The organism is Frischella sp. Ac48, assembly GCF_019641635.1.
GTDB classification, from domain to species: Bacteria; Pseudomonadota; Gammaproteobacteria; order Enterobacterales; family Orbaceae; genus Frischella; species Frischella japonica.
In genome coordinates this window covers 230,687-346,029 of sequence record NZ_JAETXP010000001.1, presented here as the reverse complement: position 1 = coordinate 346,029, position 115,343 = coordinate 230,687, and the positions used below count along the sequence as shown (strand labels likewise).

The window sequence follows — 115,343 nt, the reverse complement described above, 5'->3', positions numbered from 1 at the left end:
ATTAATCCACTATTTTAGCAAAAGATGTGTTGTGGCAGAACAAAAATAGCAACACTACTCGATGGAAAACTTATCTTAGACGAAAAGGTTGTTAACCAAATTTAATCTGATAGTCTCCTATCAAATACGGGTAATTGTTAGATCAGGTGAGAACTATAACAAATAAATTAAGAAGTTTAGCTTATAAATTTTTTGCTAACATATTACAGTAATTATATCAATAAAATCATAAGAGAGCATGAGATGAAATTTAGTAAAAGTAGTGATGTTACTATAGTCTTAACAAGTTGCGGTAGATTCGATTTATTAAGTAAAACACTTTCATCATTAAATATATTCAATACTTACCCAATTAGAAAAATCATTCTTACAGAAGATTCTGGTAATAGTGATGTCGCTAAATTAATTCCTGAAGATTGGTTACCATTTACTGAGTTATTAGTAAATAAGGAAAAGTTAGGACAAATAAAATGTATAGATAAAGCTTATCAACTTGTTGATACAAAATATATTTTTCATTGTGAAGATGATTGGGAGTTTTATCGTTCAGATTTTATAGAAGAATCTAAATTAATTCTTGAAAAAAATGATAAAGTGATTCAAGTATGGCTAAGAGATTATAATGATGATATAAAAATAAATTATCCCTTTCATTATCCAGCTGAAAAATTTATATTAAATGATATATTTTATTATAAATTAGGTAGTAATAATGATAAATGGAAAGGTTTTAGTTTCAATCCTGGTTTAAGGAGAAAATCAGATTACGATACCATATCATGTTATTTTTGTGAAAATAAATCATCAGGCGAAACAGAAAGTTATTTAACCAATGTTTATTATCAAAAGGGTATGTATGCAGTATTTTTGGAAAAAAGTGCAGTTAAACATATTGGTTGGAGTCGTCATGTATTATCTCATGAAGAATTACAAAAATTAAAGTTGAAAAAAAGAAAAAAACTTAAATACTTAATTATTGGATTTGTTATAGGATTTTTAATTGGCTTATTCTTTACTTATTTACTTAAATAAGTGTATTAAAATTCAAACTAATGATATATCTATTTTTTTTGATGAAATTTGAAAAATCAGTTAATTATAAATCAACCTGATTTTTTGCTTTTATTTTTAGCCAGTTTTTTTTCGGCTAAGGCTAAAAAAAAGACGCCACAGAGAATAATAATAGCGCCTAAAATATGATTTAGCTTTGGTGGTTCGTTAAAAATATAATGTGAAACAAACATCACAGTAATAATTTGTAATCGTGATGCTGCAAAGGCTGGCCCTACTGGTACTTTTTTTAGAAGAATCATCCAGGTTAAAAATGCCCCGAGGTAACTAATGCAAGTCATATATATCCATTTATTGGTCAATATACGCATAACCCAAGCGAAAGAGTAATTTACAGGCTCAGCATAATTAGCGCTGAATTTAAAGCCAGTTTGTCCTAAGGTATCAAAAAAGAGTAAAAACAGAAAACCGATCGGATAGTATTTTTTCATTAACCAATTCCTACAATAATGACACCAGCAGTAATTAACCCCACTCCAAGTACCCGGAAAAAAGTAAGCTTTTCTTTGAATAAGATGTGACCAAAAATCATAATGGTAATGATGTTTGCTGAACCAAGTAAGATTGCTTGTGACAATGGTATATAACTGAGAAAGGCAATCCATAATAAAAATCCGATAGCATAAGATGTTATCCCAAGCCATAGCCAGCGATTAAACAGTAATATTCGCCAATAATCAAAATCAATCCGATGATGTGATGAAATAGCAGCATATTTAAAAGCAATTTGGCCAATCGTATCACAACATAAATTAGCTAGCCATAATAAGATAATTAATATTGTCATAAAAATTCAGTAGTTATTGTGTGATTAATTTGCATGTATGACATAAACCATGAATTTCTATTACACTATGTTTGATCTGAAATTGTTGTTGTTTGGCTAATGCTTTAAGTGTATCGGCTACTTGTTCACTGTTGCTTTCAGTGATTTGTTTGCAATTATCGCAAATGATTAGGATTGAAATGTGATCTAATTGATTGAAGTGTGGGCATATTACATAACTATTTGATGACTCAACTTTATGAATAAAATCCTGTTCTAATAAAAACTCAAGAACGCGATAAATAGTAGGTGGTTTAGCGTGCGGTTCTTCTATTTTTAGTAAGTCTAAAAGCTCATAAGCACTCATTGCTTTTTCAGATTTTAACATAATAGCTAACACAATTTTTCGTTGTGATGTAAGTTTGATATTCCGTTTTTTACAAACCGCTTCTATTCCATCAATAATTGATTGATGTTGTTGGGATAGTTCCATTTTTAATTCACTATATTTTACTGGCATTAGCTCGCTTACGCCTTATTTCTTTAGGATCATTAATTAATGGTCGATAAATCTCAATGCGATCACCATCATTTAATATATAGTTTAAATCAACCAGGTTACCATATATACCAATTTTATGATTTTCTAAAGTGATATGGCAAGTTTCCAGAATGTTAGATTCGGTAATTGCTTGTAAAACATTTGCTCCTTTAGTCATTTGACAATCAATTATTGTAGGACACTCAGGCAGAGCGTAGATAAGCTGGATATTAATCATCATCGTTCATTTTTTGCCATAAAGTTGTTTAGCACGATCGGTAAAAGCGACCACCATATTTTTCATAATCTCTTTAAAAACTGGGGTAAAAGTAACATCGAGTAATTTATTTTTAAATTCAAAAGTTAAATCAAACGTTATTTTACATTGTCCAACAGAAATTGGGGTAAAAGTCCAAGTTCCAACTAAATGTTTGAATGGTCCGTCAATTAAAGAAATCTCAATTCGATTTGGCGCATCGAGTCGATTTATGGTAGTGAATTTCTTTTTAAAACCCATTTTTTCAATTTCAATATAAGCGAGTATAAGATTGTTTTCACGTTGGAGAATACCCGTGTCAATACAGTCTGGAACAAATTGAGGATATGCATTAATATCATTAACTAATTCAAACATCTGCGCAGCAGAATAAGGTTCATTGATTTCTTGATAAACACGAGTCATAAATTTAAAAATATTAATTAGCTTTAAAAAGTTGTAGCATATAGTAGCATGTAAATTTATAATACGTATATTATGGCAAAGAAAAAATTTTATAAGCCGGGTTCGGCTACAATTGCACTAAATAAACGCGCTCGCCACGAATATTTCATTGAAGAAGAAATAGAAGCAGGGTTATCCTTACAAGGCTGGGAAGTAAAATCGCTACGAGCTGGTAAAGTAAATATTAGTGACAGTTATGTATTACTTAAAGAGGGTGAAGCATGGCTTTTTGGTGCAACAATAACGCCTTTGAGTGTTGCATCTAGTCATGTGGTTTGTGATCCTACTCGAACGCGTAAATTGTTATTAAATCAAAAAGAGTTAAGTTCTTTATTCGGTAGAATCAATCGCGAAGGATATACTGTGGTTGCTTTATCCTTATATTGGAAAAATGCGTGGGCTAAAATAAAAATTGGTGTTGCCAAAGGGAAAAAACAATTTGATAAGCGCGCTGATGAAAAAGATCGTGAGTGGCAGGTGAATAAAGCACGTATTATGAAGAATGCTAATCGTTAACGCTATTTTTATCCTTTTTTAATGACTTCTTGAACCAGAGTAACTGGCATCAGTTACTCATACATCTTATTCATCATCCCTATGATGAGTTATTTTGGTAAGTATCCTAATGTTTATAATTATAGAAAAACCTTCAATTATTTTAAATTATTGATAGTTAATAACATTATATCAAATAGATACAGATTATCCAATTTATGTTAAGTTATTAATATTGATTTAATTATTTGATTAAATTCAATATTTTAAATTTAATGGGTTAAATAATAAGGGGTATTAAATGAAAAAGTTAGCGACAATTTGTGCAGTATTAGGTACCACGGCACTATTATCGGCTTGTACTAGTAATAAAACCTATACGGACGATTTAGCGGGTCATCGTTTTGTATTAACGACTGCAACATCAAATGTATTAACCGTGACAGCTCCACCAGTAATTGAATTCTATCCACAAGCTCAAAGTGACAGACTTAAAGTGGTCGGAAAGATGTGTAATAACTTTAATGGTATCGCGACTTACCGTAATGGTATTTTACATGCTGATAACCTAGTTATGACGCGGGCAATTTGTAGTGAAACAGCTTTAAATATGTTAGATGCTGAAATCAGTAGAATGTTTATTCGTGGTATTAAGGTTGATAAACGAGGTGATCAATTAGTTTTAAGATCCGGTAATACCACTTTAATTTATACGCAAGAAGATATTAAACGCTAATATTTTTGGTACGAATAAAACCGCATTTAATTATAATTAAGATGCGGTTTTTTTATGACACAGTATTTATATAATGATGCATTCACAAATTAGATTACAACGCGTTTACGATCCAATCCCATTATCCAATATATATTGTTATCTAGTGGATCGATTATGGCCACGAGGTATTACCAAACAACGTTTACAAGGGATAATTTGGTTAAAAGATATTGCTCCAAGCCATGAGCTACGCCGCTGGTATCATGCCAATTCTGATCAATGGCAGCTTTTTTATCATAAATATTGGCAAGAGCTTGAAAAAAAACCAGTCGTATCGACATTAATTACATTATTAAAACGACGTAAAACGATCATGTTACTTTATAGCAGTCCAGATCATGAACATAATCATGCGATCATTTTACGTGACTTTTTGTTGAATAAATTAAATAATCAATAATTATCTAGTTTAAAACGCTAAAATTGAGTATAATGAGTTTACCATTTTGGGGCTGATTCTGGATTCGACGGGATTTGCGAAACCCAAGGTGCATGCCGAGGTGCGGTAGGCCTCGTAAATAAACCGCAAAAAATAGTCGCAAACGACGAAAACTACGCACTAGCAGCTTAATAACCTGTATAGAGCCTTCTCTCCCTAGCCTCCGCTCGTAGGACGGGGATCAAGAGGAGTCAAACCCAAACGAGATCGTGTGGAAGCCTTGCTTGGGGCGGAAGCATTAAACTTAATCAAGCTAGTCTATCGGTAGCGTGTTTGTCCGCAGCAGGTAGGCGAAATCTAAAGACAAACTACGCATGTAGTACCAAGGATGTAGAAATTTCGGACGGGGGTTCAACTCCCCCCAGCTCCACCAACTATCTTCTGTCATATTTTTAAATAGCAAATACATTGAATATAAATAAAAGATTTAAAGTTTTCTTTACTATCATTAATCCCCATTAAGATCTATTAATCGCAGATAACAATAAATGTAACCTAAGTTGAATTTTGAAAGAGCGGTCAAAAATTAATTTACAGTGATGAAAGCATCAAAATACAAGATCACTTTACATCACAAAGATTCTTTCTCTGTTTTAATGATAAAAAATATTCTGATTATAATACTCAAGCATTAGTGACTGTACAAAGTAACTTGATGGGGTCTTATTTGGTTAATTATGAACTTTCAAGACAGAATCTAGATTGAGTTCATGCTTTTATCTCTCGCATAACGACAAAAATAAAGTCAGGCGCGCCTATAATCGTTCAACCTATTTAAAACAAGCGTAAAGAGCTGATGACTTGGTGAGGGAAACGGGTTTGTGAAAACTTAAGTGCTCTATCCTATTATAGCTTTTTTAAAATATTACAGTCTCACCTGCTCATTATCTAAGTAAGTATATTTAAATTTTTCACCATATAATGATTCATAATATATGATGTAGTTAAAGCTAATTCCTTTATGAAAAAGGTATGTTTGCGCAATAGCACATTTAGGTGCTCTATTTTTTATTTTTATCAATGCCAATTCTTCATTAATAGCCATTGTGTCACCATTTCTTGGTGTCAAAATATAAAAACAACTTTCATCCAAACCGAGCTTTTGGATAGCCAGATAAAATTTAACCTCTGAATCTCCAATAATCTCCTTACCATTAACAAAAACCTCTAAATCCTTAATTATTGCAGTCCCTAACCCATTATTAATTATATATACACCAAATAACTCTTCATCCCTATTATCCGAAAAATATGAATTGATATGAGGAATAACAGAAAGGCGGTTATGTTCTCTTGTCAATGAGTTTTGTTGAAAAGTAAAGTATACGGCTATAATAGAAATCATAACGGAAAATATAGAAAGATAAGTCCCTAAATTTTTATTTGATATATTTTTCGCATTCTTTTTTTTCTGTTGAGACATAAATTAATTCTGTTTAATTAATGAATTGTTATTTTCATATTTCAAAATCATTTCAGCCAATTTATCATCTTCCGCGTACAAATAAGCTAGTGGTATATCTAAAGCTTCAGCTAATCTTCCGGCAGTATCTAAACTTGCTTCATGAACCCCTTGTTCGTACCTATTAATACGAGTACTTGCGACAAATTCATCAATTCCAGCTAATTTACCTAGTTCTTTTTGCGATAAACCACGCTCAAGTCTGATATGCTTCAATCTTAAGCAAAATATAGAACGATATTTGTTTTTATTCTTTATACAGCCTTCTGAGATGAATTGCCTAAGGTTACAATAATCGTAGATCTTACATATATCTGATACTACGTATAACGTAATTTAAAAGTACCAATAGTTGGGTGAAATAACAGCAAGGATTGCAAATAAAAACATTAATAAGTTTTCAAACTCTTCTAGCCAATCATCTGGCATAACGTACATCTCATTATACTCAGCAGCAAAATGAATAATATGTGAATATTTACTAAGTGCTTTATTGTTATACGGCAACGTAGCAAACATATCCCGACAAATATAGGCTCCATAAAGAGGAAGATGTTGTAAAACAGAGCGATTAAAGTTATCTAAAGCTTCATCATCACAGGCTGATGAGCATATGTACCCGCCATTTTATTTAATCTTTTTAATTACAGCTTCAGGATTGAGTGAAAGTAATCGAGCAATATGCACAAACTCCACCACATCTAAACGGCGTTCTCCACTTTCAACCTTGGCAATAAAAGATTGTGGCCGATTTAATGCTTGTGCTAGTTTTTCTTGGGTTATGTTTTGCTTAATTCTTGCTTCTTTCAGTGTATGAATTACAAATTGATACTTTTCCGAGTAGATGGATGCCATAGATTTTCTCAGTGATTTTTATTTATCAATTATCATCCAATTTTCGGATTATCCCAAAACGGATTTTTATTTATGATTGGCTTCTTATTTTTATAAATATTATCTAAAATTTGATTAGTGTTTAAACCTAATAATCTTGAGATTAGAACAAACTCAACAACGTCTAGATTTCTTTCCCCATTTCGATTTTTGCAACAAAAGATTGGCAACGATTTAATGCTTAGGCTAATTGTCTTTGAGTAATTCCCTTAGCTGTACGCGATTCTCGTAATGTTTTAATTAGATATTGATATTGTTCAGAATAAATAGACGTCATAATTACGTTTCTAAATAAATTCTAAAATCGAATATCTATCATTTACTTAATTATCCCCAAATAGGATCATTAAGGTTGTTTAATGAAAATAGTTAGGTAGATACTTATGATGAAACAAGACTGGCATCCTGCCGATATTATTGCTGCATTGAAAAAGAAAGGAACAACGCTATCTGCGTTATCTAGACAATCTGGCTATGCACCTTCAACGCTCTCTAACGCACTTGTTCGCCCATGGACAAAAGGCGAGCTGATTATTGCCAATGCATTAGGTGTAGAGGCTAAACGGATTTGGTCCTCTCGTTATAGAAAGAAAATTTGGGTATTGCGAATTAAAAAATGTGAATAGAAACAATATCTATTGCGGACAATACTAAAAAGTCGGACTCAATAAAATGCACGGCTCACGGCACGCTTACACTTTACACGATAAAAAACGTTTACTGGTTGGAAATCACCGAGAACAGGAAATTAACTAGTAAAGAGCTAATGCCTAGCAATAAAACAAGATCAACAGTCTCGGTAAATAATTAGCAGAAAATTGAGGCATTAGCGGCTTCTGAAAATCAAAAAATCCTTTAACGTGTTAATATATTATATCAATATTAACAAAGAATTAACTTATATTTAATTCTTTGTATTTATCTATGAATTCTTTATGATAAACTTTAGATTGTTGTAATAACTCTTCATAAGTTTTTGCAAAAACATCACCTGATTTCCGATATGTTTCTAATTTATTTTTTGTTTTCCAATCCGTTTTTTTCGCCCCACCGATAACATAGCATACAACATTTGAAATAGATGTATCTGTTGAATAATATTCTTTGATAAAAGCCTGATATTCATACGCCTGTTCTAATGCTTTCTCATCTATTTCATAACGGCTACGTTTTATTTCAACGATATACAATACCTGACCTAATAAATTAGAACATAGAAAATCTATTCTCCTATTTTTTTCATCTAAAGTACCATCTGGATAGTTTTCTTTCAATATTTGTGAATAACGAACTTCATCTTGAAATTCTAAAATTCTGGGATCTATTAGCCAAGGAAAATCTTTAAGAAAATTGTGTAATGTGGGTACTTCTTTCGTATCATTAATAATACAATTTTCGAATTGGTTTATAACTTGTATTCTTGTTTCTGCAAGGGCTGCGTACTGTTTAGCTTCTACAATTCGCCAATCAGTTAATAAACGGATTAACTCAGTTTTATGACTATCATTAATATCTAATTGAACAATTTCATTAGCATATTCTTTAAAATCTTTATTATCAAATTTAGCAATAACATTTTTTACAACATTCTCAACTATATCATTATCGATATTTGGTGCTGACAATATTGGAGTTAAGATTTTTTGGCCTAATTCTTTTTCATACTTAGGTAGATCATTATAAAATTTATCAACGTCAATATTCTTTGATTTTAGTTCATTAGATTTTATCTGTGACCGTTTTTTTTTCCATTCTGCACCAACTTTTTTTATTATATCTTGTAAATATACTCTTAATTCTTTAGTAAGATCATTTTCCCAATTTAAAGAGTGTCTATCCGTTGAAATCAGATCTATATGCTCTTCATCAATAAAATCAATTGACAAATATCCCGTTACATAACTATGAAATTGATCATTATCACGTGCTCCATAAAAATCAGCCTGATTTACAATTTTTCCTCTCGAAGTCAAATAAATGCCACGCATATCTGGTGATTTAATTGGTGTTTTAGATGTAATGATTTTACCTACAATATTATTTTTATTAATATAATCTGTTTTTGTTAGATTTTGTTCTGGAAAAATCCACTCAAATTGGGTTTCTAAATCTTCAAATTTTGATTCATTTGTAATAACGAGAGGTTTTGATAATGAAGAATTTTTCAAAGAAACTTTAATTTTATCAAAAATAATAAATTTTTTTGCGAGGCTTGAAGATATATCATTTATATCAAAGGATGATTTTCTGCGAATATTTTCCAATATAATTTTGGTGTAATTAGGAACCGTAACAGGATCGTTTATAAAGTTTATAACAGGATTATATTTACCATCTTTTGAACTCAAAATTAAATTTAAATCCATTGTAAAGCTGTTTTTAAAACCATTTTTTACAGATTCAACAGTAACTATATCACTAATACCAAAAACGGATAATTTACCTAATCCTTTCTTACCAATTGGTTTTCGTCCTTTTGGTGAAATATCAGAATCATGTCGACGATTTCGGCCTATAACTAAATATTTAGTGTTAAGTTCATCAAAAGTCATTCCATGTCCATCATCTATATAAATAATTGTTTTATGTGAACCATCATCCTGAAATTCAATTGAAACATTTTCAGCATCAGCATCCCATGAATTAGAAATTAACTCAGATAAAACGCTTGGTAATTGAGAATAGAGAGAGACTCCCAAATGTTGAATTGTATTTGGGTCAAAACTTAGTTCTAATTTTCTATTGGACATTATTTTAATTCCTTATGCAAATAACCCTAAAATGTGAAGTAAAATAAAATATTATAGTTCTAAAAAATTATTTAGATAAAGTCATGATAATAATTTCAAAACAATTTCTGCAATCTGTTTAGCCAAAAAAGGAGGAACCGCATTACCTACCTGAATATATTGCTGAGTTCTATTTCCTTCAAAATAATAATTATCAGGGAAAGTCTGTAAACGTGCAGCTTCACGAACTGTTAAACTACGGCATTGTGTTGGATCATAGTGAATAAAATAGTGACCATCTTTAGAAATATGACTGGTTATAGTTGTCGCAAAATTATTTGCTGATTGAACGCGGAATCTATCTGCATATATACCAGTTTGCCAGTTTGCATGCATAGGGGCAAGTTCCGCTGGAAAATCTCTAGATTTCGGTGAAGTACCATAATTGAGTAACGCGTGAATCGAACAAAAAGCGTAACGCAACAGGTCTAATTCAATATGTCCTCTTGTTTCATGATTTAGTACACACTGTAGTTTTTTGTCTAACAACCAGCTTTTAATTGGTTCTTCTATTAACGTTATCTTTTCACAATCATATTGGCTACTTTGCCGCGGAAGTTTTCTTCGCGGTTCAAGTTTAAGTGACTCTAATACATTTTTGTCATATTTTTTTTCCAATAGTTTTTTTAACTGGGCTATATGACAGGAAACGGTTTTAGCCCATAACTCTTCAGTATCCTTTTGTTTAGAAAGACCACTTCTTAATGGAGGTAAATCATCAATGATACTTTTCACTGTTACAGGATAATGTTCAGAACGAGTTAATATATCAGGTATTGCTTTTATATCGTTTCTGACACCTAATAAAATGACTCTATGTCTTGCTTGGGGAATATCATAAAGCTCAGAACGAATTAAAAAATCAGAAAGATTATCATATTCAGGATTAAAAGGATCGTTGGTTTTAGTGACCAGTGAATAAATTCTATAACCTAGCATATCAGGTGTATTAGTTGCAGCACTAGGATTTCTTAAGTCTTTCAGTATTTCAGGAAATATTAGCGTATCTTTTACTTTAGCCGATAAAATTCCCCTAACGTTTTCCATTACAAACACTTCTGGTTTGACAATCGCCAATACTTTTAAGTACTCTTTGTATAAGAAATGACGGTGATCGTCTTCTGCTTTGTAATCCTTATTGCCTGCATTACGAGAGCGTCCGGCTAAAGAATAGGCTTGACAAGGGGGCCCTCCAATTACAATTGTAGGCCCTTTATGACGGGCAACTACCTCTTTTATTTTTGCATGAATAAGCTGGTTATTTTCACCTAAAGTTTGTGGTGCATACAATGTTTCTTCTAAAGCTTGATTAAATTCATTAGGATATTTTTGAATTAGTTGTTCTTTAGTAATTTTATTTTGTACATAATTATAATAATCTTTAAGAGATTGGTGGTGATTAGATAATTGACGAAATAGCGCTCTAGTGATTAGAGTTTTATGTGCTGCTGGGTCTTTTTCTACCGAAACGCCTATTTTAAACGCTTTTCTACCATCGTATTGAGTACACGAACTAAAACCTTCACCCAATCCTCCTGGACCTGCAAATAGATCAATAACTAATATTTCTTTATTACTCATTATGATATAAATTTTACTATTTAACATTATGCATAAGGATATGATACTAGCATGACTTCATAGAGCAGTTAATTATTATTTTCTCCAATTAGCTGGCTTTTTTTTAACAAAAAAATTCAAGGTCAAAATAGCTTACCTAGATAAAAAAGATAAATTATAGTGACTTACTCATCTATGATAAAACGATGTATAGTAAAAACAACTCATTTCCCTAATTTATTCCTAAATTGGAACATAAAAACTTAAATATTTTTATTCAATTAATCAATTTATTATAAAATAATTTAACTGCCTCCAGCTTATTAAAGTCCGTAATTCATTGAAAAAATAATGCAAGAATTATTTATTTTTTGTTTTGAGTTTCAGATAGTTAAATAAAATGGATACCATTTAATTGGTATTGTATTATCAATAATAGACGTATATATTCATGCTGTGAATTAATGGTGCACTTAATATTTAGGACATTAAATAAAATTCTTTTAAACTTAACGAGTTTTATTCAAACAAGGAATTGAAGAAATCATAATAAATTTTTTAATGTTTTCCATTCATGTTTAAATTTATACTTAAAAAAGATAGAGAGTAGATACATTTTAGCTTTATTAATCGGATCATTTTCGTTTTTTTTGATGTTACAAATTTTATTAATCAATATATCTGTATCAAAAAACCAACAAACGGGTGGAACTGGGACCACAGTATTATAATAGCAAGCAGGTGCCACATAATTAAATAAAACATATTCAACATGGGATGTAGGAAATAATTTTGCAATGGAAGCTATATAGCTATAATCTATCCTTTTATCCACAAATAGATCAGAAAGAGCAATGTAAAGTTTTTCTTCATTTAAAATATATTCCATTTAGTAAATTCCTCTATTTCATCATCAAGGCTATCAGCAACAGCGGAACCAATCATAGAACCACCAATACTACCAATAAAGACAACAGCTAATGCACATAATGGAGCTCCAGGACCACATATTGATGATACGCCTAATGCGGCAAGCCAGCCCCCAGCAAAAGCTCCTCCGATTCCAAGACCTTGCTTTATAGTTTCTTTGGTTTTATTTTGGGCATTAAGTATCTCATAGGTGGCAAGGGATGCAGTCACTAAAATACCGACTTTACCTAAAACATTTAATCGCTTCACTTTTGTGCTAAAATTTATATTATTCCGACCGGAAGATTCAATTAATTCATAATAAATAGTATTTTTCTGTAATCTTGTAAGATCTTGGAAATTCACTTTAAACTTTCTTTGCGCATATTCATCTAATAAATTATTTAAAACTGGGGGGGCTTTCTTATATTTTTCAGCTATTGCCACTCCATGAGTTGATGTGAATTTTCTATGTTCCGCCATAATTTGATTTCTCATTTTATAACAAAATTCTGCACCATCTTTTACCGTTAATTGTTTAGAGTTAACTAATTCTCTGACTTCTTGTGACATTCTTCTAATGTTATTCACATAATTTTGCCTTACTTGTGAATCGCTGATCGCATCTTTTGAGAATTTCATTGCAGTATTGTTTAGTGCAGAAATCGCGTTATCTAATATCTGATCTTGCTCATCGATTAAATGTTCTTTTCCTACAGGGTATTGGCCTGGTATTTCTGTATATAATTGTATAACCATAAAAATTAACCTAATATGTTTTTTAATAAAGTTTCTGTTATGCTTGATGTAATATTATCATTTTCCAAGTATTTTAAATTCTCAATTTTTATTTTTGCATTATCACATTCTGTATCAATCGGGATCCTTGCTTTATTATTTTTATCGAAGCAGCCTTTTAATAATTGACCATTATCTAGAGTAATAACAAAGCTCAGACCTGAGTAATCTTTGTCTAAAGGAAGTTGGAAACCAATCCATTTATCCGATACATTTTTGTTAAATGGCTGTTTATTTTCGACGAATGATGATTGATATAAATTTGGTTGGTTGTTGCTTAAGGTGTCAATAAACATGGTGCTTTTAGTGGCAATAATTCTATGACTCCCAATGGGAGAGCATTTACAAGCAATGATGCATCCATCGTAAGCAGCAGGTTTACCATCAATGATAATATTTTTAGTTCCTTCAATAATTTTGCCGGAGCTTTTACACTTCGGGCAGGTTGCTATATCACCTAATAGCGCTATCCCGTTAGTACCACAAAAACTACTTCCAGAGGCTGTAATAATACGACCACCAGTATTTGTTTCATCATCAATGACTGCTATTCGTTTTGTCATTCATTAATTTTCCTATGCAGTATTGTATTTTTTTAATTTTATTATAAACGAAACAGAGTAAAAATAGTATTAAGTAGATCTCAATTTAAAATCTTCATAACAATAAAAGTTAGACATTACAGATTTGATTTTAACCCCCTAATTTAAATTAGGAGGCTAAAAGGGATTGTAATGGTTATTAAGTTTAATGAGCATACTGAGTAACAATATAAGATTCATTATTAACAATGAACCCCTCTATCTTCAAACTGCAAATACCGAGTTAAAGCGCTTCAACGATGATGCTCAATTAGCGGTGCATGGCTTAATGATCTATCACTAGTAACACAATGAAGGGAGTCAAATTTAATCTTGATGTGATTAAAACGACACTCACGCATAATCATAAAAACGAAGTAAGACGAACTTTAACGTACATCATATCTTGAAAAGCGAAAGGAATGAATAAGTTGGTAGGAAAAACTGATTTATTAAAGAGATCATTAAAATAAAAAGAGGTATAAACCCCGTTAGTTATTTTATCTCTAGTTCAGTATAAACATTCTAAAGAAGATCTTTATATATTAAGTAAATACATAAGCTTAAAAAAATAGTTATTTTAATTTCCGCAAATTAACTTTTATTTGTTAATCATTTTGCATAAGTGTATTACTAACTATTTTGAACTCTTATTTAACAGACCAATCTAATTTAGTGCGAGAATATAGATACTTATAAGTTTATATTTTGCTCCTTAGCATATAATGATTTCAATATTAATTATGTTATTTTTTCTCGTTTATTTTTAAATATCGAGCACTTTGATTCCACTCATTTAGAATAATTTCATCATCATTACCGTGAAAATAAGCCAGCCACAGTTACTCAGAGAATTAACAGAAAAGAAATCAGTAAATCCTTAGATTACTAAAAAAGGTAGGCAATACGTTTATCAATATTATGGTAGTAGCGTATATTTAACTTGTTGATACTAGTTATTAATAAGTAAAAATACTGGGTATATGTCGTATTTTTCAACTAAAAAATCAGTATTATTTCACTATTTTGGAAAAATAGTATATGTAAAAGCACCTTCTATTAAAGCATTAATTATTCAATTTAGAGAAAATATTAGTGAACTCAATCACTTTACCGAAAAACACGGAATTTATATTGATAAGATTTATTTGAATAATAAATTACTTGAACGAAAAATATATTACCGCTGATCTGGTTAAAACGGATATTTCGCTGAATGATGGCATCGTAGATACATTTTCATTTATACAGCCAAGGGAAAGCAATTATGAACAAGGTAAAACGGCGAAGGTTTGGGTAATTATCGCCAAGAATTGTTTATGATTATTAGGTTGTTAGTTAACAAATTTTTATGCTGATTTGTTATGGGTTATACTATAATTATGATATAAGGTATAGCAAAAGATCATGGTTAGACATAGTTATAAAGAGGGATTTTGGTAAATGAAAATTTTAAAATTAATCAAAAATTGTTTAATCATGCTTTTAGCCTATTTAATAATATGTAACTTTGTAATCTATCTCTATGCCCAGCAACAGCCTATCGATAATGCTGATACGGTGGTTGTATTAGGGGCAAAAGTTATTGGAACGCCTGCGCGACCTCATCCGACGTTGAAAAAACGTTTAGATATTGCCGTAACTTATTTACAAAATAATCCACAATCAAACGTTGTAGTGTGTGGTGGACAAGGTAAAGATGAATCGGCTACTGAAGCAAGTGTAATGGCTGATTATTTAAAGAAACACGGTATTGATTCCTCAAGAATTTATATTGAAGATCAATCGGCTCGTACGGCTCAACAATTTATCTATGCTAATAATATTTTACCTTTAGGTCGTACAGTAGTGATAACTAGCGATTTTCACCTGTTACGTTCAATAATGTTGGCCAAACGTTCAGGAATTGATAAGGTGTCAGGTTTATCTGCACCATTAGATCTTGCCAATCGCGACAAATACAGAGCACTATTAAGAGAGCCATTAGCTTTAATAAATTCTTGGTTATTTGATCATCCCAAAAGCGACAATTAAGTGAAAATTAAAATGGCTAATGATATCAATTAGAACAGCTTTTCAAATTTTTATAATGCTATTGTTTTTGTGAACACAATGAGTTACTGCTATATAAACAGTATTTGAGCGTGCTCCTTTTATCGTTTTAAGTTAATGGAATAGTATATTTTTCAATTAGTTATCCGCTAAAATTGATCAAGGGACGATAAATCATTAGCTCAATTCCTGCGTCAAAATGTCCTTGGTCCTTGGCTTTTTTTAAGTAATTTTCCCCAATCTTGTAAAGTTGGGTATATTTAATTAAGTTTGTGCCCATTTGATATTGGGCTTCCATATCGCCATTATCGGCATTTTCTTGTAAATGTGGGATGGAATTTATTTTTGTAAATGCTTGGCAGTAATCTGGCGTCTCTTTTATTGGATTATCTGTACAATATCGGTTATACCAATATGCGGCTTTTGAATAATTTTTTTCGCTGAATCTACCCCATTTATAGTGTTCTGCAATCTCATATTGTCTCTCTTTATGACCATCTGTTGCTGAGGCTTCAAGCCAAAATAAAGCATTTTGCTCATCTTCTGGGTCATAACGTAATTGACTAATTTTCTGATAATTTAAATAGATCGCATATTTTATGTCGACATCATCAAAATAGCTTAAATATTTAATATAACACAGATTAATTCTATTATAATTCATAATATTATTCTCTATATAGGTATAACCATATCGATAAATCTTACTGTATAATTCAGCCATTTTTAGTAATAATTTGGGATCTTTATTGGTAGCATAGGAATAATAATTGATGGCATTAATATATTTATGCTCATTTTCATACCATTTGCCAATAGCGACAGCGGTATTAAAGTCAGGATTTTTTTTATCAAATTTTTGTAATAAGGTATATATTTCTTGTTGTGTTGGTTTCTGCTTGAGATGATCAGCATAGACAATACAAGCTTCTGAAGATGTAATAATACAAGCTTTATTAAAATAGGTGAGTGATTGATTAATTGCCGTATCACTATAATAATAACTCAAATATAATAAAGTTGGCACATCATTAAGATTGGCCATTTTTACGATCAGTTCAATTATGTTATCATCATTGGCCGAGTCAGAGCGTTGCTCTGATGGTGTAAGATGATTATTTTCGTCTATACTGAAATATAATTTTTCAATAGTTTCTTCTATTTTAGCCAACGCAATGAAATATAATACTTCTTGAGAATCTATATCCATTATTTGTTCAAATAATTTTCTAGCTTTTTCTAATCGGCTATCAGTATAAACAAGATTATTGAGATACAATTGACCCATTAAAAACATTGCATAATGATTGGTATCTAAACTATGCTTTTCCAAATAGGTAATTAAGTTCCTAAAGTGAGAGGTAGGAATTCTTTCGACTTTACCTTGTTTTACTAATTCTGAGATAGAATCAAGATCGCCATTAATAATTGCCATTGTATATAAAGTGATCGCTTTTTCATGCAATTTATGTGTTATATATTGTATTGTATTTTCGCTTGGTGCTTGGCATTCTATATTTTCAATGTCATTTAAATAAGATTGTTCATTTATAATTGTTTTAATATTGTTAATTTCATCATTCAAAAGGAGCTTATAAAGTTTTTGTAATTGATAGCAATCTATTTTTTGAATCTCATCTGCTAAATCAATATAAATGGATGCCAATTGCTTGATTGACGGTATGATAGTAAGATCTTTTTGAGTAAGCTCATTGATATATTTTTTTTCAGTTTTATTTTCTAAACTTTCAATTACAGTATTGATGTTATTAAATGAAAAAACAGATGATGAAAAAACAGTCAAAACCAAAAGCAATATTATTTTTTTTAACATTCGGAATAACCTTAATTGATAGTGTAATAATAGGCATCAAGTTAATTATTAAAGGTTTTGATAACAGATTATACTTAGTGTTCAATACTATTTTAAGACATATTAAAATAATTTTGCCTAAAAAAAACATAATAGGCGAAAAAAATTCTCCTTTATAAGTCTATCCAAAAATATTTTTTTATATCAAATTGCTTATTAACACTTTTGCAAAATGGATAGATTAATTTATAACTTTGAAAGTTTCTGGTAGTTTTTTAAAGGGTATTTTAATAATTCTATGTCATAAAATGAGTCAATATCAAGTTTTGTAATGGGCTGAATCGTTATAATAAATCAATCAATAGGCATGGAGTTCATTTTTTAAAGTCTTTGTGTTTTGAGTATTTTATTTCATATTCAATAATCTAAAAATTTAATCTCTTAAAATTTCTCTTTAAAGTTTACAATATTAAAGTACTGTATTAATATATAGCTGTATATTTTTACAGTGTTGAGGCTATTATGTTTATTGAACTCACTACACCACAACTAATGATTGTTAATTTTGAGACACCTTTTCAACAGCTTTTACAGCAACAGCGTCCTTTATTACGGAAATTTAATAAAGCAAAAAAATGGCAACTATGGTTATCTGATAGGCCTATGTTAAAACGTTCATGGATTCATTTTGCGGGTTTGGATAAGCAAAAAGTTATTCATTTGGCTAATTTAAAGCATGAAAACTTAATATCAACCATTGAAAAAGCTTTGCAAAGTAAAAATTGTAGTTATGTGGTTGCATGTATTAATTTTCTTAACGAGCAAGATAGACTGCGTTTGCAACGTGCCCTGTTATTAAGTGATACTTGTCTATTTTTGGTTCATGATGATACCCAGAATATTCAATATCATTAATAATGTGTAATTTGTAGCAAAGATTAAATAGGATGATTATTTATAATCATCCTAAGTTTTGTTCTTTGAGAATTAAAAAATGTAACAGGATCTAAACCTTAAGAGGTTAATGATCATATAATATGATATGATCATTCGCCTATTGACAATTAATGACTATCATGATAAATAGTACTTAATGTATTTCACATTCTGGAGCTGCGAGAAAATAATGACTTATGGTAAACATAAAATTTCTGTGCAAGAACGAGAAAAAAGAAAACACGATATCGAACAAGCTCTGGCTATTATCAGCTTAGAAGGTCAGTATCCGGGTATTAATGTAATTTCAACTTATGATGATTACATAAACGGGGAGCTTACTTGGGAAGAATGCAGTGCTTTAATTCCTCTAGCTGCAATAAAGGATTTACGAATACAGCATCATGCAAGCTAAATTAAATCACTCTAACTATGTTCGCTAATATAATCGAAAATGAAACCTTGACCATATAATTTACGAATGAATACAATGTATTTTCACTTCAAGGTGTATTGTAGAAAAATCAATCACATCTGTTACAAATTATTCATATAGAGCTAAGGTTGAAATATAAGGGTTGATATCCTATACATTAGGAATGATATCAATAATGAATGCAAATATATTTATTACGGCGATCCTTTACCTTTCATCTGTTGATAAAATCATATGATCATCTCCTAATCGAATCGTATCCTTAGATATATAAGGTGAAGGTGTGAATAGGTGATTTGTGCGTCAAGGTCTTTAGCATTTTTAAACGCCATATGATCAAATCTACTTAGTCCGACTTCTGCTGTACGGACTATTTTTGCCAACTTAACAACGTTTAAGCGGTGACTAATTTTTAATACCAGCACATAGTTGTGGTGCAGTATTTTGGTTTGCATGCTATCAGGGATTTTTAATGTGAATCTATCAAAAACAATAATCTTTTCCGAATGACTGTCAAAAGTAGTTAATTTATCACGACGATCTGCATCATTAAAGGTTTGAGTATGGCCGTTTTGACAATATTGTTCTAAACCCTGTTCACGAGTCACACTATGATGAAAAATCAACTATACGACCGACACCAACAATATCAATTATATTTAATTACATCGGCTCCAATACATATAACTCTACTAATGAAATTTTTCTCACTTAGCAAGCTTGGCTTGTTTAGTTAGGTAATCTAATATTAATTTGTATTTAGCTCATGGCAAGTCATACTTTTGCGCTTTTCGTTAATAAAATGGTTCGTTTAATATATGCAATAGCCAGTCGTCGTATATTTTAGTGGCATAACAAGGTGTCATGTTACTAAGAATAAATATACTTATTTATCACTGATCTTTATCGATTTAACTTATATGACTAAACAAAACTAAACTAAATGATTTATGATATGCTTCAATAGGTATAATTTTATTGTCTTTAAACTCAACAATTTTCTTGCTATGAAATATTTCTCACTTATATTGATTATTTTAATATTAAATAGCGAATTTACGCATTCAGTATTAGCGAATGAATTTAAATCACTTAGTCCCGATAATACTAGCCAAGAGGATATGTTGATAAAAGCAAAACGAAAAATATCAACTTCAGCAATCAAAGACATTGAACCGACAATCAAAGATTGGCTTGAATTTTATAACTTGGATATTTCAACCTTTTATCTTGGAGAGAATTATCAATATGAGAATACAGTGGTTGATGAGGGAATCTATTTTAGAGAATTTGATCCAGAGACTGACGATGTTTATATTCCACAAATGTTTGATTATTCACCTAGCCAGCAAAAATATATAGACTTCCAAGAAGTTTATAAAAAGGGAAATGATTATTTTTGGGCTGGGAGAGATGATTGCCAAGAAATTTATTTAGTTGATCGAAAACTGAAAACGCACAAGCTTATAAATTGGTTTGGAACCATGCAACTTTTAGAGGCAGTATTTTGGCAAAATGAGAATAGTTTTATTATACTTGGCATTTATGAATCTAGTAATGTAGATAGTTATTTTATTGAGAAAGTTACCTTAGGTCAGAATATCAATATGGTTGAAAAATACTATCACGAGACCAATCACGAACATTTTAATACTGGGTATTTCATTAAATTTCTCAAATCTAAGGGCGTGATAATCGAATACGAATAAATCATTGCTTATATGAAGCTATTCATGTCTATTATGGCTAATAATTAAATAATAAATTAGCTTTAATTATATTTAGTCGTAATATTGCGTTGTCTTATTTAAATCCATCATTCATTGTTAATACGTCAATTTATCCATGTCTCTTAACACTCAAATGGCAAAGTGCTAATTCAGACTTTGCTAAGCTTATACCCTAATATTTTATTATTACGATAGATATCCTGTCATTGGTTACTCTGCAAATTACCCTAGAGCTAGGCTCTGAGGCTTTTAATCTATACTAAATAAGATATTTTTATTATTACCTTGTTGGTTGGATGATTTAATAGTACGGCAATAAATGCTTTGTAAGCAGTGTTTTTTTATAAGTTTTTTTCAGTTAAATTGAGATGTTTAAAGTAGATAAAAAAAGAGTAATGTTGAATATATCAAGATAAATAATACGATATACTTTTTTTAAGTTAATTTTTTTGTCACGATAAGGAAAAAAATCTTCGATTAAATTTTAACGGTTATCATGTCTGTTTGATAGTATTATTTTCATAAAATCAATAAATTATAAGTAATGTTAAATTTTCAAAATTAATCCATTTATCACCTTTTTAAAATAAAATTTTTATGTAACAATAACTGTATAAATACACAGTATTTATGTAAGGAATATTTTTATAGGAGATAAATAATGAAATTGCTCACTCAGACTGAATTTGAAATAATTAATAACTCGAGTCTACTCAAATACCTTCAACAACAAGAACGATTATTTGAAAAATTTGAACAAGATAACTTATTAACTAAAGCTATAGAGATGCTAAAAATGTGGGGCATTTGTAACGCTTATTCCAGTCGCAGTGGTTTTAAATCGATCAATTCTATGTTTAGAGATTTATATCCAAAAAAAACACTGATATTTGTTGAGAATGAAATTGAATTCATTGATCAATGTATGTTAGAAGCTAAAAATTCTAAACAGAAAAGTTTGAGAGAACAGCAAAAAATCGCTGAATATTATTATAAAGGTATCGATTTAGTGATTGATGGCAAAGACTGGAGTCAGCGATTAACATTATGTGAAATCGCGGAAGTGTTAGAACAATCAAAAAGCACTATTCATCGTAAACTTAGAGCATTTGATAGCTTTATTGTTAGTAAATTAGCGAATTTTGATAATTTAGATAAATAATTTGTAATACTATTGACGTGGGAAAAAAATTTAGTTAATATAGGTAACATCTACTAATTTAATCTAAACACTCTCAGAAAGTATTTTCATTTATCAGCTACCTAACATTTTTTGCATAGCAAAGATTTTATTCGATTTTCGCAAATTTTAATTTAGTAATTTCTCTATCAAATTAGATCTATTAATTTATTTAAATAGCATAACTGTACATCTCAAATATTTTATCTTATTTTTACGATTTATTAATCAAGTCAAAAAAATTTACATAAGCCTGACAAAAATTGTCGGGCTTTTTTTATGACTAAAAACGGATAGTTAATATTGTAAATTTGATTTATACCATAATAAACAATTTAAAATACTTAAAATAAGCATGTTTGAAAAGTAGCTGTCAACTAAAGTGTCTATTTGAGGCGGTTATAAAATAATAGAATATCTCAACCATTTTGATTAAACATACAAGGAAATAGCAATGATCGTTAATATTTTAGGTTTTTTATGTTGATAACTTAATATGTTATCCATTTATCATCAATAAATTATTCATTTAATATTTACATTTGCTTTAAAGACATAAAACATCGTCTGCTAAAGATAATATTTTAATAGAGCAAGCAAAGCATATTTCAAAATTAACATGACAAATGATAAATCATTTTTTGCTAATGCTACTGCCTTTAAATTCATAATAAAACAAAATACTCAATTAATTTCATATTAGAACACAAGCATTTCTTTATCTTTCATTTATACAGATTTATTCAGGTGAAATCATGCCAATCAAAGATCCCGACAACATCAACTGGGTTGTTGTTGTTTATTTATTTATTGTGACCTTACTTGGTTCTTTAGCAAGTTACTGTTATCGCCTTTTGAACGGCGATACATTCCAATTATGGTCATTAATCGCGCAAATTTTCATTTCTATTTTTTCCGGTTTACTTATCGTGTTTATTGCCAGCTATTTTAATTGGGAATTTGAATTTGCCGGCGGTGTTGCTGGTTTAGCCGGCTGGTCAGGCGCAAGCTTAATAAAAACGCTGGAAGAACGTTTGATCAAAAAAGCAAAAGGAAGTGAGTAATGATTATCAGCGAAAAAGGCTTAGAACTCATCAAAAGCTTTGAATCATTAGAGCTGAAAGCTTATTTATGTTCGGCTAAAAAATGGACTATCGGTTATGGTCACACTAGGGGCGTCAAACAGAATGATAGGATCAGCCATGAACAAGCTAATTGTTTTTTAATGCAAGATTTATATCAAGTGGAACGCTCAATCAATCGACTAGTCAAAGTTAAACTTAATCAAAATCAATTCGATGCATTATGTTCACTGGTTTTTAATATTGGCGTAGCAGCATTTAATCAATCAACGTTGTTAGCCAAACTTAATGCTGGCGATTATGTGGGAGCAGCAGAACAATTTAAGCGCTGGAATAGGGCAGGCAATATTATATTAGCAGGCTTAATTCGACGCCGACAAGCTGAAGAAGATTTATTCAATGAATAATAAACAGATTGTTATTAGCGCAGCAATTTGCTTAATGCTAAGTTATATTGCCTATAATAGTTGGCAAGATGAAAGAGCAGCGAATAAAAGAGTCACTGAACTATCAAATCAAATTACACAGCTTGAACAACAAGCAATGATTAGCAATCAAATTATAGCTAACAATGAGCTGGCTAAACGTGAACTTGAAAATCATTCATTAGCGATACAGGAACAAATTAATGAACTACTCAAGAATAATGATTGTGCTGGTCAGTTGGTGCCTGATGGTATTGCAAACCGCTTGTACCAGCGAGCGAAAAGTTTACGTCAATCGGCCGATACCAGAGAGCCTTTTAACTGACTGTTTGCCAAACATACCATCAAAAATGATGACTTTTGGTGATAGTGTTAACTATAACGAACATTTGCTCAATGTAATTGAAAAATGTAATGAGGATAAACACGCCATAAAAAAAATCATTAATCGTCAATAGCTAATTTTATAGCATAACTGCCTTAATATCCTGATTAATTTTGATTTGCAAACTGAGAAAATTGTAAATCTTGCTTTTTATCACTAACAAAAATCAACCGATATCATTTGTTGTGTTCCATTTAACAATCAACCAATCTCATCAACAAAAAATCAAATAAGGACCAATTTGATATGGAGTCATTATGACTATTACAACCGTGCAACAATTAGATATGCAAGGCATATTAAAGATGATAGCAGTTGCTTTGTCATTACCCGATGATTTAGTCATTGATGCAGCTAATTCAATTGATATTAGTCATTATCAAGAATGCATGACAGTTTTAGCATTATCACAAACTGAAATAGGTTCACAAATAACCTATGACAGCGATAATGAAGTTGAAATCATTCATAGTGTCAATGAATTAGTATTATCCGTTAATGCTTATGGTAGTCGGGCCTTTCAACTGATTAGCCAACTTATTTCATCGATGTCTTTATCATTCATGAAACAATGGCAAAGGCAATTGAAGATCGGGTTTTTACGTTCATCAGCAATAAATACTCTATCCACAGAAAAACCACAACAGGTACAAGTCGAATTAATTTTTTCAATCAGCAATATTTTTAAAGCGGACGTCTATATAGGCGAAAGCGTTCAAATCATAACAGAGGTAAATAAATGAGTTTATCAATTAATCAAATTGTTAATGTATCACTTGAACAATCTTCCCAAGGAGCGACTAAACGCGACTTAAGTGTTATTGCACTTTTCACTGATGAAATGTGCGATGACTTTAAGAATATACATTGTCGTCATGTCATGGTTTCATCAGCAGATGATGTTGCTAATCGTTTTGGTAGTCACTCACGTGTATATCAGGCGGCAAAAAGTCTTTTTTCAGCTCGACCACGATTAAAAACCGCATTGATTGCAAAATATGTTAAGTCAGATTTAGCGATAGCTGCTACGGAAGCAAAATTAGCTGGATCTACTGTTTCAATTGATTATGTAAAATATAAAACCATTAATAATGGTTATTTTAGTTTTACGCTTGGTGAAAAAGTTATAGATATTTCAGGTTTATCTTTTTCAACCGTGTCATCATTAGCGATGGTAGCTAATGTGATTAATAATGCCGTAAGTGAAGCAACAAATAATCAGATTAAAATCATTTTTGATGAAAAAGGTCATCGCTTTATTCTTCAGGCAACACAACCTGGTTCAGATATCGCCTTAAATATGGGTTATGTCTATGATGCTAAACATGATGGTACTTACATTGGAGAGTATTTAAATCTTGTTGATGGTAAAGCTACCCTTTATAAAGGTATCGATGCAACATCTCATAATGCAGAAAGCATTAGCGACGCCATGACAGCTTTACAGAATAAATATCAGAATTGGTATGGTGCCTATTTTGCTAATGTAATTACAGATAGTGAACTGCTAGAAGCCCACGATTGGGTTGTGAGCGCGGATTTAAAAATTTTAGGCTTTACTGAAACGCGTGAAGCTAACCTTGAATATACAGATAACAATATTCTCAAAAAAATAGCGCAAAAAAATAGCGGACGCTTAATGGTGCAATACAACAATACCGGGAATGAGTTTGCCGGTGTTGAATTAATGGCAATTGCATTATCAACAGTTTGGACCGGACTGAATACCGCTAAAACAGTTAAATTTAAACAACTTAATAGTGTCAGTAGTGATGATAAGATCACGCTTAATGAAGCCACAAAATGTCGTCGATTAGGTATTAATTTTTATACCGATTATTCTGGTGTCAATATGTTAGCAGAAGGCGTAATGTTAGGTGGGACATTCATTGATATTATCACTGGCTTAGATGCATTTACCAACGCAGCGCAAATTCAGGCCTTCAATACACTTCAAGGTCGCTCCTCAAAGTTACCACAAACAGATGAAGGACAAGCAGTATTGCTGGCTAGTCTGGCAGTTATTGGTGAACAATTTAAAAATAATGGTTTTTTAGGCCGAGGTAAATGGTCAGGGGAAAATGTTGGTGATCTTGTTTATGGTGAAATTTTAGAATCAGGTTATTACTTCTATTCAGATAGTTTTGATACCCAAGATATCAGCGATCGAAATGCGCGCAAAATGATGCCTATTAATGTTGCACTCAAACTAGCTGGAGCCGGTCATAGTGTTGATATTATTATTAAATACAATATTTAGGAGTAAATAATGGAATTTTCTTTATCTGATGCAGTATTAACAATTAATGGTGAACAAATTACTGGTTTTGAAAATGCACAGGATGCAATATCAATCGCCCCAAACGGTGATGATGGTGATATCACATTTGGTACCAATGGAGATGGTGTATTTATTCACTCTTGTAATCAAGGAGCAACGGTCACCATCAAGATTTTACAACATGCAAAAGCGAATAAATTATTAAATGATTTACGTAATAATCAAGTTAAAAATTCACGTTCATCGAAATCTAATTTAATTGTTTATGAAGACTTACGTAATGGCGATAAGATCACTATTACCGATGCTTGGTTCACAACACCACCAACTATTGCACGTGGTACTTCTCATAATGGTAATACTTGGACATTAAAAGCGATTACCGCCGATTTTCAATTAACTGAAGGTAAATAAAGATGCAAAGTGAAGATAAAATTATTGGTAATTGCACTTATAGCTTTCGTAAAGCGAATTTTATGGTAGCGAGAACAGAAGCGTTTAAATTAACAGCCCTTTTAAAGGGCTGTTTTGCATCTGAGGGAAAAACCGATTTTGATATTGGGCAACTTTTATCAAATTTAAATTCTCAAGAAATGAATGAGGTAGAAAAATTTATAGCTCAACATACCGTTGTCACTGATGAAAATGGTAAAAAGTTTTTATTACAAAAAGATAACGAAGCGGAAAGTTTTTTTAATGAGCATCGCGATCAATATCTCCAATTTTTATTTGAAGGGTTAAAATTTCATTTTTTGGGTTTTTTACCAAATGGCCTCGCATCCAAAGTAAGTACGCTCAGCTTGGACAATCTAGCGGATTTAGCGATGTAGATTGGTTTATTTGGACACCGGTAGTAAAAGGATTTACTACCTTAAATGATCTCAGAACCATTTATTCGTTAGATGATGTGTTAGATATGCATGAGGTCATAGCTGAAATGGCAATAACAGAAGCAGAAATGAGTAAGAGGTAACAATGCATGTTGATCAAATGTTGATTAAGCTTGGATTTGATTCATATAAAGCAATTAAAATAGCGGTTGCAATTCAGTTGATGGTTAAAGTTGTTAATAATGTTCAACAGCAATGCCAGCATTATAATAAATCCAATGATAACAAAGCACTTAATATTATAAAAAAGGAAAATGATAAGAAAACACCTGCTAGTACCAGCAAGCAAGACGACGATAAACAAAACTCAAAAGAACTAAAAAAGAAACTAAATTTACTTAAATCAACGCTAAGTGTTATAAAAAATATTGTTAAATTTAGCAAAAATATCGCATCATTTTTTAATGAAGCGATTAACAATGCCAAAAAACTTGCTAATGAAGAAGATGTATTATTCAAAATAACTTGTTGTCAACTTTATCTAGTTGAAAGATATAATAAAACCATGTCTGCGCTTGGCGTCGCAGTTGATAGTATTTGTACTAAGATTGCATTAGATTTGGCGCCAATAATTATTGAAATTGCTAATGATTTTCATAATTGGTTAAAAGCGAATAAGGAATTAATTGCGCATGGAATTGCTGTGTTAGTGAAATGCATTGGCACGATTCTCCATGCAGTTAGTAGGGCAATAAAATACATTGATAAAATTATTACCGCGACGATTGGTTGGGAAAATACCTTAACAATTTTAACTGCAGCATGGATTATATTTAATCGACATTTATTATTTAGTCCGATTGGTGTGGTAATTGGATTGATAACAGGATTGCTTATATTATTCGATGATTTAATGACTTATCTGGAAAAAGGTGATAGCACATTCGGTGAGTTTTGGAAACCATTAGTAAGCACAGTTCACATGTTGCATGATCTTTTTAATTTATTACCTAAACCAATTAAAGACTGTTTACTTGGTCTAGGAACATTCATCGGCGGTCTGGCTGGTCTAAGTTTAGGGGCAATAGGTTTATTTAATGTTATAAAATTAGTTTTTAGTTCATTACAGATACTTGGTGGGAGTTTAACCACTATCGCTTCAGTGTGTAAAACTTTGATAGGTCCGAGTTTCTCTTTTTTGATAAGCATATTTAAAGGTTTTACCGTTGTAGCATTAAGATTGGCTTCATTGCTTATATCCGGTGTAGCCACTTCAATAACCGTGGTTGCTTCAGTGGTAAAAACGGCCTTTTTAATGATAGGTAGCGCACTTAAAACTTTAACTACAATTTTGATTGCTAATCCAATATTGCTTATTATTGCTGCTATAGCGCTTGCCGCGTACCTTATTTATGATAATTGGTCGGCAATTGAATCATTTTTTTCTAAATTATGGGATGATATTGTATCAGCGTTTAAACCTATAAGTGCTTTTTTCAAAAAGTTGTGGGCTGCTGTCATTAGGATATTTTATTACGCGATAGATGGTATTGTGTCGTATTACAGCTTGCTTTGGAAAGGCGTTGTAATCGTCTGTAAATGGATAGGGTCATTGTTTAAGAATTTATGGACTGGTATTACCAACCTATTTTCTGGAGCCATTGATGGTATTATAACACTCTTTGATGTGCTTTGGGATGCTGCTGTAACAGTGGTTAAATCTATAGCTTCATGTTTTGGGCGTATTTTTGATTATATCTGTTCTCCATTTAAAGCTGCCTGGAAATTTGTTAGCAATTTCTTTGATTCTTGTCATGAATACACTAATTCGTTTGTGAATAAAATTAGTAAAAGTTTTTTGCAAATGGGTAGTAATTTAATGTCATTACTTAGCCGTTTAGGAGGGTGGGGTAAAGGTAAATTTACTTCAATAATTGACAGTGTATCAGATAATATAAAAGGGGTTTTATCTTGTTTTGGTTTAACATCGGATGATACAAAAAACAATCGTAATGGTTATACTACTACTGACATAATTGATTTTCAGACAGTCGCTGCCGTATCACAAAAAGGTGCCAGAAAAAATATATCTAATACCGTCAATCAAGGTAATATTAACAATAATATTGTCATTAATGCTCAAGATACCAAAGCAGCGGTTAGTCAAGCCAGCAATGAACTAATTAAACAAATTATTGATGCTAATAATAATGCTAGAACGGCAATGGGGGTCTATTAATGGCTTTTGAAACGATCTTAAATTCATCGAATAATCATAGTGGTGCGTTGCTAAGTAATTCTTTTGGCTGCTTTGATTTCGACGCTGTTACGATAGTACAGCATGCATCAAATTTAAATTTGACTGAAAATCCAATTGAAAACGGTACAAATATTAATGATCATGCCATATTACAGCCAAAAGAAGTTACGCTTACAGGCATTATTGTAGGTTATACGCCTCCGTTTAAGATGCTTTTAACCAAAAGTGAAGCGTTCTTAGAGGTGGAATATAAATCATCCATAGAAGTTCAAATAATGTCTGCCATAGCAAATTTGAAGGTAAAACAAATTTCCTCGACTTATGATAATGATTATAGAGTTAATAATCGTTTAACAGCAGATTTTCTGCCTGATTACGATCCAGTCTCTTTAGATATGAGCGAAAGTGATCGAATTGCTCACGCTTATGAATTGTTATTAAAAATCCAACGTTCTGGGAAAGTTTTAACCTTAGAAACACAAATGAAGCGTTATAAAAATATGATGATTACATCTATTAGTAGTGCACAAAAAAATAGTATGTCAGCAGAATTTTCATTAACTTTACGGGAAGTTTTTATTGTAGAAACTCAAATTGGCTCTGGATTTAAAGATTGGTTAGGTAAGACAAATCCTAAACAAGTCGATAGTTATTGTCTCTGTTCTGATTGATAGGTTGGTGAAACAATGTATAGAATTCAAATTACATCGGCAGCAGTCCAAGAACAATCATTTTCACTCTATGAAATGAATCTTAGGCTGACACTCTATTATAATCAGTTGTCCAGATGTTATCAGTTTGATTTATTTGATCTCAATAAAAATCAGTTTATCACTCAGTTAAAAGGATTATCGGTGAGTAGTCCATCGCTGCTTGAATTTAATTTACCATTTGTTTTGGTTTTAAAAGATAAATCAGAATTGGGTATTGGATCAATTAGTCAAACAGATTTTGCTAACAGATTTGCTTTATTGATTATGACAAGAGAAGAATATCGTGAAACAATTCGGACGAGAGATACTACTTAAAATTGGTAATGAGGATGAAAGTTTAACCTATAGTAATTTAAGAATAACTTTTAATGTTACAAAAACAATTAGCTCAGAACCCAATACCGGCGAAATTACCATCTACAACTTAAATCAAAATACCCGCAATTTAATTACCACGAAATACTACCAACATGTTGAGTTATATATCTGTTATCGGGAAGATGATTTTCGATTAATATTTAAGGGTGATGTTATCAGCATTAATAATTCACAATCTGATTTAGATATCATTACGCATTTAAAATGTGCTGATGGTTTCAAGGCGTACACTGATAAAACAATCGTTAAAACATTATCATCAGGTCAAAGTGACATCGTGGTTGTTAATGAAGCGTTAGCAAGTTTTAACATTCAAGCCGCGACAATTGATTTACCGCGAAATACTATTTTGCCAAGAGGAAAAGTATTATTTTGTGATGCTCGTGAAGCGGTGTCTAAAGTCGCTATAAATAATCGCGCTGATTGGTCGATTCAAGATGGACAACTCGCGATTATTCCTAAAAACACAGCGCTTCGCAATGATGAAGGATATATTATCTCAAGCGCTACAGGCATGATTGGAAGCCCTGAAAAAAATGACGATGGTTTAGAAGTTACAACCCTTTGTAATCCATATTTTAAAATTGGTGGTTTAATTCGAATTGAGTCGCAGATAACGGAATATAACGGCAATTATAAAATTAAGTCAATTCAACATGAAGGTGATTTAATGGGCAGTGACTGGAAAAGTAAATTAGTTTGTACAGGTGGTAATTTCGTTATAAAAAAATAACGAGAAATAACCTTTAATCAGCCTCCAATGGAGGCTTTTTTATTGTCAAAATTTAGGTATCACAATGGTTGAATCATTATTTAATGTAATTAAAGGTTGTATAACACAAGATAGATCAACGTTATATACAGCGTTGCCTGCGCGAGTGGTCAGTTTCAATGGGCATACGGTTACGTGCGAGATCATGATTAACAAAATGATGACTAACGGCCAAGAGATTGAGCTCCCTCCCTTAGTCGATGTGATTGCACAGTTTCCTCATGCAGGTGGATTTTGTTTTACCGTTCCAATCAAAGCCGGTGATGAAGGATTAGTGATATTTTCCAGTCGCTGTATCGATGGATGGTATGCATCAGGCAACAAATCGATTCCACTTGATAACCGCATGCATGATCTCAGTGATGGCATTTTTATCGTTGGTGTAAACAGTGTGCCAAACAAAATTTCTGATTTTTATCATGATGGTGTATCAATGCAGACTGATGATGCTTCGACATATATCCGATTGGCTCAAGGTAAGATTTATATAAAAGGAGATATAGAACATTTGGGTAATTGTCAACAAATAGGGGATGCTGTCTTAATGGGAAGCTATAATCAAGTAGGAAGTTGGACGCAACAAGGTGGAATGGCATCGGCAAAAGGGACACTACAAGCTGAGAAAATTATTGGTGGTGGTATTGATTTAGAAAATCATGTTCACGTTGAAACCAATAAGATTACGGAGAAACCGAAAAAATGATAGTGCGAGAATTGGATATTAACCATGATTGGACATTTGGACGCGGTAAGGCCAATTATTTAACCGGTTCGGCTGCAATTAGACAATGTATAAAAACAAAATTATTTTCTTTAAAAAACAATTGGTTTTTAAATAAAGATGATGGCATCGCGTGGTTCAATTATTTGGAAAAAAATCCTGATACTATTCAATTAGAACGTGAAATTAAAACAGCCATATTGAGTGTTGAAGGAGTCAACGAAATTATACATTTTACTATTTTACTCGATAGTATAACACGGATCTTTTTAGTTCAAGTGACCTATAACGATAAATATAACAATTTAAATGAGGCTGAATATTATGTTGACAGTCACTAAAACTGGCATAACAGTCGATAGTTATCAAACAATTTATAACCGGCTTTCTAATCAATTTAAAAAAATTTATGGTAATGATGTTAATTTAGATAGTGATACGCCTGATGGGCAGTTATTGGCATTATTTGCCAAAGAAATGGAAACCATTCATCAGTCAGTTTCATTTATTGTGCAAATGTTAGATCCTTATCAGGCAATGGGACAATGGCTCGAACAACGAGCTTTATATGCTGGCATTATTAGAAATACGGCATCCTATTCTTATATTGATAGTGTCATTATTACTGGTAAACCTAATACACATATCCCGTTAAATACTGTTCTGATTGATCAGAATAAGCATCAGTGGATCGTAACTGAAGCGATTACTTTAAATGAATTAGGTAGTGGTAGAACTCAGTTACGTTCAAATGAATTAGGTAATTATAAAGTTAAAATCAATGAGATGTTGCAATTATCTACCATTATTATAGGTATAGAAAAAGTAATTGTAAATTCTGAAAGTCATGGTGGCTCAGAAGAAGAAAGTGACGCCGATTTATTAAAACGCTTTATGTTGTCACATTCAATCAACAGTAACGACGAACGATTAGGGATTAAAGCCGCATTATATAACTTACCTGGCGTAGCAAAATGTGAAGTTTATGAAAACTATTCTCATTTAACCGATGAAAAAGGGATACCTCCTCATAGTATAAATGTGGTAATTGCTGGCGGTGATGATGAAGAGATTGCACAAACGATTGCTAGAAAGAAAATCGGTGGGTGTGGTTTATCAGGGAAACTTGAAAAAAAAGTTTGGTTATATGATGCTCAACGTTTAGTTCGTTTTGATCGTCCGATTCGTAACAATCTCACAGTTTCAATGCGTTTAGGCCGTTATAAATCGTTTAGCGATATTGATACTCAGTCTATTGAAAAACATTTAATGGCACTTGATTTTGAAATTGGTGAAACGGTTTATGCAACTCGGTTAATATCCAGTATTAATTTAACCAATGGGTTTTATATTAAATCATTAACAGTTAATAATTCTGACATTTGCTACGTCGATTATCGTGAATATGCCGCTATAACAAAAGTAGAGGTATTTATCGATGGCTAGGAATTATTTGATTTTACAGTATCACAATAAACCAAAAGCATTAGGTACAATCAATGCGTTATATGCGATGACTGATGAAATTTTTAAAACAGTACTCGACATTGCTGATGTCCTTAATATCAATAAGGCGAAAGGTTATGCATTAGATTTAATTGGCCTGCATGTTGGAATGAGTCGAATATTAAATCATGCAGTAGCCAAACAGTTCTTTGGTTTTTTAGCCGATGAAATAGCATTAGGTTTTAATATAGGTAAATTTTATCGTTATGATGATTCATTATACGATACTGTCCGTCTTGATGATGATGACTATCGTTTTTTCCTCAAAGCGAAAATAATGAAAAATTTTCAGGATGGTACTTTAGCTAATTCGATCCACTCAATTCAATATTTGTTAAGCCAAGCGAGTAACGTCATCGATAATCAAAATATGACAATGAATATTGTCGTCGATCGCAATCTCCTCAATACCATTAAACTTTATGCCATTAAATACTTAGATATTCTGGTACGCCCAGTTGGTGTTAAATATCAATTTATCGTTATCACAAATCAACAACCATTTGGCTTTTATCATGATAAACAATCATTTGGATTTGATAATGGTACATTTATAAGATTAGAAGCAATAGGACATTAATGATGAAAATACAAAAACATCCCGATTATTTAATTTTTGCCCAAGATTCAAAAAGTGGTGAATTACTGGATTTCCCTGATGTATCTCGCGGATGGGGAATTACTATCGATCAAACCGCATCTAAACCGCCAATGGAGTGGATGAATGGCGCTTTTAATCGTATCGATAAAAACATGCTGTATTTACTTCAACAGGGTGTGCCAGAATGGAGTGAGCAAGTTTTCTATCCCGTTAATGCAATCATTAAATATAATGGAATAATTTATATTGCCAAAGTAGAAAATGAAAGTGTCAATCCCATAAGTAATGTCAATAAATGGACTAAATTAATCCCAGAAGCCTCAACTGAACACAAAGGAATTGTGCAATTAAGCTCTGCGATTGATAGTACATCAGAAGCATTGGCAGCGACACCCAAAGCGGTTAAAACTGCCGTTGATAAAGCCAATAGTGCCACAACTGTCGCAAACACGGCTAAAGCGAACGCAGCAACTGCGCAATCTAAAGCGGATAGCGCTTATATATTAGCAAGCACCGCCAACACTACGGCTAATACGGCTAAATCTATCGCTGAAACGAATGCTTCAACTACCGCTAAAGGACGTGTTCAGCTTAATTCGGCAGTGAATAGTACCGTAGAAAATCAAGCCGCTACACCCAAAGCCGTTAAAGCAGCTTATGATAAAGCTATTGAGGCAATGAGCGCATCTGTTGAAAATACAGCATTAAAATCCACAAATGGCTGGTGGAAATGTGGAAAAACTGGAGTGATTATACAATTTGGCAGAGGGCAAAATAAAGCTAAAATTACATTTCCTTTAGCGTTTCCAACATATGTATCATCTGTCTCAGTCACAATAAATGGGAAATCAAATGGTGCGAGAGGATCAGAAGCACAAAATATAACAAACACTGGATTCACTCCGAGCGAGACAGGTAACGGACTTGCTATTGATCAAATCACATACATCGCCATCGGGTATTAAAATGAGAAGATAGGATATTAATCATGAATCAATATTATTACTCAAAAGAAAAAAAAACATTTTTTCATTCGTCAGTTCATGCAAAAGAACAAATGACAGCAGATGCAATTGAAATCTCTGATGAACAACACGAAAAGTTGCTCAGTGCTATTAACAAAGGTTGTATTGTATTTGATGATTTAACAATTTCAGAGCCCAAGCCATCAGAGTTTCATAAATGGGATGGAGAAAAATGGATTGAAGATATTGAATCAAAGAAAACATATATAACAAACAAAAATGAAGAGTTAAAAAATAGTTTATTAAATGAGGTAAATCAAAATATTCAAATGATTAAAAGATTAGTAAAATATAATTTTGCAACTGATGATGAAAAAGAAAGATTGGAGTCATTAGAAATTTACTCTATTCAGCTATCTAGGCTTGATACATCAATTGAAGATATGGAAATCCCTACAAAACCTTAATTAAAATTTCTTCAATATAGTCGTTTTTTTTGTATAAACGGTGCAATTGTCTGGAATATCTTTGTTTATGAAGGACATTGCGCCAATTTTAACATTATCACCTATTTTTATATTCTGACCGAAAATCATACTGCTAGCTCCGATTGTGACATCATCACCAATCTTTATTGAACCACCTATGTCGTAGTTTTTAAAGCCTATAACTACATTACTACCAATTTTTAATCTATCTCCTATTTTAGCTTTTCTGGTGATTACAACACCGATTGGATGCCACATATCAAAACCAATACCAATTTCAGCTTGCAATGGAATATCTATTGAATATCTTATATTTAATTTTCTATTAATTTTTACTGCAACTCTTTTTTGTTTATTACTTTCTGACCGAAACATAAAGTAAGCAAGCCGATACCACATCATATAAGTGTTATCGCTTTTACTTAATTTATTAAGTAATCTACTCCATTTAAATTCTTTTTTTATGAATTCAACTTCCCAATATTCTTTTAATTCAGTTAAATCATGCGTTAATAAAAAAATAATAATATGAATATATTTCATAATAAAAAATCTACCTATAACATCTGAATGCATTGAATTATACATCAAATTAATAAAACATCCTTTTACAAATTGTGATTTGACTTATTCTTTTATGATGAAGACGCGACAATAAAGAAGAATCGATTAATCAGTGAAGCATCTAATCAGATTGCATATTTGCAAGATGCTGTTGATTTAGAGATAGCTACCGATGAAGAAAAAACAGTATGTGCTGCTTGGAAAAAGTATCGAATATTACTTAATCGTATTAATGTGAATGACGCGCCAAATATTGTTTGGCCAGAAAAACCGTCAATTTAAAAAACATAATGCGTATTATTATAATGCCTATTTTATCATCACATACGGTGTGGTGAAGATCTGTCATATTGATTCGTTCATCCATTTCAAGTTTATATATTATCAATTAACTAATTTCTTTATCTGCACATATTACTAACGCAAAACAGTGTTGTTATTAATCATACCTGAATGGTGTCCTTCCATTCAACCAATACACGTCATATTTACCTACCTAACGACAAAGACAGCAGTAGCTGTCTTTGCTTGTCTGTTTTTTGTGTATTAACCGATTGATTTTTCAATTCTCAATAGTGGTACTAACAAAACAGGTGAGCGTTAATATATTTTTTAAATCAATAAAAAAATTAATTTATGTGATTGCAGACTTAAAAATTAATTGCAACCATTTTCTGTAAACCAAACCATTTTATTTTAGTATTGATAATTTGATATAACTGATAAGGGGATTACTATGCTTAAGGAAAATAATGAATTATTCAATGACATTGAGGCAAAATTGATGCAAGTACAGACTTTAATCGAGGTAATACTTGATAATCATAACTATCAAGCGGTAGGATATGATGAACCTTTCATTGACCATCATAAATCAGGTAATCTTATGTGGGCAGCAGTTGATTTAGTCCATGAAGCTATTGAAGAATTGGGTGAACTTGATTTTAATATCAAAAATCATTATTGATGTATTCGATATTATTGGTTGAGTACTTTAATTGCTTTTGTTTAACGAACTAAAATAATTAGAGCATAGTCACGCTATTAATTATTTTTTTATTAGATATCTATTGATATTAAGTAAATACTATTTAAACAATAAGTATTTTTCATTGATCTTCTTAGTGAGATATGTAAAAACGAATTCTAATATATTATTGGCAATCTCTGTTTGCTGCCCTATAACATAACTATCAGATTTTATTTTTAGTATCATATGAGCAAAGATTAAAACGGTTTCCGAGCGTTGATTTACCTGATAATTCATCGAATATTGTAATGCTTTATCAGGTAATTAACCTATGTGAAGTGGTGAGTGATAATTAGCTAAACTCTTAGCATAAATATTATCAATGCAGGATTGACTTAATAGTATTTTAATATGTTATCCAATACTGATTATCCTGAGTTTATGTTTTTTATATGTCTTGATATTAAGATAATCATATTGTAAAAATTCTATCATTAATATGTTTGCTGTAAATATTTATTATTAATGGTAAATTAAAATACATATTTGTTCGAAAATGATCATGATATCTTAACCTTAGCAAGATCTTTAACTTGCGTTGTATAAGCTGGTGACAAAAATTGCTGCTTCATATGCCATTGCCCTTTCACGCCTTGTGACGCAAAAAAAATTTTGCCCATATTTGATTGATTAATCTGATCGATGGTTTTCATTAATGTTTCATTTTTAATCTGTTTTTTGTGATCTAAAAATAAATCGAATTGTTTCAATTTATGGTGATGAAAATCATTTAAAATAACACCTGCCTTTTGATATATCCTATCTTCTAACCATATCCTCTTAAGAATTTTTTGTGCAGCCGTTAATAATTGCCGGGTATCATTGGTGGCGGCTAGTATTTCTGAAGCATAATTACTGTAGTAAGGTGTATTAGGCGTAAATGGACTGCTACGAATAAAAACGGTAATATGCTGACAATATTGCCCATCAGCTCGGAGTTTTTCTGCTGCGCGAGCTGTATAGTTACAAATAGCCTCCTGCATAACAATAAATTCTGTCACTTTTTCGCCAAATGAACGTGAGCAAACAATTTGTTTACGTGGCTCGCTGACCTCTTCTAATGATAGACACGACTCACCATTGAGTTCGCGCACTGTTCTTTCCACAATAACATTAAATTTTTTTCGTGCTTGATAAGGTGATAATTGTGCTAAATCCATCGCAGTATGAATATTCATCATATTCAGTTGTCTGGTTAATTGTCGACCAATTCCCCAAACTTCAGCAACGGGTGTAATTGCCATTAATTTACGTTGCCGATTGCGCTCAGAAAGTACTACCACACCTTCGGTTTTTCGCCACTTTTTTGCTGCATAATTAGCTAATTTAGCTAATGTTTTAGTTGGACCTATCCCTACTCCAACTGTTAAATGGTTATGTTGTTGTATGGTATCTCGGATAATTTTCCCTTGCCATGCCAAAGATAATTGTTGCTCGGAGTAAGATAGTTGACAAAATGCTTCATCAATACTATAAATTTCTATATTCGGTGCTAATGTAGCCAAGGTTTCCATAACACGATGAGACATGTCAGCATATAAAGCATAATTACTACTAAAGACCTGTATAGCATATTGACTAATAAATTCAGGCGATAATGTAAAATAGGGTTGGCCCATTTTAATCCCTAGTTCTTTTGCTTCATCATTTCTGGCAATAACACAACCATCATTATTACTTAGAACAATGATAGGTTTATTTTCAAGATCTGGACGAAATACCTTTTCACAACTGGCATAGAAAGCGTTAACATCAACAAGAGCAAACATTGTTAAGCCTGATGAATAATAAAAGTGACGACACCAAAGATATTTAAATCGTCGGGATTGTTGATAATAATCGGATGAAAGTTCTGATTCATCGGTTTTAACATGAGTTGTGGTATTAAACACAATTTCTTAATAGTAAATTCCCCTGAAACATTTGCAATCACAATATCACCATGTTTTGGCTTTTTAGCTGAATCAACTACCACTAAATCACCATCTTGGATATACCCTTCATTCATGGACTCACCTGATACTCTTAATAAATAAGTGGCAGCGGGATGCTTAATTAAGAGTTGGTTAAGATCAATACGTTTCTCAATAAAATCTTGCGCAGGGCTAGGAAAACCTGCCGCAATATACTCCATAAATAGCGGAATTTTGTTTGCAATGCACAGATTTTCTTGTTTAATTGGAAGAAAATCTAAATTTTTAAATTTTTTAATACTGTTCATGCATACAGTATATTTATTTTTATGCGAAAATAAATATCTAAACAATGTAAGATAATTAATTTAGATTTCTTATTATAATCAAATTGATATATTTATTTTAAATTAAAATAATAATACGATATCTTTACGAACTTTATTATATCAAGATAAATAAACATCTCATATTTCGCCACACTTATTTATCATAAAATATTATGCCTATGCGAAATATATTTTGCACATATGCGCAAAATATTGCACATCATTTACAGCATACGTTCTTATCCAATGTAATTTTTATAAAATAAATCATTATATTAATTTTTTTATAAAGCGAATTCTAAATTGGTATACGTATTGCAATACTTTTTAGGGCAGGGATTTAAATCAGACTAAATAAGCATTTAAGACGAGCAATGAATACCTTATGCAATATAGAACAATTCTATTAACGTCAATAACAATGTAACTATTAATATAACAAGATAAATATCAATAAATTAATACAAAATTAAATATGAGATGCGGTAAGCTAACTAATTATTTTGATTAGTCTTACATTAGCGGTGGTAGAGGAAAGTAAGGTATCGATGATACATGACAAATGATAGGGTTATACAACCGCTGTATATTATCAGTAAGAAATAAATGGATTATAAATTACCCAAAAATATTGTTATGCGAACAAAAATATCTTTTTGAGTTCAGGTATTAAAACGGAATGTGGACATAATATGACGAATTCTCGTTTGCTGGTTGTCTGTCAATATTTAGGATTATTAAAATGAAAAAAGCTGTAATAGTGAGTGCGACAAGAACCGCAATAGGAAGTTTTAATGGTTTATTAGCATCAGTTGGTACCATAGAATTAGGTAGCATTGTTATTCAAGAGGCTTTAAAGCGCGTCGCATTGGATGCCAGTTTTGTTGACGAAGTGATCATCGGCAATGTTATACAAGCAGGATTAGGGCAAAATCCAGCTCGTCAGGCTGCATTAAAAGCCAATATTTCTAATGATGTTCCGGCATTTACCATAAATAAAGTTTGTGGTAGTGGACTTAAAGCGGTTGCATTAGGCGTACAAAGTATTCTGGCAGGTGATAATAATATTATAGTTGTTGGTGGAATGGAAAATATGTCACAAGCTCCTTATCTGATAAATAACAAAACACATCGGTACTCACAGAATACCAAAAATCAGATGTATAACACATTAATTAATGACGGGATAACTTGCGCGATTAATCGTTATCATATGGGGCTGACAGCAGAAATTCTGGCTAGAATGTATGATATTAGTCGCGAAGATCAGGATCGTTTTGCTTATCGATCGCATCAATTGGCTCAAAAAGCGATTGCTAATGGAGATTTTATTGATGAAATTGTTCCAATCACTATTTGCACGGATAACGGAAACGTTCTCTTTCAACAAGATCAGCTACCTAAATTCGATATTGATTTAGTTCAGTTGAATGAACTAAATACCATCTTTCGACAAGGAACCATTACAACGGGCAATACTTCAGATTTTAGCGATGGTGCTGCTGCATTAATTGTGATGTCAGAAGATAAAGCTAAGCAACTGGATTTAGAACCTTTAGCTTATATACGTAGCTATGCATCAAGTGGTATTAACCCTAATTTGATGGGGTTAGGAGCAATATCTGCAACCAAGCTTGCATTGAAAAAAGCTTCATTGAGTCTTAGCGATATCGATTTGATTGAAGCTAGTGAAGTATTTGCTGCACAGTTTTTGGCGCTCCATTGTGAGCTTGATTTTGATCTGACTAAAACTAATGTACGAGGAGGTACGATCGCATTAGGTCATCCTATTGGTAGCAATGGTGCACGGATTTTAGTCACGCTACTTTATGCCATGATTCATCAAGATAAACAGTTTGGTCTTGCTACATTGTGTATTGGTGGTGGATTAGGCATTACCATTATTCTTGAACGTTGTTAGCTAATGAGCTCTGGCTGTATAAGGTTAACATGATGAAAGAATGGATTTTAACTGATAATTTAGATTTTGTTAGTGAAATGGAAAATGATGATTTTGAATATAAAAATGATTTTATGGTAGTTAATCCTATTTTTAACATTGTTTACAAGATTCATTATTTAAAAGATCAGCAAGCAAACTTTATTGGTGTTTTACTTAGTTTTGAAGAAATTCACCAACAAAATGAAACACAAAAGTTAATGAATAAAATGGAAGGAATCGAGCCATTAACCGAAATAATTGCAGGTATCGCTCATCAAATCCGTAATTCACTTACCACCTTACGCGGATTTGTTCAATATTTAACTAATGAATTACCGCAATCGGATTATTGCGAATATACCGGTATTATTTTCAAAGAGATTGATTCAATTAATTTATTGCTTGAATCATTATTAGATTTTTCACTAGCGATAAAAAAACATCACAAACCTATTTATCTAAATAGCTTGCTTGAAGAAGTAGTAAAGTTGATAAAATTAATACATCCTACAAAAAATATCGATTTTATCTTATTATTGGATAAGCAGTTGTCTAAAATTTATTTAAACAAAGAGTTAATCAAGCAAGCTTTGCTTAATTTAATAGTCAATGCAATTCAAGCAAGTCAAAAATCACCAATCATTGAAATAACCACGCGTATGTCTGCTAATCGGCACTATCAGTTAATTCGAATTAAAGATAATGGTATTGGGATTAAAAATGAAATTGTCCACAAAATTTTCATGCCTTTTTTTACCACTAAACCATCCGGAACAGGATTAGGTTTATCATTTGTTAAAAGAATTATTTTATTACATCACGGGATAATTCTTATTAAGAAGAATGACAATAACGAGGGTGTAACTGTTGAAGTAGCACTACCATGTAATGAAGATTTATGATCAAATTATGATAGAAAAAATTTTAATTGTCGAAGATGAATTAAATCTACGTAAATTATTATCTTTATTATTACAGAAATATTATCACGTTATTGCGGTCGATAATGGTGAAGATGCTATCGCATTGATTCAACAACAATCATTTGATTTGATCTTATTAGATAATCGATTGCCTCAAATGACAGGCTTAGAAATGCTTAAAATAGTAAAACATAGCTATCCTGATTTATTTATTATTCTAATGACTGCTTATGCTGATGTTGAGACTGCTGTTGAAGCATTGCAATCAGGAGCATTTGATTATGTTGTTAAACCTTTTGACCTGAATCAATTAAAAATCCTTATCAAACGGACTTTAGCATTAAGTAGAGCCAAAAAACAAAATGTTAATCAATTACAATATAATCAGTCAATATTCTATAAAAATGGTGGGATTATAACGAATAGTCCTAATATGATGGAACTTTGTCGAAATATTGCTAAAGTTTCTCAAACCAAATCAACAGTATTAATTACTGGTGAAAGTGGTACTGGTAAAGAGTTAGTTGCTAAAACAATTCATGCTCATAGTATTCGTTCAAACAAACCATTTATTAAAATTAATTGTGGAGCTTTACCAGAAACATTGTTAGAAAGTACGCTGTTTGGTCATGAAAGAGGTGCATTTACCGGAGCATACCAGCGTCAAATAGGTTTATTTGAGCGTGTACACCAAGGAACGCTTTTTTTAGATGAAGTATCTGAAATGTCAGTGAATTTACAGGTTAAATTGTTACGTGTCATTCAGGAAAAAGAGTTTGAACCAATAGGCGCAAACAAACTAATTAAAACAGATTTCAGGTTAATTGCTGCAACAAATCGTAATTTACAGGATATGATAAAAACCGGTGAATTCAGACAAGATCTATTTTATCGGTTGAATGTAATGAGTTTAAATCTACCGCCATTGCGTGAAAGGAAACAAGATATTATGTTGCTGGCACGTTATTTTGCTCAGCAATTTTGTGCCGAAAATAATAAAGAATTACTAGATTTTGCTGTTAAGTCGGCAGATATTCTTAATCATTATCATTGGCCAGGTAATGTAAGAGAATTATCAAACACAATTGAATATGCCGTAATTATGTCGCATGGTTTGTATATTGATCCACAAGATTTACCCCTCCATGTTCAAAATCAGTCACAAGACACCAGCATTGGGGTTAATGATTATACACAAGATATGGGCGTTACTTTAAAAGAAAAGCTCAAAAACTATGAAAAAGTACTAATTGTCGATGAATTAAGAAAAAATCAAGGGCACAGGGAAAATACAGCCAAAGCCTTAGGAGTGAGTAGAAGAACATTATTATATAAAATGCAAGAGCATGGCATTATTGAAACGATTCTTAAATAAACCCCTATTCATCTTTTTTGAATATCACAAGTAACAATAAACATTAAATCAAATTAAGTTAATGCGATATAGCTGTGAGCCAAGTGATATCATCGGAAAACGCTCATTACTTGAAAAATTTTTAACTAATTATTTTATAATATAATATTAAATCTGCCTATTAATGTAATGAGATAGTTGATGGATAAAAATCCAAGTCTGTTTTAATTAAAAATAATTTTCATATTTAGCAATGAATTTACTATACTATTTAGTAAATAAATTGCGTGACAACAGGTTAATTATGATTGATTTAAAACTTAGGGAAGTTAAAAAAGATTTGTCAGCTAAGGAATTAGAGGTTGCGGAATATATTATCGCTCATTCGCAAGAGCTGAAAAATGTTAGTATTCAAGCTTTAGCTAAATTAAATCAGGTTAGTACCAGTACGATTTTGCGATTATGTAATAAAATGGGATATCGTGGATTTAGCGATTTTAAAATTGATCTGATCTCTTCTTTGCCTAAAAACGTCACGAATGATATCTTGCAAGATGATATTCATCTAACTGATGACTTGCAAGATGTGAACCGTAAAGTGCTGATAGTTGAAAAATCTTCTATCGATGAAACTTACTCAATGATTAATCCTGATGAATTAAATAACGCTATCGATTTACTAATTAATAGCCATAAGATTGTGATCTTTGGGGTAGGTAGTAGTGGTTTAGTTGGGAAAGAATTAGAATATCAGCTGATTAAAATTAAAAAAGATGTCAATTGTCATTTTGATGCACATATTAGCCGTAATATTGTTCGTTCATTGGATTCACACGATTTAGTAATTATTATTTCACATTCTGGAGAAACACCTGAATGTATAGAATTATTAAAAATAGCTAATCAACAATCAATACCATCTATTGCGATCACTAAAATGGGACAAAGCCAAGTTTCTGGATTAGCAAATATTGTATTGCATACCATTTCGACAGAACATGTGTCGCGTTTAATTCCTATTCGCTCTAAAATTTCTCAAATTACATTAGTAAATATGTTAATCACTAATTTATTTATTAAACAATATGACGAAAAGCTTAAGTTTCAAACGCAACATCGTAAAGCCCGTAAGTTCCCTCATCTTAAATAACCGCAATGTTTTTCTAAATACCTTACTATGTTTGATCCCATCAATATGAATATTATTTATTATTGATATTGGTTCTATTCTTACCCAAAAACATGATCCTCTTCACAAATTAAAAAAAATCCTAAAAAAAGATAATGACGAATAACTTATTAGGATGTAACTTTATTACTAAATAAATTTATTATTTAAGTAATAAATTTACTTTAGATGTTAAAACTATACGAAGAGAAATTTGTTATGTCAAAACAACTACCTATTATTTTAGCCAGTCACGGTCCTTTTGCTCAAGGCGCACTCGAATGTGCAGAAATGCTAATGGGCAAACAAGAAAAAATAAATGTAATTTCTGTATCAGTGGATAGCAATATTGATGAATTACGTAAGCAAATGCAACTAAGTTATCAAGCACTAAACGAAGGCGATGGTGTGATTATTTTGGTTGATCTTATGGGCGGAACACCATGTAATTTAGCTGGAGAATTAGTAATACAGCATTCAGATGTATTGCTATTTTGTGGTTTTAATATCCCAGTTTTACTTGAAATATTAAATAATCGCGACGGAACACGAGAAGAAGTTAAATCAATTGTTGAAGCATCTTTTGCGCAAAGTTGCTTTGATGTTAGTCAAATATTAACAGCTCAAGTTGAGCCATCTACAGAATTATAAGGAAACAATTATGCCAATCAATGTTGCTAGAATTGATGATCGTCTTATTCATGGACAAGTGATTACCACATGGGTAAAAAATTATGATATTGAACAAGTGTTAGTGATTAATGACAAAGCTGCTGCTGATACGGTTCAACAGTCAGTTTTAACCATGTCAGCGCCTGCTGGTTTGAAAGTCCTGGTATTTGGTGTTCAACAATTTATTGAAATTATCAAGAAAACGCCAATCAAAAAACGTACCATGTTGTTATTTACTAATAGTGTGGATGTTGACACTTTAGTTGCCGGTGGACTGGAAATAGAGAAACTTAATGTAGGTGGTATGCGAATGCAGGATGGACGCCGTTCTTTGACACGTGCAGTATCGGTTACACCTGAAGAAGAACAAGCATTTAAAAATCTGATCGCCAAAAATGTTGTGGTTGAGGTGCAAATGGTACCCAAAGATCCCGTAGTATTACTAAAAACACTACTTAATTAGTCTTAATTATCTTTTTATTATAAATATTTGGAGGTTAACTTATGTTAACACAGGCTATTCTTGTCGCGATTTGGGCGGGGATCTGTTCATTAGATGATGTTGGTCCGCAAATGTTACGTAGACCATTATTGACCGGTACTGTAGCAGGCATCATCATGGGGGATGTCGTTCAAGGGCTAGCGATTAGTGCAACATTAGAATTGATGTGGATGGGGATTGGTAATGTTGGAGCTTATTCAGCCCCTGATATTGTTGCTGGTTCGATTATTGGTGTTTCGTTAGGTATTGCTACCAGTGGAAGTATTGTCGCTGATGGTTCGTCAGATACCTCTATCGAAAAAATTATAGCTACAGGTGTCGCATTAGCCTTACCTGTTTCAGTTTTATGTCAACAGTTACTGATTCTTTGGCGTTCATTTGCTTGCTTTTTAAATCCATGGGCGGAAAAAAGTATTCAAGATGGTAATTATCAAGGATTGGTTAAAGTGCATTATTTTTCCACTCCAGTTTGGTTTTTAATTCGTGCAGTACCTTGTTTCCTTGGTGTTTATTTTGGTAGCGATCTGATTACAAATATTCTAAATGTTATTCCTAAGGGTATTATCACGGGTATGGGCGTGGCATCAAAATTAATTCCTGCTGTGGGTATTTGTATTTTATTACTGATGTTACTCAAAGGTAGAATGTGGTTCTTCTTTCTGCTTGGTTTTATGTTAACCGCTTATCTTAAATTACCAATTATCCCAATCACCTTTATTGCTCTTGCTTTTGCTGTATTGTATGACATGGCATTTATGGCAGATAAGAATAATAGTCGACAATCCGCAGCACAAGATAATCAAGTAATAAATACGCCAGTTGAAGAGGAATATGATCTATGAATAGTGTTAATAAAATCACCAAAAAAGATTTAAATAGTGTTTTTTGGCGCATACAAACTATACCATTTTCTTATAACTATGAAAAATTACAAACTATTGGTTTTGCGCATTGTATGATTCCAATATTAGATCGTCTGTATAAAGATGCCGATAAAGAGACACGTGTGCGGGCGATGAAACGTCATTTTGAATTTTTTAATACGCAAGTTAATGCTGGGGCATTAATTTTAGGTGTCACTGCCGCAATAGAAGAAAAGACCGATGAAGATGAAAAAGATGCGGTTGTCTCTTTAAAAGCAGGATTAATGGGGCCTTTTGCGGGATTAGGGGATAGTTTACTGAAATTTACCTGGATGCCAATTTGTGGCAGTATCGGGGCAGCTTTTGCATTACAAGGCAATATCATTGGACCGATATTAATGTTTATTATCTATAATCTAGTTAATATTTTTACCAAATATTTCTTTGTTCATTATGGTTATAATAAAGGGATTGATATTATTGAACAATCAAAAAATTCCAATATTATTCAACGAATTAGCAATCTAGCTAATGTGGTTGGTGTCATGGTGTTAGGATCTTTGATTGCTTCGACTGTAAAAGTATCCACGCCATTAATAATTAAGGTAGATGAACAATCAATTAAAGTTCAAGAAATGTTTGATAAAGTCATGCCAAACTTTTTAACGTTAATTTTTGCGTTGAGTGTATTCTTTCTGGTTCGAAAATTCCAGGGTAAGTACACTGTGTCATTAATTATCGCAGTAATGATAATTGGCGTAATTCTTTCTATTCTTGGCGTATTACATTAAAAGGATCAAAATAATGACATATATTCAATCAGCATCAGTTGTTCGTAACACGCAAGGAAAATTAGTTTTGACATTTGAATCTACGGGTAATCAATCCATTGATCTTTACTGGACAACGCAAGCAAATTGTTGTGATGGCATGAAAACGTTAGTGGCTAAAAATGTGCAGAGCCCAATGATAATTGATGATCCTTTACATGCTAAACAGCGGGTGTATTTTATTTTGCAAACGCAAGAGCAGGCGCCTTTCTTATTTTCAGAACGTACATTACCAATTACCGGATTAAATAATTTTCGTGATTTTGGTGGTTATGTGGGGGCCGATGGTCGTCGCATAAAATGGGGAATATTTTATCGTTCAAATCATCTAAGCGGTCTTAAAGCCGATGCAAAAGCTTATATTGAAGCACTAAATATTCAAACTATTATTGATTATCGGAGTGAAAATGAGATCAAGTCCAACCCAAATACAAATATAGGCGAAAAACAGACGTTTCATCTGGATGCATCAGCACAAACTGCCGAATTAGCCGCACAATTCGCTGCAGAACCGAGTAATGAGGATCGCGCATTAATTGAAAGCGTTATGCGTGATATACCTAAAGAGTTAATCAATGGTAGAGGTGAACAGGTATTAGAGCAGTATCGTAATTTTGTGTTAAGTGACAAGTCAAAAAATTCATTTAAACAGATGTTAAGAATTATGTTGGATACTCATAATAATCCAAGTATTCAACATTGTCGAGGTGGTAAAGATCGTACAGGTTACGGTGTGTTATTAATTTTATTGATATTGGGTGTTTCACAAGACGATATCATTAGAGATTATATGTTGACGCATGAAAATCGGTTGGCACGCAACGAAATCAAAATGGCAGCTTATCGAAAAATTACTGATAACCAAGATGTGCTTGATTATTTGCTTTGTTTAATCGATACTCGAGAAAGTTTTATTTTGGAAATTTTTAACACAATGAAACAAGTTGCGGGCTCACCTATTAATTATATTAAACAAGAGCTTGGTGTTACTGAAGCTGATATTAAAACCATGCGAGATAACTATTTGCAATAATAACTTGATGTTAACAGCACAGTACAATCGTATAATGACAAAGTGAGATGAGATTGCTATAAAAAACCCCAACTAAGTGGGGTTTTTATTGATAAAAGCATTTTAAAACTTATGCTCTAACAAAATCCATATGTAATAATTTTGGTTTAAAAGCGTGACGTTGAACAGCTTGGATTTTCACTTTCACATCTTTACCAGCAACTGAAATAGTTAAAACTTCAGAATAAAATTCTGGTTTTTCTTGCATATTAAACACTTGGTTGTGGTCTAGCGTGATTGCGATAGGCGCTTCTGAACCACCATAAATAATTGCTGGGAATTTACCAGCGTGACGCAGGCGGCGGCTCGCACTCTTTCCCTGCTCAGTTTTTACTTCAGCTTGTAGTGTAAACATAATGATTTCTCTTTAGTTAAATTAACCAATCACAGGCGACCCAGCAATTGGCAAAGGATTTAGTTGCTTTTTTTAGCGGTTGGATTATAACGATTTATTAATAACATCGCAACTTAAATATCAATTAACCTTTGATTATTTCAGGTAATTGAATATCCCAAGCTTGATTCATCACATGGTCAATTTGTTGGCATTTAAATGCTAATCCGATAGGGTAAATATTTTCTTGTTGGTAATTTTGTAATAACCGGTCATAGTAACCGCCCCCCATTCCGATACGATAATTGCGATCATCAAAAGCCACTAATGGTGTAAATATCACATCTAATGATTGATAAGGTATGATTTTATTAGCATCATAAATTGGTTCAAAAATATCAAATTGATTAGCAATCAGTGGTGTATCTTGTTCATAAGCGATAAAAATTAAATGATTAGGTTTAACTGGATCAATAAGTGGTAAGAAAACTGATTTGCCTTGTTGCCAAAGGTATTCAATAATTGGTTGGGTATTAACCTCACCATCAAATGAAAGAAAAATAGCAATGTTATGAGCTAATTGTATCTTAGTGTGTTGTTGTACTTGAAGATAAATCGTTTGTTCGGCTTGCAAACGTTGCTCAATGGGTAAATTACGACGAATTTTCCGAATAATATTGCGGATTTGCTGAGTAGGAAGATGAGAAATTGATTGCATAATATTAAAGATATAATAGAGACTCCAAGATGCCGTCATGAGTTATAACCCTTGAACCCGAAGTTCAAGGTGAGCGTTATGTTTGATTATTAGGTTTCCTTAACATGAAGGCATACACACCAATCAATAAGCATAACCACTCTATCATAAAGATTATCGGCTCAGGGGACAAACCCATTAACGAACATCTCAGAGATAATTATGATACAAAAAATTTGACGCAGTATACAATCAAATTAATAGTATTTTTACAAAAATTATTACAACTGATTACAATTTAAAACATTATCAAGCAGATTCTGTATTTTCTTTAAACGATCATTAAACTCATTTTCAAGTTGCATATTTTTTTGTTTTTGTTTTGTCAACTCATATGACATGTTTAATGCGGCAGTAATGATTAATTGATCACTGTTCATTAGTTGAGTTTTACGACGTAATTCATTGAGTCTATTATCCAGATCTTTTGCTGCTAAATCAAGTGATTCAACTTCATTAACAGGACAAGTAAGCTTGAGCGTTCGGCCAAATACAAGAATATTAACAACTTGAGTATCCATATGTAACCTATTGTCTAATAAAATTTTTAATCTTTCTGGTGATTTTCTCTGCACTTAAACCAAGATCATCACGAATTTCAACTTGGTTTCCTTGCTGAATAAAAGCATCAGGTAATCCAATATTTAACATATCACATTTTAGTTTTTTCGTCAGAATAAATTCATTCACTGCACTACCAGCACCACCTTGAATAACGTTTTCTTCTACTGTTACTAAGATTTGATGATCTTTGGTTATGGCCAAAATGGCTTCTTCATCTAAGGGTTTGACAAACCGCATATTAATAACAGTTGCATTAAGAGTTTCTGCTGATATTAATACTTCGTTTAATAAACAACCAAAATTTAATATAGCTATGGCTTGTCCTTGTCGAATTAATTTACTCTTACCAATTTCAATACATTGCATTGGTTGTAATTCCCCCTCAGCTGCTTCACCACGCGGATAACGAATTACAGCCGGCCCATTATGTTGGTAACCAGTATAGAGCATATCACGGCATTCGTTGGCATTACTAGGTGTCATGATAATTAAATTGGGTATACAACGTAAGAAGCTAATATCAAATACACCTTGATGAGTTGGACCATCGGAACCAACAATACCTGCACGATCAATCGCAAATAATACAGGTAAATTCTGCAGAGCAACATCATGAATAAGCTGATCATAAGCTCGTTGCAAAAAGGTTGAATAAATTGCTACTACTGGTTTTTTTCCATTAATCGCTAAGCCAGCAGCAAAAGTTACTGCATGTTGTTCGGCAATAGCAACATCATAAAATTGCTCTGGATAACGTTCAGCAAATTTTACCATACCAGAACCTTCTCCCATAGCTGGGGTGATGGCGATTAATCGTTTATCATGTTGGGCAATTTGGCACAACCAATCACCAAAAACTTCTGAATAAGTAGGGTTACTATTAATAGCTTTATTAAATTTACCTTCACTCGGATCGAATTTTGGAACACCATGCCATAAAACGGGATTTTTTTCTGCCGGTGGATAGCCTTTACCCTTTTGCGTCACAATGTGTAATAACTGAGGTCCTTTGAGTTGTCGCAATTGGGTTAGTGTATTGACAAGCGTATCAATATTGTGACCATCAACCGGTCCCAGGTAATTGAATCCTAGTTCAGCAAATAAATTGGTGGGGGTAATCAGATTTTTAAGATGTTCTTCAGTTTTTTTCAAAAATTGTCTTACCGGTGGAATGCCAGATAAGACTTTTTTTCCGTTTCTACGGATTGATGCATAAGTCTGACTTGATAATATTTGTGCCAAATGTTGATTAAGACCACCAACATTTTGAGAAATCGACATATCATTATCATTAACAATAACCAGCATATCAGGTTTTAAATGCCCAGCATGATTCAGCGCTTCAAAAGCCATACCGGCTGTTAAAGCACCATCACCGATGACGCAAACAACTTTGCGATCTGATGATTTACTCTGTTCTGCTACGGCCATACCTAAAGCTGCACTAATTGAGGTAGAAGAGTGACCAGTACTGAGAACGTCATACTCACTTTCTTCACGCCAAGGGAAAGGGTGAAGACCGTTTTTTTGACGAATTGTTAACATTTTATCTCGGCGACCGGTTAGAATTTTATGAGGATAGGCTTGATGACCTACATCCCAAATCAATTGATCAAATGGGGTGTCATAGACATAATGCAGCGCCACTGTCAATTCAATCACGCCTAATCCCGAGGCTAAATGCCCACTTGAACGACTTACCGAATTAAGTAAAAACTGCCGCAGTTCCTCACAAATAATCGGCAATTGGGACTGTGAATAATTTTTTAAATCTTTTGGAAAATTAATCTGTTTCAATAACGGATAATGTTCAAGCTTCATTTAGGCCTTTTGTTTCTCAATATTTGATTATTAACTAAAAATGGCGACTAATAATAAAATTGGCTAATTGGTGTAATGGTTCACTATTATACGGTATTTTATTCAGCTCTTCGAGCGCTTGTGTATGAAGTTTTTGAGTAATTTTTATAGAATTATCCAAACCATATAGAGTGATATAAGTATTTTTTTCCAACTGCCTATCAGTACCTTGTTGTTTCCCCATTGTGTTTTGATCGCCAATTTCATCTAGAATATCATCTTGTATTTGAAAAGCTAAACCAATATGATCAGCAAAATTGTCGAGTGAAACTTGATATTGTAAAGCATGTTCCCCTGCCACAAACATGCCGAGTCGAACAGCTGATTTAATTAACGCACCGGTTTTATGGCTATGGATAGTTTGTAAATCCGATAAAGAAATTTCTTTGTGTTCTGATTGCAGATCTAATGATTGCCCAAGGCACATACCATTTACACCACTAGCGTTAGAAAGTTCATTAATTAAAGCAATTTTGCAATTTGCGTCTAAATAGGGTGCTTGAGCTAATTTGGTAAAAGCAAAAGTCTGTAAAGCATCACCAGCAAGTATAGCAGTTGCCTCATCAAATTTTATGTGGCAAGTCGGCATACCACGCCTTAGCTGATCATCATCCATAGCAGGTAAATCATCATGAATAAGGGAATAGGTATGAATCATTTCAATTGCCGCAGCTGGAGCATCAAGCCAATCTAATTGGCTATCAAACATTTGTCCGGTAGCATAAACTAAAAATGGTCGTATACGTTTACCACCAGCAAGCAAACTGTAAGACATAGCCGCTGTTAATACAGAAGAGGGAATATCTTGGATGGCTTGTTCAAGGACTTTATTGATTCTGTGTGTATACTGATCATGAAGTTTGTGAAAAGCAGTTATCATAGTTATTACAATCAAATTTAATTTTCAGGCAACGAAAAATCAGTTAGTGCCGAATCACCGTTTTCCGCTAATAAAATCTGAATTCGTTGTTCAGCCTTTTGCAACTGGTTCTGGCCTTGTTTAGCTAATTTGATCCCTTTTTCAAATTCGTTTAATGCTTCATCTAATGGCAAACTTCCTATTTCAAGTTTGCTGATAATTGTTTCAAGTTCTTTTAGGGTTTCTTCAAAGGCGAGCGACTTGGTTGGCTTTTTAGTCATCTTAAACCTCATATATTTAATATAACATCTAGTATATACGTAATTAATAACAATGAACAATTTTAGATGATATTTTGCTGATCAGCAAATGGGTTAATTTGAGTCTATAAAATATAACTTGTTAACAATTTCGTTTTTACTTAGATAAAAACCAATTGACTATTAATTAAACTATCATGATTAAATTATGAGGGACAAAGATAACTAAAATATAAAAATACTATATAATCCATTTTTTATATTATTAAAAATATTCTGGCTATGAAAAAGTGATATTTCTTAGTAGATCTCAAATAAATTTAACATAAATTGGTGTATTAATGAAAAAGCATAAGTTAGAAAAAATGTTATCAGAACAAGATATTCAACATCGTGTTCAAGAATTAGGTAAACAGATAAGTGATAATTATCAAAATAGTCAAAATGAATTAGTGCTTGTCGGTTTATTACGTGGATCATTTATTTTTATGGCTGATCTTAGTCGAGCAATTACAGTGGGACACGAGGTTGATTTTATGACGGCATCAAGTTATGGTAACGCTATGAATAGCAACCGCGATGTCAAAATTCTCAAAGATCTCGATGAAGACATACATGGCAAAGATGTGCTCATTGTCGAAGATATTATTGATACCGGTAATACATTAAGTAAAGTTAAGGAATTACTTGCACTTAGAACGCCAAGATCAATTGAAATCTGTACCCTGTTAGATAAACCTTCTCGACGAGAAGTGAAAGTCCCTGTTAAGTATGTTGGTTTTTCGATTCCGGATGAGTTCGTAGTAGGTTATGGTATTGATTATGCACAACATTATCGTCATTTACCTTACATTGGTAAAGTTACATTATTGGAATAAACTATAAAAGTTGTTAAAAAACAAGAGCTTTTATTGTTATTTATAGTCTGATATGATAATTATGATTAATTTTAAGTCTACTACTTAGCCAATTATTTGTCGATTAAGTGACGTGACACAATTTTGGAGTTGATGTGCGAAGGAATTTTACTTTCCTTTTAGTTATGCTCATTATGGCAGTAAATTCATTTGCTCTGGCAAAAATGCATTTAACTGTTAAAGGATTACCTGAAGCATTACAGAAAAATGTAGATGCGCGTTTGTCATTGATCGATCCAAATCGTATCGATGATACCCCCTATTTTAAGCAATCTTTAGAAGATGAAATAAAAAAAGGGTTAAGAGCTCTCGGTTACTATGCCCCAACTTTTGAATATCAAATTTCGGATGATGCAAAGCTGATAACGGTTATCGTCAATCAAGGTGAACCGATTTTAATTGAAAAGACAAATATTAATATATCTGGTGAAGGTGCCCATGATCGAGATTATATTAGTTTGTTAAATAATGATTTACCAGCTAAGGGAACGATTTTAAATCATGGTGATTATGATGGTTTTATAAAGCAATTACAGCGCATTGCATTACGAAAAGGTTATTTTGATTCTGATCTATCTAAACATCAACTTGCGGTAGCAGATAAATTACATCAGGCATACTGGAATATTGATTTTGATACTGGTCAACGTTATCACTTTGGTAATGTCAGTTTTAATGATACAGTAATACGAAAATCTTATTTAAAAAACATTATTCCTTTTAAACGTAATGAAAGTTATAGCGCTGATCAACTTTCTCTATTTAACCGTCGATTATCTTCAACAAATTGGTTTAGTGCCGTAACGGTGATTCCTTTATTGAATCAAGTCGATGAAAATAAAGCGATCCCCCTGCAAGTCATTGCAGTTCCCCGTAAAAAAAATAGTGTTGATGTCGGTATAGGCTATTCCAGTGATAATGGTGTGAGAGGGCGGCTCGGCTGGAGTAAACCTTGGATAAATGACCGTGGACATAGTTTTCATAGTGAACTTGCATTATCTTCTCCCGAACAATCGATTTCCGGGGCTTATAAAATTCCTCTATATAAATCTCCTTTAGAAGATTATTACACAATTCAGGGAGGATATAAAAAAATTGATAATAAAGATACCGATTCGCGGTCTTATTCAATAGGTATTATTCGCAATTGGGATATTTTTCAAGGCTGGCAACATGCTATCGGATTAAATGTCATGTATGACAATTTTAAACAAGCGGATGACAGTTTTAGAACCTTCCTTCTTTATCCCTCGATTAGCCTTTCTCGGGTCAGAAGTGAAGACAATTTATTTCCTTTATGGGCCGATTCACAACGTTATTCATTAGAAGCTGCAGCGGAAGATATTGGGTCTGATATTAATTTTATTCGTTTTCAGACACAACAAGTATGGATTCGTTCATTATTGAAACAGCACCGTTTAGTCGCTCGTGGTAATTTTGGTATTATTCAAGCAAGTAGTTTCGAACGAGTTCCACCTAATTTTCGCTTCTTTGCTGGTGGAGATCGAAGTATAAGGGGATATAGCTATAACTCTATAGCGCCGAAAGATAAAAAGGGTAAATTGAAAGGTGGTACAAAATTAATTACCGGTTCTCTCGAATATCAATATAATCTAACAGGTGCATGGTGGGGTGCAGTATTTGTGGATACTGGTGAGGCAATAGATAAACTTGATGGTACAGATTTTCATACCGGTGCCGGAATCGGAATACGTTGGGTGTCGCCAATTGGACCCGTAAAATTTGATATAGCAACACCGATTGAACATTCAAAAACAACAGCCCATTTTTATATTGGTTTAGGCACTGAGTTATAAATTATGAAAAGCCCACAACGAATTAAAAAAGTAACAAAAATGAGGCGTATTCGGAAATGGAAAGTCCGTAGCCTAGTGACTTTATGTATACTGACGTTTATTATTGTTTTATTAACTACCTTTATTTATACCAGTTTAGGTATTAAAGTCATTAGCAGTGTAATTGAAAAAGCGGTTCCTCAAATACAGATAAAGCATGCAAAAGGAGCATTAAATGATCTGAATATTGATGGTTTTACATTTAAAATGGATGGGGTTGAAGTCTCGGTTGGTGAAGCGAGAGTCTCACTTTCCGGATTATGCCTGATTAAGGGCAAAATTTGTGTTAAATCCTTTCAAGCCAAAGATATTTATGTCAACATAGAGACCGATAAAATTCCCAAAAGTGAATCTAAAACCGAACAACCTCAATCATTAAAACGTTTTGTAGTAAAAACTCCTTTACCAATTGAATTAAAGTCGGCACAATTAGAAAAAGTTAATGTTAATGTGGATAATATGCATTTTGAGCTGTCTTCTTTTCAAGGACAAGCAAATTGGATAAATCAATTTATTTATGTGTTACCTACTACGGCAATGGATGTTAAGGCCATTTTTCCCGATTGGAAAAGCAATCCCTCTTCATCAAACTTAAAACCCAAAAAATCACCTTTTGCGATCAATGAAACGATCGAAACATTATTTAATCAACCTTTAATTCAATCTTTACCTAATGTAAATATTCCCTTAGATATTTTTGTTAATCATTTAACTGGTAATGGTTGGGTATTACATATAGGTGGTAATGATTATTTTTTTGATGATGTTGTAATTGAAGCAAGTACCGTCAATAGTTTGGTTGATGTTAGATTGGTTGAAACGAATGCAACAAGCGATTATGCCAAAGCTCATATACAAGTCAAAGGGCAAATCAAATTAAGAGATGAATGGCCTATTAAAACAGATATTCTAGCAAAAACAAATAATACTACGGCAAAAAATAGTTCAGAATTCAATAGTCATTTTGAGGGGCAATTACTTGGCGAGTTAGCAACGCAAACGCATATTAAAGGATTAAATCAAGCAGATATCTTTGCTAAAATTAATTTTTTTGAAAAATATATGCCGTTAACACTAAAAATGAGTGGTAAACATCTACAATGGCCAGTAATAAATAAGGCAGATTATCAACTAAATGATTTTGATATAGATTTATCAGGCTTGGCAAATCTTTATCATTTTAATGTCAAAGGTGAAGTGAATAGTAAAGATATATTACCAACTCATATTGAGATTCAATCAAATGGAACGAATGAGTATATTGACATAAATAAAACTAAAATCTCTCTACCACAAGGCGAATTGGCTTTATCCGGCAAGATTAGTTGGTTAAATAAGTTACATTGGGATACAAAAATTAATTTCAATCAAATTGATCTAAGCCAATGGTCATTGACATATCCCATTAAAATGAACGGTAATTTATTAACAAGTGGCGAATATGATGAACGTGCCTGGTTAATCAATTTAAATCGCGTTAACTTAACCGGGGAAATCAATCACGCTCCGTTACAAATAAGTGGTGATTTAGGTATTAATTCCAATCAATATTTGTTAGCTAATAACTTTAATCTTAATTGGGATAGCAATCGTATTGAATTAAATGGGTCTACCAAACAAGACGATTTCATTGCAAATGTAAATTTTCCTAATTTAAAGGTTATTAATCCAAAAATTTTGGGTAATATTGTTGGGCATGTCAATATCAAAGGAACTTTAAAGCAACCAATAATTACCTCTAATTTGGTTATTAATAAATTAATTTTACAAGATATCGTTTTAGAACAAGCCGTTTTGAACGGTGAAATAAGTTATAGCAATATGATTAACGGTGATATTAGTCTAAAATTAAAAAAATTTAATATGCCTAATATGAGTGTAAATAATGCAACTGTTTCTTTACAAGGTAATGAGCAAAAGCATCAGTTAACGCTTAACGTTAACGGTAAACCGTTATCCAGCGAGATATTACTCAATGGTTCTTTTAATAAAAATCGCAGTCAATGGCAGGGAATAATGTCGCAAGCCAATGCTAAAGTCGGTAAAAATAATCTTTGGCAAATCAATCATCCAATTGTGATAGATTATGACATTAACCGCAAATTAACTAAGATTTTTGCACATTGCTGGTTAAATACCCAATCAAGCATTTGTTTAGATAATGACATTGTTTTGGCTAATAAAGGTATGGCAGAGATCAGTTTAAAAAATATTGATCTTGATTTAATTGATCCCTTTATTAATTCCCAAACCAATATTGCTGGTTATATTAATGGTAAAGCAAATATTAAATGGGATCCGAATACTAAAATACCAACCATAACAGTTAATCTATCAGGTAATAATGTGCATGTAAGACAACAAATTTCTTCGCAAACATTACCGATACCATTTGATTTATTTAATATTGACGCTAATCTTAATGATAAACAAGCCAATTTAAAATGGAGATTTGGTTTTAAAAATTTGGGTAAATTTAAAGGTGATATTCGAATTATAGAGCCATTAACAACCAAACGTCTAGATGGTCAGATTGATATTGATAATTTATCTCTCGCCATGATTAACCCATTACTTAATGATAATGAACATGCAAATGGTTTCATTAATAGTCACCTAAAATTTTCAGGAAGTTTACTTGACCCTTATATTACGGGTAACTTTGACTTAGAACATAGTGAGATTAAAACTAATCAATTACCCGTAGATGTCCGTTCAATTATGATTGATATGGATTTCAATGGTAAATCATCCGATTTGAAAGGAACCATGAAAACCAAGGCTGGCGTGGTAAATATTAATGGCAAAGCCAATTGGAAAAATATTGATAACTGGGATTCGACTATATCTGTAAAAGGTGATGCGCTTGAAGTTAATATTGCACCATTATTAACGATGCAAATTATTCCTGATATTCACATAACAGCTAATCAGCAACAGTTAGATCTAACGGGACAAGTAACTATTCCCAAAGCAAATATTCAAGTCGAATCTTTACCACCATCTACCGTAGATGTGTCATCAGATGAAGTTATGTTAGATAATCATTTACAGCCGGTACAAGCAAAAAATTCTACAATGGCAATTAATAGTCATGTTTTGGTTTCATTGGGAGATGATGTCACCATTGATGCATATGGATTAGCTGCTAATTTAACCGGAAAATTATTTGTTACCCAAAGTATAAAAGGTACGACAGTTAACGGACAAATCAATATCCCAAAAGGTCGGTTTCATGCTTATGGTCAAGATTTAGTAGTTCGCAAAGGGGAAATTATTTTTGCCGGGTTACCTGAACAACCGCGGATAAATATCGAAGCCATTCGCAATCAAGAATCTATTGATGACAATGTTACGGCAGGTATCAAAGTGACTGGACTTGCTGATGAACCAAAAGTTGAGATTTTTTCCGATCCTGCAATGTCACAGCAGGAAGCGCTTTCTTATCTATTACGTGGCCAAGGCCTATCGAGTGATGAACAGAGTGATAATGATATGTTCACCGCTTTACTTATTGGCTTAGGAACGGCTCAAACGGGTAGTTTGGTTGGCGATATTGGCAATACTTTTGGTATTAAAAACCTAAGTTTAGACACCCAAGGCGTTGGTAATAGCCAAAAAGTGGTAGTCAGCGGCTATCTTTTACCCAATTTACAATTAAAATATGGTGTTGGTATTTTCGATTCATTGGCGGTATTTACGTTACGTTATCGCTTATTACCACGATTATATTTAGATGTTGCTTCTGGATTGGATCAAACTGTTGATTTAATTTATCAATTTGAATTTTAGTTGTCTTAATTAATATGTAATACTTTAATTGTTTGAATTAAGTTATGTTAGTTACTTGCAGATATTGATTAACTTGCAATATATCCAGTAAAGCGCCATCAAAAACTATAAAATCGTTTTGATTAAGTATATACTTAAACACCAATACGACAGTAAAAATTAAACTAATTAAAGAATTTCAGAGGTAATCCATGTCAAATTCTATAAATAAATGTAAAAGCAATGAGACTCCGGCTTGTTGCTGTGTAGATGTCGGTACCATTATTGATAATGATGATTGTACGGCAGAATATAAAAATGTTTTTGCTTCTGAGAAGTTAGCACAAGAAAAACTCAATCAACTTACGCAAGCAGCGCGGGATGTTGAATCGGAACCTTGTCAAATTGAAAGCCAAATTGATCAGCTTGACGATGGTTATCAACTTTCAGCTAAATTTCATTTTAGTTGCGGCGCTGAATGTTTAATTTTTCAACTTAAATTACGTTAAATAGTGATTGCTTCGCTATTCTTACTTAGGAGTAGTTCTTACTATGAAAGAATGGCGGGGTAGTTTTAGGTTATTTGTTTGATAATAACTAAAACTTAGTTAATCACTATTAGGCATAACTTCTATTTTGTAACAAACCATTTATAGCGAATGTATTGAGATAAACGAATAATGCTAAAAGTTTACATTATGCGACATGGTGAAGCGGGATATTCAGCGATATCAGACTCCAGTCGACCTTTAACTTCTTTTGGTCAAAAACAATGTGCATCGGTAGCATATTGGTTCAAACAGCACGATATCGTTATTGATCTTGCTATGGTCAGTCCTTACTTGCGTGCTCAGCAGTCATTTGCTTTTTTTCCTGATCAGATATTAGTAAATAAAATAGAAACGAGCCAATGGTTAACACCAAGTGGTAATACGGATCAAGTGATCAATAGTTTAATTACGCTACCATCACTTGGCATCTCTTCGGTGTTATTAGTTTCTCATTTGCCATTAGTTGGTTATTTAGTTAATGATTTATGCCCACATATTGCGCCACCAATGTTTTCACCTGCAGATGTAGCTTTTGTTACTCTATCTGCAGAAGGTCAAGGTAAGTTGGAATGGTTTCATCATCCAATATAACATCAGCTATTGAACTTAACCTCTTTACGTTACCCCTAACTGGACGTTCTTTGATTGAAGCTTCAGCGGGAACTGGTAAAACTTATTCGTTATCATTTATTTATTTACGATTGTTACTCGGTATTGGCGATAAGGGATATTCCCGGGCATTAACAGTTGAAGAAATTTTGGTGGTCACATTTACTAAAGCCGCCACTGAAGAACTACGTTATCGCATTCGACAAAATATTTATCAACTACGCAAGGCATGCTTACAAGGTTATCATGACGATGCAAATTATCAACAATTACTCAAACTTATTGAAGATAAAGAATCAGCAGCTAAACGTTTGTATTATGCAGAACAAAGCATGGATCAAGCAGCCATCTTTACTATACATAGTTTTTGCCAACGGTTATTGACTACTTATGCATTTGAAGCCGGTAGTTTATTTCAAAAAGTCTTACTCAAAGATGAGACTAATCTCTATTTACAAAAAGTACAAGATTTTTGGCGAGATTACTTTACGCCAATGTCTGCTGATTTGGCAAAAATTATTTGGCAAAACTGGGCTGATCCACAAGCCTTATTAGCTGATATTATGCCTTATATTAATCGTGATATACCGGAAAATATTCAGTTATCTTCCACCCCGTTGTTAGAACGAATTAATGATTTTCATCGGTACAATATTTACCAAATAAATACCATTAAAAGTGAATGGTTAGCCAATGTTGATGATATTCATATGATTATTATGCAATCTGGGGTGAACAATAAGAGCTATGCTAAAAATCATTTAGCACGGTGGTTAAAAACTGTCACTCAATGGGCTCAATCGCCGACTGATGATTATACAATTCCAGTAAAAGAACTTAGTAAATTTAGTCAGACAGAATTAAATAATAAAACTGAACGTGACAAAATCGCACCTAGCCATCCTTTATTTTCGCAAATTGAACAATTTATTGCTCAATCATTTAGTTTAAAAGATACCTTTTTATTTGATATAACCAAACTCATCAGTCAAAACATACAAAAAGAAAAAGGTATCACTGCACAGATGGGATTCGATGATTTATTGACTGATTTGAAGCAAGCATTATATAGCCAAAATGGTAGCTATTTGGTTAAACAAATCGTAGCACAATATCCGGTTGCTATGATTGACGAATTTCAAGATACAGATCCAGTACAATATCAGATTTTTGATCGTATTTATCAAGATCGTGAAAATACGTTATTGCTGTTTATTGGTGATCCCAAACAAGCAATATACAGTTTCCGTGGCGCAGATATTTTTACTTATATTAAAGCAAAACTATCGGTAGATCATCGTTTTACTATGACGACTAATTGGCGTTCTATTCCGTCCATGGTTGCTGCCGTTAATAATTTGTTTTCGTTAAAAAATGATCCTTTTATTTTTCAGCAGATACCATTTATTCCGATGCATAGTGCTGAAGCAAATCAATGCAATGCGTTTTTAGTAAATGACCGTGTTGTTAATGCGCTCAGTTGTTATTTATTACCAGATTGTATAACTTCTAACAATGATTACCTTAATTATGCAGCACAGTGCTGTGCTGAACAAATTGCACAATGGTTATTGGCAGATAGCTATTTTATTAATAAACTGGGACAAAAAAAGGCGATTATTTCATCTGATATCGCAGTGCTTGTTCGTACAGCACGTGAGGCTGAAATCATTCAGCAAGCGTTAATCAAACGTCATATTAAAAGTGTTTATATTTCTAATCATCGCAGTGTATTTAAATCAACCGAAGCTAAAGAAGTTTTACGTATATTACAGGCTGTGATGATGCCAACAGATGAAAATTATCTGCGTAGTGCCTTAGCAACTTGCTTAATTGGTGCATCAATGGCTGATATTGATCAATTATCTTATGATCAACAAGTGTTAGAAAATTTAGTTGATGAATTTAATACATACCAAACTATTTGGCAGAATAATGGTATATTGGTAATGTTACGATACTTAATGAATCGGCGCCAAATCGCAGAAAATTTATTAATGCGCGATGAAGGTGAGCGAACAATTACCAATTTTATGCATTTAGGGGAGTTACTACAGGAAATTTCTCAAGAATTGGATACTCCTCATGCTATTATCCGTTGGTTAAATAAACAAATTAATGAACCTGATTACAATATCACTAATCATGAACAACGGCTAGAGAGCGATGAAAATTTAATTAATATTATTACCATACATAAATCTAAGGGATTAGAGTATCCAATAGTATTTTTACCATTTATTGGCACATATCGTGAGTCAGATAGCCATATATATCATGAACGGCAAACCTATTCTACGCATTATGCTTTTGAACTTACGCCACAAATCAAACAGTTAATTGAGCAGGAGCGTCTTGCTGAAGATGTTAGATTATTGTATGTTGCGTTAACGCGTTCGATTTATCATTGTAGTTTTGTGTTAGCTGGATTAAAAAAAGGGCGGGCTAAACAGTTATCTTTAAATCAATCAGCAATTGGTCATTTGCTTTTAGAAGCATCAGAAAATGATTATTCGGCTTTGCAACAAAAATTAATGCATTGGCGTGATTTAGTTGTTATTGATGTTAAACTTCCAGTTCCTGTTACTTTTTTGCGCTATCAAACATCAGAACTTAACTCCTTAGTGGCAAATCTATTTACCCGCAAATTAGATTATTCATGGCGAGTCACCAGTTATTCGGGGTTACAACAGTCGTCAAGTTATCGTAATCATACAACTGATTTTATCAATGATATCAAGCCGGCTTTTGATAGTGAAGTTTTATCAGATACCAATCAAACCAATGATGTCGGCCAGTTTATCGGAGATGATATGGTTAAAGAAGAATCAATTAATCGCTTTGATATTCACCATTTTCCTAAAGGCGCGATGGTTGGAACCGTTTTGCATGAATGTTTTGAAATAATCGATTTTAAACAGCCTGATTTGCCTTCAATTACGAGTCAAATAATCGATAAATTGAATTTACCCGATGACTGGCGTTTACCCTTAATGGAATGGTTGACCATGGTTTGTTCAACGCCTTTAATGGATGGTTTGTCATTATCACAGATATCCAACGAACAACGCTTAAATGAATTGCAATTCTTTTTACCCATTCGTCATCAGGTAATAGCAAATGATCTTGATCGGATTTGTAAACAGTTTGATGCTTTGTCTAATCAATGTCCACCGCTTGATTTTATGACAGTTCAAGGGATGTTAAAAGGTTATATTGATATGATTTTTATGTGGCAAGGGAAATATTATATTGTTGATTATAAATCAAATTATTTAGGTGCCAGTGCTGAAGATTATACCCAAATGGCAATGCATCAAGCCATGTGTGAACATCGTTATGACTTGCAATATCAACTTTATTCACTAGCGTTACATCGTTATTTGAGAAGTCGTATTGCCAATTATCAATATCCAATTCATTTCGGTGGTGTTTATTACTTATTTATCCGTGGTATGTCAACACAACATCCACAAAATGGCGTTTTTTATACTAAGCCAGATGTTAAATTGATTGATGAGTTAGATCATTTATTTGGATAATCCAACATCTGACTTATTTTTCGTACGAGTGATTAGTATCGCCAACGATGAATACTACGGCTCAAATTCAGGCTAAGGATTAAACTGTTCCCCATACTTCTTTGGCAATATCGGTAACTAAAGCAATTTTAGCCCATTGTTGTTCTTCCGTTAAAGCGTTACCCTCTTCGGTAGAAGCAAAACCACATTGGGTACTTAGGCATAGCCGTTCTAAAGGTAAATATTGACTAGCTTCTTTAATGCGTTTTATCACAGCTTGTTTATCTTCCAATTCACCTACTTTAGATGAAATCAAACCTAATACTACTTGTTTATCACCTGATACTTTGGCAAGCGGAGAAAAGTCGCCAGCACGCTCTGTATCGAATTCTAGATAGTAGGCATGCACATTTTCACGGGCGAAGAGATATGAGGCAACGGGTTGATAACCTCCACTAGCAGCCCAGGTTGAGCGATAATTACCCCGACAAACATGTGTTGTTAAGACTAAATCTGGTGGTGCATTAACGATCGCAGCATTATTAAGCTGTACAAATATTTCTGCTAAATCTTGTATAGATTGGCTGATAACAGTGGCATTTGATGCACAATTGCAATCACATTTTGAAGCTGAATTGGCAACGCCTGCATTGTTATAACGACTATCTACCATCATACCCCAAGTACAATCATCAAGTTGTACATTACGGCAACCAATGGCATAAATTTGTTGAATAAATGTTTGATAAGCATTGGCAATATCTTGTAACAAATCTGTTTGTGAAGGATAAATGCTTTCAGTCGCTGCTTTATTTTCGGGACGATAGAGCTCTTTAAAAAATTGAGCTGGAGCAGGGATGGTGATGCGCGGAACAATATCACTTTCAGCAAATGGTAATAGAAAACGGAAATGCTCAATGAAAGGATGATTTTCACCACTTATTTTACCAGTTAAACGTGCTGTTTCGGGACGTGACTCGACACCCTGGAACTTGTAACCTTCCTTAAGTGAAGCTTTTTCAACACCTTGTAATCCCCACATGAAATCAAGATGCCACCAGCTACGACGAAATTCACCGTCAGTGATGACATGAAGCCCAGCCGCTTTTTGCTTAGCAACCAATTCAGTTATTGCTCTGTTTTCGATATCGGTTAATTCTTTTTGCGTTATTTTGCCATGTACAAATTGTGTTCGGGCTTGAATTAAAAAATCAGGTCTTAGGTAACTGCCGACAACGTCTGCCCGAAATGGGGGATTTAGTAATGTTTTCATAGTGACTCCTTCAATTTTTTATTTTTTGATACGGCTTTATAATAACCACACATATAGCAGAAATTAATAATGGCAATGCTAAAATAAAGAAATAATAATTTGGTGTTAATTTAGCCGAAATTAGCAACCCAGCAACATAAGGTCCTAGGGTACCTCCTAATCGAGCAAGACCTAATACAATACCTGTGCCAGTTGTTCTGATCTGGGGAGGGTAGATGGTTGGGGTCGTTGCATATAATCCAGCCATTGCGCCAAAAATAGTATAACCAATAAATGCAATTAAACTAAATAATAAAGGTAAACTATTACTACTCAAACCGAATCCAGTGACGAACACAAAAGCCATGACAAGCATGATCGCAGTGATTTTGGTAACCACATATTTTTTTGATAACCAGCCCATGGATATGCCGCCGGTAATACCAATAATATTCATAATTAATGAAGCGGTAATACTGAGATCTTTAGAATGACCTAAATTAACTAATATTTTAGGTGTCCAATTGATAAGAAAATAAAATGAACTCATCAACATAGAAACACTAATACATAGCAAGAGGGTCGCCTTAAAAATAGCAGGATTAAAAAGTAAGCTAAATTGTTGAATGCCAAGTACATGATCCTGTTGTTCGACTTTAGGGAAAGTTGCACATGTGTTTAATTGTAATTTTTCTAATAAATGATTAAGCTTTAGCAAGGCTTGCTCATTATTTTTCGTCAAGATAAAATCAAGTGATTCTGGCAAAAACAAAAATACGATTGGAATCATAATGATGGAAAAGATTCCACCCAAATAAAAAACATATTGCCAACCGAAATATTTGATAACAAAAATATAAATGATACCACCTATTACCGAACCAACTGTATAGCTTGCAGCCATAATACTGATCATTAATGAACGATACTGATTTGATGAATATTCGGCAATAACGGTATTGATACCAGGTAATATAGCGCCCATTCCAAGTCCTGCGAATACACGGGCAATGACCAATTCGAGAAAATGAGTTGATAGCGCTGAGGCGATCATACCAACAGATAAAATAACCAAACAGATAAGAATAATAATTCGCCGTCCGAATTGATCAGCAAAGGGGGGAATGACCAAGGAGCCAACCACCATACCGATTAAGCCAGCACTAAATAATAATCCTAATTGTTCTGGTGCTAAGTTCCATTGTTCTGATATTGATGGCGCGACAAATGCGATGGTCATCACATCATAACCATCAATCATACTAATTAAAATACAGACAATAATAGCTAAAATTTGGAAATGATTCATCGGTCGATCATTGATGATTTGTTTAATTTGTGCAACTTTCATTAAGTTTTCTCATTTTTTAAAGACAATGCTTATTGCTGTTAGGTAAAGCGATTAGCTCGATAATTATGTTAGACAAAGTCAAATAATCAGTTGAAAAATTGACAATTTTAAAAACATCATCAATGTGACTTAACGTCTTATAAAAATAAGAAGTTAAATCGTTCAACTTATTGTCTTAATCTGGCGAATTAGGGGGGGCACTTCGGATTAATGAATTTCAGTCGATCCCCAAACAGATTGTGCAATTTCAACCGTTAATTGTAGTTTTGCTTTTTGATCTGATAGTGTCACATTATTACCATGCACCGTACTACTGAATCCACACTGTGGTGAAAGTGCTAATTGATCTATCGATGCATATTTGGCAGCTTGATCGATACGGCGTTTGATATCATTTTGATTTTCTAATTGGGGAAATTTGCTAGAGATTAAGCCTAAAATAGCAATTTTTCCTTTAGGCAGATATTTTAAAGGTTCAAATCCACCACTACGATCATCATCATATTCAAGAAAATAACCATCTAGATTCATTTCACTCAATAAAGCTTCTGCAACCGGCCCATAATGTCCACTTGCCGCAAAAGTACTTTTAAAGTTACCACGACATAAATGGATTGTTAACACTAAATCTTTGGGTTTTAAATTAACAACTTTATTAATGAATTCGGCATACTTAAAGGGTAATAAGTTAGGATCATCACCACGTTTTCGAGCTGCCTCACGCATTTTTTCATCACATAAATAAGCGAGATTAGTGTCATCCATTTGAACATGGCGACATCCGGCTTGATGAAGTGCAATTAATTCTTGTGCATAAGCTTGGGCAACATCATTATAAAAATCCGGTTCTAGAACTGGATAAGCTTGTTTATCAATACCATTACGACCGCCACGAAAATGTAACATCGTTGGTGATGGAATCGTCACTTTTGCCACTGAACTAGGGGTTATTTGGCTATTTAAATATTTAAAGTCAGCGAGTTGAATATCTTTAACATGTTTTACTTTTCCCGTGACACGAATATTAGGTGGTAGCAATTTTTCTTTACCATTATTATCAATTACTGTAGCGGGTGCGTCAGTAGTGACTCCACCAAGTTGTTGTAAAAAATCTAAGTGAAAATAAGTGCGACGAAATTCTCCATCTGTGATACTACGAATGCCAACTTGTTCCTGAAATTTCACAATATCTATAATCGCTTTATTTTCTATTTCTCTTAACTGTTCGATATTAATTTGTTGGTTAGCAAATTGCGCACGAGCATCAAGTAGAAATTGTGGTCGTAAAAAGCTACCAACATGATCTGCACGAAAGATGGGATAAGTATTCATTATTATTTCCTTATAATTATCTTTATTGTATTAGGATGGAGAAACGTCAAAATCAATAATAATTATAAGAGTGATTATTAATTATTAACAAATTGATAATGTTTATATTTATCTATAGTTTTTAACTATAACGAAATAGAGACAATAATAATTTTGAAGATATTTTATTGAGGGGATTTGTTTTTAATATTGTTATAAATCATATTATGTTTTATAAAATGTTTTGCTTTCTGAGTTTAACTGTATATAATCACATAATCTGTATAAAAAAACAGGGATAATTATGAAGGCACTTACACAGCGTCAACAGCAAATTTATGATTTAATTAAAGATCATATTAGTTCAACCGGAATGCCACCAACCCGTGCTGAAATTGCTAAGCAATTGGGGTTTCGTTCCGCTAATGCCGCAGAAGAACATTTAAAAGCACTCGCGCGTAAGGGGGCAATCGAAATGATCGCCGGTTCATCACGTGGTATTCGTCTATTAATGGAAGAAGAGATATCAACTGGATTACCATTGATAGGGCAAGTTGCTGCAGGCTCACCAATTTTAGCACAAGAACACATTGAAGGGCATTTTCAAATCGATCCAAATTTATTTAAACCAAATGCCGATTTTTTGCTGCGAGTTAATGGAATGTCAATGAAAAATATTGGTATATTAGATGGTGATCTTTTAGCAGTACACAAAACACAGGATGTACGTAATGGACAAGTTGTTGTTGCCCGAATTGGCGATGAGGTAACTGTTAAGCGATTAGAGCGTCGTGGTTCAAAAATCCGTTTATTAGCTGAAAATGAAGATTTTTCACCTATTAATGTTGATTTAAAAACGCAAGAATTTGAGATTGAAGGACTCGCTGTTGGTGTAATTCGTAACGCTTCTTGGATGTAATTTAACATGAAATGAGTTAATATACCTTACTAGCTATTTTTATGAGGTAATTAGCAATGTGGCTTTTCTGGCTATTTGAAATATTAGCATTAATTGCAGTTTTTGTTCTAATTTTTCTGTATTGTCATTGGTTTAAAAAACGATTTTGGTCTTTTTTAAAGCAATATCTTAAATGGATAGCTCTGGTCATTTTAGCGGTCTGGCTATTGATCGCTGTTTTATGTTGGCATCACCTTTATGATGCAACTTTTTGCTATTTTAGAGGTGTTAGCATGAAGGCGAATACGAAATATTCGCTATTTTTAGGTGAATGCCAAATTGAAACGCCTAGTGGAGCTTATGTTCCAGTGCAAAGAGCCAGAGCGCTGCCTGGTAATTCTGAGCACCATGACGATTATCAAGATTATGGTTATAACTGATTTTTTGTTTTATTAAGTTGGTAGCGACCTTATTGGTCGCTTTTTAATTTCTTTGATTTTATTAGTTATTGAAAGGTAATAAATTTTCGACATACGATGATTTATTCATTTTTAATGATTATTTTGTGATCAATGACAAAACTATTGATAAATTATTAAAAACATAAAAATATAACCTATTGACTTTAAACAATTTATTAACAATGCAATAGTTTATTTAATAAATAAAATTGAATAACTATTAATTTTTTAACATTTTTATTTTGCAATTTGCTAAAATATGTTCACACACTTAAAATTGTTAAAATGTAAAATTTGGAGTTATCATGGCAGTTGCTGTTAATAAACGTTCTGTAATGACTTTATTTTGTGACACAACAGATATTTATGGTCATCAGATTCGTTTGGTTTTAGCGGAAAAGGGTATAACGGCCGAAATCGAATTTGTGCAAGCAAACAACTTACCGCAAGAGTTATTAGATCTCAACCCTTATGGTTCAATTCCAACATTAATTGATCGCGATTTAACCCTTTACGAGCCACATATTGCAATGGAATATCTTGATGAACGTTTTCCTCATCCGCCATTAATGCCTGTTTATCCTATTGTGCGAGCCAATGCTCGTTTGACGATGTATCGGATTCGTAAAGAATGGTATAGTGCATATCAAACAATTATTGATGATCCCAAATCACCGGAAGCAAAAGTAGCGCGTAAATCGTTACAGGATGATCTGACAGCTGTTTCAGTGATGTTTAAAGAGACACCTTATTTTATGAGTGAAGACTTCACATTGTGTGATTGTTATTTTGCTCCGTTATTATGGCGCTTACCGTTATTGGATATAACGCTACCTAAGGTCGCTGAAAAACATTACCTCAATTATATGGCACGGGTATTTGAACGCCCTGGGTTTATTGAATCATTAACTGAAGACGAAAAAAAAATTAGAGCTTAATATAATGGAAGTTACCGAAATGACTCCGCGTCGTCCTTATCTTTTTCGAGCAATGTATGATTGGATTCTAGATAATGAATTAACACCTTATATTATGGTTAATACAACTGTCGATGGGGTGATGGTGCCCACCGAATTCATTAAAGACAACCAAATTATACTTAATATTGCACCACATTCAGTGGGGCAATATTGCATGACGAATCAACAAATTGAATTTAATGCCAGATTTTCTGGTACGCCACAACATATTATTGTACCGATGGCTGCTGTCGAAGCGATTTATGCTAGAGAAAACGGTGTTGGATTAGGATTCGAGCATGAATCGCAATACGATAAAAAAGAACCAGCACCAAATAAAACCACTAATCCTTTCCGGGTGGTAAAATAAGTAACAATAAAGAGTTACTATACATGTTATTAATCTACTAACTTAATAATATAAACGAGCAAATAAAAATGGGTCATAATGACCCTTTTTTTATTTCCGTTTTTTTCTTGTAAAATTAGCATGATTACTAACTTATGCTTGGTAGTTCGGCAAGTTTGACAATAATGCCTGCTCCATCAGCTTTTACTTCATTAATAACAACGTCTAATTTATCAAGTAGTTGATAAGTTGTTGTTTGATTAATGGTAATCTTTCCAGCTTCTGGTTGAATAGAAATTTCATCGCGTATCGGATGTAATAATGATAAAGGCAAAAAAGCAATTGCACCAATTTCAGTCAATCTTACTCTTGCTCCCCCACGGTTAATATCGATAATTTCAGCTGTAAAAGATTGATCTAACTTATCACTTAAATATTGGCTATATAACTTTTGATTAATATCACGTTCAGCTAACCGGAGAGCTTTACGACGTTCATTAATAACAGTAAGAACCTGTTGTTCGGGAGGTGTCGTTGATTGATTAAGTATTAGTGCTTTGAGCAATCGGTGATTAGCTAAATCGCCATATTTTCTGATTGGCGACGTCCATGTTGCGTAAGCAGATAATCCCATACTAAAATGAGCACTTGGTGTGGTGGCAAAATCTACTATGCTTAAAAATCGTCTTAAACGATATTCTAATAACGGATTGTCATCAATTGTTCGACGCAAAGTTTTATAGCCTTCAAGTGTTGCTAATTGTTCTTTAGTAAGTTGGTCAATCTGCTGTTCGGCTAATAATTTCATCACTAAGTCTAGATACTTAGCTTCAAAACCATTGTGTATATTAAAAATACCAAAACCAAGTTCAGAGGCCATTTTATGCGTAAATGCTTGATTGGCAATGACCATCATTTCTTCAACAATTTTATGTGCTATCCGTCTTGATTCTTTTAAAATATTAGTTAACTGTAAATGTTCATCAAATATAAAGCGGTATTCATTTTTATCTTTAAATACTAATGCATGCTCGGAACGCCATTGGATTCTAAGTTTAGCTAATTGCTCGAATAATGCTAACTGTTGCGGTAAACTCGCAATTGGCGATGTTAGTGGTATATTGTCTTCAATAAAATCGGATACTTCACTGTAACTTAATTTAGCTTTAGATGTAACCCAAGCTAAGGTGAATCGCGTTGCTGAATAGATTATTTCTCCTTGTGAGTTTATGGTGATTTGGGCTACTACAGCTGGGCGTTTTTCATGTGGTTTCAATGAACACAGATCATTAGCTAATACTTTTGGTAACATTGATATAGTATAATTTGGTAAATAAGTACTAAAACTGCGTTGCACAGCTTGTTGATTGGTAGCACTTTCAGCAATAAAATAAGTACTTGGATCGGCAATGGCGATTGAAAGTAAAAAATGATGATTGTCATCAGTAGTAATGCTAATTGCATCATCCATGTCTAGCGTTTCTTTACTATCAATGGTAAAAAAATCGATATCCGTAAAATCCTGCCGCACTTTTGATTCCGCCTCATTTAATGTGAAAAGCTCATCTAGCGGTGCTGCGGTTTCTAAATTATGCCGAGCAAGTGTTTTTAGCCATAATAAATCAGGCGCAGAATCTTCGGCAACAAATTGCATGGCTTCGGCGATAAACATATGTTTATCGTTTTCAAGAGCATGAGTAAGTAATTTTGCTTTGACCCAGTCACCGTTTTTTAGTTGATGATTTAGATGACCATTCACCTTACATTTAATGAATTTATGAGGCAAATTTTCTGGCACTATAGTCATCATTTTATTATTATACGTAATCCTACCTAAAAAAGATTGTAATGATGATTCAATAATTGTTTCGGGCTCGAAAGATTCTTTATCATTTTTAGTAATGATTTGCCCACTAACTCTGTCACCATTAACGACATTTTTCATATGTTGTGAGGCAATGAAATAACTTTTTTTATTATCCGTTTCTAAAAAACCAAAACCTTTTTCATGAGCGTGAATAATACCTTCCACTCTAGGGGTTTGTTGATAAAGTTGTTGTTTTAATTGTGCCAAGAGTGGATTATTTTGTAACATAATTTTATTTTTTGCCGTTAAAAGTTTTATGATTTTAACATAACTTAAACGATAAGTCTGAATTTGTCTGGATTTTATGAGTGATTTTGATTATTTTAACTTAAATGTGGGGGAAGTTTGTAACTGTTGTTAAAAAAGAGCATATACTAATTATGCCGTCTTATATTGTGTTTTATTGAATCCATTAAATTACACCTTTTATATCGCTATGAAACTGAATTATAAGATTCAAGGTCAAGGACCTACAATACTGCTATTACATGGCTTATTTGGTAATTTAGACAACCTTGGTATTATTGCGCGTGCTTTTAACCATCAATACCAAATTATTCAAGTAGATTTACGTAATCATGGTTTATCGCCCTGGTCTAATAATATGAATTATACTGTCATGGCTGAGGATATTGTCGAATTAATTCAATCGTTAGCAGTCGAAGAGCTGATTATTATTGGCCATTCAATGGGGGGAAAAGTTGCCATGCGATTAACTGAAATGATTCCAACTAGAATAAAATCTTTGATCATTTTAGATATTGCCCCCGTTATTTATACCGCTGATTCACATAGTCAAGTATTTAAAGCGATTAATGCTTGTACCTCTTATATTCAAGGTCAGCAAGTACCTAATGACCGTAATACAGTGCAACAAGTAATGATTCAATATCTGAGTCAATCGACAATCCAATTTTTATTGAAATCCTACAAATCGGATCATTGGTTATTTAATTTTCCAGTCATCGAAAAACATTATTCAGATATTCTTGGTTGGCAAGATATAACGCCTTACTATCAGCCAGTGTTATTTATTAAAGGAAGTCATTCTGAATATATTAAACAGGAATATCATAGCGATATTCTAAACCAATTTCCTTATGCAGTTATCGAAACGGTTGAGTCAGCCGGGCATAATGTTCATTCTGAACAACCTCAAACGGTTATTGCTTTAATTGAGCAATGGATTAATCATTAATACCTAACATAAATTAAATAGATTGTAATGGTATAATCTTTTTCATAAACATCGATAAGCGGTTAGGTTTTGTATTAATTTAGTATGACATTAACCTATTTTAATGTATAATTAGTGCGTTTTGTTTGAAGATCATCATTTCATGTTCCGTACGGCTAATGAGAGCTTTACTAATAATTTCCTAATTGCTGATTTTATCTCAATGCCCCTTTGTTAAGGGAGGTATTATTCAGTAGATTTGTCATTAGTCGTAACAATGAAGGTGATCTCTTTATTTTATTTATTTAATGGAGATTTACTTTGTTTAAACCAACTATTCAAAAATTCCAATATGGCCGTCATACTGTTACTTTAGAAACCGGTATTATGGCTCGTCAGGCAACTGCTGCTGTTATGGTTAATATGGACGATACTGAGGTATTTGTTACTGTTGTTGCTGATAAAAAAGTTAAAGAAGGTCAAGATTTTTTCCCTCTAACCGTTAATTACCAGGAACGGACTTATGCTGCCGGGCGCATCCCTGGTGGATTTTTTAAACGAGAAGGTCGTCCTAGTGAAGGTGAGACGTTAATAGCACGTTTAATTGATCGTCCTTTACGCCCATTATTCCCTGAAGGGTTTGTTAACGAAATTCAAATCATTGCTACTGTTGTGTCAGTTAATCCACAGGTGAGTCCAGACTTAGTTGCTATGATTGGTGCTTCAACTGCCTTATGTTTATCTGGTGTACCATTTCATGGTCCGATTGGTGCAGCAAGAGTCGGCTTAATTGATGGTGAATTTGTGCTTAATCCATTAGTTGATGAATTACCGAAAAGTCGTTTAGATCTTGTGGTGGCCGGTACTGAAAGTGCGGTATTAATGGTTGAGTCAGAAGCTGATCTACTATCTGAAGAACATATGTTAGCCGCGGTAGTGTTTGGGCATGAGCAACAACAAGTTGTTATTAATAATATCAATGAGTTTGTGGCTAAAGCGGGCTGTGAAAAATGGGATTGGGTTGCACCAGCTAAAAATGAAGCCTTATATAATTCAGTGGCTGAACTAGCTAAAGAGCGTATTGGTCAAGCTTATCATATTACGCAAAAACAAGAGCGTTATGCCCAAATTGATCAAATTAAAGAAGATGTTTTAGCAGCATTAAAAGCGAATAATGAAGAATTAAATGAGATTGAAGTATTAAATATTATTACTGAGATTGAGAGCCAAACAGTACGTCAACGCGTATTAGCGGGTGAACCACGTATTGATGGTCGTGAAAAAGATATGATTCGAGCGCTTGATGTACGTACTAATCTATTAGCAAGAACACACGGTAGTGCATTATTTACACGAGGTGAGACGCAAGCATTAGTTACAGCGACGCTTGGTACTGAGCGTGATGCACAAATTATTGATGAATTAACTGGTGAAGTAACTGATCGTTTCTTATTCCACTACAACTTTCCTCCTTATTCAGTCGGTGAAACTGGAATGGTTGGTTCTCCTAAACGTCGTGAAATTGGTCATGGTCGTTTAGCCAAACGTGGCGTGGCTGCGGTAATGCCTAAGCCAAGTGAATTCCCATATACAGTGCGTGTCGTTTCTGAGATTACTGAATCTAATGGATCATCTTCAATGGCTTCTGTTTGTGGTGCTTCACTTGCATTGATGGATGCTGGTGTACCGATTAAAGCTTCTGTTGCCGGTATTGCGATGGGATTGGTAAAAGAAGGTGATAACTTCGTGGTATTGTCTGATATTCTTGGTGATGAAGATCATCTGGGAGATATGGACTTCAAAGTTGCTGGAACAAACGAAGGTATAAGTGCATTGCAGATGGACATCAAAATTGAAGGTATCACCAAAGAAATTATGCAAATAGCCTTAAATCAGGCTAAAGGGGCACGTTTACATATTTTAAGTGTTATGGAACAGGCAATTAATCGCCCTCGTGAAGAAATTTCTGAGTTTGCTCCACGTATTTATACGATGAAAATTAATCCAGAAAAAATTCGCGATATTATTGGTAAAGGTGGTGCAACCATTCGTGCTTTAACTGAAGAAACTGGAACAACAGTTGAAATTGAGGATGATGGTACAGTTAAGATTGCTGCATCAGATGGCAATAAAGCTAAAGCTGCAATGAAACGTATCAATGATTTAACTGCTGAAGTTGAAGTAGGTCAAATTTATAATGGTAAAGTTGTTCGTATTGTTGATTTTGGAGCATTTGTATCGATAATTGGTGGTAAAGAAGGCTTAGTTCATGTGTCTCAAATTGCTGATCATCGTGTAGAAAAAGTTACTGATGTTTTATCTGTTGGTCAAGAAGTGTTAGTTAAAGTGTTGGAAATCGATCGTCAAGGTCGCATTCGTTTAAGTATGAAAGATGCGATTAATAGCGGTAGTGAGTCTTCACCATCATCTAGCGCCAATAGCGCAGAGTAATAATTATCGCTATACGTATTTATGTATTAGTAAAAGATGATTAAACACGGGAGCTTATTATGAAAATATACAACTTGAAAAAACTATGGTTTTTATTATGCACCGTTGCAATTTCGAGTTGTATATCAGGTTGTCAGATGTTACATTCTGATAATGTTTCATTAATGGCTGTACCTTTACAAGTTTCATTTGAAAATGAAGCGAAAATTGCGAAATTGAGCCAGCAGTTATATATCAAAGATATTGATAATGATACGAAAATGCAGCTATTATATAAGCGTGCGGTTCTTTATGATGAGATTGGGTTAAAAGCGTTTGCGCAGCGTGATTTTACTCATATACTCAATATCGACAGTACAGTACCTGAAGTTTATAATTATCTCGGGATATCAGCAGCAAATAATGGTGATTATGATGCTGCGTTTTTATCCTTTAATTCAGCAATAGAGCTCGATCCCAACTATTATTACGCTTATTTCAACAGAGCAGTTGCGTTATATCAATATCAACGATATCAATCTGCTTTTGATGATATTTTAACGTATTACCGCTTTGATATTAATGATCCACTAAGATTGCTTTGGATTTATTTAATAGCGGAAAAATTGGATCAGGCTAAAGCCAAATCACTATTAATTGATGCTTATAATCAATTGGCTGATAAAACCGTTTGGGGTAGCGATATCGTTGCCTTTTATCTTGGTAAAATTAGCGAAAAACAATTGATGGATAATATTCAACAAGGTGTTGATAATAATAAAATTTTAGCGCAACGCCTTTGTGAAACTTATTTTTACTTAGGAAAATATTACCAAAGTAAAGGTAACAATAAACGTGCCGAAGTGTTATTTAAGTATGCATTAGCAAATAATGTCTATAATTATTTAGAACACAAACAGGCACTCTTTGAAATAAAACAACTGACTGATAAACAGTAAGTTGTATAAGGTCATGCCAGTTTAGATGTGAATATTAGTTATAGCAGCGTTCTTTATTTAACCATCTGATGGATTTTACTCATATTATTAATGAATTCGTTTTAATTTATTTGTCAATATCTCTTATATATTAAGGATAGTGATGATATTTTTATCTGATTTAAGAATTTAAATTGGCTAATGTAAAACCAACAACCATTAAAGAAGTATGAGAACGATCGTGAGATGTTTTGTTATTTTTGGGTGAGTTGTTATATTCATTACGTAGGCTGGCATTATTAGTTGTTAACCAAACTGTTGTTATACAGTTTAGAGCGAGTTTACATGACAAAAGAAATTTCTTTCATCGACCTTGGTTTATCCGAGGAAATCTTAAATGCATTAACTGATCTTGGTTTCTCAAAACCATCACCGATTCAAACCGAATGTATTCCTTTATTATTAGAGGGCAATGATGTGCTTGGAATGGCACAGACTGGAAGTGGTAAAACAGCTGCGTTTTCAATTCCGTTCTTAATGAAAATCGATCCTGATTTAAAAGCGCCACAGGTGTTGGTACTTGCTCCAACACGAGAACTAGCTATACAGGTAGCTGAAGCCTGTACTGAATATGCTAAATATATGAAAGGTATCAAAGTATTAGCCCTTTATGGTGGTCAACGTTATGATGTACAATTACGTGCCTTAAAACAAGGACCACAAATTGTGGTAGGAACACCAGGTCGATTACTTGATCATTTAAATCGAAAAACACTTGATCTTTCTAATCTAAAAGGATTAGTACTGGATGAAGCTGATGAAATGTTACGCATGGGATTTATTGATGATGTTGAAAGTATCATGGCAGCGATTCCTGATGATCACCAAACAGCATTATTTTCAGCAACTATGCCTGCGCCGATTCGTCGTATTACCAAACGTTTTATGCATAATCCACAAGAAGTGCAAATTAAATCTACTAATCAAACGGCACCAGATATCGATCAAAGCTATTGGTTAGTGAGAGGTGTACGTAAAAATGAAGCATTAATCCGCTTTTTGGAAGCAGAAGATTTCGATGCGGCAATTATTTTTGTGCGTACCAAATCAGCAACGCTAGAAGTCGCTGATATTTTAGAACAACACGGTTATAGTAGCGCGGCATTAAACGGCGATATGACGCAACAATTACGTGAACAAACACTCGATCGTTTACGTAATGGTCGTTTGGATATTTTGATTGCTACTGATGTAGCTGCACGTGGTTTGGATGTTGAGCGAATCAGTTTAGTGATTAACTATGATATCACCTTAGATTCAGAGTCATATGTTCATCGTATCGGTCGTACTGGTCGTGCAGGACGAGCTGGGCGAGCAATATTGTTTGTAGATAGTCGTGAACGTCGTTTATTACGTAATATTGAACAGACCATTAAAAAACCTGTACCAGAAGTATCATTACCAAATAAAGAACTTTTGGAACAGCGTCGTTTAGCTAAGTTTTCGCAACGTGTTGCACAGCAGATTGAAGCAAAGGATTTGGATAATTACCGTGAACTTTTACCGAAACTATTACAAAGTGATGACACCGATATGGAAACCCTCGCTGCAGCATTATTAAAGCTAGCGCAAGGTGAACGTCCGCTTATTTTACCACCTGATCCAGAATTTAAACCATCTCGTGCTGATCGTGAGCGTCCAGATCGCCGTTTGAAAGGGGATAAACGTGAATCACCGAAACGACGTGAGCGTCGTGATGTTGGAGAAATGGATCTTTATCGTATTGAAGTGGGTAAAGAAAACGGTGTGGATGTTCGTAATATTGTTGGGGCTATTGCCAATGAAGGTGATATTAGTAGCCGTTATATTGGTAATATCAAACTGTATGAAAAATATTCAACAGTGGAATTACCGAAAGATATGCCAAAGGATTTATTGCGTCATTTTGAAACAGTACGTGTTATGAATATTCCAATGAATATGCGTTTAGTTGATAATCGTAATGATGCTAAAAAAGGTAATCGTCGCGGTGTACGTAAATCGGATAGCCCATTTGATGATATGCCAAAGCGTCGTGGTAGACCGAGTTCAAAAAGTAATGATAGTGAAGGAGCAGTGAAACGTCGCGCCGGACGTAAATCTAACTAGTCACAAAATCATTTTACTAACGAAAAAACCCGAATCAATAGGATTCGGGTTGTTATAATAAAAAATTTAATTACTTATAACAAACGTTTAATGATTCGGTCGATCTGAATACGACCTAAACGATTGATGAGTTTCTGTACTTGTATAGGATAGAATTGACTAGCTTGAATTTGTTGGAAATGGTTCACTAACAATGTTTTAACACGTATCTGTTGCAATTCTTGTCTAAATTGACTATATAATTGCTGTTTTGGATCATGGACTAAGATACCATTTTCTAAATCCAGTCGCCAAGCGCGCGGATTGATATTGTTTCCAGTAATAAGTACCCATTCATCGTCAACCCAAATTCCTTTTAAATGGTAACTATTATCTTCATCTTTCCATAATCTGATAATTAATTGTTCTTTATCTATATATGGCTGTAATCGTTCAATAAATTGACGTAAATTAACTTCGTATAGATAAGGTAATCCACCGATAATATTAAATGGTTGATCTTCTGGAATATAAAAGTCATTAGCGGTTTTATCACCGACGATAATTTCAACCTTTTTACCTTTTCTCAATTGACGAATAATATCTTTTATAATTATCTGAGGAAGATTAAAGTATGGTGTACAAAATACGATTTTTTCATTTGCACTCAAAATTAGATGGTGGATGACTTGATTCAGCTGATTACTTTTTCCCAAACCAACTATAGGCGTAACACTTAATGAACTGTTAAGGCTATCACCTTTAAATTGATAATTTGCTTGTGCTAAATGATGACGGAAAACTTTAATTGCTGATTTTAATTGTTTACGCGTCTTAAGATTATCACTGTCTAGCCGTTGGACAGCTTCATAAGTTAGAAATTGTTGATCAATGAACGTTACCATACTATCAGCTAAAATCGGATTAGTGATAATGTGATAGCGATCGTAGCGGTACTTATCGAGCTTATGTAAATACACATTATTAATACTAGCCCCCGTATACAGCAGAGTATCATCAATGATACTGCCTTTTAAATGTAAAACGCCTAACACTTCACGACGATTCACTGGTACGCCATATATAGCAACATCAATTTCTGGGTTCTGTTGTTTTAATTGATGATAAAAATGTGCATTGGTATCGGCCATACCTTCACCAATTCGACCACGTTGAGCACGGTGCCAGTCGACAAAAATTTTAACATCTAATTGTGGGGTATTACGTTTAGCCTCGTAGATCGCTTGCAGGATTTCTTGACCTGCTTCATCGCGTTCAAGATAAAGGGCAATAATATAGATACGCTTTTGAGCACACTTAATTGCATTAAGTAATGTTTGTCGGTATTCGTTAGGTGTGGCTAAAATCTGATAATTTTCAGGTTGCTGTTCTAACTTAACTAATTCATTAAGATACTTCTGATGATTATATTTAATAAAAGGTATTCGCATAAGATTATTTATTATTTTTACGCTTAAAATTTTTCATAGGATACCATATTTTATTCAATTGGTATATTTTGGTAGATAACGTATTGAAATAACAGTTAACTTTTCGAAAGATGTCAATAATCCTGAATATTTGAAACCCAATATTTTGCCTGTTTTATCAGATAATCGTTGTAATATACTGCGACCCATTTGAAAAGAAGCACAAAAAAATGTTTTGAGTTAGATCCATCCTTTAAGAAAATCATCCTCTAAAATTTTTTGTGTGACATCGAATCGGTAAAGTTGACCTTGATCGATGATGGCAACATGTTGGGCCAATGCTTTAACTTCATTGATATTATGTGAAATATATAAAATAGGAATTTTCATTTCAATAGCTAAAAATTGGATATAACGAATTAACTCTTTCTTGCGGGGCATATCTAATGCTGATAATGGTTCATCCATTAATAATAGTTGAGGATTAGATAATAATGCACGGCCTATGGCAACGCGTTGTTTTTCTCCACCAGATAACATAGCCGGATATCGATTTAGTAATCGTCGAATGTTTAATACATCAACAATTTCATCTATTCGATGTTCCATTATGGATTTCATTCCGTAACGTAAATTTTTTAGAACGTTGAAATGCGGAAACAGTAATGCATCTTGAAAAACTGTGGCAATATTACGTTGTTGGGCAGTGATATATTGCTTTTGTTCAATATTAACTAATGTTTTACCATTAAGTTGTATTGAACCGCTATCAGGTTTGATCAAACCATTAATTATGTTAAGTAGGGTAGATTTACCAGAACCAGAAACGCCGAGAATCGCCGTAATTCCCTGACATTCCACAGATTGCTTAAAAGACAATGTAAATCCAGATAACTTTTTTTCAATATTAATGTCCAACATGGTTTAACCCGCTAATTTCCGTTTATGCCAACGATTTAGTTGTTCTGAAGCAATCAAAGCTAATAAAGCTAAAATTATTGATATAATACATAATCGCATTGCTGACTGTTCACCATTTGGGACCTGTAATAAGGTGTACATAGCTAAAGGTATTGTGCGTGTTTCACCTGGAATGTTAGATACAAACGTGATTGTGGCACCAAATTCGCCTAAACACCGAGCAAAACCTAATACAATCCCCATTAAAATCCCTGGTAGTGATAAGGGTAAAGTAATGGTGAAAAATACACGCAATTGATTGGCACCTAGTGTACGGGCAACATTTTCTAGACGGATATCAATCGATTCAATAGCTAATCGAATCGAGCGTACCACTAATGGAAATGCAACTACTGCCGAGGCCAGCGCTGCACCTTTCCAATTAAAGCTGATATTGATACCCAAATAATGATATAACCACTGACCGATTACGCCATGTTTTCCCATTGTCACTAATAATAAATACCCCAGAGCAACTGGAGGCAAAACTAATGGCAAGTGAATAATACTATCGAATAATGATTTACCCACGAATCGACAGCGTGCTAATACCCATGCAGTTAAGATTGCCAAAGGTAAACTGAAAACAATAGCTGCACCTGCAATTTTAAGGCTTAGATACAAAGCTTGCCATTCATAATCATTTAGTATCACAGTGTTACAAAGCCATATTTTTGGAAGATATGTTTAGCTGTTTCACTTTGCAAAAACTCGTAAAATTGGCTCGCAACAGGATTAAGTAAAGTGATTGGATATTCAATTGGTTTAAAACTTTCTGTCGGAAATGTGCCTAAAATTTTTACTTTTTGACTGACTTTGGCATCAGTACTGTAGACAATGCCTAAGGCCGCTTCCTGACGTTCAACTAACATTAATGCATCGCGAACATTACTGGCGCGAGCAAACTGTGGTACAAGCTGATCATAGACACCTAAATTGGTTAATGACTCTTTGGCATATATACCAGCAGGAACATGATCCGGATCACCAATAGCTAATTTTTCATTGCTGGGTAATAAAGCACGCCAATCTGTTTGTTGATTAATGGTCACTGGAGTATGGTAATCTGTAATTGGCGCAATTAACACTAGATCATTTTTCAACAACGTTTGTTTAAATTCTACAACTTGATGGTCAATCAAATAATCCATCCATTTCTGGTCAGCAGAAATAAATATATCCGCAGGAGCACCTTGTTCAATTTGTCGTGCTAATACAGAAGATGATGCAAAAGAAAACACAATATCCATTTCTCTATTTTGGGCTTGGTAAGTTTGACCAATTTCTTGCATCGCGTCGGTTAATGAAGCTGCAGCGAAAAAAGTAATTTTTTGTGATGCGTTTGCTGTCAGATTAATAAAGAATGTCGTAACCACAATAAATGTAGCGAATAATTTTTTCATATCCGTTCCTAAAATAAAAAAACTGTTAAAGTAAGCAGTGAATAAAATAATAAATATAGGTTATGATTTAATAAAAACTATTTATGTTTGCGTATTTATCTGTTGGCAAATATTAATAATATCCCGCAACGAAAAAAGCAGCTTTTGAGCTGCTATTTTTATGTTATTGGCCTAAACGATAATTAGGTGGTTCTTTAGTTATTGACACATCATGAACATGACTTTCTTTAATGCCGGCACCAGTTATACGGGTAAATTGTGATTTAGTACGTAATTCTTCAATTGTCCCACATCCAGTTAAGCCCATGCAAGAGCGTAATCCCCCCATTTGTTGGTGGATGATCTCTTTTAAAGGACCTTTATAAGCGATACGACCTTCAATTCCTTCTGGTACTAATTTATCTGCAGCGTTATCGCTTTGAAAATAACGATCGGATGAGCCTTTAGCCATTGCGCCTAAAGAACCCATACCACGATATGCTTTATATGCACGTCCTTGATATAATTCGATTTCACCTGGTGCTTCTTCCGTTCCTGCAAACATAGAACCTACCATGACACAGCTAGCGCCGGCCGCGATAGCTTTAGCAATATCACCAGAATAACGAATTCCGCCGTCAGCAATTACCGGAATATTGTAAGGTTTAGCAGCTTCTACGGCATCCATAATCGCGGTAATTTGTGGTACACCCACTCCAGTTACAATTCGGGTAGTACAAATTGACCCCGGCCCTATACCAACTTTAACAGCACTCACGCCTGCTTTAATCAATGCTAATGCCCCTTCGGCGGTTGCGACATTACCACCAATAATGGGAAGATCAGGATAAGCATCCCGAGCTGCTCTAATTCGCTGTAATACGCCTTCAGAATGCCCATGAGATGAATCGATAAGTAAAACATCTACTCCAGCTTCCACTAATGCAGCTATACGCTCTTCATTACCAGGCGCAGCACCAACAGCGGCACCGACTCGTAAGCGACCTTTTTCATCTTTACAAGCATTGGGTTTCGCTTCTGCTTTCTGGAAATCTCGAACCGTAATCATGCCTTTCAAATGAAATTCATTATCGACAACTAATGCTTTCTCAACACGCCGTTCGTGCATGCGTTGTAATACAATATCCCGTGATTCATTTTCTTGCACTGTAACTAAACGTTCTTTAGGTGTCATAACGGCGGTAACTGGTTGGGTTAGATCTGTGGCAAAGCGGACATCTCTTGCAGTAATAATACCAACCAGATCGTTATGCTGAGTAACTACAGGAAAACCAGCAAATCCATAATCTTTGGCCAGTTTAATTACATCATTAATTGTTGCAGTTGGCAAAACTGTAATTGGATCTTGTACGATACCACTTTCATGCTTTTTTACCCGTTTTACATGCTCGGCTTGTAATTCTATTGGCATGTTTTTATGGATAAATCCAATACCACCTTCTTGCGCTAAAGCGATGGCTAGTGAAGCTTCAGTTACGGTATCCATGGCAGCTGAAATCATAGGTAGATTCAACCGAATCGTCGAGGTTAATTGCGTACTGATATTGGCAGTATTAGGTAAAACAGTCGAATGGGCTGGTACTAACAAAACATCATCAAATGTGAGGGACTCTTTTATTATGCGAGACATAGCAATATTCACCATTAGTAGAAGGAACGTTGTTTATAAATATTGCCAAAGAATTTTACATTTTATTAAAACGAAAAGCCAGCAAATATTTAATATCGACTTCTAATTTTAAGAAATAGGATGTAAGGTGACAATCGCCCATTCCAAGCATTATCGGTGAATTGGGCTTTATATCTTAAGGTTTAATTTCAGTCAATGTTTGATTACGCAAGAGTAAAATACGATCAAATAATGCATGTTCATTTAGACGATGTGTGACCATAATGAGGGTTTTACCGGCATAGTTATTGGCAATAATGGCTAATATTTGTTGTTCAGTTAGACTATCTAGACTTTCGGTTGGTTCATCCATTAAAATTAATGGCGATTCATGTAATAATGCGCGCGCAATTCCAATACGGCGGCGTTCACCCCCCGAGAGTGTTCTGCCATCTTCACCTATCCATAAATCTAAGCCATGTTCTGCAGTCAACAATTTACCTAATTCTACTTTTTTTAAAACTGCTATTAATTGTTCATCGTTAGCATTTGGATTGCCAATTAATAGGTTATTACGTAATGTATCATTAAAAATATGAATAACCTGAGGAATAACTGCCATCATGTTCCGTAAGGAGTATTCATCAAAGTGAGTAATATCTATATTATTTATGGTAATGCTACCCTTATTAGGCTGCCAGCTGCGAGTGATTAAATTGAGGAAAGTCGATTTACCACATCCAGTCTGCCCAATGAGAGCAACATGCTCACCACTATGAATACGAATATTAATATCATTAAACACTGATAACGGTTGATTTGGATAACTAAACGTTACCTCATTAAATATAATTGTACATTTGTCATCAGTAAACGTTTGATTTATATTTCCATAGGTAATACTTGGTTGCTGAGCTAGTAGATGATTCATTCGTTTAGCTGAAGCAAAGACTTGTCCAAGAAACAAAAAAGCATTAGGAATCGGGGCTAAAATTTCTGTAGAAGAGAGTCCAATAAAAATTAATAATGCGATAACAGGCGGATCATAATTAGTAATGCCATTGGACACTAATCCTATAATAAGTAATGTCATTATGCCGACAATTAAAATAATTACTGCACTTGCAAGACTTAATAAATTGGATTGTTTTTTTTGTAATGTTAACCATTGTGATTCAGTGTCCGTTAATTGCTGACGAAAAGCCTGTTTGGCATTAAATAAGGTGAGTTCAGCTTGACCTTGTAAATAACTAACAAGCAATTGACGATATTGGCTTTTAAATTCTGCAATGTTTTCACCTAAACGTTTACCAGCATAATAAAAAAGCAGCGGCATGGTCAGAATTGTAGCCAATAAAAATAATGTGATTATTAATGCCACAGTGTGATCAAAATAATTCACTGCACAATAGATAAATAGCGTAATACTTAAGCTTCCAAGAATTGGCGCAAATAGTCGTAAATAAAGATGGTCTAAATGATCAATATCAGCAATAAAAGCATTAAGTAAATCTGCTTTTTGAAAATGTTGCATTTGATCTGCGCTCAGTGGCAACAAATGTTTAAATGCTTTAGTTCGTAAATAAGCTAAAATTCTAAATGTTGTATCGTGATTAATTAAACGGTCAAAATAGCGAGCAACCGTTCTAAGAATCGCAGCACCCCGTACACCAGCGGCTGGTAACATATAATTAAATGTATATAATCCAGCAACACCAACAAAAGCAGTTGCTGATAAAAACCAGCCGGATAATGATAATAAAAAAATACTGGCACTCAATGCAGTTATTACCATGATCATGCCAAGTAGGATACGTTGCCAGTAATAGCGATAAAGCTTAATATATGGGGAAACTAATTTTAACATAACATTGAGTCAGGTTTATTAATATACAGTTGTTGGTTGTGTAAACGCCAAATTTGTGAAAACTGCATCGCTTGGTTAAGGTGATGAGTAACCATGATAATTTGGCATTGTTGATAACTTTGCGCTAATATCGTTTCTATTTCAAGTGCTGTTTGTTTGTCAAGGCTAGCCGTTGGCTCATCAAGCAGCATTAATTGGCATGGTTTTAGTAGTGCTCTAGCAATAGCGATACGTTGTGCTTGACCAACAGAAATTTTCACCGCATCTTCACCAATTTCTGTATCAAGGCCGTCTGGTAATTGAGCGATTAATTCTGTAAGTTGCGCTTGTTCGATGACATCAGCAATATCTTGTGATGTGGCAAGCGGGTCGGCCAAAAGAAGGTTTTGGCGAATCGTTCCATTTATTAGATAAGGATTTTGTCCTAACCAACTTAGTTGACTCCGCCATGATTTAATATCAATCGTCTGGAACTCAATACCATTAATCATGAGTGAACCCCGATAAGGTAAAAATCCTAATAATAGATTGAGTATCGAACTTTTACCTTCACCACTTATACCGGTTAATGCAATTCGAAAAGGGGGAGTTAATGTAAAGTTTAGCGGACCAATAATGGGTTGATTATCAGCCGACAAAATCACTAAATCTTTGCCTACAATTGTTTCAATATTTTGATCAAAATTGACCGTTTTCACTGATGTTGATTCATTAACATGAGTCGGTTGAATGATAAATTTTTCAATATTATCCGCAGCAGCAATAGCTTGTGCTTTTGCGTGATAATAGGTTCCTAAGTCACGCAAAGGTTGGAAAAACTCGGGTGCTAAAATTAAAGCAAAAAATCCAGCAAATAGTGTTACTCCACTATCGTAAGCACCAAAATCAAATTCACCTAAATAAGAAAACCCAAAATAGACAGCCACAATAGCAATAGAAATTGAAGTAAAAAACTCTAATACCGCAGACGATAAAAAAGCCATTTTTAGCACATTCATTGTTCTAATACGAAATCGTTCAGCAGCGTTAGCAATTTGTTCAGTTTGATTGCAACCTTGGTTAAATAAACGTATCGTCGTTAACCCTTTTAACCGATCTAAAAAATGTCCGCTTAAGTAGGTTAATGCTTTAAAGTTTCTTCGATTAACATCGGCAGCACCCATACCGACTAATATCATAAATATTGGGATAAGTGGTGCGGTAGCCATCAAAATTAATGCAGCAGTCCAATTAAACGGTAAAATGACAGCAACGATTATTATTGGAATCATCATCGATAGCTGCATTTGTGGTAAATAGCGGGCATAGAAGTCATGAAGATCTTCTATTTGTTCAATTAATAAAGTACTTAGCCCACCACCAGTGTGATGATAAATTGCTACAGGGCCTTCTTTTTCAATTTTAGTAATTAATTGTTGACGAATAGAATGACGTATTGCAGCACCCAATGAAAAATTGAATTTTTCACGAGCATAAGTAATTAAACTGCGAATTCCAAACAACGCCAGTAGGGCAGTGAAATAGACAGTGATTGATTTAAAATTACCACCTAAAATAATCAAATCTTGTAATATGTTAGCTAACAATGCCGCTTGCATAATAATGCAAATGGCTGTAGCTAAACCGGTCAAAACAGAACAAAGTAATGCCACTTTATGTTGTTTTGCTTGCTGTTTTAACCATTTTAGTAGATAAGTTTGACGGGTTTTATCTAATACAGACATGTTAATTCATTTATTTTAAATTATCCAAATAATGTTCGGCATCTAACGCTGCCATACATCCTGTACCAGCTGATGTAATTGCCTGACGATAATTATGATCCATTACATCTCCAGCGGCAAAGATACCTGCAATACTGGTTTGGGTTGCATTACCTTGTAAACCTGATTTAACCTTAATATAACCATTATCTAACACCAGCTGGTTGCCAAAAATGGAGGTATTAGGTTTATGACCAATAGCAATAAATACACCTAATACGCTGATTTGTTCAGTTTGTGTTTCATCCAAAGTATTACGAATACGTAGACTGTTAACGCCCATTACATCACCAACAATTTCGTCAACGACTCGATGAGTATGTAAAATGATTTTACCTTCAACAACTTTTTCATTAAGACGCTTAAGCAATATTTTTTCCGCACGAAATTGATCTCGACGATGAATTAAATGAACTTCGCTGGCAATATTGGCTAAATATAGCGCTTCTTCGACCGCTGTATTTCCACCACCAACAACAGCTACTGCTTGGTTGCGATAAAAAAAGCCATCACACGTAGCGCAGGCTGAAACTCCTTTACCTTTGAATCGCTCTTCAGACGGTAATCCCAAATATTGTGCACTGGCACCGGTAGCAATAATTAAAGCATCGCAACTATATTCTGTTTCACCGCTATATAATTTAAAAGGACGAGAAGAAAAATCAACCCGTTCGATTTGATCAAAAATAATTTCTGTATCAAAACGTTCGGCATGTTCTCGCATTTGCAACATTAATTCTGGACCGGTTAAATTAATCGTGGCGGCTGGCCAATTTTCAATTTCGGTGGTGGTGGTTAATTGACCGCCTTCTTGTATTCCCGTGATTAATACTGGTTGTAAATTTGCTCTTGCAGCATAGATAGCAGCTGTATAACCAGCGGGACCAGAACCAAGGATTAGTAAGCGACAATGTTTATTATTCATTATAAACTCCGAACATTGTTATTTTAGTATTTATGATAGCGAATAAGTCTATCACTAACGGTTAGTTTAAGGTATGAAAAAAAGTTGATTTTTTATTGATGTTAATTATTGTTTTAATAGGTTTGATAGCAATTTTTAATGTGATTAGCGAATAAAAGGAATTTATCATGTTATTTTTGTATAAAGTTACTTTATAGCCAAGGTAGGCATTTCTGAATTATTAGTGCCTTTTTTACTAAATTAAATAAAAATAACATATTGATATTTATAAAATAAACTTAATAAGTTATAAAGCTCCTGTTCTTATCACTGGTAGCGCAAAGTCAGAGTCCAAGGGGTTGCGTTTAAAAACTTTTGGGTCGCCTGAGCATCAATAAGTATTTATCATGTTGTGGCTTGAAAGGCGAGACAAATAACTAGACGACTTAAAGAGCAACTTGCATGCAGTCGTTTACAATAATGGTGAATTATTAAAATAAGACACGGTTTTCTTAAACTATAGCGATTGTTTCAAGCATTAATGGCAGAAGAGCAATATTCAATATTTTGCTCATGCGCGAATTAAGGGGTTCAAGCAAGTGCCTCAACAGGCCTCGCTGGTGCCAGCGATAAAGTGGTCACTGTGTGATTTTCTTCGTTCAGCAGCCCTTAAGTGCGGGAAGCTAAATAGCATTATGTAAATAATGGAATAATTAAAAATAAGTCATAAAGCTACCCCAATCTCAATCCTGCGTAGAGAAAACGGGAAGCAGAGATGAATAATAAAATAATTTAGAGAGCAATTTAATCAGGCTATTTTACTCGCTACCACAATATAATTTACATCCACATTTTGACTCAGTGTAAACTGATTTTTTAGTAAATGATATTCGATGCCAATAATATCACTTATTTGTAAATTAGCCTGTTCAATTAGTCGCATTAATTCGGAAGGACGGATGAAACGGTTAAAATCATGAGTGCCTTTTGGGAGTATCCGGGTAATATATTCTGCACCATAGATTAGTAGTAATTTTGCTTTCTGATTGCGATTGATAGTCGATAAAAATAACCTTCCATTGGGTTTTAATAGTTTGGCACAAGCGGTAATAATCGATTGTGGATCGGGAACGTGTTCCAATAACTCCATGCAGGTTATTATATCAAACTGCTTATCAGTATTATTCGTATAATCTTCAATAGAACTCTTTATATATTCAATGACTAAGCCATTTTGTTGAGCATGATGCTGTGCTACCTCCAATGAGGTTTGTGCCATATCTAATCCGATGACTTGTGCTCCAAGCTTGGCTAAACTTTCCGACAAAATTCCACCACCACAGCCAACATCTAATACTAATTTATTAGAGATATCGCCACATTGTGTTTGAATATAATTCAAGCGTAATGGATTAATAATATGCAGTGGTTTACATTTTCCATTGGGGTCCCACCATTCTTGTGCCATTTGAGCAAATTTATGAATTTCTTTTAAATCAATATTTTGTGGCATAACTAATCTTACCTATTTTTTGTATTGCTAAAATTATTCGTGATAATAAAGACTTTGTCAGGATTTATTGGCGAACAATATTGATAAATGATTGTACTATTTGTGCGGTTAAACCCCAAATAGTATAGTGTTGATAATGATAAAAATATACCTCATGCTGAGAGTGTTGCTGCCATTTTTTAGAACGATATGGTACTAAATCAAAAGGAAAATCGTCAGATGGCTTAAAAGCGATTTTCATATGCGATTTAGTAGGTGGATTGGCAATAAACCAATCGATAGGTACACTAAAAACTTCAGCTACCTCAGCATGATTTAATTTCATATTTAGATTGCTTAAGTAACCGATAATCGGGTAAATTTTTAACCCCATTTTTGATAAAAATGGGGTTAGCTGACCTAAAATTTTAATTGAAGTCGCTTCAATACCCAATTCTTCATGTGTTTCTCGCAATGCAGTTTGTATCGGACTTGAATCAATTTCTTCCATACGACCGCCAGGAAAACAAATATCATTGGGTTGCCATTTTAAGTGAGGTGAACGAACTTGAAATAATAAATGCAATTGATTGGTTTCATCTTGAAAAATAGGAATGAGAACCGCTGCTTTTTCTGCGATATTTCGTTTTTTTAATTGAGATAGTAATTTATTTTCGATATAATCTATTGATATCATTATTTTTTATCTTGGTTCTTTAAGTGATTTTAGGATATATAATCTGAAATTCACTATTGGTAAATTTCATCTCTTTACGTTGCCAGAATATCATGTTAGATTGCAACGTCATTAAAAAAACGTGATCTATATCAACTTTTGAACTACAACAATAATTATGCAGGAATATGTTGCTCAAGTCAGACACACTCTAGCTGAGCTTGCTCTTGTAAAGCAAAAGCGAGCGCTTGATGCTATGCCTACAGCTTTCCAGCAAGTATTTTTATTGTTACCGACTCTAATCCATTTTCATCACCCGGCATTGCCCGGTTATTTACCCGATAACGTTCCTTGTGGCATCAGTTTTTACCAACCTGATATAGATATTTTATCACAACTCAAAGCACAATTTGTATTTGAATTACCAGAATATCTTGATCATGAAAGTAAAATTTCAGCACTTTACTCGATGGGGAGTACCAGTTCATTAGGGCAATCGGTGGATTCAGATTTAGATATATGGGTTTGCATTGAACAGAATTTATCTTCCAAAGAACGGGAATTATTACAGCAAAAATGTACCTTGATTGAACAGTGGGCGATGTCATTAGGTGTTCAATTAACCTTATTTATTGTTAATGTTGATCGATTTCGTGAAAAACATCATGAATGTTTAATGGGTGAAAACTGTGGTTCGGCTCAGCATATGCTGTTATTAGAGGAATTTTATCGCAGTGCCAATCATTTAGCTGGAAAATTATTGCTATGGTTTGTGATTCCTGATGATCTCATTATTAATGGTCAGCAATATGCCTCTTACGATGATTGTGTTTTGGCTTTAGTTTTAATTGGAGCAATTAAACGTGATGAATGGATCGACTTTGGTTCCTTAATTGACTTATCAGCGGAAGAGTATTTTGGTGCTAGTTTGTGGCAACTTTATAAAAGCGTTGATTCACCATTCAAAGCAGTTTTAAAAACTTTGCTCTTGGAAGCTTATTCATGGAAATACCCTGATAATAAGATGATAGCTTATCAGGTAAAACAGGCAATTCAGCAAAATAAAATTCAACATTATTATCTTGATTCTTATTATATGATGTTAGAGCGGGTGACAGAATATCTCAATGCAATGGGCGATAATCAACGACTTCACTTAGTCAGAAGCTGTTTATATCTGAAAGTAAATGAAAAATTATCTGTTCACTCATCACAAACTTCTTGGCGCAGAATATTACTAAATGAGTTGATTGTAAAATGGGGATGGTCTAAGCAAGAGCTAGAAAATTTAGATAGTTGCGATACATGGGAAATTGAGCAAGCTAGACAAGTTCACGACGTTATCTTACAAACTATGATGACGGGATATCGACATTTACTTAGTTTTGGTCGTCGGAATAATGTTGAATCGTTGATAAGTCCAAAAGATTTGGCAATTTTAACACGTAAACTTTATGCTGCTTATGAAGTATTACCTGGCAAAGTAACCATTATCAATTCTAATATTTCTAGTGATTTGTCTGAACCCTATTTAACGTTTATCCATGTTAAAAATGATCGGGTTAATCGTCCAGGTTGGTACGTCTATAAGCATAAGCCAACGCTAGATTCGATCGTTGGTCATCAGTATTTAGAATATAGTCATTCATTAGTTAAATTAGTCGCATGGTGTTATTTTAATCGCTTAATTTCTGATACTACTCAGTTTTACTATCGTGATGGCGATAATCATGACCCTGAAAAATTAAATCAATTAGTCGCCGATTTACAATCTTATTTTTGTATAGATATTCCAAGTGCTAATGAAGATGATTTATATGGCCCATGTGAAATCAGACATTTAGCGATTATTGTAAATTTAAAAGAAGACCTCAATGGTGATGCGCCTTTGATTAATACCAAAGATGTATTATCCCAAGCTGATATTTTTAATTACGGTGAGGAAGAGTACAGTTTAATCCAATCAATCAATTTACTCTATCGAAATTCATGGAATGAAATTCGTGTACTACATTTTTCAGGGGCATTATGTGTTTTAGATGCGATTAAAACGTTGCTCAACCGTATGCACAAAGATGCCGATTCGCCACATGCCATTAAAATATTCTGTTATAGTCAATATTTACCGAATGAAATTACAACCCAAATGCAACAGCTTATTGATCGTTGTATTGATCTCCGCTTAACCACAACACAAAATAATTTAGAACATTTTATGCCACTACGTATTAATGGTTCATCATGGTATCTATTTTTTGAGCGTTTTGGCGTATCAGTACATCAATTTGATAACTCGATCGATTTTTATGGTGCGGTTTCAAACAGTAAAATACAAGGACGTGCGTTAAATATCCAAGATGAATCAAATGAATTACCAAGTGAGATTGATAGTGTGGCATGTGAAGGGATTATTCAGTTCTTTTTTGAAGATACCGATGCTGGATTTGATCTTTATATATTAAATGAAAACAATCAAATTGAAATTTACCATAACTGTAATAGTAGTAAACAAAATATGGTGAAAGATGTGAATAGTTTTTATGCATTGTCTGATGATCGATTTACATTTGCTGCCAGTTCTTCAGTAAATTTTAATTTGCCACAATTTTATCAAATTCTCCATGAGGATGATGGATCGCGTAAAATTGTTCATTTCGATGAAATCACGTGATTTTATCGCAGCAAAATACTAAATTAACTTGCTTTTCTTTTTATAGTAAAATGTCATTTTATATCTTCTTTTTTGATCAAATTTTTAAAAATAATCTGTTAACTTTTAATGGTAGTATATTAAAGTAAATTTTATTAAAATGTTCGGAACTTTTTTTAACTTTTATAATCTAACTTTTATATGCGCATTTTGGCCATAGAGTAGATTAAGCAACGTAAATGAGGAATGGCCTTAAATGGGAGAGCAAGTAACCGATCAAGTTCTTGTTGAGCGTGTACTTGGAGGTAATAAAAATGCCTTTAATCTTTTGGTATTGCGTTATCAAAGTCGATTAGCTCATTTAGTTTCTCGTTTTGTGTTACCATCTGAGGTGGCCGATGTTGTTCAAGAAACATTTATAAAAGCTTATCGTTCTTTAAGTTCTTTTAAAGGTGAAAGTGTTTTTTATACTTGGCTTTATCGAATAGCGGTAAATACAGCAAAAAATTATCTAGTCGCGCAAGGTAGACGTCCTCCCGCATCAGATATCGATGCGTTAGAGGCTGAAACCTACGATGGTGCTGATTTATTACATAACATTGATAACCCAGAAAGTTTGATGTTATCAAATGAAATAAAGCAAGTGATTTTTCAAACAATTGATGCTTTACCAGAAGATTTAAAAATAGCGATTACTTTACGTGAAATTGACGGTTTGAGCTATGAAGAAATTGCTGACATTATGTCGACTCCGGTTGGAACAGTTCGCTCGCGTATTTTTAGGGCTCGTGAAGTAATAGATGAGAAGTTAAAACCATTATTAGATTAATTTACCGAATATTATAAAGGTATAAATATGTTAAAAGTCCAACAAGAACAACTTTCTTCATTAATGGATGGAGAGCAATATGATCAAGATACTATTGATAGTATCTTAAAGGATGATGAGCTTAAACAATATTGGCGTCGTTATCATGTTGCTCGTGATATTATGCAAGGAAGATTGGATGCTGATTATTTAACATTCGATATTTCTGATAAAGTTGCTCAGCTTATTGAATTAGAAGATCTTCCTGAACAACCAACAGTTGTCGAGCAAACAACTTTGCCAACGTTATCAAAGTTGATTTGGATTAAGACGAAAGATGTTTTAGCTAAATTGAGCCAAGTTGGTTTAGCTGCCTGTGTGACTTTAGGCGTTATCGGTATTGTACAGTATCAATCAGGTGCTTCTAAGGCGAATGATATACCGGTTCTTAATACAGTGCCAATCGGAGTTAATTTAGCACCAGTTGGTGGTGTAGGTAATGTTAATAACTATGAGCAGCCATTAGATACGATGTCTAACCAACAGTACAATAAAATTCGTATGTTGGTGCAAGATTATGAATTACAAAGACGTTTAAACGTACAGTAGATAACATGTTGGTTATGGTAATAAATGAATGATACAAACTCATTTTTTTAGTGATTTTAATAATACGAGTAGATTATTTTTACGGCAATATTTTAATCGAGCTAAAATTTTGGGTTTTTTCTTTTTTTTGTCATGTTTTATATCATTTCTCTGCTATGCAGATAATTCTAATCTTGCTTTTTCCGAGACCATAAATTCTTCTGCAGAAACATCATCACCTTTGCTAATTGATCGCTCGGCTGTTAAGTTGTTAAATAAAATGAAAGCGTCAGTGTTGGATAATGATTATAAGCTTTATTTTATTGTTCAAGATGAAGATGAATACCCCAATTCATATCAATATACCTATGTTGGATCGAAAATAAATAAAAAAGGTGCTCTATTATCCTTAGAAGGATCTGCCAAAGAAATTATTTTAAATGATAACATTGTCAGCTACTTTCTTATCGATAGCGCCTCGTTTTCAATCGCAGCAAATCGCATTATCGAAGTTTTTCCTGATGTGATTTACAGTGATTTCGATTCATTAATTCCCAATTACGATTTTATTAATTTAGGTAAAGGGCGTGTGGCTAATCGTAGTTGCCAACTTATTCGTATTATTTCTAAAGATAAAGATCGTTATAGTTATGTGATTTGGATTGATGATGAAAACTTCTTACCATTACGTATTGATTTATTAGATTTAAATTCCAAAATAATTAATCAAAAAAAGGTTTTGGTGGTTGATTTTGATTTTAATAAACAAAAATTTGAAGATTATATTGCAGATCGTGTTTATCCAATTTTATATCCGATAGACAAGGAAGATAGCGATCGTAAAGATTGGCAAGTGACATGGTTGCCTAAAGGTTTTAAACGAATCGATACTTACAACATTAATTTTCAAGAATCCAACATTGATACACAGCATTTTACGGATGGTATTTTTTCATTTACTATCAATGTTTCGAAACGAACCCAATATGATAAAGTCAATTTATCTATACAGGGCGATCGTTCTATTTATTCATATAATCAAGGTAATCTAAATATTATCATTATTGGCAATTTACCGGCTGAAACAATCAAACAAATTGCTTATCATTTAAAATTTAAATAGCAAAGACCCCTTAATGGCGTTTTACTGAATCTATTTTAGCAAAATAAAGTTTATAAAGCCGATGATATTTTGCTGAAAAAAGATAAAAACCGAGCTTGATACTATGATTTAGCATGATAAATGTGTAGAATGCTGGATTTAATTATCATTACCTAATTGATGATTATCTTATTAGATTAAAAGATTTATGTTAGTAGCATCAAGATTATTTACAATTATATTATTTTGTTTTTATTGATAAATCTAAGTAATAAATGGAATTTGTAATCAAATAAGATAATACAGTCATTAACATTAATTAGTAGATTAACTGAATTATAGATATGAATAAAAATATCCGAAATTTCTCAATTATTGCCCATATTGATCATGGTAAATCCACTTTATCAGATCGAATTATCCAAATATGTGGAGGATTATCTGATCGTGAAATGGCTGCTCAAGTCCTTGATTCAATGGATCTAGAACGAGAGCGTGGTATCACGATTAAAGCGCAAAGCGTAACACTCGATTATCACGCAAAAGATGGTCAAACCTATCAATTAAATTTTATTGATACACCTGGGCATGTTGATTTCTCATATGAAGTATCTCGCTCTTTAGCAGCATGTGAAGGTGCATTATTAGTTGTTGATGCCGGGCAAGGTGTTGAAGCACAAACATTGGCAAATTGTTATACGGCGATTGATATGGATCTACAGGTCGTACCCGTATTAAATAAAATCGATTTACCCGCTGCAGAGCCTGAACGGGTGGCACAAGAAATTGAAGATATAGTAGGTATCGATGCCACGGATGCGGTACGTTGTTCAGCGAAAACAGGTGTTGGTGTAGTTGATGTTTTAGAACGATTGGTTAATGAAATTCCACCTCCAGCTGGTGACAGTCAAGCACCTTTACAAGCACTGATCATTGATTCATGGTTTGATAACTATTTGGGTGTGGTATCACTAATCCGTATCAAAAATGGTGAATTACGCAAGGGCGATAAAATTAAGGTGATGAGTACTGGTATGACATATAATGTTGACCGGTTAGGTATATTCACACCAAAACAAATTGATAAAGACGTATTAGCTTGTGGTGAAGTGGGTTGGTTGGTTTGTGCTATTAAAGATATACACGGTGCCCCTGTTGGCGATACTTTAACCTTAGCACGTGATCCCGCTAACAAACCATTGCCGGGTTTCAAAAAAGTTAAGCCACAAGTTTATGCCGGATTATTTACCACAAGTTCTGATGATTATGAAGCATTTCGTGATGCATTAGGTAAATTGAGCCTAAATGATGCGTCTCTTTTTTATGAGCCAGAAACATCTAGTGCATTAGGTTTTGGTTTCCGCTGTGGTTTTCTTGGTTTATTACATATGGAAATCATTCAGGAACGACTCGAACGTGAATATGATATTGATCTTATAACCACGGCACCAACGGTGGTTTATGAAGTTATCACTACAAGTAATGAGACTATCTATGTTGATAGTCCAGCAAAACTACCAGCTGTTAATAATATTCAAGAGCTACGTGAACCTATTGCGGAATGTAATATTCTGGTACCACAATCCTATTTAGGAAATGTGATTACGCTTTGTGTCGAAAAACGCGGTGTCCAAACCAATATGGTTTATCATGGCAATCAAGTATCGTTGACATATGAAATTCCAATGTCAGAAGTCGTATTAGATTTCTTCGATAAATTAAAATCAACATCGCGGGGGTATGCTTCCTTAGATTATAGTTTCAAATGCTTCCGAACCGCCGATATGGTGCGCTTAGATGTGTTGATTAATGGTGAGCGAGTTGATGCATTAGCATTAATTACTCATCGTGACAATGCCCCATATCGTGGCCGGGAATTAGTTGAAAAAATGAAAGACTTGATTCCACGCCAACAATTTGATATTGCTATCCAAGCGGCTATTGGTAATCATGTAATTGCCCGTTCGACGGTTAAACAATTACGTAAAAACGTATTGGCAAAATGTTACGGCGGTGATGTCAGTCGTAAAAAGAAATTGTTACAAAAACAGAAAGAAGGTAAAAAACGCATGAAACAAGTTGGTAACGTTGAGTTACCTCAAGAAGCATTTTTAGCTATCTTACATGTTGGTAAAGAATAAATTATTTAAGTGAGGTTATTTAATGGCTGGTTTGTTTGCAATTATTTTAACAGTAGCAACATTCATTACAGGTATTTTGTGGTGTTTTGAGCGGTATCGTTGGCAACCAGCTAGACAACGAAAAGTTGAAGCTGTGCGCCAACAGACAGAAGGTAACATTGATGGTAAGGTGTTAGCTGAAGTCGGAAAACCGAATGGTTTTGTTGATTTTTTTGCGCCTTTATTTCCTATTTTATTGTTTGTTTTGGTTGTTCGCTCATTTATTATTGAGCCATTTCAAATTCCATCAGGGTCAATGATGCCAACTTTATTAGTTGGTGATTTTATTGCTGTTGAGAAATATGCTTATGGTCTTAAAGATCCTATCACCAATACTACTCTCATACCAACAGGGCATCCACAACGCGGTGATGTGGCAGTATTTAAATATCCCTTAAACCCAGATCTGGATTATATTAAACGGGTTATTGGTGTGCCAGGTGATAAAATAATTTATAATAACAATACAAAAGAGTTATCGATTTATTCAGCTTGCCAAGCGGAAGAAGAGCAATGCAATAGTCAAAATTTTAAGTCGGTAAATATCAATTATACACCGGTTAAGACTAGCGAGTGGCATCTGGTGTTTAATCAAAGCAATGTTAACTTTTATACTGATGAAGAATTTAATCATTTAAAAAATAAAACTGATAATTTCGATTTAAATCAGCGCCAAGAAACATTAGGCGATATCACGCATGATATTTTGATTATGCCAATTAAGTTTAATCAACCACAAAAGTTTTATCGGCAAGTTAATCAAAAAATGGGGGAATGGGTAGTACCAGAAGGTTATTACTTTATGATGGGTGATAACCGTGATAATAGTGATGATAGCCGTTTTTGGGGATTTGTTCCAGAGGCCAATTTTGTTGGACGCGCTAGTGCAATATGGTTGAGTTTAGACAAACAACCTAATGAATTTCCTAGCGGTGTGAGATTTAGTCGGATTGGTGGAATCAAATAATTGTCATCACTCACCATTATAGATGATGAGTGATAATATGTGGTTAATAATGATATAAAGATAGAGGGATTATTATATCGTTTTCCATCAAAATTTGATCACTATTACTGAGGTGAAAATAGGTTAGCAAACTGAAACAAAAAAGTATTGAGTAATATCGTAAATGAAACAAAATAAACATAGTCTAATTGCATTACAAAAACTGATCGGCTATACATTTAATAATATTGATTTATTAAATCACGCTCTGACTCATCGCAGTGCTAATAAAATTCATAATGAACGTTTAGAGTATCTGGGGGATTCGATTTTAAGTTTTGTTATTGCTGAAGCGCTTTTTAATCGTTTTCCTAACGTCGATGAAGGTGATTTAAGCCAAATGCGTTCATCATTAGTATGTGGTGAAATGTTAGCTATTATTGGTCAAAATTTTAGTATCGGTGAGTATATGATTTTAGGTCAGGGAGAATTGAAAAGTGGTGGTCATCGCCGTGAATCGATTATTTCTGATGCGTTAGAAGCAATTATAGGTGCTATTTATTTAGATAGTAATATACAAACCGTGAAGCAACTGATTCTATTATGGTATCAAACCAGATTAAATGAGATTCAACCTGGAATTAAACAAAAAGATCCTAAAACCCGTTTACAAGAATATTTGCAAGGTCTTCGTTTGGCAAGACCAGTTTATCTCATTATTGAAGTTATTGGCGATGATCATGAACAAGAATTTGTTGTGCAATGTAAGTTAGACGGTGACAATAATCGATATTTAGGACGCGGCGTAAGTCGCCGTAAAGCGGAACAAGCCGCTGCACAAATGGCAATAGAAAAATTAGGTATTAAATGACAAATCAACAACATAATCGACAACATTCAGATTCCTTACAGCATTGTGGTTTTATTGCCATTGTTGGGCGCCCTAATGTTGGCAAATCAACATTATTAAATCAAATACTAGGTCAAAAAATCTCAATTACTTCTCGTAAAGCCCAAACTACTCGTCATCGTATTATGGGGATTGACACACAAGGCAATGATCAGGCTATTTATATCGATACGCCGGGTTTACATATTGAAGAAAAACGGGCAATTAATCGGTTGATGAATCGTGCAGCAAGTAGTTCTATAGGGGATGTTGAGTTAATCTTGTTTGTTGTTGAAGGTACCCATTGGAATGAAGATGATGAAATGGTACTCAATAAACTGAAAAGTGTAAAATGTCCGGTATTATTGGTTATTAATAAAATTGATAATGTTACCGATAAGACCAAACTGTTACCTCATATTCATACCATTAGCCAGAAATTCAATTTCATGGATGTTATTCCTATCAGTGCTGAGAAGGGCGAAGGTGTGGATATTATTAAACAGATTGTGAAACAACATTTACCGGTTGGTGAGCACCATTTTCCTGAAGAATATATTACCGATCGTTCACAACGTTTTATGGCCTCAGAAATTATTCGTGAAAAATTAATGCGTTTTTTAGGTGAAGAATTGCCATATTCGGTGACCGTTGAGATCGAACAGTTCAAAGTTGATGAAAAAACCGGTATGTATCGTATTAATGGTTTGATTCTGGTAGAACGTGATGGTCAGAAGAAAATGGTCATCGGTAATAAAGGTGAAAAAATTAAACAAATCGGTATTGAAGCACGAAAAGATATGCAAGATTTTTTCCAGACCAAAGTGCATTTAGAACTCTGGGTTAAAGTAAAAGCCGGTTGGGCGGATGATGAAAGGGCATTAAGAAGTTTAGGATACATTGATGATCTGTAAGTTAAGATAGAGTTAATCGATTAATTACTCAGTCACTAGAGTTTTTTGACCGAAGATGTCTGGGTAATTAATCATTTGATTATTTAATATGTTAAAATTCTTAACCTCATGATTGATAGCATATACTTACCAATTTCTCTCACTTTAGCGGATTAGATTCTATTTTATAACCAATTGATTTTTAGAATAAATCTGTTTTATATTCATTTGATTATCGATGTTAATAACTAAAATGATCGTTATTACTATTTGATATTGAATAGTTAGTTGATATACGTTTTAAAATAATCGGATATAAAGAGTGTTGTACTTCTTATTGTTGAATAAGCATTTAGGCGACAATTGCGAATATCTTTTACGCTCTTATTGTATATTGCGTGCATTTTAAAATAATTTATGTATATAATACTTTTCATCTATTTGATAAGTGGAGAACCTATTATGATGCCAAGCTGGCCAAATCTACTGATATTAGTAGCAGTGATTGTATTAATTTTTGGAACTAAAAAATTACGCACCTTAGGTTCAGATTTAGGTGCATCAATTAAGGGCTTCAAAAAGGCAATGGATAATGAAGATGATAATCCAACATCTAATAATGATGCCAATTTTAGTACGCCATCTTCCACACATGTTGAAAAAAACCATGATAAAAAAGAGTAAACTGTGTTTGATGTAAGTTTTGGCGAATTATTACTAGTATTGATCATTGGGCTTATTGTATTGGGTCCAGCACGCTTACCGACAGCGATTAAAACAGTCGTCGGTTGGATCAATACTCTGCGTCGATTATCGGCCAATGTACAATTAGAGTTAAATAAAGAACTTAAATTACAGGAACTTCAAGAAAGCTTAAAACAGGCCGAAGAAAGTGGACTTAACATGCTTACGCCCGAGATTCAAGCTTCAATTGATGAACTTAAGCGTATTACACAATCCTTACAGCAAGAACTTAATCAAACTGCACAACAAGTGATTAGTGAAGGGAATCAGTTGGAAAAATCTCCGACTGATAATCAACAAAGTGATTTACCACAAATTGACGAATCTCCTGAAGTAAATAACCAAATAGTTGAAAATCGCAGTGATGCAAGGAAACATCATCATGGCGAATAATTCTGAACAATCTTTAATGAGTCATCTACTCGAATTACGTGCCAGAATTTTACGTTGTATCATCTGCGTAGTGGTTGTTTTTTTAGCGTTACTCTATTTTTCAAATGATATTTATCGCATTGTTGCTAATCCTTTAGTAAGTCAGTTACCGAAAGGTAGTATAATGATCGCAACCGATATTGCAGCACCTTTTTTTACGCCTATAAAATTGACTGCTATTATCGCTTTGTTTGTATCGATTCCCTATATTTTGTATCAAGTTTGGGCATTTGTTGCTCCAGCGCTTTATCAACAGGAAAAGCGCTTAGTACTGCCGTTAGTAATTTCAAGTACGACCTTATTTTATTTAGGTATTGCATTCGCCTATTTTGTGGTGTTTCCTTTAGCTTTTTACTTTTTTATTAATAGTGCACCAGCAGATGTGGCTATCAATACCGATATTACAAAATATTTGGATTTTGTAATGACGTTATTCATGGTCTTTGGTATTTCGTTTGAGGTCCCGGTTGCCATTGTATTGTTATGTTGGGCAGGCGTAACATCTCCGCAAAACCTCAAAAAGAAACGACCGTATATCATTGTTGGTGTATTTGCGATTGCCATGTTTTTGACCCCACCAGATGTGTTTTCACAAACATTACTCGCGATTCCTATGTGCTTACTGTTTGAAATTGGTGTTTTTTTTGCACAATTTTACCATCCAAGACAAACCAATGATGAATCTCAATCACTTGAATAAATAATAGAATCTGATTTGAATTTAAAAAACAACTTTATTTTATGATTAGGATGTTGTAATGAAGAATTATTTACCGGATTTTAACACCGCAAATGTGTTAGTCGTTGGGGATATTATGTTGGATCGTTATTGGTACGGTGCAACATCGCGCATTTCGCCAGAGGCACCTGTACCAGTGGTTAAGATAGATTCACTTGAAGAACGGCCTGGCGGAGCTGCTAATGTAGCAATGAATGTTACCTCATTAGGCGGGCATGCTAAACTGATTGGTTTAACCGGTAAGGATGAACAAGCTAAAATTCTTACTGAGCAACTGCATCATCATCGGGTAAGCTGTGATTTTGTTTCATTATCCACCCATCCAACTATTACCAAATTAAGGGTTTTGTCACGCAATCAACAACTGATTCGTCTGGATTTTGAAGAGGGGTTTGCTGATGTTAATCCAAGCGAATTATTGCAACGAATCGAATATGCATTACCACAAGCAAAAGTCATGATACTATCTGATTATGCGAAAGGAGTATTATCCTCTGTTCAAGCGATGATCAAATTAGCGAATCAAGCACATGTTCCGGTATTAATTGATCCTAAAGGAACTGATTTTACGCGTTATCGTGGTGCAACATTACTTACACCAAATATGTCCGAATTTGAAGCAGTTGTTGGGACATGTCATAGCGAAGAAGATATCGTGAACAAAGGTCATCAATTGATTCGTGATTATGATATTCGCGCTTTATTGGTAACGCGAAGCGAAAAAGGAATGACGTTACTACAACTTGACCAACCAACTTATCATTTACCAACTCAAGCGAAAGAGGTTTATGATGTTACTGGTGCTGGAGATACAGTAATCGCTTCCATCGCTGCTGCATTAGCCGCAGGATGTTCATTGGAAGAGAGTTGTTTTCTAGCAAATGCGGCAGCCGGTGTCGTGGTGGGGAAATTAGGTACCTCTACGGTATCACAAGTTGAGTTGGAAGATGCCATTCGGGCGCGTAATGACAATGGTTTTGGCGTGATGAGTGAGGATGAACTCCAAATAGCTGTGAGCAAAGCTCGCCAACGAGGTGAAAAAATTGTCATGACTAATGGTTGTTTTGATATCCTGCATGCAGGACATGTATCTTATTTAGCTAATGCGCGAAAATTGGGGGATCGTTTAATTGTTGCCGTCAATAGTGATCAATCAGTAAAACAACTCAAGGGCCAATCACGTCCCATTAATCCATTAATGCAACGAATGATCGTATTAGGCGCACTTGATTCAGTTGATTGGGTAGTATCTTTTGAAGAACAAACACCGCAACGTTTAATTGCTAAAATTTTACCCGATGTGTTAGTTAAAGGTGGTGATTATCAACCAGAACAAATTGCTGGTGGTAAAGAGGTAATCGCAGCTGGTGGTGAAGTTAAAGTTTTGAATTTTGAAGATGGTTGTTCAACCACAAATATTATTAATAGCATCAGAAATCAATCATAATCTTATAATTTGCCATTTCCGAAAATTAATAATTAATTAGCTCAATTTAAAGAGTTTGGTTGAGATTTTCCTTAAATATTTTAACTAAAAATTTTTATTTGACAATAAATATAATAAGTTAGGAGTTGTAATAATGGAGCAGCTCAAAAAAGAGCTTAATTTTGTTCAAGGAGTCGGTTTACTAACGACGTCATTATTAGGGACCGGAATATTTGCTATACCTGCTATTACCGCAGAAATTGCCGGTAACAACGGATTATGGGCATGGCCACTGTTATTAATTATGATTTTCCCGATTGGATTAATATTTGCTGAATTAGGTAAATATTACCCAAGTGCAGGTGGTGTTGCGTATTTTGTTAATAGAGCTTTTAACCCAACGCTTGGTCGTGTTAGTGGTTGGTTTTTTCTTACCGTTATACCTTTTAATTTACCTGCTGCATTATATATAGCTTCCGGATTTTGGGTTTCATTATTTAATATTCCGCCTTTTGTCGAATTGCTTATTCAATTAATGACGTTATTCTTTATTTGGTTGATTGGATTATTTGGCGCTGGGGCCAGTGGCTGGATCCAAACATTGATCGCGATGTTAATTATAGGCTTAGTAATGACGATCGGTTTTTCGAGTTCACCATCGGTTTTAACCATTGAATGGCCGAATTTGTGGCAAATTGATGCAGTACCATTAATGAGTGCGTTAGGGGTTATGTTTTGGTGTTTTGTCGGTATAGAAGCATTTGTTCATTTAACCACAGAATTTAAAAGGCCAGAAAAAGATTTTCCACGCGCTTTAATTGTTGGTTTGGTTTTGGCAGGTTTTATCTATTGGGCCTGTACAGCAGCGGTATTAAGTTTATCTACTGGCAGTATTGTGGTTACTACAGCCTTACCAAATATCATTGAACAATTATTTGGTCAGCAAGCTTTATGGATTTTTTGTGCAATTGGTTATGCGGCATGTTTTGCGACAATTAATATTTATTATCAAAGTTATGCCCGATTAATTTGGGATCAAACCAAACAAGATTTCCCTAGTATTTGGCTGGCAAAATTATCAAAACGTTCGACCCCAGTTAATAGTTTATCATTTGTGATTTTACTTAGCGGTATTTTCCTAATCTTGATTCATTTTTTCACAATATCGTTAACCAGTTTATTAATATATGCAAATGGCGTTTTTGTATTTATCTATTTATTAGCGATGTTATCAGCAGTGAGACTGCTAAAAGGAAAATTACGAATTATTGCTGCAATTTGTACTATGATTTGTGTTGGATTATTATGGGTAATAGGTTATAAAAGTTTGTATGCTATTGGAATTTTTATCTTTTTATGGTTAGTTGCTAAATGTCTAACTTTAAAAAAATATCATTAAAATGGCATATCATCTAAGTAGGGAGTTAACCCCACTTAGTTATTTTACTTAACTTCTTTACCTTGGGCTTGGAGATCGGCGTGATAGGAAGAACGCACAAAAGGTCCACACGCTGCATGGGTAAAGCCTAAATCAAATGCAATACGTTTAAGTTCTTCAAACTCTTTGGGTGAGACATAACGTTCAACAGGTAAATGGAATTTACTTGGTTGAAGATATTGACCTAGCGTAAGCATGGTTACACCATGGGCCCGCAAATCTTTAAGTACTTGAATTAATTCTTCATTGGTTTCACCCAGTCCAACCATTAACCCAGATTTGGTTGGTACATTAGGATGCAACTGTTTAAATTTCGCTAAAAGTGCCAATGAGCCTTCATAATTCGCACCGGGACGAATTTTTTTATACAATCGTGGAATATTTTCTAAATTATGATTAAAAACATCAGGTGGATTTTTTTTAAGTATTTCGACAGCGTCATCAATACAACCACGAAAATCAGGTGTGAGTGTTTCTATTTTGATATGCGGACTTAACGCGCGGATCTCACGCGTACAGTCAGCAAAATGACTGGCACCACCATCTTTAAGATCATCTCGGTCAACAGAAGTAATAACGACATATCTAAGTTTCATTTCATGAATCGTTTTTGCCAGTTTGACGGGTTCTTGTTCATCAGGTGGCAATGGTCGACCATGTGCCACATCACAAAAGGGGCAACGGCGCGTGCAGATATCACCTAAAATCATAAAAGTTGCGGTTCCATGATTGAAGCATTCAGCAAGATTTGGGCAAGATGCTTCTTCACAGACGGAATGTAAACCATGTTTTCGCATCGTATTTTTAATATGTGCAATATTTTCAGAATGGGCGGGAAGTTTAATCTTCATCCATGCTGGTTTTTTCAATAATTCAGAATCTTCAACCGTGATTGACGGAATTAACCGTGTTTTATCGGCATCACGGTATTTCGAACTTTTGACAGTTATGGGGGTTAAATTAGCCATAGTTTATTTAATATCTATTTGGGGTTAAAAGTGCGTAATATCTTTCTAGTTTCAGTTAAACTCATGAATATAATTGCTGAATAAAATAATTTGTTAATTTATGACGAATCTCATCGCGATCGAGCTCGACTAAATAAGCTTTGACTTGTGTCATTTTTAAACCCGCATAACCACAAGGGTTAATATGATTAAATGGTGTTAAATCCATATCAACATTCAAAGCTAGACCATGTAATGTGAAACCATGTTGAATATGTAAACCCAAAGAACAAATTTTTTCATTGTTAACATACACACCTGGTGCATCTGATTTAGCATAGGCATCAATGTCGTAATCTTTTAGAGTAAGTATCACGCTATCTTCTAATGCATTTACGGTATCACGAATCCCGACTTTTAATCGTTTGAGATCCAGCAAAATATACATTATTTGTTGACCTGGGGCATGATAAGTAATTTGTCCTCCACGGTCTGTCTGGATAACCGGAATGTCAGTTTGCTTTATAAGATGTTCCGCTTTACCTACTTTGCCTTGAGTAAATACAGCAGGGTGTTCAACTAACCAGATTTCATCTGGTGTATCACTATTACGCTGTTGAGTAAAATGATGCATTTGCTCATACATGGGTAAATAAGGCTGTAAACCAAAATTTTTAACAACGGGATTATCCATTAATTAGATACCTATTTTGCTACCGATATTTAAATATATAGAAAAATCTTATAAATAGGGTAAAACAAAAACATATTGTTTTTTAACAACTTACCAAGTTTTAAACGCTTAATCAAGCGTTCAACGATCTTTCTATTTGATCGATTAGAGTAACTAAGATTCTGTCGAATATAACAAAAATAGATAGAAGTTGACAATATATGCAAAAAAAGGATATAAGATAAATAATGCTGATTTAATATTTAAATTCTTAAAAACTACAATAATATCATAGTAGTAAAAGTTATAAACGGACATACATTGAAATAGTTGATTAATTTGATAGGAATTAACATCCCTTTCGAATACCACCATCCCTTTACCTTTCTTAAGGTAAATGGCAGACTTATATCAAAAGTTATGTTTAAGACTAACGTAATGCGGGTTAAGTTTTTAATCTGCAATTTTTATAACAAAAAAGAGGTTTAAATATGTCAGACATGCAAATGAATGATATCGATCCCCTAGAAACGCAGGATTGGCTGAAAAGTATTGAATCAGTAATTCGCGAAGAAGGAACCGAACGTGCTCAATATATTATTGAACAAATTGTAAATCAAGCACGTGAAGGAGGCGTACCATTACTGTTTGGATCTTCGACTAGTAATTATATCAATACGATTCCTGTTGAAGAACAGCCTGAATATCCAGGTGATTGGGAACTTGAAAGACGTATTCGTTCTATCGTTCGTTGGAATGCGATAATGATGGTTTTACGTGCATCTAAGAAAGATTTAGACTTAGGTGGACATATGGCATCTTTTCAATCTGCTGCAACATTTTATGAAGTTGGTTTTAATCATTTTTTCCGTGCTCGTAATGAAAAAGATGGTGGTGATTTAGTTTATTTCCAAGGCCATATTTCTCCCGGTATCTATTCGCGTGCATTTATTGAAGGTCGTTTGACAGAAGAGCAACTGGATAATTTCCGTCAAGAGGTTCATGGTAAGGGTTTACCATCTTATCCTCATCCAAAATTAATGCCTGATTTTTGGCAATTTCCAACCGTATCAATGGGCTTAGGTCCAATTAGTGCGATTTATCAAGCTCGATTCTTAAAATATCTTAACCATCGTGGTTTGAAAGATACCACTGAGCAAACTGTTTATGCTTTTTTAGGTGATGGTGAAATGGATGAGCCTGAATCAAAAGGCGCAATCACTGTAGCAATGCGTGAAAAACTTGATAATCTTGTTTTTGTGATTAACTGTAATTTACAGCGTTTAGATGGACCAGTCACCGGTAATGGTAAAATTGTTAATGAACTCGAAGGAGTATTTGCTGGCGCGGGTTGGCAAGTCATTAAAGTACTGTGGGGTGATCGTTGGGATAAGTTGTTACAAAAAGATAAGTCAGGTAAATTAATTCGTCTGATGAATGAAACCTTAGATGGTGATTATCAAACATTTAAATCGAAAGATGGAGCCTATGTTCGAGAACATTTCTTTGGCAAATACCCAGAAACGGCAGAATTAGTTAAGGATATGTCTGATACAGAAATCTTCCGGTTAAATCGTGGTGGTCAAGATCCGGCAAAAATGTTTGCTGCATTTAAAAGAGCTAAAGAAACTAAAGGTCGTCCAACGGTTATCCTTGCTCACACAATCAAAGGTTATGGTATGGGAGATGCCGCAGAAGGGAAAAATATTGCCCATCAAGTAAAGAAAATGAATATGGACGGTGTACGTCATGTACGAGATTTCTTCAATATTCCCGTTAGTGATGATGCCATTGAAAAATTACCTTATATCAAATTTGAAGAACATACTCCAGAATACAAATATATTCATGAACGCCGCCAAGCATTGCAAGGTTATGTGCCAACTCGATTGAAAAAGTTTACTGGTCAAGTTTCAATTCCGGCCTTGTCTGAATTTAGTTCATTACTTGAGGCTCAAAGCAAAGAAATTTCAACGACGATAGCGTTTGTGCGAGCCCTTAATATCATGCTAAAAGATAAAGACTTAGCTCCACGCTTAGTGCCAATTTTAGCTGATGAAGCACGTACGTTTGGTATGGAAGGGCTATTCCGGCAAATCGGTATTTATAATCCGCATGGTCAACAATATATCCCACAAGATAGAGAGCAAGTGGCTTACTATCGTGAAGATGAAAAAGGTCAAATTCTGCAAGAGGGGATTAATGAAATGGGCGCGGGTGCTTCTTGGCTTGCCGCAGCGACTTCATACAGTACCAATGATTGCCCAATGATTCCATTTTATATTTACTACTCAATGTTTGGTTTCCAACGTATTGGCGATTTAATGTGGGCAGCCGGTGATCAGCAAGCGCGAGGATTCTTGATTGGCGGTACCTCGGGTCGCACAACTTTAAATGGCGAAGGTTTACAACATGAAGATGGGCATAGCCATATTCAATCTTTAGTGATACCAAATTGTATTTCTTACGATCCATCATATGCTTATGAAGTTGCTGTAATTATGCAAGATGGCTTACGTCGTATGTATGGCGATCAAGAAAATGTTTATTATTACATTACAACATTGAATGAAAACTATGAACAACCTGGGATGCCAGAGGGGGCTGAAGAAGGTATTCGTAAAGGTATCTATAAACTTGATACCATTGCGGCACAAGCGGGTAAACCGAGTGTACAGTTATTAGGTTCCGGTGCGATTTTACGGCATGTTCGTGAAGCCGCAGCAATATTAGCTAATGATTATGGTATTGGTAGCGATGTTTATAGTGTCACTTCCTTTACTGAACTTGCGCGTGAAGGGCAGGATTGTGAACGTTGGAATATGCTACATCCGACACAACCAGCAAAAGTTCCTTATATTACGCAAGTGATGAATGAAAACCCAGCAGTAGTTTCAACCGATTATATGAAACTATTTGCAGAACAAGTACGGGCCTATGTACCAGCTGAAATATATAAAGTTTTAGGTACTGACGGTTTTGGTCGTAGTGATAGTCGCGAAAATTTACGTCATCACTTCGAAATCGACGCTAAATATGTAGTTGTTGCAGCCCTAAGTGAACTGGCAAAACGCGGTGATATCGAAGCTTCTGTGGTTGAGGAAGCCATTAAAAAATTCGATATTGATGCTGAAAAAGCTAATCCACGTATTGCATAAGAGGTCATGATAATGAGTATTGAAATTAAATTACCTGACATTGGTGGCGATGAAGTCGAAGTAACAGAAATTCTGGTAAATGTTGGTGATAAAGTTGAAGTTGATCAATCGATTATGACGGTTGAAGGCGATAAGGCCTCTATGGAAATTCCTGCGCCACAAGCAGGGATTGTTAAATCTATCTTGGTAAAAGTCGGCGATAAAGTAAAAACTGGTGTGGACATCATGGAGTTTGATGCCGAGGGTACAGCTGCTCCAGCACCAACGCAAGATGCACCTAAAGCGCAGATTACACCAGAGCCTGCTACCGTTAGTGAAACTGTTGATGTGAATGTTCCTGATATTGGTGGCGATGAAGTTGAAGTCACCGAAATCTTAGTTAAAGTGGGGGATACCATTGCAGTTGATGATTCTTTAATTACCGTGGAAGGTGATAAAGCGTCAATGGAAGTGCCAGCCTCCATTGCTGGAACAGTAAAAAATATTACAGTTAAAGTTGGCGATAAAGTGAAAACAGGTTCCAAAATTATGGAATTTGTAACTGCTACAGCTGCATCTGTACCGCCAACACCTACGCCAAACGTCGAAAAATCAAAACCATTACCAACATCTGCACCAACGCCAGCATCGGTTGCAAAATCAGCACCTGTTGCATCAAGTAATGAGTTTATTGAAAATGAAGCCTATGCTCACGCTACACCATCGGTACGCCGCTTAGCACGTGAATTTGGCGTGAATTTGGCTAAAGTGACAGCAACAGGTCCGAAAAACCGTATTTTACGTGAAGATATTCAAGTTTATGTAAAAAATGCGGTTAAACAAGTTGAAAGTGGTGCAGCCGGTGGTGGAGCTTTACCTGGTTTACTGCCATGGCCGAAAATTGATTTTGCTAAATTTGGTGAAGTAGAAGCATTACCGTTAACGAAGATACAAAAAGTTTCAGGTGCTAATTTACACCGCAATTGGGTAATGATCCCACATGTGACTGAGTTTGATGAAGCGGATATTTCTGATTTAGAGGCTTTCCGTAAACAACAAAATATGGAAGCTGAAAAACGTAAACAAGATCTAAAAATTACGCCATTAGTCTTTATTATGAAAGCAGTGGCTAATGCTTTAGCTGCGTATCCGCGTTTTAATAGTTCATTGTCTGAAGATGCGCAAACATTAATTTTAAAGAAATACATCAATATTGGTGTGGCTGTCGATACACCAAACGGCTTAGTTGTGCCTGTATTTAAAGATATTGACAAAAAAGGTATTATTGAATTATCCCGTGAATTAGCTGAAATCTCGAAAAAAGCGCGCGATGGTAAATTAACGGGTGCTGATATGCAAGGTGGTTGCTTCACGATTTCTAGTTTAGGTGGCATTGGCACTACCTCGTTCACACCGATTGTAAATGCACCTGAAGTGGGTATTTTAGGAGTATCACGTTCCGCAATGAAACCAATTTGGAATGGTAAAGAATTTACTCCACGCTTAATGCTTCCTTTATCATTATCCTTTGATCACCGGGTGATTGATGGTGCTGATGGGGCAAGGTTCTTAAGCCATATCGTTAAAGTATTATCCGATTTACGTCGTTTAGTGATGTAAGAGGGAGATTTCAATGAGCAAAGAAATTAAAACGCAAGTTTTAGTATTAGGTGCAGGGCCTGCCGGTTATTCAGCGGCTTTTAGAGCTGCTGATTTAGGTATGGAAGTGACACTTGTTGAACGTTATTCAACTTTAGGTGGTGTCTGTTTAAACGTGGGTTGTATTCCTTCTAAGGCACTGTTACATGTTGCAAAAGTGATAGACGAAGCAAAATCATTAACCGCTCATGGTATTGTGTTTGATGCACCAAAATTAGATTTAAATAAAGTGCGTAGTTGGAAAGAGAAAGTGATCAGTCAACTGACTGGTGGTTTAGCCGGCATGGCCAAAATGCGTAAAGTGAATGTAATACATGGTGAAGCTAAATTCACAGGTAGTCACACTATGGCGGTACAAACGGCTGAAGGTGAAACCATAATTACATTTGATAATGCGATCATCGCAGCTGGTTCCCGACCAATTCAATTGCCATTTATTCCTCATGAAGATCCTAGAATTTGGGATTCTACAGACGCATTAGCCTTAACGACAATTCCAAAACGTTTATTATTAATGGGTGGAGGGATTATCGGTCTGGAAATGGGTACTGTTTATCATACCTTAGGATCGGAAGTGCATGTGGTGGAAATGCTTGATCAAGTCATCCCGGCAGCTGATAAAGATGTTATTAAGATCTTTACCAAACAGATCGAAAAGAAATTTACATTAATGCTTGAAACCAAAGTTACACAGGTTGAAGCGAAAGATGATGCTATTTACGTCTCAATGGAGAAAAAAGATGGCACAATTGAAACCCATGCTTACGACGCTGTATTAGTAGCAATTGGTCGAACACCAAATGGTAAGCTAATCGATGCTGAAAAAGCGGGTGTCAATATTACGGATCGTGGATTTATTGAAGTTGATAAACAAATGCGTACCAATGTTCCACATATTTATGCCATTGGTGATATTGTTGGTCAACCTATGCTTGCGCATAAAGGTGTCCATGAAGGGCATGTAGCAGCTGAAGTAATAGCCGGCAAAAAACATTATTTTGATCCCAAAACGATCCCATCTATTGCTTATACTGAACCAGAAGTTGCTTGGGTTGGCTTAACTGAAAAAGAGGCTCAAGCAAAAGGTATTGATTATGAAGTGGCAATTTTTCCATGGGCGGCGTCAGGTAGGGCAATCGCTTCTGATTGCTCAGAGGGGATGACTAAACTGATTTTTGACAAAGCATCCAATCGTTTATTAGGTGGTGCTGTTGTTGGGGCAAATGGTGGCGAATTGCTAGGCGAAATTGGTTTAGCGGTTGAAATGGGTTGTGATGCGGAAGATATGGCTTTAACGATTCATGCTCATCCAACGTTATATGAATCGATTGGTTTAGCAGCAGAAGTTTTCGAAGGTTCCATTACAGATCTGCCTAATTTGAAAGCAAAAAAGAACTAGTCGCTCACAATCAACTTAATATATTTAAAAACCGACTTTCACGTCGGTTTTTTTAATAGTATGATATAGCGTTTTTAATATATTGGAGAATTAGGATGTTTGGTTTATTTAAAAAGAAGAAAAAGCAAGTTGAGCTATTTTCTGTGTGTGAAGGAACATTTAAAACAATCGATCAAGTTAATGATCCCGTTTTTGCAGATAAAATTATGGGTGATGGTTATGCGATAACCCCTGTAGATGGTAAAGTTCAAGTTAATTCGCCAATTAAAGGTAAAGTAATGAGTATTTTTCCTACTAAACATGCAATTACATTTGTCACTGATGAAGGAATTGAAGGTTTAATTCATATGGGAATTGATACTGTCGCTTTAAAGGGTGAAGGTTTTAACGTTTATATTGAAGAAGGTCAATCTGTCGATCAAAATACTTTGTTGGCAGATATGGATATTGATTTTGTTACTGCACAAGGTAAAGATCGTGACATTATTATTGTGTTTACCAATTTGGAAGAAGGTCAAAAAATAGCTATTAACCAATCTGGAGCAGTAACAAAAGGGCAATCTGTTGGTAATATAGAAATATAATTTGAAAATTTATATATTAGTAATAAAAGGCTATTATTAGCCTTTTTTATTGCCTGAAAGTTATTGATGCTTATTTAATATTAAAATTATCCATTATTTTGTATATATAGAATGCTAGCAATTAATTATTAAATTCTTAAAACTAAATAATACTAATATGTGGATGATGATTTTTTGATAGTATTAGATGTATCTTTAATATCGATAAATGACTAGGTTTAAAATGACAATTTTTGTTCATCTTTACAATTTTTTTGTTATTTTTTTAACAAAAAATTACAAAAATTGACATCAATTATTATGGAAAATATTCAAATAGATTATCTACTTAGATAATTTAAATAGAATAAAACGATCGATCTCATCTTTATCGATCGTAAATATCTATTGGATATGTCATAGAGGATCAAATATAGTGAGATCATCATGAAGTTACCAGTCTTATGCGTATATTATGAATTGTTGTAAAATATTAATTCCTTACTGAAACTCATGATAATCGACCC

108 protein-coding genes, 2 other RNA genes and 2 pseudogenes are annotated in these 115,343 nt (G+C 33.7%); 70 read left to right on the top strand and 42 right to left on the bottom strand.

Annotated features, from left to right (window positions below):
* The first annotated feature begins 243 nt into the window (after positions 1–243).
* A complete protein-coding gene (locus JMI89_RS01615; RefSeq protein WP_220679149.1) occupies positions 244–1,032 on the top strand; it encodes a hypothetical protein in 789 nt (262 codons plus the stop codon).
* A gap of 71 nt (positions 1,033–1,103) precedes the next feature.
* On the opposite strand, the gene JMI89_RS01610 is transcribed toward JMI89_RS01615, so the two are convergent.
* Genes JMI89_RS01610 through JMI89_RS01590 form a run of 5 tightly spaced genes read right to left on the bottom strand, consistent with a single transcriptional unit; the run spans position 1,104 to position 3,060 of the window.
* Entirely contained in the window at positions 1,104–1,502 is a 399-nt protein-coding gene (locus tag JMI89_RS01610) for an EamA family transporter (protein WP_220679148.1), read from the bottom strand.
* The gene (locus JMI89_RS01605) at positions 1,502–1,858 is read right to left on the bottom strand and encodes an EamA family transporter (protein ID WP_220679147.1); all 357 of its coding nucleotides are present in this window, start codon (positions 1,856–1,858) and stop codon (positions 1,502–1,504) included. The genes JMI89_RS01610 and JMI89_RS01605 overlap by 1 nt, the downstream gene beginning before the upstream one ends.
* Positions 1,859–1,871: 13 nt before the next feature.
* Complete coding sequence (gene zur, locus JMI89_RS01600; protein ID WP_187754915.1) at positions 1,872–2,357, bottom strand: zinc uptake transcriptional repressor Zur; 486 nt, start codon at positions 2,355–2,357, stop codon at positions 1,872–1,874.
* Positions 2,341–2,619 (bottom strand): RnfH family protein, encoded by a 279-nt coding sequence (locus JMI89_RS01595; RefSeq protein ID WP_187754916.1) that lies wholly within the window; start codon positions 2,617–2,619, stop codon positions 2,341–2,343. The genes zur and JMI89_RS01595 overlap by 17 nt, the downstream gene beginning before the upstream one ends.
* A gap of 3 nt (positions 2,620–2,622) precedes the next feature.
* Positions 2,623–3,060 (bottom strand): type II toxin-antitoxin system RatA family toxin, encoded by a 438-nt coding sequence (locus JMI89_RS01590; protein WP_220679146.1) that lies wholly within the window; start codon positions 3,058–3,060, stop codon positions 2,623–2,625.
* A 72-nt stretch (positions 3,061–3,132) separates the two neighbouring features.
* Between JMI89_RS01590 and smpB the strand changes: the two genes are divergently transcribed.
* The 4 genes from smpB (at position 3,133) to ssrA (ending at position 5,184) form a co-directional block, all read left to right on the top strand.
* The gene (gene smpB / locus JMI89_RS01585; protein ID WP_220679145.1) at positions 3,133–3,615 is read left to right on the top strand and encodes an SsrA-binding protein SmpB; all 483 of its coding nucleotides are present in this window, start codon (positions 3,133–3,135) and stop codon (positions 3,613–3,615) included.
* A gap of 280 nt (positions 3,616–3,895) precedes the next feature.
* Positions 3,896–4,330: an META domain-containing protein gene (locus tag JMI89_RS01580; RefSeq protein WP_187754919.1), complete on the top strand. Its 435-nt coding sequence runs from the start codon at positions 3,896–3,898 to the stop codon at positions 4,328–4,330.
* 73 nt (positions 4,331–4,403) lie between these two features.
* Positions 4,404–4,772 carry a DUF488 domain-containing protein gene (locus tag JMI89_RS01575; protein WP_220679144.1) on the top strand — a complete coding sequence of 123 codons (369 nt, stop codon included), beginning with the start codon at positions 4,404–4,406 and terminating at the stop codon, positions 4,770–4,772.
* Positions 4,773–4,820: 48 nt separating this feature from the next.
* Positions 4,821–5,184: a transfer-messenger RNA gene (gene ssrA / locus JMI89_RS01570) on the top strand.
* 492 nt (positions 5,185–5,676) lie between these two features.
* On the opposite strand, the gene JMI89_RS01565 is transcribed toward ssrA, so the two are convergent.
* From JMI89_RS01565 to JMI89_RS11990, 4 genes and pseudogenes are all read right to left on the bottom strand, one after another.
* A complete protein-coding gene (locus JMI89_RS01565) occupies positions 5,677–6,234 on the bottom strand; it encodes a hypothetical protein (RefSeq protein ID WP_220679143.1) in 558 nt (185 codons plus the stop codon).
* Between the two features lie 3 nt (positions 6,235–6,237).
* Positions 6,238–6,531, bottom strand: coding sequence for a helix-turn-helix domain-containing protein (locus JMI89_RS01560; RefSeq protein WP_267333776.1), 294 nt, complete (start codon positions 6,529–6,531; stop codon positions 6,238–6,240).
* A 369-nt stretch (positions 6,532–6,900) separates the two neighbouring features.
* Entirely contained in the window at positions 6,901–7,128 is a 228-nt protein-coding gene (locus tag JMI89_RS01555) for a helix-turn-helix domain-containing protein (RefSeq protein WP_220679142.1), read from the bottom strand.
* Between the two features lie 32 nt (positions 7,129–7,160).
* A pseudogene (locus JMI89_RS11990) lies at positions 7,161–7,444 on the bottom strand (helix-turn-helix domain-containing protein).
* A gap of 106 nt (positions 7,445–7,550) precedes the next feature.
* On the opposite strand from JMI89_RS11990, the gene JMI89_RS01550 reads away from it, so the two are divergent.
* Positions 7,551–7,793: a helix-turn-helix transcriptional regulator gene (locus JMI89_RS01550; RefSeq protein WP_220679141.1), complete on the top strand. Its 243-nt coding sequence runs from the start codon at positions 7,551–7,553 to the stop codon at positions 7,791–7,793.
* Between the two features lie 267 nt (positions 7,794–8,060).
* On the opposite strand, the gene JMI89_RS01545 is transcribed toward JMI89_RS01550, so the two are convergent.
* The 5 genes from JMI89_RS01545 to JMI89_RS01525 form a co-directional block, all read right to left on the bottom strand.
* Complete coding sequence (locus tag JMI89_RS01545; protein WP_220679140.1) at positions 8,061–9,917, bottom strand: ATP-binding protein; 1,857 nt, start codon at positions 9,915–9,917, stop codon at positions 8,061–8,063.
* Between the two features lie 81 nt (positions 9,918–9,998).
* The gene (locus JMI89_RS01540) at positions 9,999–11,537 is read right to left on the bottom strand and encodes a DNA cytosine methyltransferase (RefSeq protein WP_220679139.1); all 1,539 of its coding nucleotides are present in this window, start codon (positions 11,535–11,537) and stop codon (positions 9,999–10,001) included.
* A 523-nt stretch (positions 11,538–12,060) separates the two neighbouring features.
* Complete coding sequence (locus tag JMI89_RS01535) at positions 12,061–12,405, bottom strand: hypothetical protein (RefSeq protein ID WP_187754923.1); 345 nt, start codon at positions 12,403–12,405, stop codon at positions 12,061–12,063.
* The gene (locus JMI89_RS01530) at positions 12,390–13,184 is read right to left on the bottom strand and encodes a hypothetical protein (RefSeq protein WP_187754924.1); all 795 of its coding nucleotides are present in this window, start codon (positions 13,182–13,184) and stop codon (positions 12,390–12,392) included. The genes JMI89_RS01535 and JMI89_RS01530 overlap by 16 nt, the downstream gene beginning before the upstream one ends.
* A 5-nt stretch (positions 13,185–13,189) precedes the next feature.
* Positions 13,190–13,786, bottom strand: a complete 597-nt coding sequence (locus JMI89_RS01525; RefSeq protein WP_187754925.1) for a PAAR domain-containing protein — start codon at positions 13,784–13,786, stop codon at positions 13,190–13,192.
* Positions 13,787–15,247: 1,461 nt separating this feature from the next.
* On the opposite strand from JMI89_RS01525, the gene JMI89_RS01520 reads away from it, so the two are divergent.
* On the top strand, positions 15,248–15,838 hold the full coding sequence (locus JMI89_RS01520) for a YdcF family protein (protein ID WP_220679138.1): 591 nt from the start codon (positions 15,248–15,250) through the stop codon (positions 15,836–15,838).
* A gap of 160 nt (positions 15,839–15,998) precedes the next feature.
* Here the strand turns inward: JMI89_RS01520 and JMI89_RS01515 are convergent, their stop codons facing one another.
* Entirely contained in the window at positions 15,999–17,690 is a 1,692-nt protein-coding gene (locus JMI89_RS01515) for a tetratricopeptide repeat protein (RefSeq protein ID WP_220679137.1), read from the bottom strand.
* Positions 17,691–18,191: 501 nt separating this feature from the next.
* Here JMI89_RS01515 and JMI89_RS01510 point away from each other — a divergent pair.
* The gene (locus JMI89_RS01510; protein WP_187754928.1) at positions 18,192–18,584 is read left to right on the top strand and encodes a SulA-like leucine-rich domain-containing protein; all 393 of its coding nucleotides are present in this window, start codon (positions 18,192–18,194) and stop codon (positions 18,582–18,584) included.
* Positions 18,585–18,795: 211 nt separating this feature from the next.
* Entirely contained in the window at positions 18,796–19,020 is a 225-nt protein-coding gene (locus JMI89_RS01505; RefSeq protein WP_220679136.1) for an antitoxin VbhA family protein, read from the top strand.
* 266 nt (positions 19,021–19,286) lie between these two features.
* Here JMI89_RS01505 and JMI89_RS01500 read toward each other — a convergent pair whose 3' ends face one another.
* On the bottom strand, positions 19,287–19,649 hold the full coding sequence (locus JMI89_RS01500; protein ID WP_220679135.1) for a hypothetical protein: 363 nt from the start codon (positions 19,647–19,649) through the stop codon (positions 19,287–19,289).
* Positions 19,650–20,048: 399 nt separating this feature from the next.
* Here JMI89_RS01500 and JMI89_RS01495 point away from each other — a divergent pair, with 399 nt between their 5' ends.
* The 19 genes from JMI89_RS01495 (at position 20,049) to JMI89_RS01405 (ending at position 35,337) form a co-directional block, all read left to right on the top strand.
* Complete coding sequence (locus JMI89_RS01495) at positions 20,049–20,750, top strand: hypothetical protein (RefSeq protein WP_220679134.1); 702 nt, start codon at positions 20,049–20,051, stop codon at positions 20,748–20,750.
* 682 nt (positions 20,751–21,432) lie between these two features.
* Complete coding sequence (locus JMI89_RS01490) at positions 21,433–21,933, top strand: hypothetical protein (protein ID WP_187754932.1); 501 nt, start codon at positions 21,433–21,435, stop codon at positions 21,931–21,933.
* A 773-nt stretch (positions 21,934–22,706) separates the two neighbouring features.
* Positions 22,707–23,015 carry a phage holin family protein gene (locus JMI89_RS01485; protein WP_187754937.1) on the top strand — a complete coding sequence of 103 codons (309 nt, stop codon included), beginning with the start codon at positions 22,707–22,709 and terminating at the stop codon, positions 23,013–23,015.
* Positions 23,015–23,440, top strand: coding sequence for a lysozyme (locus JMI89_RS01480; RefSeq protein WP_187754935.1), 426 nt, complete (start codon positions 23,015–23,017; stop codon positions 23,438–23,440). Before JMI89_RS01485 ends, JMI89_RS01480 begins: the two co-directional genes overlap by 1 nt.
* Positions 23,433–23,783 (top strand): hypothetical protein, encoded by a 351-nt coding sequence (locus JMI89_RS01475; RefSeq protein ID WP_220679133.1) that lies wholly within the window; start codon positions 23,433–23,435, stop codon positions 23,781–23,783. Before JMI89_RS01480 ends, JMI89_RS01475 begins: the two co-directional genes overlap by 8 nt.
* Before the next feature lie 317 nt (positions 23,784–24,100).
* Positions 24,101–24,586 carry a hypothetical protein gene (locus JMI89_RS01470; protein ID WP_220679132.1) on the top strand — a complete coding sequence of 162 codons (486 nt, stop codon included), beginning with the start codon at positions 24,101–24,103 and terminating at the stop codon, positions 24,584–24,586.
* The gene (locus JMI89_RS01465; RefSeq protein ID WP_220679131.1) at positions 24,583–26,103 is read left to right on the top strand and encodes a DUF3383 family protein; all 1,521 of its coding nucleotides are present in this window, start codon (positions 24,583–24,585) and stop codon (positions 26,101–26,103) included. The genes JMI89_RS01470 and JMI89_RS01465 overlap by 4 nt, the downstream gene beginning before the upstream one ends.
* A gap of 9 nt (positions 26,104–26,112) precedes the next feature.
* Positions 26,113–26,538: a phage protein gene (locus tag JMI89_RS01460; protein WP_187755747.1), complete on the top strand. Its 426-nt coding sequence runs from the start codon at positions 26,113–26,115 to the stop codon at positions 26,536–26,538.
* 2 nt (positions 26,539–26,540) lie between these two features.
* Positions 26,541–26,954 carry a putative phage tail assembly chaperone gene (locus tag JMI89_RS01455; RefSeq protein ID WP_187755746.1) on the top strand — a complete coding sequence of 138 codons (414 nt, stop codon included), beginning with the start codon at positions 26,541–26,543 and terminating at the stop codon, positions 26,952–26,954.
* A gap of 145 nt (positions 26,955–27,099) precedes the next feature.
* The gene (locus JMI89_RS01450; RefSeq protein ID WP_220679130.1) at positions 27,100–29,193 is read left to right on the top strand and encodes a hypothetical protein; all 2,094 of its coding nucleotides are present in this window, start codon (positions 27,100–27,102) and stop codon (positions 29,191–29,193) included.
* Positions 29,193–29,885 carry a phage baseplate protein gene (locus JMI89_RS01445; protein WP_220679129.1) on the top strand — a complete coding sequence of 231 codons (693 nt, stop codon included), beginning with the start codon at positions 29,193–29,195 and terminating at the stop codon, positions 29,883–29,885. The genes JMI89_RS01450 and JMI89_RS01445 overlap by 1 nt, the downstream gene beginning before the upstream one ends.
* 15 nt (positions 29,886–29,900) lie before the next feature.
* Positions 29,901–30,242 carry a hypothetical protein gene (locus JMI89_RS01440; protein WP_187755743.1) on the top strand — a complete coding sequence of 114 codons (342 nt, stop codon included), beginning with the start codon at positions 29,901–29,903 and terminating at the stop codon, positions 30,240–30,242.
* Positions 30,211–31,038, top strand: a complete 828-nt coding sequence (locus JMI89_RS01435; protein WP_187755742.1) for a hypothetical protein — start codon at positions 30,211–30,213, stop codon at positions 31,036–31,038. Before JMI89_RS01440 ends, JMI89_RS01435 begins: the two co-directional genes overlap by 32 nt.
* Positions 31,039–31,102: 64 nt before the next feature.
* Positions 31,103–31,780 carry a Gp138 family membrane-puncturing spike protein gene (locus tag JMI89_RS01430; RefSeq protein ID WP_187755741.1) on the top strand — a complete coding sequence of 226 codons (678 nt, stop codon included), beginning with the start codon at positions 31,103–31,105 and terminating at the stop codon, positions 31,778–31,780.
* Positions 31,777–32,139, top strand: coding sequence for a hypothetical protein (locus JMI89_RS01425; protein ID WP_220679128.1), 363 nt, complete (start codon positions 31,777–31,779; stop codon positions 32,137–32,139). The genes JMI89_RS01430 and JMI89_RS01425 overlap by 4 nt, the downstream gene beginning before the upstream one ends.
* On the top strand, positions 32,123–33,244 hold the full coding sequence (locus tag JMI89_RS01420) for a baseplate J/gp47 family protein (protein WP_187755739.1): 1,122 nt from the start codon (positions 32,123–32,125) through the stop codon (positions 33,242–33,244). The genes JMI89_RS01425 and JMI89_RS01420 overlap by 17 nt, the downstream gene beginning before the upstream one ends.
* Positions 33,237–33,884, top strand: a complete 648-nt coding sequence (locus JMI89_RS01415) for a DUF2612 domain-containing protein (protein WP_220679127.1) — start codon at positions 33,237–33,239, stop codon at positions 33,882–33,884. Before JMI89_RS01420 ends, JMI89_RS01415 begins: the two co-directional genes overlap by 8 nt.
* Positions 33,885–33,886: 2 nt before the next feature.
* Positions 33,887–34,870 carry a tail fiber protein gene (locus JMI89_RS01410; RefSeq protein ID WP_255562835.1) on the top strand — a complete coding sequence of 328 codons (984 nt, stop codon included), beginning with the start codon at positions 33,887–33,889 and terminating at the stop codon, positions 34,868–34,870.
* A 23-nt stretch (positions 34,871–34,893) separates the two neighbouring features.
* Positions 34,894–35,337 carry a tail fiber assembly protein gene (locus JMI89_RS01405; protein ID WP_220679125.1) on the top strand — a complete coding sequence of 148 codons (444 nt, stop codon included), beginning with the start codon at positions 34,894–34,896 and terminating at the stop codon, positions 35,335–35,337.
* Here the strand turns inward: JMI89_RS01405 and JMI89_RS01400 are convergent, their stop codons facing one another.
* Positions 35,338–35,901: a serine acetyltransferase gene (locus JMI89_RS01400; RefSeq protein WP_220679124.1), complete on the bottom strand. Its 564-nt coding sequence runs from the start codon at positions 35,899–35,901 to the stop codon at positions 35,338–35,340.
* Positions 35,902–36,012: 111 nt separating this feature from the next.
* On the opposite strand from JMI89_RS01400, the gene JMI89_RS01395 reads away from it, so the two are divergent.
* Positions 36,013–36,204, top strand: a complete 192-nt coding sequence (locus JMI89_RS01395) for a tail fiber assembly protein (protein WP_220679192.1) — start codon at positions 36,013–36,015, stop codon at positions 36,202–36,204.
* 454 nt (positions 36,205–36,658) lie between these two features.
* Positions 36,659–36,889: a hypothetical protein gene (locus JMI89_RS01390; protein WP_220679123.1), complete on the top strand. Its 231-nt coding sequence runs from the start codon at positions 36,659–36,661 to the stop codon at positions 36,887–36,889.
* Between the two features lie 563 nt (positions 36,890–37,452).
* Here the strand turns inward: JMI89_RS01390 and umuC are convergent.
* Positions 37,453–38,721, bottom strand: a complete 1,269-nt coding sequence (gene umuC, locus JMI89_RS01385) for a translesion error-prone DNA polymerase V subunit UmuC (RefSeq protein WP_220679122.1) — start codon at positions 38,719–38,721, stop codon at positions 37,453–37,455.
* 2 nt (positions 38,722–38,723) lie between these two features.
* On the bottom strand, positions 38,724–39,086 hold the full coding sequence (gene umuD, locus JMI89_RS01380; protein ID WP_246415112.1) for a translesion error-prone DNA polymerase V autoproteolytic subunit: 363 nt from the start codon (positions 39,084–39,086) through the stop codon (positions 38,724–38,726).
* 850 nt (positions 39,087–39,936) lie between these two features.
* Between umuD and JMI89_RS01375 the strand changes: the two genes are divergently transcribed.
* The 9 genes from JMI89_RS01375 (at position 39,937) to JMI89_RS01335 (ending at position 48,481) form a co-directional block, all read left to right on the top strand.
* Positions 39,937–41,115, top strand: a complete 1,179-nt coding sequence (locus JMI89_RS01375) for an acetyl-CoA C-acyltransferase (protein WP_187755732.1) — start codon at positions 39,937–39,939, stop codon at positions 41,113–41,115.
* A gap of 32 nt (positions 41,116–41,147) precedes the next feature.
* Positions 41,148–42,038 (top strand): nitrogen regulation protein NR(II), encoded by an 891-nt coding sequence (locus JMI89_RS01370; protein WP_187755731.1) that lies wholly within the window; start codon positions 41,148–41,150, stop codon positions 42,036–42,038.
* Between the two features lie 7 nt (positions 42,039–42,045).
* Positions 42,046–43,434 carry a sigma-54 dependent transcriptional regulator gene (locus tag JMI89_RS01365; RefSeq protein WP_187755730.1) on the top strand — a complete coding sequence of 463 codons (1,389 nt, stop codon included), beginning with the start codon at positions 42,046–42,048 and terminating at the stop codon, positions 43,432–43,434.
* 283 nt (positions 43,435–43,717) lie between these two features.
* Complete coding sequence (locus tag JMI89_RS01360) at positions 43,718–44,563, top strand: MurR/RpiR family transcriptional regulator (protein WP_187755729.1); 846 nt, start codon at positions 43,718–43,720, stop codon at positions 44,561–44,563.
* Positions 44,564–44,800: 237 nt separating this feature from the next.
* Positions 44,801–45,232 (top strand): PTS sugar transporter subunit IIA, encoded by a 432-nt coding sequence (locus JMI89_RS01355; RefSeq protein ID WP_187755728.1) that lies wholly within the window; start codon positions 44,801–44,803, stop codon positions 45,230–45,232.
* A gap of 10 nt (positions 45,233–45,242) precedes the next feature.
* Positions 45,243–45,716: a PTS sugar transporter subunit IIB gene (locus JMI89_RS01350; RefSeq protein WP_187755727.1), complete on the top strand. Its 474-nt coding sequence runs from the start codon at positions 45,243–45,245 to the stop codon at positions 45,714–45,716.
* A 41-nt stretch (positions 45,717–45,757) separates the two neighbouring features.
* Positions 45,758–46,597: a PTS sugar transporter subunit IIC gene (locus tag JMI89_RS01345; RefSeq protein ID WP_187755726.1), complete on the top strand. Its 840-nt coding sequence runs from the start codon at positions 45,758–45,760 to the stop codon at positions 46,595–46,597.
* Complete coding sequence (locus JMI89_RS01340) at positions 46,594–47,409, top strand: PTS system mannose/fructose/sorbose family transporter subunit IID (protein ID WP_187755725.1); 816 nt, start codon at positions 46,594–46,596, stop codon at positions 47,407–47,409. The genes JMI89_RS01345 and JMI89_RS01340 overlap by 4 nt, the downstream gene beginning before the upstream one ends.
* Before the next feature lie 13 nt (positions 47,410–47,422).
* Positions 47,423–48,481, top strand: a complete 1,059-nt coding sequence (locus tag JMI89_RS01335; RefSeq protein ID WP_187755724.1) for a tyrosine-protein phosphatase — start codon at positions 47,423–47,425, stop codon at positions 48,479–48,481.
* Positions 48,482–48,590: 109 nt separating this feature from the next.
* On the opposite strand, the gene rplY is transcribed toward JMI89_RS01335, so the two are convergent.
* From rplY to xseB, 7 genes are all read right to left on the bottom strand, one after another.
* Entirely contained in the window at positions 48,591–48,875 is a 285-nt protein-coding gene (rplY, locus tag JMI89_RS01330; protein ID WP_187755723.1) for a 50S ribosomal protein L25, read from the bottom strand.
* A gap of 124 nt (positions 48,876–48,999) precedes the next feature.
* Positions 49,000–49,572: a 5-formyltetrahydrofolate cyclo-ligase gene (locus JMI89_RS01325; protein ID WP_187755722.1), complete on the bottom strand. Its 573-nt coding sequence runs from the start codon at positions 49,570–49,572 to the stop codon at positions 49,000–49,002.
* Between the two features lie 18 nt (positions 49,573–49,590).
* A non-coding RNA gene (gene ssrS / locus JMI89_RS01320) (6S RNA) lies at positions 49,591–49,771 on the bottom strand.
* Between the two features lie 61 nt (positions 49,772–49,832).
* Positions 49,833–50,132 (bottom strand): cell division protein ZapA, encoded by a 300-nt coding sequence (gene zapA / locus JMI89_RS01315; RefSeq protein ID WP_187755721.1) that lies wholly within the window; start codon positions 50,130–50,132, stop codon positions 49,833–49,835.
* Between the two features lie 7 nt (positions 50,133–50,139).
* A complete protein-coding gene (dxs, locus tag JMI89_RS01310) occupies positions 50,140–51,996 on the bottom strand; it encodes a 1-deoxy-D-xylulose-5-phosphate synthase (protein ID WP_187755720.1) in 1,857 nt (618 codons plus the stop codon).
* Between the two features lie 34 nt (positions 51,997–52,030).
* Positions 52,031–52,915, bottom strand: a complete 885-nt coding sequence (ispA, locus tag JMI89_RS01305; protein WP_187755719.1) for a (2E,6E)-farnesyl diphosphate synthase — start codon at positions 52,913–52,915, stop codon at positions 52,031–52,033.
* Between the two features lie 17 nt (positions 52,916–52,932).
* Positions 52,933–53,175 (bottom strand): exodeoxyribonuclease VII small subunit, encoded by a 243-nt coding sequence (gene xseB / locus JMI89_RS01300; protein ID WP_187755718.1) that lies wholly within the window; start codon positions 53,173–53,175, stop codon positions 52,933–52,935.
* A 320-nt stretch (positions 53,176–53,495) separates the two neighbouring features.
* Here xseB and hpt point away from each other — a divergent pair, with 320 nt between their 5' ends.
* The 6 genes from hpt to recB all read left to right on the top strand — a co-directional run bounded on the left by hpt (position 53,496) and on the right by recB (position 64,400).
* On the top strand, positions 53,496–54,032 hold the full coding sequence (hpt, locus tag JMI89_RS01295; RefSeq protein ID WP_187755717.1) for a hypoxanthine phosphoribosyltransferase: 537 nt from the start codon (positions 53,496–53,498) through the stop codon (positions 54,030–54,032).
* Between the two features lie 173 nt (positions 54,033–54,205).
* A complete protein-coding gene (locus tag JMI89_RS01290) occupies positions 54,206–55,888 on the top strand; it encodes an autotransporter assembly complex family protein (protein WP_220679121.1) in 1,683 nt (560 codons plus the stop codon).
* 3 nt (positions 55,889–55,891) lie between these two features.
* Complete coding sequence (locus JMI89_RS01285) at positions 55,892–59,719, top strand: translocation/assembly module TamB domain-containing protein (RefSeq protein WP_220679120.1); 3,828 nt, start codon at positions 55,892–55,894, stop codon at positions 59,717–59,719.
* A gap of 191 nt (positions 59,720–59,910) precedes the next feature.
* Positions 59,911–60,207 (top strand): YfcZ/YiiS family protein, encoded by a 297-nt coding sequence (locus JMI89_RS01280; protein ID WP_220679119.1) that lies wholly within the window; start codon positions 59,911–59,913, stop codon positions 60,205–60,207.
* Positions 60,208–60,378: 171 nt separating this feature from the next.
* Positions 60,379–60,840: a phosphohistidine phosphatase SixA gene (gene sixA / locus JMI89_RS01275; RefSeq protein ID WP_220679118.1), complete on the top strand. Its 462-nt coding sequence runs from the start codon at positions 60,379–60,381 to the stop codon at positions 60,838–60,840.
* Positions 60,819–64,400, top strand: a complete 3,582-nt coding sequence (gene recB / locus JMI89_RS01270) for an exodeoxyribonuclease V subunit beta (RefSeq protein WP_220679117.1) — start codon at positions 60,819–60,821, stop codon at positions 64,398–64,400. The genes sixA and recB overlap by 22 nt, the downstream gene beginning before the upstream one ends.
* Positions 64,401–64,479: 79 nt before the next feature.
* Here the strand turns inward: recB and JMI89_RS01265 are convergent, their stop codons facing one another.
* The 3 genes from JMI89_RS01265 to JMI89_RS01255 all read right to left on the bottom strand — a co-directional run bounded on the left by JMI89_RS01265 (position 64,480) and on the right by JMI89_RS01255 (position 68,314).
* Entirely contained in the window at positions 64,480–65,652 is a 1,173-nt protein-coding gene (locus JMI89_RS01265; RefSeq protein ID WP_220679116.1) for a 5-methyltetrahydropteroyltriglutamate--homocysteine S-methyltransferase, read from the bottom strand.
* A 10-nt stretch (positions 65,653–65,662) separates the two neighbouring features.
* Complete coding sequence (locus tag JMI89_RS01260; protein ID WP_220679115.1) at positions 65,663–66,982, bottom strand: MFS transporter; 1,320 nt, start codon at positions 66,980–66,982, stop codon at positions 65,663–65,665.
* 207 nt (positions 66,983–67,189) lie between these two features.
* Positions 67,190–68,314: a 5-methyltetrahydropteroyltriglutamate--homocysteine S-methyltransferase gene (locus JMI89_RS01255; RefSeq protein WP_220679114.1), complete on the bottom strand. Its 1,125-nt coding sequence runs from the start codon at positions 68,312–68,314 to the stop codon at positions 67,190–67,192.
* Between the two features lie 283 nt (positions 68,315–68,597).
* Here JMI89_RS01255 and lexA point away from each other — a divergent pair, with 283 nt between their 5' ends.
* From lexA to JMI89_RS01235, 4 genes are all read left to right on the top strand, one after another.
* Positions 68,598–69,212, top strand: coding sequence for a transcriptional repressor LexA (gene lexA, locus JMI89_RS01250; RefSeq protein WP_187755709.1), 615 nt, complete (start codon positions 68,598–68,600; stop codon positions 69,210–69,212).
* 56 nt (positions 69,213–69,268) lie between these two features.
* A complete protein-coding gene (locus JMI89_RS01245) occupies positions 69,269–69,631 on the top strand; it encodes a hypothetical protein (RefSeq protein WP_187755708.1) in 363 nt (120 codons plus the stop codon).
* Positions 69,632–69,957: 326 nt separating this feature from the next.
* The gene (locus JMI89_RS01240; protein ID WP_187755707.1) at positions 69,958–70,590 is read left to right on the top strand and encodes a glutathione S-transferase N-terminal domain-containing protein; all 633 of its coding nucleotides are present in this window, start codon (positions 69,958–69,960) and stop codon (positions 70,588–70,590) included.
* A 4-nt stretch (positions 70,591–70,594) separates the two neighbouring features.
* Entirely contained in the window at positions 70,595–70,981 is a 387-nt protein-coding gene (locus JMI89_RS01235; protein WP_187755706.1) for a ClpXP protease specificity-enhancing factor, read from the top strand.
* 127 nt (positions 70,982–71,108) lie between these two features.
* On the opposite strand, the gene JMI89_RS01230 is transcribed toward JMI89_RS01235, so the two are convergent.
* On the bottom strand, positions 71,109–73,055 hold the full coding sequence (locus JMI89_RS01230; RefSeq protein WP_220679113.1) for an exoribonuclease II: 1,947 nt from the start codon (positions 73,053–73,055) through the stop codon (positions 71,109–71,111).
* 208 nt (positions 73,056–73,263) lie between these two features.
* On the opposite strand from JMI89_RS01230, the gene JMI89_RS01225 reads away from it, so the two are divergent.
* The 4 genes from JMI89_RS01225 to JMI89_RS01210 all read left to right on the top strand — a co-directional run bounded on the left by JMI89_RS01225 (position 73,264) and on the right by JMI89_RS01210 (position 79,520).
* Complete coding sequence (locus JMI89_RS01225; protein ID WP_187755704.1) at positions 73,264–74,025, top strand: alpha/beta fold hydrolase; 762 nt, start codon at positions 73,264–73,266, stop codon at positions 74,023–74,025.
* A 300-nt stretch (positions 74,026–74,325) separates the two neighbouring features.
* Positions 74,326–76,455, top strand: coding sequence for a polyribonucleotide nucleotidyltransferase (pnp, locus tag JMI89_RS01220; protein WP_187755703.1), 2,130 nt, complete (start codon positions 74,326–74,328; stop codon positions 76,453–76,455).
* 59 nt (positions 76,456–76,514) lie between these two features.
* Positions 76,515–77,393: a lipoprotein NlpI gene (gene nlpI, locus JMI89_RS01215; protein WP_187755702.1), complete on the top strand. Its 879-nt coding sequence runs from the start codon at positions 76,515–76,517 to the stop codon at positions 77,391–77,393.
* Positions 77,394–77,717: 324 nt separating this feature from the next.
* The gene (locus tag JMI89_RS01210) at positions 77,718–79,520 is read left to right on the top strand and encodes a DEAD/DEAH family ATP-dependent RNA helicase (RefSeq protein ID WP_220679112.1); all 1,803 of its coding nucleotides are present in this window, start codon (positions 77,718–77,720) and stop codon (positions 79,518–79,520) included.
* A gap of 74 nt (positions 79,521–79,594) precedes the next feature.
* Here JMI89_RS01210 and pssA read toward each other — a convergent pair whose 3' ends face one another.
* The 10 genes from pssA to JMI89_RS01160 form a co-directional block, all read right to left on the bottom strand.
* Complete coding sequence (pssA, locus tag JMI89_RS01205) at positions 79,595–80,950, bottom strand: CDP-diacylglycerol--serine O-phosphatidyltransferase (protein ID WP_220679111.1); 1,356 nt, start codon at positions 80,948–80,950, stop codon at positions 79,595–79,597.
* Between the two features lie 219 nt (positions 80,951–81,169).
* Complete coding sequence (locus tag JMI89_RS01200) at positions 81,170–81,850, bottom strand: ATP-binding cassette domain-containing protein (RefSeq protein ID WP_187755699.1); 681 nt, start codon at positions 81,848–81,850, stop codon at positions 81,170–81,172.
* A 3-nt stretch (positions 81,851–81,853) separates the two neighbouring features.
* Complete coding sequence (modB, locus tag JMI89_RS01195) at positions 81,854–82,543, bottom strand: molybdate ABC transporter permease subunit (protein WP_187755698.1); 690 nt, start codon at positions 82,541–82,543, stop codon at positions 81,854–81,856.
* Positions 82,540–83,292 (bottom strand): molybdate ABC transporter substrate-binding protein, encoded by a 753-nt coding sequence (gene modA / locus JMI89_RS01190; protein ID WP_220679110.1) that lies wholly within the window; start codon positions 83,290–83,292, stop codon positions 82,540–82,542. Before modA ends, modB begins: the two co-directional genes overlap by 4 nt.
* Positions 83,293–83,455: 163 nt before the next feature.
* Complete coding sequence (guaB, locus tag JMI89_RS01185; RefSeq protein WP_187755696.1) at positions 83,456–84,922, bottom strand: IMP dehydrogenase; 1,467 nt, start codon at positions 84,920–84,922, stop codon at positions 83,456–83,458.
* A gap of 175 nt (positions 84,923–85,097) precedes the next feature.
* A complete protein-coding gene (cydC, locus tag JMI89_RS01180) occupies positions 85,098–86,768 on the bottom strand; it encodes a cysteine/glutathione ABC transporter ATP-binding protein/permease CydC (protein ID WP_220679109.1) in 1,671 nt (556 codons plus the stop codon).
* Complete coding sequence (gene cydD / locus JMI89_RS01175) at positions 86,762–88,492, bottom strand: cysteine/glutathione ABC transporter permease/ATP-binding protein CydD (RefSeq protein ID WP_220679108.1); 1,731 nt, start codon at positions 88,490–88,492, stop codon at positions 86,762–86,764. Before cydD ends, cydC begins: the two co-directional genes overlap by 7 nt.
* 10 nt (positions 88,493–88,502) lie before the next feature.
* Positions 88,503–89,456, bottom strand: coding sequence for a thioredoxin-disulfide reductase (gene trxB, locus JMI89_RS01170; protein WP_220679107.1), 954 nt, complete (start codon positions 89,454–89,456; stop codon positions 88,503–88,505).
* A 787-nt stretch (positions 89,457–90,243) separates the two neighbouring features.
* A complete protein-coding gene (ubiG, locus tag JMI89_RS01165) occupies positions 90,244–90,948 on the bottom strand; it encodes a bifunctional 2-polyprenyl-6-hydroxyphenol methylase/3-demethylubiquinol 3-O-methyltransferase UbiG (protein ID WP_220679106.1) in 705 nt (234 codons plus the stop codon).
* Between the two features lie 64 nt (positions 90,949–91,012).
* Positions 91,013–91,624, bottom strand: coding sequence for a CoA pyrophosphatase (locus JMI89_RS01160; RefSeq protein ID WP_220679105.1), 612 nt, complete (start codon positions 91,622–91,624; stop codon positions 91,013–91,015).
* A gap of 157 nt (positions 91,625–91,781) precedes the next feature.
* Here JMI89_RS01160 and JMI89_RS01155 point away from each other — a divergent pair, with 157 nt between their 5' ends.
* The 13 genes and pseudogenes from JMI89_RS01155 to yjeH all read left to right on the top strand — a co-directional run bounded on the left by JMI89_RS01155 (position 91,782) and on the right by yjeH (position 106,399).
* The gene (locus JMI89_RS01155) at positions 91,782–94,274 is read left to right on the top strand and encodes a class I adenylate cyclase (protein ID WP_187755691.1); all 2,493 of its coding nucleotides are present in this window, start codon (positions 91,782–91,784) and stop codon (positions 94,272–94,274) included.
* A 235-nt stretch (positions 94,275–94,509) separates the two neighbouring features.
* Complete coding sequence (gene rpoE / locus JMI89_RS01150) at positions 94,510–95,082, top strand: RNA polymerase sigma factor RpoE (protein WP_187755690.1); 573 nt, start codon at positions 94,510–94,512, stop codon at positions 95,080–95,082.
* Positions 95,083–95,109: 27 nt separating this feature from the next.
* Positions 95,110–95,670 (top strand): RseA family anti-sigma factor, encoded by a 561-nt coding sequence (locus JMI89_RS01145; protein ID WP_220679104.1) that lies wholly within the window; start codon positions 95,110–95,112, stop codon positions 95,668–95,670.
* A 28-nt stretch (positions 95,671–95,698) separates the two neighbouring features.
* Positions 95,699–96,772 (top strand): MucB/RseB C-terminal domain-containing protein, encoded by a 1,074-nt coding sequence (locus JMI89_RS01140; protein WP_220679103.1) that lies wholly within the window; start codon positions 95,699–95,701, stop codon positions 96,770–96,772.
* A 323-nt stretch (positions 96,773–97,095) separates the two neighbouring features.
* Positions 97,096–98,892: a translation elongation factor 4 gene (lepA, locus tag JMI89_RS01135; protein ID WP_220679102.1), complete on the top strand. Its 1,797-nt coding sequence runs from the start codon at positions 97,096–97,098 to the stop codon at positions 98,890–98,892.
* A gap of 22 nt (positions 98,893–98,914) precedes the next feature.
* Complete coding sequence (gene lepB, locus JMI89_RS01130; protein WP_187755686.1) at positions 98,915–99,898, top strand: signal peptidase I; 984 nt, start codon at positions 98,915–98,917, stop codon at positions 99,896–99,898.
* 163 nt (positions 99,899–100,061) lie between these two features.
* Positions 100,062–100,748 carry a ribonuclease III gene (gene rnc / locus JMI89_RS01125; protein WP_187755685.1) on the top strand — a complete coding sequence of 229 codons (687 nt, stop codon included), beginning with the start codon at positions 100,062–100,064 and terminating at the stop codon, positions 100,746–100,748.
* Positions 100,745–101,680: a GTPase Era gene (gene era, locus JMI89_RS01120; protein ID WP_187755684.1), complete on the top strand. Its 936-nt coding sequence runs from the start codon at positions 100,745–100,747 to the stop codon at positions 101,678–101,680. Before rnc ends, era begins: the two co-directional genes overlap by 4 nt.
* Positions 101,681–102,121: 441 nt before the next feature.
* Positions 102,122–102,343 carry a twin-arginine translocase TatA/TatE family subunit gene (gene tatA, locus JMI89_RS11985; protein ID WP_220679101.1) on the top strand — a complete coding sequence of 74 codons (222 nt, stop codon included), beginning with the start codon at positions 102,122–102,124 and terminating at the stop codon, positions 102,341–102,343.
* A 3-nt stretch (positions 102,344–102,346) separates the two neighbouring features.
* Positions 102,347–102,608: pseudogene (gene tatB / locus JMI89_RS11980) on the top strand (Sec-independent protein translocase protein TatB); the annotation flags it as partial.
* Positions 102,609–102,785: 177 nt separating this feature from the next.
* Positions 102,786–103,535, top strand: coding sequence for a twin-arginine translocase subunit TatC (tatC, locus tag JMI89_RS01105; protein WP_220679099.1), 750 nt, complete (start codon positions 102,786–102,788; stop codon positions 103,533–103,535).
* Positions 103,536–103,593: 58 nt separating this feature from the next.
* Positions 103,594–105,021, top strand: coding sequence for a bifunctional D-glycero-beta-D-manno-heptose-7-phosphate kinase/D-glycero-beta-D-manno-heptose 1-phosphate adenylyltransferase HldE (hldE, locus tag JMI89_RS01100; protein WP_220679098.1), 1,428 nt, complete (start codon positions 103,594–103,596; stop codon positions 105,019–105,021).
* Positions 105,022–105,154: 133 nt separating this feature from the next.
* A complete protein-coding gene (gene yjeH / locus JMI89_RS01095; protein WP_220679097.1) occupies positions 105,155–106,399 on the top strand; it encodes an L-methionine/branched-chain amino acid transporter in 1,245 nt (414 codons plus the stop codon).
* Between the two features lie 44 nt (positions 106,400–106,443).
* On the opposite strand, the gene lipA is transcribed toward yjeH, so the two are convergent.
* The gene (gene lipA / locus JMI89_RS01090; RefSeq protein ID WP_220679096.1) at positions 106,444–107,406 is read right to left on the bottom strand and encodes a lipoyl synthase; all 963 of its coding nucleotides are present in this window, start codon (positions 107,404–107,406) and stop codon (positions 106,444–106,446) included.
* A gap of 61 nt (positions 107,407–107,467) precedes the next feature.
* On the bottom strand, positions 107,468–108,079 hold the full coding sequence (lipB, locus tag JMI89_RS01085) for a lipoyl(octanoyl) transferase LipB (protein WP_220679095.1): 612 nt from the start codon (positions 108,077–108,079) through the stop codon (positions 107,468–107,470).
* 470 nt (positions 108,080–108,549) lie between these two features.
* On the opposite strand from lipB, the gene aceE reads away from it, so the two are divergent.
* From aceE to JMI89_RS01065, 4 genes are all read left to right on the top strand, one after another.
* Positions 108,550–111,216: a pyruvate dehydrogenase (acetyl-transferring), homodimeric type gene (gene aceE, locus JMI89_RS01080; protein WP_187755677.1), complete on the top strand. Its 2,667-nt coding sequence runs from the start codon at positions 108,550–108,552 to the stop codon at positions 111,214–111,216.
* Between the two features lie 12 nt (positions 111,217–111,228).
* Positions 111,229–112,815: a pyruvate dehydrogenase complex dihydrolipoyllysine-residue acetyltransferase gene (gene aceF / locus JMI89_RS01075; protein WP_370633690.1), complete on the top strand. Its 1,587-nt coding sequence runs from the start codon at positions 111,229–111,231 to the stop codon at positions 112,813–112,815.
* A gap of 13 nt (positions 112,816–112,828) precedes the next feature.
* Positions 112,829–114,253, top strand: a complete 1,425-nt coding sequence (lpdA, locus tag JMI89_RS01070) for a dihydrolipoyl dehydrogenase (RefSeq protein WP_187755675.1) — start codon at positions 112,829–112,831, stop codon at positions 114,251–114,253.
* A gap of 95 nt (positions 114,254–114,348) precedes the next feature.
* Positions 114,349–114,837: a PTS glucose transporter subunit IIA gene (locus JMI89_RS01065; protein WP_187755674.1), complete on the top strand. Its 489-nt coding sequence runs from the start codon at positions 114,349–114,351 to the stop codon at positions 114,835–114,837.
* Positions 114,838–115,343 lie beyond the last annotated feature (506 nt).

What these genes read in the sequence shown, in the direction of transcription:
- JMI89_RS01615 (WP_220679149.1), top strand. Translation starts at nt 244, where the DNA reads ATGAAATTTAGTAAAAGTAGTGATGTTACTATAGTCTTAACAAGTTGC.
- JMI89_RS01610 (WP_220679148.1), bottom strand. Translation starts at nt 1,502, where the DNA reads ATGAAAAAATACTATCCGATCGGTTTTCTGTTTTTACTCTTTTTTGAT.
- JMI89_RS01605 (WP_220679147.1), bottom strand. Translation starts at nt 1,858, where the DNA reads ATGACAATATTAATTATCTTATTATGGCTAGCTAATTTATGTTGTGAT.
- zur (WP_187754915.1), bottom strand. Translation starts at nt 2,357, where the DNA reads ATGCCAGTAAAATATAGTGAATTAAAAATGGAACTATCCCAACAACAT.
- JMI89_RS01595 (WP_187754916.1), bottom strand. Translation starts at nt 2,619, where the DNA reads ATGATGATTAATATCCAGCTTATCTACGCTCTGCCTGAGTGTCCTACA.
- JMI89_RS01590 (WP_220679146.1), bottom strand. Translation starts at nt 3,060, where the DNA reads ATGACTCGTGTTTATCAAGAAATCAATGAACCTTATTCTGCTGCGCAG.
- smpB (WP_220679145.1), top strand. Translation starts at nt 3,133, where the DNA reads ATGGCAAAGAAAAAATTTTATAAGCCGGGTTCGGCTACAATTGCACTA.
- JMI89_RS01580 (WP_187754919.1), top strand. Translation starts at nt 3,896, where the DNA reads ATGAAAAAGTTAGCGACAATTTGTGCAGTATTAGGTACCACGGCACTA.
- JMI89_RS01575 (WP_220679144.1), top strand. Translation starts at nt 4,404, where the DNA reads ATGATGCATTCACAAATTAGATTACAACGCGTTTACGATCCAATCCCA.
- JMI89_RS01565 (WP_220679143.1), bottom strand. Translation starts at nt 6,234, where the DNA reads ATGTCTCAACAGAAAAAAAAGAATGCGAAAAATATATCAAATAAAAAT.
- JMI89_RS01555 (WP_220679142.1), bottom strand. Translation starts at nt 7,128, where the DNA reads ATGGCATCCATCTACTCGGAAAAGTATCAATTTGTAATTCATACACTG.
- JMI89_RS01550 (WP_220679141.1), top strand. Translation starts at nt 7,551, where the DNA reads ATGATGAAACAAGACTGGCATCCTGCCGATATTATTGCTGCATTGAAA.
- JMI89_RS01545 (WP_220679140.1), bottom strand. Translation starts at nt 9,917, where the DNA reads ATGTCCAATAGAAAATTAGAACTAAGTTTTGACCCAAATACAATTCAA.
- JMI89_RS01540 (WP_220679139.1), bottom strand. Translation starts at nt 11,537, where the DNA reads ATGAGTAATAAAGAAATATTAGTTATTGATCTATTTGCAGGTCCAGGA.
- JMI89_RS01535 (WP_187754923.1), bottom strand. Translation starts at nt 12,405, where the DNA reads ATGGAATATATTTTAAATGAAGAAAAACTTTACATTGCTCTTTCTGAT.
- JMI89_RS01530 (WP_187754924.1), bottom strand. Translation starts at nt 13,184, where the DNA reads ATGGTTATACAATTATATACAGAAATACCAGGCCAATACCCTGTAGGA.
- JMI89_RS01525 (WP_187754925.1), bottom strand. Translation starts at nt 13,786, where the DNA reads ATGACAAAACGAATAGCAGTCATTGATGATGAAACAAATACTGGTGGT.
- JMI89_RS01520 (WP_220679138.1), top strand. Translation starts at nt 15,248, where the DNA reads ATGAAAATTTTAAAATTAATCAAAAATTGTTTAATCATGCTTTTAGCC.
- JMI89_RS01515 (WP_220679137.1), bottom strand. Translation starts at nt 17,690, where the DNA reads ATGTTAAAAAAAATAATATTGCTTTTGGTTTTGACTGTTTTTTCATCA.
- JMI89_RS01510 (WP_187754928.1), top strand. Translation starts at nt 18,192, where the DNA reads ATGTTTATTGAACTCACTACACCACAACTAATGATTGTTAATTTTGAG.
- JMI89_RS01505 (WP_220679136.1), top strand. Translation starts at nt 18,796, where the DNA reads ATGACTTATGGTAAACATAAAATTTCTGTGCAAGAACGAGAAAAAAGA.
- JMI89_RS01495 (WP_220679134.1), top strand. Translation starts at nt 20,049, where the DNA reads ATGAAATATTTCTCACTTATATTGATTATTTTAATATTAAATAGCGAA.
- JMI89_RS01490 (WP_187754932.1), top strand. Translation starts at nt 21,433, where the DNA reads ATGAAATTGCTCACTCAGACTGAATTTGAAATAATTAATAACTCGAGT.
- JMI89_RS01485 (WP_187754937.1), top strand. Translation starts at nt 22,707, where the DNA reads ATGCCAATCAAAGATCCCGACAACATCAACTGGGTTGTTGTTGTTTAT.
- JMI89_RS01480 (WP_187754935.1), top strand. Translation starts at nt 23,015, where the DNA reads ATGATTATCAGCGAAAAAGGCTTAGAACTCATCAAAAGCTTTGAATCA.
- JMI89_RS01475 (WP_220679133.1), top strand. Translation starts at nt 23,433, where the DNA reads ATGAATAATAAACAGATTGTTATTAGCGCAGCAATTTGCTTAATGCTA.
- JMI89_RS01470 (WP_220679132.1), top strand. Translation starts at nt 24,101, where the DNA reads ATGACTATTACAACCGTGCAACAATTAGATATGCAAGGCATATTAAAG.
- JMI89_RS01465 (WP_220679131.1), top strand. Translation starts at nt 24,583, where the DNA reads ATGAGTTTATCAATTAATCAAATTGTTAATGTATCACTTGAACAATCT.
- JMI89_RS01460 (WP_187755747.1), top strand. Translation starts at nt 26,113, where the DNA reads ATGGAATTTTCTTTATCTGATGCAGTATTAACAATTAATGGTGAACAA.
- JMI89_RS01455 (WP_187755746.1), top strand. Translation starts at nt 26,541, where the DNA reads ATGCAAAGTGAAGATAAAATTATTGGTAATTGCACTTATAGCTTTCGT.
- JMI89_RS01450 (WP_220679130.1), top strand. Translation starts at nt 27,100, where the DNA reads ATGCATGTTGATCAAATGTTGATTAAGCTTGGATTTGATTCATATAAA.
- JMI89_RS01445 (WP_220679129.1), top strand. Translation starts at nt 29,193, where the DNA reads ATGGCTTTTGAAACGATCTTAAATTCATCGAATAATCATAGTGGTGCG.
- JMI89_RS01440 (WP_187755743.1), top strand. Translation starts at nt 29,901, where the DNA reads ATGTATAGAATTCAAATTACATCGGCAGCAGTCCAAGAACAATCATTT.
- JMI89_RS01430 (WP_187755741.1), top strand. Translation starts at nt 31,103, where the DNA reads ATGGTTGAATCATTATTTAATGTAATTAAAGGTTGTATAACACAAGAT.
- JMI89_RS01425 (WP_220679128.1), top strand. Translation starts at nt 31,777, where the DNA reads ATGATAGTGCGAGAATTGGATATTAACCATGATTGGACATTTGGACGC.
- JMI89_RS01420 (WP_187755739.1), top strand. Translation starts at nt 32,123, where the DNA reads ATGTTGACAGTCACTAAAACTGGCATAACAGTCGATAGTTATCAAACA.
- JMI89_RS01415 (WP_220679127.1), top strand. Translation starts at nt 33,237, where the DNA reads ATGGCTAGGAATTATTTGATTTTACAGTATCACAATAAACCAAAAGCA.
- JMI89_RS01410 (WP_255562835.1), top strand. Translation starts at nt 33,887, where the DNA reads ATGAAAATACAAAAACATCCCGATTATTTAATTTTTGCCCAAGATTCA.
- JMI89_RS01405 (WP_220679125.1), top strand. Translation starts at nt 34,894, where the DNA reads ATGAATCAATATTATTACTCAAAAGAAAAAAAAACATTTTTTCATTCG.
- JMI89_RS01400 (WP_220679124.1), bottom strand. Translation starts at nt 35,901, where the DNA reads ATGAAATATATTCATATTATTATTTTTTTATTAACGCATGATTTAACT.
- JMI89_RS01390 (WP_220679123.1), top strand. Translation starts at nt 36,659, where the DNA reads ATGCTTAAGGAAAATAATGAATTATTCAATGACATTGAGGCAAAATTG.
- umuC (WP_220679122.1), bottom strand. Translation starts at nt 38,721, where the DNA reads ATGTTTGCTCTTGTTGATGTTAACGCTTTCTATGCCAGTTGTGAAAAG.
- umuD (WP_246415112.1), bottom strand. Translation starts at nt 39,086, where the DNA reads ATGGAGTATATTGCGGCAGGTTTTCCTAGCCCTGCGCAAGATTTTATT.
- JMI89_RS01375 (WP_187755732.1), top strand. Translation starts at nt 39,937, where the DNA reads ATGAAAAAAGCTGTAATAGTGAGTGCGACAAGAACCGCAATAGGAAGT.
- JMI89_RS01370 (WP_187755731.1), top strand. Translation starts at nt 41,148, where the DNA reads ATGAAAGAATGGATTTTAACTGATAATTTAGATTTTGTTAGTGAAATG.
- JMI89_RS01365 (WP_187755730.1), top strand. Translation starts at nt 42,046, where the DNA reads ATGATAGAAAAAATTTTAATTGTCGAAGATGAATTAAATCTACGTAAA.
- JMI89_RS01360 (WP_187755729.1), top strand. Translation starts at nt 43,718, where the DNA reads ATGATTGATTTAAAACTTAGGGAAGTTAAAAAAGATTTGTCAGCTAAG.
- JMI89_RS01355 (WP_187755728.1), top strand. Translation starts at nt 44,801, where the DNA reads ATGTCAAAACAACTACCTATTATTTTAGCCAGTCACGGTCCTTTTGCT.
- JMI89_RS01350 (WP_187755727.1), top strand. Translation starts at nt 45,243, where the DNA reads ATGCCAATCAATGTTGCTAGAATTGATGATCGTCTTATTCATGGACAA.
- JMI89_RS01345 (WP_187755726.1), top strand. Translation starts at nt 45,758, where the DNA reads ATGTTAACACAGGCTATTCTTGTCGCGATTTGGGCGGGGATCTGTTCA.
- JMI89_RS01340 (WP_187755725.1), top strand. Translation starts at nt 46,594, where the DNA reads ATGAATAGTGTTAATAAAATCACCAAAAAAGATTTAAATAGTGTTTTT.
- JMI89_RS01335 (WP_187755724.1), top strand. Translation starts at nt 47,423, where the DNA reads ATGACATATATTCAATCAGCATCAGTTGTTCGTAACACGCAAGGAAAA.
- rplY (WP_187755723.1), bottom strand. Translation starts at nt 48,875, where the DNA reads ATGTTTACACTACAAGCTGAAGTAAAAACTGAGCAGGGAAAGAGTGCG.
- JMI89_RS01325 (WP_187755722.1), bottom strand. Translation starts at nt 49,572, where the DNA reads ATGCAATCAATTTCTCATCTTCCTACTCAGCAAATCCGCAATATTATT.
- zapA (WP_187755721.1), bottom strand. Translation starts at nt 50,132, where the DNA reads ATGGATACTCAAGTTGTTAATATTCTTGTATTTGGCCGAACGCTCAAG.
- dxs (WP_187755720.1), bottom strand. Translation starts at nt 51,996, where the DNA reads ATGAAGCTTGAACATTATCCGTTATTGAAACAGATTAATTTTCCAAAA.
- ispA (WP_187755719.1), bottom strand. Translation starts at nt 52,915, where the DNA reads ATGATAACTGCTTTTCACAAACTTCATGATCAGTATACACACAGAATC.
- xseB (WP_187755718.1), bottom strand. Translation starts at nt 53,175, where the DNA reads ATGACTAAAAAGCCAACCAAGTCGCTCGCCTTTGAAGAAACCCTAAAA.
- hpt (WP_187755717.1), top strand. Translation starts at nt 53,496, where the DNA reads ATGAAAAAGCATAAGTTAGAAAAAATGTTATCAGAACAAGATATTCAA.
- JMI89_RS01290 (WP_220679121.1), top strand. Translation starts at nt 54,206, where the DNA reads ATGGCAGTAAATTCATTTGCTCTGGCAAAAATGCATTTAACTGTTAAA.
- JMI89_RS01285 (WP_220679120.1), top strand. Translation starts at nt 55,892, where the DNA reads ATGAAAAGCCCACAACGAATTAAAAAAGTAACAAAAATGAGGCGTATT.
- JMI89_RS01280 (WP_220679119.1), top strand. Translation starts at nt 59,911, where the DNA reads ATGTCAAATTCTATAAATAAATGTAAAAGCAATGAGACTCCGGCTTGT.
- sixA (WP_220679118.1), top strand. Translation starts at nt 60,379, where the DNA reads ATGCTAAAAGTTTACATTATGCGACATGGTGAAGCGGGATATTCAGCG.
- recB (WP_220679117.1), top strand. Translation starts at nt 60,819, where the DNA reads ATGGTTTCATCATCCAATATAACATCAGCTATTGAACTTAACCTCTTT.
- JMI89_RS01265 (WP_220679116.1), bottom strand. Translation starts at nt 65,652, where the DNA reads ATGAAAACATTACTAAATCCCCCATTTCGGGCAGACGTTGTCGGCAGT.
- JMI89_RS01260 (WP_220679115.1), bottom strand. Translation starts at nt 66,982, where the DNA reads ATGAAAGTTGCACAAATTAAACAAATCATCAATGATCGACCGATGAAT.
- JMI89_RS01255 (WP_220679114.1), bottom strand. Translation starts at nt 68,314, where the DNA reads ATGAATACTTATCCCATCTTTCGTGCAGATCATGTTGGTAGCTTTTTA.
- lexA (WP_187755709.1), top strand. Translation starts at nt 68,598, where the DNA reads ATGAAGGCACTTACACAGCGTCAACAGCAAATTTATGATTTAATTAAA.
- JMI89_RS01245 (WP_187755708.1), top strand. Translation starts at nt 69,269, where the DNA reads ATGTGGCTTTTCTGGCTATTTGAAATATTAGCATTAATTGCAGTTTTT.
- JMI89_RS01240 (WP_187755707.1), top strand. Translation starts at nt 69,958, where the DNA reads ATGGCAGTTGCTGTTAATAAACGTTCTGTAATGACTTTATTTTGTGAC.
- JMI89_RS01235 (WP_187755706.1), top strand. Translation starts at nt 70,595, where the DNA reads ATGGAAGTTACCGAAATGACTCCGCGTCGTCCTTATCTTTTTCGAGCA.
- JMI89_RS01230 (WP_220679113.1), bottom strand. Translation starts at nt 73,055, where the DNA reads ATGTTACAAAATAATCCACTCTTGGCACAATTAAAACAACAACTTTAT.
- JMI89_RS01225 (WP_187755704.1), top strand. Translation starts at nt 73,264, where the DNA reads ATGAAACTGAATTATAAGATTCAAGGTCAAGGACCTACAATACTGCTA.
- nlpI (WP_187755702.1), top strand. Translation starts at nt 76,515, where the DNA reads ATGAAAATATACAACTTGAAAAAACTATGGTTTTTATTATGCACCGTT.
- JMI89_RS01210 (WP_220679112.1), top strand. Translation starts at nt 77,718, where the DNA reads ATGACAAAAGAAATTTCTTTCATCGACCTTGGTTTATCCGAGGAAATC.
- pssA (WP_220679111.1), bottom strand. Translation starts at nt 80,950, where the DNA reads ATGCGAATACCTTTTATTAAATATAATCATCAGAAGTATCTTAATGAA.
- JMI89_RS01200 (WP_187755699.1), bottom strand. Translation starts at nt 81,850, where the DNA reads ATGTTGGACATTAATATTGAAAAAAAGTTATCTGGATTTACATTGTCT.
- modA (WP_220679110.1), bottom strand. Translation starts at nt 83,292, where the DNA reads ATGAAAAAATTATTCGCTACATTTATTGTGGTTACGACATTCTTTATT.
- guaB (WP_187755696.1), bottom strand. Translation starts at nt 84,922, where the DNA reads ATGTCTCGCATAATAAAAGAGTCCCTCACATTTGATGATGTTTTGTTA.
- cydC (WP_220679109.1), bottom strand. Translation starts at nt 86,768, where the DNA reads ATGTTAAAATTAGTTTCCCCATATATTAAGCTTTATCGCTATTACTGG.
- cydD (WP_220679108.1), bottom strand. Translation starts at nt 88,492, where the DNA reads ATGTCTGTATTAGATAAAACCCGTCAAACTTATCTACTAAAATGGTTA.
- trxB (WP_220679107.1), bottom strand. Translation starts at nt 89,456, where the DNA reads ATGAATAATAAACATTGTCGCTTACTAATCCTTGGTTCTGGTCCCGCT.
- ubiG (WP_220679106.1), bottom strand. Translation starts at nt 90,948, where the DNA reads ATGCCACAAAATATTGATTTAAAAGAAATTCATAAATTTGCTCAAATG.
- JMI89_RS01160 (WP_220679105.1), bottom strand. Translation starts at nt 91,624, where the DNA reads ATGATATCAATAGATTATATCGAAAATAAATTACTATCTCAATTAAAA.
- JMI89_RS01155 (WP_187755691.1), top strand. Translation starts at nt 91,782, where the DNA reads ATGCAGGAATATGTTGCTCAAGTCAGACACACTCTAGCTGAGCTTGCT.
- rpoE (WP_187755690.1), top strand. Translation starts at nt 94,510, where the DNA reads ATGGGAGAGCAAGTAACCGATCAAGTTCTTGTTGAGCGTGTACTTGGA.
- JMI89_RS01145 (WP_220679104.1), top strand. Translation starts at nt 95,110, where the DNA reads ATGTTAAAAGTCCAACAAGAACAACTTTCTTCATTAATGGATGGAGAG.
- JMI89_RS01140 (WP_220679103.1), top strand. Translation starts at nt 95,699, where the DNA reads ATGATACAAACTCATTTTTTTAGTGATTTTAATAATACGAGTAGATTA.
- lepA (WP_220679102.1), top strand. Translation starts at nt 97,096, where the DNA reads ATGAATAAAAATATCCGAAATTTCTCAATTATTGCCCATATTGATCAT.
- lepB (WP_187755686.1), top strand. Translation starts at nt 98,915, where the DNA reads ATGGCTGGTTTGTTTGCAATTATTTTAACAGTAGCAACATTCATTACA.
- rnc (WP_187755685.1), top strand. Translation starts at nt 100,062, where the DNA reads ATGAAACAAAATAAACATAGTCTAATTGCATTACAAAAACTGATCGGC.
- era (WP_187755684.1), top strand. Translation starts at nt 100,745, where the DNA reads ATGACAAATCAACAACATAATCGACAACATTCAGATTCCTTACAGCAT.
- tatA (WP_220679101.1), top strand. Translation starts at nt 102,122, where the DNA reads ATGATGCCAAGCTGGCCAAATCTACTGATATTAGTAGCAGTGATTGTA.
- tatC (WP_220679099.1), top strand. Translation starts at nt 102,786, where the DNA reads ATGGCGAATAATTCTGAACAATCTTTAATGAGTCATCTACTCGAATTA.
- hldE (WP_220679098.1), top strand. Translation starts at nt 103,594, where the DNA reads ATGAAGAATTATTTACCGGATTTTAACACCGCAAATGTGTTAGTCGTT.
- yjeH (WP_220679097.1), top strand. Translation starts at nt 105,155, where the DNA reads ATGGAGCAGCTCAAAAAAGAGCTTAATTTTGTTCAAGGAGTCGGTTTA.
- lipA (WP_220679096.1), bottom strand. Translation starts at nt 107,406, where the DNA reads ATGGCTAATTTAACCCCCATAACTGTCAAAAGTTCGAAATACCGTGAT.
- lipB (WP_220679095.1), bottom strand. Translation starts at nt 108,079, where the DNA reads ATGGATAATCCCGTTGTTAAAAATTTTGGTTTACAGCCTTATTTACCC.
- aceE (WP_187755677.1), top strand. Translation starts at nt 108,550, where the DNA reads ATGTCAGACATGCAAATGAATGATATCGATCCCCTAGAAACGCAGGAT.
- aceF (WP_370633690.1), top strand. Translation starts at nt 111,229, where the DNA reads ATGAGTATTGAAATTAAATTACCTGACATTGGTGGCGATGAAGTCGAA.
- lpdA (WP_187755675.1), top strand. Translation starts at nt 112,829, where the DNA reads ATGAGCAAAGAAATTAAAACGCAAGTTTTAGTATTAGGTGCAGGGCCT.
- JMI89_RS01065 (WP_187755674.1), top strand. Translation starts at nt 114,349, where the DNA reads ATGTTTGGTTTATTTAAAAAGAAGAAAAAGCAAGTTGAGCTATTTTCT.